Genomic DNA, 110,732 nt, shown 5'->3' with positions numbered 1-110,732 from the left:
CCGACGGGGGAACCCTGGCGATCCCGGCGGCCAGCAAGGACCTCGTGATGCGCCGCGCCGCCCAGCAGGCCAAGGCCCGCCCGAAGGACAACGCCCCCGGGCCGTGCGGCACTCCCTGGATCACGCTCAAGGAGAAGACCGACAAGTACCCGGTCGCCCTTGAGACCGGGTTTCGTATGGACGCGCCGGCCTTCGCCTACAGCTGGCACGTCATCATCAAGGGGCCGAACAACTACACCGACGAGTACAAGGCTCAGGGCGATCTTGGCTCCCGGAAGAGCTGGCAGGGCGGTTACCAGAGCAAGAAGGATCAGGACGAGGGGCTCTACACGGCCGAGATCGACCCCACGAGATCCTACGTCGAGTTCGTGAACGGCGATGGCAAGCACGAGATCTGTCGTGCGGCAGCGCGCAGAACCCAGTACCTCACCAAACCGAAGGCCGACTGCCTGAAGTGGGCGCAGGCCAATTCCGGCGGCGGGTGGATCCAGAACAGCAGCGCGCCGGTCCCGCATCGTAACCGGACCGACCCGACAAGCCCGGCCGGTACGCGTGCGGGCGGGGCGCGGGCCTGCCTGCGGTGGCCGCTCGGCGAGGGCAGCCCGGCTTCGGGGGACATCACCGGCTGGAAGGACGCGCAGGACTTCGTCGACAAGAACCCGCCCGGAGCCGCGATCGCTCGCTGCCACCTGATCGCCAACACTCTCGGCGGGAAGGGACAGGTAAGGGACGGCGGGCAGGACAACCTGGTCCCCTGCTGGCAGGTGGGGATGAACACCGGAACGCCCAGCATGTGGACTTATGAGAGGCAGGTGAAACAGAAGGTCATGGCGGCGGACATGCGGCCGGACGACGCGGTCTACTACATGGTGACGCCCCTCTACAGGGACGACGCCAGCACGATCCCCACGGGCGTGGTGATGAGCGCTGCGGTTCAGAGGGCGAACGGCGCACAGGAGCTGATGTTCACCGAGGGCATCCCCAACACCCAGGCCCGCAGCGGACTCAACCTCGGTAACTGATCCGCCGAGGCACACGGCAAGGAGCCGGAACGAGCCGTACCACCCCGCCACGGCCGGTCGACATCACGGCCGTCTTCCCTCAACTGGCTCCGCCGGCACGCACAGCGACCCGGTTGCATCCACGCCCCGGGTCGCCGTCACCGTACGACAGCTCGGTCGGCGGGCCGCTGCTGTGGCCCGCCGACCAGCTCGGCGGCTACCTGCCGGAGCCGTGCATGCTCGCCCCGGAGCGGATCACCGAACACCCCGACCCCATGGAGCTGACCGAAGACGTGCGGGAGCGGCTGGAGGACTGGAGCACGTGGCAGGCAGCCGGTGCCGCTCCGGACCGGCCCTCGCCCGGCGGCGCCGGACCCTCCGCACGCCGACCTGATCCGGTGAGGCTTGCTCACGCGGTGCGGCCCGTCCGGAGCGTCACCGCCCCGCCTCCTCCTCGATGACCCCGATGTGCGCGATGTTGCGCGAGTTCTCCGGGTCCTCGCTGACCCGCGCGTCGAACCACGCGTCGAGGATCTCGACGAGCTGCGGGCCGGAGGTGAGGCGGAGGCCGATGGCGAGGACGTTGGCGTCGTTCCAGCGGCGGGCGCCGGCGGCGGTGTAGGCGTCGGTGCAGAGGGCGGCGCGGATGCCGCGGACCTTGTTGGCGGCGAGGGCGGCGCCGGTGCCCGTCCAGCAGCAGACGACGGCCTGGTCGGCCCGGCCGGCCGCGACGTCCTCGGCGGCGGCCTGGGAGACGAAGGCCCAGTCGGTGCGGTCGCCGTCCTTGAGGACGCCGTGGGGCAGGACGTGGTGGCCGCGCTTCTCCAGCTCGCGCACCAACTGGCGGGCGACCGGCTCGTCCATGTCGGAGGAGACGGCGATGTTCATGGGCTCGCTCACCTCTTTCGTCGCTTGTGCGGGACACCTTTCCACACCGCCGCGCTCGGCGCATGGCCAGGTGGAACATGCCGGGCAACGCCCTGTCGAGAGCGGCCGGTTGGCCAATTCAGGGTGCGAACCCGTCACATCGCGCAACTGTCCAGCATTCATCCGCTCACCCGCTGGCAGACTCTGACCGCCGTCCCCGGCAGGAGCCGGTGGACGACCGACTCGGCGAAAGGAGGCCCTCCATGAAGAAGAGGGTCAGCGCGCTCCTCGCGGCAGCCACACTCGCCACCCTGACGCTCGCCGGCCAGGCCCAGGCCGGTGCGGCACCGGCCACGCACACCGCGGCCGACGGCGCGAGAACCTCGACCACGGCGAGAATCAAGGCCACCCGGGTCCTGTACGCGACCTCCGTGCTGGAGCGGGGGCAGTCCTGGAGCTCGGACACGGCCACGCTGGTCATGCAGACGGACGGCAACCTCGTCGTGTACGACGAGTTCGGCCGGGCCCGGTGGAGCTCCAACACGGTGAACAAGGGCTGGCGCGCGGTCTTCCAGGCCGACGGCAACTTCGTCGTCTACACCGCCTCGGGCAAGGCGGTCTGGGACTCGAAGACGGCCGGGCACCCCGGTTCCCGGCTCGCCGTCCAGGACGACGGCAACGTCGTGATCTACGACGGCAGCCAGGCGATCTGGAACACCCGCACCGCCCATTGATCAGTCCGTCGGCGGGCGGCCCGACCGGGCGGCCCGGCGGGCCCGTCGCGCGAGGACGTCGTCGCGGCGGGCCGCCATCTGGCGCAGCGCGTCCTTGCGGTCGCGCCGGGAGAGCCGGTCCAGGTAGGTGTGGCCGTGCAGGTGGTCGGTCTCGTGCTGGAGGCAGCGGGCGAAGTAGCCCGTCCCCTCGATGACGAGGGGGTTGCCGTCCTTGTCGAAGCCGTGCACGACGGCCCGGTGGGTGCGGGGCACCTCCATGACCGCGCCGGGCACCGACAGGCAGCCCTCGCCGTCTTCGAGGAGCCGGCGCTCCGCCGGACCGGGCTCGTGCAGGACCGGGTTGACGACGTGCCCGACGTGCCGCACGCCGTCGTCGTCCGGGCAGTCGTACACGAACAGCCGCAGGCCGACGCCGACTTGGTTGGCGGCCAGGCCCGCGCCGTCGGCCACGTGCATGGTCAGGAACATGTCGTCGATCAGCGCCGACAGCTCCGGGGTGCCGAAGCCGGTCACCTCTCGGCACGGACGGTCGAGGACCTCCTCGCCGATCTCCGTGATCCGCCGCACCGTGCCGCGTTCCGCCTCCGGCGGCAGGGCCGGGTACGCGTCGACGGGACGGCCCTGGAGCCGGACGCGCCGGTCGGCCGGGACGGAACGGTCGTGACGGACAGGCATCGCTGTCTCCCCCTCCTGCGGAACTTCCGCGCCCGCGGAACCTCCACGAAGATCCCTTGCGAAGTTCTTTGCAAAGTAGCAGACTTTGCAAAGTGCCAGAAGACGAAGTGACCGAGGAAGACCTCACCGCCCCGCCCGCGGGACCGCACGACGGGCTGCCCGACCACGCGGTGCGCACCGCCCTGCTGGAGCTGCTCGCCGAGGTCGGCACGGTCACGGCGACCGAGGCCGCGGCCCGGCTCGGCCACAGCTCCGGGCTCTGCTCGTTCCATCTGCGGCAGCTCGCGCGCCACGGGTACGTGGAGGAGGCGCCCCGCGACGGGGGCCGCGCCCGCCCCTGGCGCCTCACGCAGCGCACGCCCGGGGCCCGGGCGCTCCCGGACGACGGCTTCGGGGACCTGGCCCGTGGCCTGGAGGACGAGAGCTGGCGGCGCTGGCTGGACCGACGGGACCAAGCGCCCGTCGCCTGGCGCCACGACGAGGCGTTCAGCGCGATCGCCTACCTCACGCCGGAGGAGATGACGCGGGTCGCCGACGCGATCCGCCGCGTGCTCGCGCCGTACCGGGACCGCGAGCACCGCCCGCTGGCCCGGCCCGAGGGCGCCCTGCCCGTGGCCCTCATCAGCCGGCTGTTCCCGCTGCTCCCCCACTCCGCCGAGGGGGACGCCGGGGCAGGGGACAGCGGGGCAAGGGGCGGCGGCGCAGGGGGCGGTGGCGCAGGGGGCGGAGCGAGTGACGGCGGCGGGGCGGACGGCGCCTGAGCCCTCCGCCCTCAGCCGACCGCGCCCGCCGGGACCGGCAGGGACATGCGCCGGCCCCCGCGGCTGAGCCGGTAGGAGGGCGCCAGGTCCCGGACCTCCACCGACAGCACCGGCTCGCCACCGCCGTCCGCGCCGAGGAGTTCGTCCAGCAGGGAGAGCACCGCCTCGGACAGCCGGCCCTTCTGCTCCTCCGTCCGCCCGGCGAGCAGCCCGATGTCCACGTGGACGAACGCTCCCCCGCCGGACCCCCCGACGACGAACGTCTCGGTCGCCGCACGCAGGAAGATCTTGCACGTCCCGGCGGAATCGACGGCTCCGACGACGAGCGCGTTGAGGCGTTCGGTGAACGCCCTGCGGGTGAGGCGGTCGCGGACCTGCGCGGTGCAGTCGACGGTGATGTGCGGCACGGGATGCTCCAGGCGGAATGTTGTTCTATACATCCATCCTCGCCGATGCCTCTTCGGCCGACCGCCGGGGGTCCGGTCCGGGAGCGCCCGCGCCGCCGCGCGTCGGCGGCGCAGGGCCCGGCCGATCCGGCCCAGCGCCGCGCGCCCTGCCCGCCGCCGCCCTGGCCGTCCTCCGCTCGGCCGCACTCGGCACGCGCCGTCCGCCGTCTCGCGGCGGATCATCGAACCGCAGCGGGAGACCGGACCGGCACCGCGCCCGTCCGGCGGCCGTACGCGCCGCGGCGAGCCGACACCGCCGGCCGGCGGCGGTGGCAGAACGGCGGGCCCGCCCCTGGCGGCGGACGTCGGGGCCACGGGCCGGGGACGGGGCGTGGGCGCGTAAGGGGGCGTCCCGAACCGACCGCCCCCTGCCGTCAGTTCGGCGCGGCGGGCGACGAGTTGGTGTGGCGCAGGGCGGCGCGCAGGTGCCGGGCCAGCCGTACCGGGTCGTCCACGGCCCACAAGTGCAGGAAGAAGAGGCGGGGTTGGTCGCCCAGCATGTGGTTGTGGAAGGCCACGATGCCGATACGGCCGTGCCGCAACGCCTTGACCACCGGGTTCACTTCGTGGGCGGTGACGGCGATGTCGCCGGTCAGTACGGCCTTGCCGTCACCGGCGGGCTGGAAGATGAGGGCGGTGGTGCTGCCGGTCATCCGGGGCAGGACGCGGTCGTGGTCGGCCAGCGTCTCGTTGCGGGCGTAGGTGATCTTGTAGACGCGGCCCTGCGCCCGGCCCTTGGCGCCCAGGGCCCGGTCGACGGCCGGGCCGTCCATCGCCAGGGGCGCGGCGACCGGGCTGCCGGTGACGTTCGGCGTGCCGGTGACGGCCAGGACGGCCCGCAGGTCCCGGGCCAGGGCGACGGGGTCGCGGCCCATCGTGTGGAAGTGCACCCACTGCATCGCGGGCGTGTGGGCGGGGAGGTGGCCGTGCATGGCGGTCTGGGTGATGCCGCGGGCGACGAGGACGTCGTGCACCTTCCGCACCTCGCGCTCGGTCAGCGCGAGGTCGCCCATCAGCATCGTCCGCCCGTCGGGGTAGCGGACGAAGGAGGCGAACGACCCGATCGCCCGGAGCCGGTGCCCCTGGCAGACCACCTTGAGGTCGACGCGGGGGAAGCCGATCCCGTAGGCGCGGCGGCTCACGAGCCACCCCTGGTGGCCGAGCACGGCGGCCACCCCCCGCCAGTCGGCCTCCGTGGTGACGGACGGCTTGACCCGTACGGGACGCCGGGAGCCCGCGTCGGCGGCACCGGCCGCACCCGCCGCGCAGGCGACCGACGCCAGGGCGGCCAGTCCCGCCACGCACCGCCGGGCCGCCGTTCGCGCCCTTCTCCCCGCTCCTGCCGTTCTTCCCGCCCTGCCTGCGGAACGCGGCCGACCTCCCATGCGCTGCACCTCCGTCTCGACTACCACCCATGTCATGCCGCGCCGCCGCGGAGCGCGATGCGAGGCGGCCATTCGGCCGACGGCCGGCGCGGCCCCCGTGTTACGTTCGAGCGGTGCGCGGCGCGGTGCCCGGACCGCCCCACGCCCCGGCGACGGGACGACGGGCGACGGTCCGACCCAGCCCCTCGCCCCGTCGGGGTGTGAGCCCGTGGAGCGCCCTTCCTCACCCGTGACCCGCCAAGGAACGGATCTTCGTCCCGTCATGCGTACCCCCGCCGATCAGTGGATCACCCGCCCCGAGACCAGTGCCGACATCCCCGCGGTCCGCGAGGTCGAACTCGCCGCGTTCGAGACGTCGTTGGAGGCCGACCTGGTCGACGCGCTGCGTGCCGATCCGGCCTGGATCGACGGTCTGTCCGTCGTCAGCGTCGACGGGCGCGGCACCGTCGTCGGCCACGCCCTGCTGACCCGCTGCCACATCGACGACACCCCGGCCCTGTGTCTGGCGCCGGTCGCCGTGCGGCCCGGCCGGCAGCGGAGCGGCGCCGGGTCGGCCGCCGTCCGCGCCGCGCTCGCGGCGGCGGGGGACCGGGGCGAGCGCTTCGTCGTCGTCCTCGGGCATCCGGCGTACTACCCGCGCTTCGGCTTCCGCCGCGCCTCGCCGCACGGGATCGGCGTGCCCTTCGAGGTGCCGGACGAGGCGCTGATGGCGCTCGCCCTGGACCCGGACCACCCGCTGCCGTCCGGCACCGTCCGCTACGCGGCTCCCTTCGGGATCTGACCCGGGGCTTCGGGGTCCGGCGCGGGCCGGCGATTGTCCGGACCGCCGGGGGGTACTCGGCGGGCGCCGCGCCGGAGCACCGGCGGCGGAATCCACGCTCCGTGCCAGGAGGTTCCCATGGCCACGAACGACCCCACCGAGTACCAGAAGGCGCTCAAGGGCGCGCCGTACCCCGCCGACCGGGAGAAACTCGTCCAGGTCGCCCGGAAGAACAAGGCCGACCGGGACGTGGTGGACAAGATCTCCCACATCCCGGACAAGCAGTACGAGACGCCCGCCGACGTCCAGAAGGCGGTCTTCGGCTCGGACTGAGGCCGCCCGCGCCGGCCCCGGCCGCCCGCGCGGCGCCGCCGGGGTCCGGGCACGGGCGCGGATCCCGGCGGCTCAACGCGCCGCCGGGTCGCGGCCGTCGAGGGTCCGGACGACCCGTGCCGGGTTGCCGACCGCCAGGACGCCGGGCGGCAGGTCGCAGGTGACGACGGACCCGGCGCCCACGACCGTCTCCGCGCCGATGGTCACCCCGGGGCAGACGATCACTCCTCCGCCCAGCCAGACGTTGTCGCCGACCGTCACCGGCAGGGCCCGTTCCCAGCCCGCCCGCCGGCGTTCGGGGTCCAGCGGGTGCGTGGGGGTGAGCAGTTGGACGTTGGGGCCGATCTGGACGTCCGCGCCCAGGGTGATGGGGGCGGCGTCGAGGAAGACCGCGCCGAAGTTGACGAACGTCCCCGCGCCGACGCTGATGTGGTAGCCGAAGTCGCAGTGGAACGGGGCGCGGATCCGCACCCCTTCGCCCACGGAGCCCAGGAGCCGGGCCAGCAGCGCGTGGCGCTCCGCGGGGCCGGCCGCGGAGGCGGCGTTGTACGCGGCGCACAGCTCGGCGCGGCGCACGCTGTCGGCGGCGAGCTCGGGGTCGTCGGGCACGTACCAATCCCCGGCCAGCATGCGGTCCTTGTTCACTCCCACGGTGGCTGGTCCCTTCCTCGCGTGGTCTCCTGCGGCCGGTCGGTCCGCCCGGCCGCGGGAGATCATGGATCGGCCCCGCGTGCCGCCCGGGACGGGAGAGATCCCCGTCACAGGCGGCACGCGGCCGGGATCAGGCCAGCGGCGCCGGGTAGGTCGGGTACTCCACCCCGGAGACGTGCTGGACGACCCGGATGACCTGGCAGGAGTAGCCGAACTCGTTGTCGTACCAGAGGTAGAGGATGGCGTTGTCGCCCTCGACCTTGGTGGCTCCGGCGTCGACGGTCGAGGCGTGGCGCGAGCCGATGAAGTCGCTGGAGACCGCGTCGGGGGCGCTGATGAAGTCGATCTGGCGCTTGAGCGGCGAGGTCAGCGAGACGTTGCGGAGGTAGTCGAGGACGTCCTCGCGGGTGGTCTCGCGGGCCAGCTGGAGGTTGAGGATGGCGATCGAGACGTCCGGCACGGGAACGCGGATCGAGCTGCCGGTGATCTTCGCCTTGAGGTCGGGCAGCGCCTTCGCGACGGCGGAGGCGGCACCGGTCTCGGTGATGACCATGTTGAGCGGGGCCGAGCGGCCGCGGCGCTCGGACTTGTGGTAATTGTCCAGCAGGTTCTGGTCGTTGGTGAACGAGTGGACGGTCTCCACGTGGCCGCGCAGCACCCCGTACTCGTCGGCCATGGCCTTCAGCGGCGGGACGATCGCGTTGGTGGTGCAGGAGGCGCAGGACAGGATCCGCTCGTCCGGCTTGATGGTGTCGTGGTTGACCCCGTGGACGATGTTGGGGACGTCGCCCTTGCCCGGCGCGGTGAGGACGACCTTGTCGATGCCGGGGCGCAGGTGCTGGGACAGGCCCTCGCGGTCGCGCCACTTGCCGGTGTTGTCGATGAGGATGGCGTCCTTGATGCCGTACGCCGTGTAGTCGACCTCGGAGGGATCGTCGGCGTAGATCACCTTGATCTCGTTGCCGTTGGCGGTGATCGTGCCGTTGGCCTCGTCGACGGTGATCGTGCCCTGGAACTGGCCGTGGATGGAGTCGCGGCGCAGCAGGGAGGCGCGCTTGACGATGTCCTGGTCACCGCCCCCGCGGACGACGATGGCGCGCAGCCGCAGCCCGTTGCCGGAGCCGGACTTCTCGATGAGGAGGCGGGCGACGAGGCGGCCGATGCGGCCGAAGCCGTAGAGGACGACATCGCGCCCGGCACCGCGTTCGATCTTGTTGGCACCGGTGGCGCCGGCGACGGCCCGGGCGGTGAACTCCTCCACGGTCAGGCCGTCGGCGTGGGTGCGGTAGGTCGCGGCGAGCATGCCGATGTCGATCTGGGACGGGCCGAGGTCGAGCGTGGTGAGGGCCTGCAGGAAGGGCAGGGTCTCGGTGACCGAGAGCTCCTCGCCGGCGATCTGGCGCGCGAACCGGTGGGTCTTGAGGATGCTGACGACCGACTTGTTCACCAGGGAGCGGCTGTGGACCAGGACGGTGACGTCCCGCTCCCGGTGCAGCTTCCCGATGACCGGGATCATCGACTCCGCAATTTCCTCGCGGTTCTTCCAGTTGGTGAACGTGTCCTCGTTGACAGTCACAGGGGTATCTCTTTCGAGCTAGGCGGCGCTCACATGCTAACCCCATGTGCTTTTGAACCTTCGGGTGGTGTGACGGGAGTGACACGCGTCGGGGCGCGGGGATGCGCCCGGGTCCGCGGCCCGCCGGGGCGTCCGGCTCAATTCCCGTGTGCGTGCGGCGCCTTGGCGATAGCGTGGACGGTGCGCCGCTTCCACGGCACCGCCGTCCGGCACCGAAGCCCCCGGGGCACCGGGCTCCGGGACTGCCGAGCAACCTCTGGACGGTGATGTGTGATGCAGCGCGTGAGGGAAGGGTTACGCCGCGTTCTCGACGGGATCGAGCGGCGCCACCGGGCGCTGGAGCTGCTGGTCGCCGTGGCCATGCTGGTCACGGCCTGGCGGGCGCGGTGAGGCCGGACCCGGTGTGGTGTTGACACACCGGGGCCGGCCGATCCCCGGGGGCCCCGTGCCGGTGCGGCGCGGGGCCTTCTCCCAACGGGCCGCGCGCGGCGGGACGTTGGGATGCGGGGGTACTAGAATATGTGCATGCCGACGGCCCGTTCCACCGGGCGGACCACGACGAACCCCTGGCCGGGGGCGGCGCGGAAGCCCCGCGGGTCGCCCGCGAGGTATGCGGAGACCGGCGTGCTCATGTGGTACAGGACGACGGACTCGGCGACGCCGAAGATGGCCGGGCAGTCGGTGAACAGGGGCGCTTCGGCCTGCACATAGGCGAGGCCCGCCCGCAGGTGGGCGTCGGTGACGGCGCCGCCGCGGTGGGCGAGGATCTCCCGCACCATCGCCTCGCAGGTGGCGGCGAACTCCGCGTCCTCCGCGAAGGCGCGGTCCGTCCGCTGCCGGACGGCCCGGTAGGCGGGCAGGTCCAGGAGGTCGGACAGGGCCCGTACGCGGAAGCGCCCGTCCTGCGGCTCCAGCCGCTCCAGGGACCGCTTGATCCTCCGCCGGACGTCGCGGAGGGTCGCCTTCACCGATTTCGCGGCGCTCTCCGGCGTGCGGCTGTCGGCGAGGAGCATGGTGTCCAGGGCGGTGTCGACATAGACGACGTCGATCCGTTCGTAATGGCGTTCCGCCCATTCGAGCAGCGCGGTGAGCCGGCCCTGATTGAAATAGCTGTTTCCGGCGCTTATTCCTATGAGGGCGTGTTCCGCGCGCTGCCAGATGCGCCGGCAGTTCTCGCCGAGCGGCTCGCCGCGCATCTCGATCGCGGGGGCCTCCGTCAACGCGTGCGGCGGCATAAGGTTTTCTCCTCTGGGGGGTTCATGGATCCGCTCAGGAGGACGGGGCGGACGCCGCGTTCTTCAGCGAGTCCGCCATCTTGAGGCAGAGTTCGTCGAGGACGGCGGCGATGTCCGTGTCGCCGCCCATGGGCGCGAACATGACGCCGTCCAGGCGCTCGCGCACCTCGGTGAGCCCGGGCGAGCTGCCGCCGGCCCGTTCGAGGATCTCCAGCGTCCGGCGGGCGGCGTCCGCGCAGCGGAAGGCCCCGTAGTCCGAGGGCTCGTTGAGCAGTCCCCGGCCGCTGCTCAGCAGGTACGCGGCGAGCAGCGCGATGTCCTCATGCAGCCGGTTCTGCGGTACGGTTTCCCCAGACTTCATAGCTGATCACCTCGTTCTTGTCGCGGCGGTCGGAGGGCGTGGGCGGCTGCGCGGCGCGCCCGACGGGCACGAGCAGCACGGGTTCGAGGGCCTCCGGCAGGCCGAGCAGGTGGCGCAGCACCTCCTCGCGGAAGCTGCTCACGGGGCAGCCGCCGAAGCCGAGGGCGTGGGCGGAGAGGAGCAGGTTCTCCACGGCCATGGCCACGCAGAGCTTCGAGGTCTCGTAGATCTTCCGGGAGATCTCACCGGTGAGGCCGGCCGTCAACCGCCGGTCGACACAGGCGACGACGACGAAGGAGGGCGTTCCGATGATGCCGGGGGAAAAGGCCCTGAGGAGCCGCACGTTCGCCGGGTCGCGCACCACGACGAACGACCACGCCTGTTTGTTGGAGGCGGTGGGTGCGGCGAGCATGCACTCCAGCATCCGGTCGACGAGTGCGTCGTCGATGGTTTCCGGGGCGTAATTGCGGAGGACGGTCCGGGTGCGGATGACGTTCAGCACGTCGGCTTGCGTTTCCGGCAAGGGACTCTTTGGCATCACTTCCCTTTCTCTTGCCTCTCTGGGCAACAAGCGCCACTTGTGTATCGCACGGATCCGAACGGACTCAAGGGGTGACGGCGACAAGATCGCCGTTCGGCGCACGGAACCGACCGTTCGTCAGGGAGGGCGAGGAATGGCCGAACACCCGCTATTGGCAGGCGCCTTCAGCGCCTCGCGATCCCGGCGTCCGGCGCTCTCCCCGGCCGGTCGCGCGCCGGCGTGGTGGCGTTCAGAGCGGAACGGATTTGTCCAGACGGCCTTTTCGGTCACCGCGGTGCGGCCGCCCTGCCGTCAACCGGCTCCGGAATGAGGCGATTCGCACCGCCTCGCACCGCTTCCCGTCCCGGAATGTGGGATTGATGACGTCCGGCCCGGCGGGGGCCGTTCCGCCTACGGCGTCGACCGGGCCGCGAGCAGCCGCCGCGCCCCGTAGACGGCGGCACCGGCGGCCAGGGCCACCGTGCCCCACAGCACCGAGGCGGCCGGCAGGGCGAAGGCGAGGGCCGCGCAGCCCGCCAGGCCGGCCAGGGGGACGACGCGGGGCGGCCGGCCCTCGGCGGGGGCGAGGGTGAGCGCGCAGACGTTGGCGAGGGCGTAGTAGACCAGCACCCCGAAGGACGAGAAGCCGATCGCGCCGCGCACGTCCGCCGTCGCGGCGAGCGCGGCCACCACCGCGCCGACCGCCCACCCGGCCCGGTGCGGCACCCCGTGGGCGGGGTGGACGGCCGCCAGCGGGTGCGGCAGGTGCCGGTCGCGGGCCATGGCGAAGACGGTGCGGGAGACGCCCAGGAGCAGGGCGAGCAGCGAGCCGAGCGCCGCGACGGCGGCCCCGGCGCGTACGGCGGGCACGAGCCCGGCCGCTCCGGCGGCCCGGACGGCGTCCGCCAACGGCGCCCGCGCGGCCGCCAGTTGCCCGGCGTCCAGCACCATGAGCACGGCGACGGCCACGAGGCCGTAGACGGCCAGGGCGATGCCCAGCGCGAGGGCCACGGCGCGGGGGACGGTGCGGGCCGGGTCGCGGACCTCCTCGCCGAGGGTGGCGATGCGGGCGTACCCGGCGAAGGCGAAGAACAGCAGGCCGGCCGCCTGGAGCACCCCGCCGAACGTGGCGTCCGCCGCGACGTCCGGCCGGCCGGCGCGGGCGGCCGGCGACACGAGGGCCGCGCCCACCACCGCCAGCAGCACGGCCAGGACGAGGCCCAGGATCACCCGGGTGAGCAGGACGGACCGGCGCAGCCCGACGTGGTTCACGCCGGTCAGCGCCAGGACGGCGCCGACCGCGACCGCGTGCGCCCCGCCCGGCAGGACGTACGCCCCGGCGGTGAGCGCCATCGCGGCACAGGAGGCCGTCTTCCCCGCCACGAACCCCCACCCGGCGAGGTGGCCCCAGAAGTCCCCCAGCCGCTCACGGCCGTAGGCATAGGTGCCGCCCGACGCCGGGTGACGGGCCGCGAGCCGGGCCGAGGAGGTGGCGTTGCAGTAGGCGACCACCGCCGCGAGCGCCAGCGCGGGCAGCAGCCCGGCCCCGGCCGCCCGCGCCGCCGGCCCGAACGCGGCGAAGACCCCCGCGCCGATCATCGATCCCAGCCCGACGACCACCGCGTCCGCCGGCCCCAGCCCGCGGCGCAGCCCGTCCCCGTCCCGGGGACCGGCGGCGGGTGACGGCCCGTTCATGGCGCGGCTCCTTCGGCGGCGCGGTCGCAGGCGGCGCGGTTCGGCCCGGGGGACGGCTCCGGTGCGGCCGGCCGTCGCGACCCGCCGCCGTCGAGGTGGTCCGGCCGAGGGCCGCCGTGGCGACGCGTGCCCCGCCATACTGCCCCGGCGGGCCGCGGGTCACACCGGGCGGCACTCCAGGACGGTCCAGGGCGAGCCCTTCCGGGCGGGTGCGCTCACCAGCTCGAAACCGGCCCGGGAGGTCAGCTCCCGCCATTCGGCGGCCGTTCGCTCACCGCCGCCGGTCAGCACGAGCAGGTCCAGGTCGACCAGCTTGCTGTAGTCCCACTTGTTCGGCTGGTGGCTGACGACCTTCTCGCAGATGAGGAGCCTCGGATCGGCCCGTGTGCCGATGGCCTCCCGGACACGTTCCAGGAGGTGCGCGGCGCGGTCGTCGTCGTAGGCGTTGAGCACGGCATTGAGCATGTAGGCGTCGCAGCCGGCCGGCACCGCCTCGAAGTAGTCACCGGCGACCAGGTCCACCCGGTCCTCGACACCGTACTGGTCCAGCAGCGCGGGCGCGTGATCCAGTACGCTCTGCCGCTCGAACAGCAGGCCGGTCATGTGCCGGTGCCGGGAGAGCACTTCCCCGAGGAAGTGTCCCCGCCCGCCTCCGATGTCGGCGATGCGCGAGAAGCGGCCGAGATCGGTGGTGGCGAGCAGATCGCCCGCGTTGATCACCAGCCGGCTGCGCTGCAGCATGCAGCGGTCGAACAGCTCGCCCGCCGCCGGGTGTTCGTCGAAGTACGCGTACAGCGACGTGCCGAAAGCGTGGTCGAAGGCGGGTTCGCCGGTACGGACGCTGTGCAGCAGGGCCGCGAAGCCGGTGGTGAAGATCTCACCGGTGTTGAAGAGTGTCATGTCGCGCAGGCCGAAGCCGGACGGTGCGAGCGATTCGGCCTCGGGTGTGAGCACATAACGGCCGTCGGGCAGTTCGGCGAAGACCTCGATCGCCGTGGCGGCCCTCAGCACACGGCGCAGAACACGCTCCTGCGTGCCGGTCGCCTCGGCGAGTTCCCGTGCCGTCCTGGGGCGTTCATGGATCAGGCCGGCGATGTCGAGTTCGGCCACGACGTTCAGGACGGCGACGATCCTGACTCCGTAGAGGAGGAACAACAGGCGGTCGAATGCGGGAAGTTCGGCGTTCCTGGACACCCACTCCCAGAAGCCGGAGGGGGCGGGCCGGTTGTCGTCCTCGTGGTCGGGGGGCACATGGGCGGGCATGGGACGTACTCCTCCCTGTTCGATCACATTCCGGTGCGGGTTACGGGTTTTCGGGGAGGCCCCCGGCGGTCAGAAGGTGAGCCGTACGCCGTAGTGACGCAGCCAGCCGTCAAGCGACAGAACGGTCTCCATATCTGTGCGGGTGATCCAGTCCTCGGGGGTGCCGCCGGGCCGGTCGAGGAGCGCACGCACCGCCGCCCGGTCGAGGAGCGGGGCGATCGGTGCGTCGCGCCGGGCGGCGAGTTCCCTCAGCTCCTCGGCCAGCGCCTTCTGGTAGGAGGGCTCGACGGTGACTGGGAACGGGCTCTTGCGGCGTTGCACGACGGACGGGGGCAGGAGGTCCGCGGTGGCCGCGCGCAGCAGGCTCTTCTCGTGTCCGTCGAAGAACTTCAGGGCGGCGGGGACGTTGAAGACGTACTCGACGAGGCGGGTGTCGGTGTACGGCATTCTCAGCTGCAGCCCGACGGCAGCCGCCATCCGTTCGCTGTGCGCGAGCTGGCTCTCCACCCATCGGGTGAGCTGCACGTAGGCGTGCTGACGGGACCGGCGCTCGCCGGCCGGGAGGCGGGCGGGCAGGGCGAGTTCCCGGCGGGCCTCGCGGTGACGGTCCGCGGCATAGGCGGTCACGTCGAGCCGGGCGAGCAGACCGGGGTCGAGGAGGCCGCAGCCCAGTGCCTGGCGGGCACCGTGGCGGCGGGCGAGGGCCACCCACGGCAGGATGTCGCCGTCGCTCCTCCCGTCGTCGGTGAAGACGTTGCCGCCGAACACGGAGTCCGCCGTCTCGCCGGAGAGCACGATCCCCGTTCGCCGCCGCACGGCGCGGCAGAGCAGGTAAAGGGATGTGTTCATGTCCCCGAAGGTGCTGGGGAGGTCGCGGGCCCGCAGCGAGGCGAGCCGTACGACCGGGTCGAGCAGCTGGGGGTGTCCAGGACGACCGTGGTGTGTTCGGCTCCCGCCCGTTCGGCCACGTCGTGGACGAATCGGGTGTCGGGCGCGGGGCGGACGGGGTTGGGGCGGAAGTAGCGGTCGTAGTCGCTGAAGGTCACCGTGTAGGTGCGCTGTGGGCGCCGGGAGTCGAGGCCGGCGGCGAGGCAGACCATGGCGCTGGAGTCCAAGCCTCCGGAGAGCAGGGAGCTCACCGGTCCGGGGTGGCCGGTCTGGTCGCGGACGGCCGCGGTGAGGAGTTCACGGACGGTGGAGACCGTGGCCGCCCGGTCGTCCGTGTGGTCGCGGTACTCCAGCCGCCAGTACTGCCGGGCACGCGTGCCCGTCCGGTCGACGCGCACCACCGAACCGGCCCGCACCTTGCGGATGCCCCGGTAGACGGCATGTTCGGGGCTGCCGGCGTACGTGAGGATTTCGAGCATTCCCTCGGCGTCGACCTCGGCCGGTACGGCTCCGGTGGCCAGGATGGCCTTGCTCTCGGAGCCGAAGAGCACGCCGCCGTCGACCGGCGCATAGTAGAGCGGCGTGAGGCCCATTCTGTCGCGGCCGAGCAGCAGTTCCTCGGCGCGGGCGTCCCAGACGGCGAAGGCGAAGGAGCCCTGAAGACGTTCGACGAAGGCGGCGCCCCACTCCAGGTAGGCGTGGAGGGCGAGCCGGGACTGGCTCTCCTGTACCGGCCGGTGGCCCCGCGCGGCTAGTTGCGGGAGTGGCGCGGCAGCGACCAGGCCAGGAGGAAGGTGAGACCGAAGAGGCCGGTCTCGATCCACAGGGTCCGCTCGGCGGCGGTGCTGAACGCCGTCGCCCGCGCCCGCTCGCCGGCGGCGGTCACCGCCCGGCCCGTCTGTGCGGCGTCCTGCGGCGTGGGTGCGGCGGTCCGGAGGGTGCGGGTGAGCCGGAGGCAGCTGGGCGGGGCGGTTCCCTGGTGCTTGTCGGTCGCCCGGTCGTGGCTGCAAGCGGTGAAGTCCCTGACGACGGCGTCCTGTTGGGCGGCCGGCACGCGGGAGGCCGCGAGTGCCGTGCGGACCTGGCCCGCGGCGTCGGTGGCGGCGGGGCTCGCCTGCTGGCCGATGAAGGTGAAGAAGAGGGTGGCGAGGACCGCGACGCCCACCGTGTTGCCGACCTGGTTGACGGCGTTGAGGGTTCCGGAGCCGGAGCCGATCTCGTGATCGGCGACCCCGGCGAGAATGATGTCGAAGAGCGGGGCGAGCACCAGGCCCATGCCCAGGCCCGCCACCGTCAGCGACGGGACCAGTTCCATGGAGGTGACGTCGGGTCCGTAATGGCGGATCGTCAGGGCGGTGGCCGCGACGCTCAGGGCCATGAGCAACGCCCCGGTGTGCAGGATCCGGCGACCGAAACGGGGGCCCAGCACGGCGCCGGCGGCGCCGCCGCCGAGGGCGCTTCCCAGGGCCCAGGCACCGATGGTGAGTCCGGTGCGCAGTGTCGAGAAGCCGAGACCGATCTGCAGGTAGAGGGCGAAGACGAGGAAGAAGGAGGCCATGCCCGCGAAGAAGACGACGGTGACGAACAGCCCGGCCAGGTAGGTGCGGTTGCGGAAGAGGCTGGTCTCGACGAGCGGCGAGCCGCCCGCCCGGTCCTTGCGCCGCTCGTACGCGCCGGCCAGGACAAAGACGGGCACCGAGGCGGCCGCGCACACGAAGGTCCAGAGCGGCCAGCCGTGTTCGCGGCCCTCGATCAGCGGGGCGATGAGCATCAGCAGCGCGGTCACGACCAGGATCACGCCCACCAGGTCGAGGCGGAGCGGCCTCGGGGACCTGGACTCGCGGAGGGTCGGCCCCGCGAGGAGGAACGCGGCCAGGCCGAACGGGACGTTCACGAAGAAGATGGGCCGCCAGCCCAGGCCGAAGAGGTCGCCCTGAGTGATCAGGCCGCCGAGCACCGGCCCGCCCACGGAGGCGAGCCCCATCACCGGCCCGTACAGGGACAGGGCGATGACCTGTTCCCGGCGGGGGAACATGTCCCGGATCACGCCCAGCACCTGGGGAACCATCACGGCGGCGCAGGCGCCCTGGAGCACGCGGCTGCCGATGAGCATCCCGCTGCTGGTGGAGAGCCCGCAGAGGGCGGAGGCGACGGTGAAGCCGAGCACTCCGGTCATGAACATCCGCTTGCGGCCGTGGATGTCGCCCAGCCGGCCCCCGGTGATGAGGATCGCCGCGAAGGCCAGCGTGTAGCCCGCCGCGACCCACTGGAGTGCCGAGTACCCGGTGTGCAGGTCCCGTTGGATCGAGGGCGTCGCGACGTTGACGATCGACCCGTCGAGCAGATTCATGAACGAGGCCGCCATCACGACGATCAGGGCGCGCCAGCGGCGTGGGTCGGCGGATGCGTCCGGCGGTCCGGACTTCCGGGACGAGGTCTGGTCGAGAGCGGACATCCCCTTGCCTCCATGACGGAACTGAACAACGTTCGCTACTGAACGGCGTTCACTCAACATACTGCATTCACCGGGAAGCGGGCAGGGCGCCGGAAGATCCGGGCACGGAAAAGCCCCACGGCGTGTGGGCCGTGGGGCTTCGTCAACGGGCGGGCAGGCGTCAGCCGGACGGGTTCCCCTCGTCGCGACCGGCCATCGCGCGGAGCCCGCCGACCAGGACGTCGAGGCCGAATTCGAAGCGCTCACCCGGAGAGGAGTCGTCGAACATGGGCCCGGCGAGCGCGGCCAGGTGGGGGAAGCGGTCGGCCGGCAGGGCACCCAGATACTCGCGGGCCTGGACCAGCCGCTCCGCGGCCGGCGGCTTGCGCCGGTTCTCCTCCGCCCACACCGCGGCCTCATGGACGGACAACTTCACATAGCCGGAGACCAGGTCGGCGGCGTACGCCGCGGTGCGCCCCGGCAGGCCGCCGGCCGTGAGGATCGCGAGCAACCGCTCCAGCACCACGACCGCGTTGGGCCCCGACGGAACCTGCCCGAAGGACATGCGCGCCACCGCCGGGTAGCGGCTCAGCAGCTCCCGCGTGGCCCGGGCGAACTCCTTGACCTGCTCGGTCCAGCGCGCCGGATCGGGCTGCGGCAGCCTCAGCTCGGCCATGACCCGGTCGAGGGTGAGCTGCACCAGCTCGTCCTTGTTCTGCACATGGACGTAGAGCGCGCCGGGACTGGCGCCGAGCCGCTCCGCCACCCGTCGCATGGTGAGCCTCTCGGGCCCTTCCTCTCCGATCAGCTCCAAGGCGGCCCCGACCACGGCGTCCTGACTCAGGGGCACCCGCGCGGGCCGCGGTGCCCGTCCGGGCCGCAGCCACGGCGGTGCCGGCACGCCGGAGGCTTCGCCGGCGGCGGGGATACGACGGTCGTCCATGATGTCCGATCCTACTGGCCCGCCCCTCGGGGCCGATGACTGCGAGCAGGCCCCCGTAAGCACGGCGTCACCACCGCCGCAAGTAGTGATCATTGGCCATGCCGGAACGCTCCCCGGCGGCACCGCCCGGCCCGTCCCGCGGAAGCCTTCCACTCCTGCTCAACTCGCGGTAACCCGCACCCCCGCCACCTGCGGAACCCACCCCTCCCCACACCCCAACTCGGCTCAAAACATGGGTTTGTTGGGCATTCCGTCGGGGAGTGATGCGTCGTTTCCAAGATTTTTCACGACGGAGACGCGACCGCAACAGAGCGCGTCCCGCTCCACCGGAACAGGAGATCACCGCATGCTGCCCGCCATGCCCCACGACGCACGGGAAGAGTTCCTCGCCGCCCCACGGGTCGGCGTCCTCGGGGTCACCGACCCCCGGGGCGGTGACCGGGCGCCCCTGGTCGTGCCCGTCTGGTACGGATACGAGCCCGGGGGCGAGATCGTCGTCGAGACCGGACGGGAGACGATCAAGGCACAACTGCTGCGCGCGGCGGGCAGGTTCAGCCTCTGTGTGCAGGACGAGCGGCGGCCCTACCGGTTCGTCAGCGTCGAGGGGCCGGTCACGGCGGTGGAGGACCCGATCGACCCGGCCGTCCGCGAGGCCCTCGCGCACCGCTACCTGGACCCCGAGGAGGCACGCGACTACCTCGCGGGGACCGCCGGCCAGCTCAAGGACGACATCGCCTTCCGCATGCGCCCGCAGCGCTGGCGGAGCGCCGACTTCGGCGCGTTCGCGGCCGGTTTCGAGGGGGCCGCCGGGGCCGACGCCGGCTGACCGCGGCCGCACCGCGCCCGGACCCCCGCGGCCGCGCGCCGCACGAGCACGCCGCACCAGCACGCCGCACGCAGCAAGGCCGCACGCCGCAACGCAGCACGAGCGAGAAGGACCGATGACCGACACCGACGTTTCGTCACGCCCGTTCCCCCGCCCCGCCCCCACCCCCGCGACGCCCGCGCCCGCCCGCTGGCCCCGGGACCGGCGCCTGCCCGAGCTGTTCGCCGAGCGGGCCGCCGAGCGGCCGGAAGCGCCGGCGGCCCGGCACCGCGGGCGCACCCTCACCTACGGGCAACTCGACGCCCGCTCCGACGCCTTGGCGGCCCGTCTGCTCGACCGCGGCGTCGAGCCGGGCGACCTGGTCGGCGTCTGCGGCGGCCGTTCGCTCGAGGCGCTGGTGGCCCTGCTGGGCATCCTCAAGGCGGGCTGCGCCTATGTGCCGCTCGACGCGGACCTGCCGCCCGCCCGGCTGCGGGCGATGGCCGAGGACGCCGGGCTGCGGGCCGCCGTCACGCTGCCGGGCAGCGAACGCCCCGTGCGCGGACTGCGCGTGAGCATCGCGCTCGACGACACCGCGGCCGCCCCCGCCGCACCGCGGCCGGTCACCGGGTCCGCCACCGACCGCGCCTACGTCGTCTTCACCTCCGGCACGACCGGCCGCCCCAAGCCGGTGGCGATACCGCACCGCGGCGTCGTGCGCCTCGTCCTCTCCGAGCCCGAACTGCCGCCGCCCGGGCCGGGCGACCGGATCCTGCACGCCTACGGGCTGTCGTCCGACGCCTCGACGATAGAGATCTGGGGCGCGCTGCTCACCGGCGCCTGCCTGGTCCTGGCCGACCGCGAGGAGCTGCTGTCGCCCACCGCGCTGGAGAAACTGCTGCGCGAGGAGGACGTGACGGTCGCGTACCTGACGACGAGCGTCTTCCACCTCGTCGCCCGTACCCGTCCCGAGGCGCTGTCCGGGCTGCGGTTCGTCTCGGCCGGCGGCGAGGCGATGGACCCGCGGCTGGCGAACGCGGTCCTCGCGGCCTGCCCGGACACCACCGTCGTCAACTTCTACGGCCCGACCGAGAACGCGGTGGTCTCCACCGCCCACGTGCTGCGCCCGCTGCCCGAGGACGCCGGACACGTCCCGCTCGGCCGCCCGTTCGGCGCCTCCACCTGCCATGTCCTGCGCGCCGACGGGTCGTCGGCCGCGCCCGGCGAGGAGGGCGAACTGTACGTCGGCGGGGACGGCCTGGCGCTGGGGTACCTCGGCGACCCGGGGCTGACCGCGGAGCGGTTCGTGTCCCTGCCGGCGGTCGAGCCGGACGGGCGGCTCTACCGCACCGGCGACCGCGCGGTCCTCACCGCCGACGGCCTGCTGGAGTACCGCGGCCGGCTGGACCGCCAGGTCAAGCTGCGCGGCGCCCGCGTCGAACTCGACGAGGTCGAGGCCCGGTTGCGGGCCCACCCGGAGGTCGGCGAGGCCGTCGTGGAGACCGACGGCGGCGCGCTCACCGCGTACGTCACCGCCGCCGCGCCCGGCCGTCCCCTGCCGCTGCCGGAGCTGCGCGCCTACTGCGCCCGGTGGCTGCCGCCGCAGGCCGTGCCGGTGCTCGTGCCGCTGGAGAGCTTCCCGGTGACCAGCGGCGGCAAGGTGGACCGCGCCCGGCTGCGGCCCGCCGCCCCGGAGCGCGGCGGGGAGGAGGTGCGGCCGCAGGGCCTGCCGGGCCTCCTCGCCGAGGTCTGGCAGCAGGTGCTGCGCGTCCGCCCCGAGCCCCGCGACGACTTCTTCCACCTGGGCGGCGACTCCCTGCTCGCCTCCGAGGCCGTCACCCGCACCCTCGCCGTCCTCGGCCTGGACGCGTCCCTGGGCTCCGGTCTGATCCGGTCGCTGCTGGCCGACCCCACCCTGGAGGGCTTCACGGAGGCCGTGCGCGCGGCGCGCGGCGGCTCCGCCGGGGCGGCCGGGCCGACGGCCGACTTCGCCAAGGAGGCCGAGCTCGGCTTCGACCTGCCGCCCGCCGAGGGCCCCGCGCCGCGCCCCCGGGACCCGCGGGAGATCCTGCTCACGGGCGCCTCCGGATTCGTCGGCGCCTTCCTGCTCGACCGGCTGCTCGCCTCGACGACGGCGCGCGTCCACTGCCCCGTACGCGCCGCGAACCGGGCCCACGCCGAACGGCGGGTGCGCACCGCGCTCGCCCGCTACGGGCTCCACCCGGACGAGGCGGCGTGGCGGCGGGTGGAGTGCTTCCCCGGCGACCTGACCGAGGCCGGGCTGGGTCTCGCGGCCGGGCACGCGGAGGAGCTGTCCCGCACCCTCGACCTCGTCCTCCACAACGGCGCCCGCGTCAACTTCCTCTACCCGTACGAGGAGTTGCGCGCGGCGAACGTGGACGGCACCCGCGAGGTGATCCGCATCGCGGCGCCGCGCCGCGTACCGGTGCACTTCGTGTCGACCGTCGCCGTCGTCGCCGGCTTCGGCGCCGCCGGGGTGCGGGAGGTGGACGAGGACCTGCCGCTGGCCCACGCCGACGGGCTGACCATGGGCTACGCGGAGAGCAAGTGGGTCGCGGAGGGCGTGCTGCGGCAGGCCGCCGAGCAGGGCCTGCCGGTGGCGGTGTACCGGCCGTACGAGGTGACGGGCGACCGGACGCACGGCGCGTCCAACACCGAGACGGCCATCTGCTCCCTGTTCAAGACCGTCGCCGAGACGGGCCTGGCCCCCGACATCGAACTGCCCATGGACTTCGTCCCGGTGGACCACCTCGCCGAGTGCGTCGTCCGCATCGCCACCCACGAGGAGGCCGACGGGCGCGTCTACCACCTCACCAACCCGCGTCCGGGCATGTTCTCGGACGTCCTGGACCGGATGCGCGCGGCGGGCTTCGCGCTGCGGACGATGCCGTACGGGGAGTGGGTCGGCGAGCTGGTGCGGCACGTCGCCGCGCATCCGACGAGCGCCACGGCGCCGTTCGTGTCGCTGTGCGTCGACCGCAGCCGCACGGCGGACATGTCCGTCAAGGAGATGTACCTCAAGGGCACCTTCCCCGTGCTGGGGCGGCGCAACGCGGAGGCGGCGCTGGCCGGCAGCGGGCTGGAGTGCCCGCCGGTGGACGCCGCCCTGCTCGACCGGTACCTGGAGTACTTCTTCGCCTCCGGCTACATCACCCGTCCCGCCTCCCCGGAGAAGAGCGCATGAGCGACGTCGAGACCGTCATCCCCGTGCCCGAGGTGGAGCCCGGCACGGCCGGCCCGCCCTGCGCCTACGCCCGGCTGCGCACCGAACAGCCCGTCGTCAAGGCCCAGTTGCCCAACGGCGAGACGGGCTGGCTGATCAGCCGGTACGCCGACGTGCGGGCCGCGTTCGCCGACCCGCGGCTGGAGCGGCCGCTGCTGTCGGCCTGGCCGCCGCGCGAGGGCGCGGACGCGCCGCCGCCGTGCCTGCCGACGTTCCTGGAGATGACCGGCGAGCACCACGAGCGCGTCCGCCGCACCGTCCTGCCGCTGTTCGGCCGCAAGCGGCTGGAGTTCATGGAGCCGCGGATCCGGGCCATGGCCGAGGAGCTGGTCGACGCCATGGTCGCGGGGGCGGAGGACGGCACGGCCGACCTCGTCGCCGGGTACGCCGAGCCGCTGCCGCTGCGGGTGCTGTGCGAGACCGTCGGACTGCCGCACGAGGACCGCGACGTCTACCTGCCGCACACGCTCGCCCTGCTCGGCGCCTCCGGGCTGACGATGGAGGAGGTGCTCGCCGCGCTGTACGCCCTGCAGGACTACGCGTCCGAGCTCATCTCCCGCAAGGAGCGGGAGGGGCACGGCGAGGACTACATCCACCTCCTGCTGGCCGAGAGCCGCCGCCCCGGCGCCGAACTGGCCCGCGACGACGTCGTCAGCTTCGTCGTCACCATGCTCATGGCCGGCTACAAGACCAACATCCAGCACACCGGCAACGCCCTGCTCGCGCTGCTCACCCACCCCGAGCAGCTGCGGCGGCTGCGGGACGAGCCGGCGGGGATCGGCACGGCGGTCGAGGAACTGCTGCGGTACGTCCCGCTCATGAACGCCATCAACATCCTCGTCGCCAAGGAGGACTTCACGCTGCACGGGCAGCGGATCCGGGCCGGCGACGCGGTCGTCCCGGTGCCGGCGTCCGCCAACCGCGACCCGGAGGCGTTCACCGATCCCGACCGCCTCGACCTGACCCGGTCGCCCAACGCCCACGTCGCCTTCGGGCACGGGCCGCACACCTGCACCGGCGGGCACCTGACCCGGCTGCAGCTCGCCACCGCGATCAGGGTGCTGCTGGAGCGGCTGCCGGACGTGCGGCTCGCGGTCCCGGCGGAGTCGATCCCGTGGGACGAGTCGACGCCGCTGCGCGCCCCCGCGACCCTGCCGGTCCGCTGGTGACCGGCCCGCTGACCCGCCCGGAAGAGACCGGAAGAGACCGGAAGAGAAAGGCCCCCCGGACCGTGACCGAGAACGCCACCGGAAACGCCGCTGAGAGCGCCACGCGTGAGCAGCCGCTCCCGCACTACCCGTTCAGCACCGACGGCGACCGGCTCGCCCCCGAGCTCGCCGAGCTGCGCGCCCGCTGCCCCGTCGCCCGCGTCAGCACCAACTCCGGCGGCGAGGCGTGGCTGGTCACCGGCTACGAGCTGACCCAGCACGTGCTGCGCGACCGGGCGTTCGCCCGCTCCGTCCTCGCCGACTCCGACAGCCCCGCGCAGGACGCCCCCATCCTGGCGCCCGAGCTGCTGGACGCCATGAACCACCTCCAGAAGGCCGGGCTGCGCGACGAGGTGCTCAGGGCCCTCGGCCGCAACCAGCCCGAACTGCCCGCCGACTGGGTCGCCGAGGCCACCCGGGAGGGCCTGGAGGCGATGGTCCGGGAGGGCGCGCCGGGCGACCTCCAGCACCACTTCGCCGAGTGGGTCGCGGCCAAGTGCATGTGCCGGCTGCTGGGCCTGCCCTTCGCGGACCGGGCGTGGCTCGCCCACCGGGCCGACGTCGACCTGACGATGGTCACGTACGCGCAGGAGGACCTCGCCCGCAACTGGGAGGAGATCCGCCTGTACATGGAGGAGCACATGGCCGCCCGCCGCCCCGGCGAGCCGCGCGGCCTGGCCGACCGCCTCGCGGACCTCAACGAGCGGCATCAGGGGCTCACCGTCCGCCAGTTGTCGAACATCCTCGCCGTCCTCTTCGTCAGCGGCTACGAGGACTTCGCGAGCTTCCTCGGGGTCGCGGCGTTCAACCTCCTCCAGAGGCCGGACGTGATGAGTGCGGTGCGGGCCCGTCCGGAGACGATGCCGCAGTGCGTGGAGGAACTGCTGCGGTGCAGTGTGGTGCTGGGCAACGCGATCCCGCGGTACGTGACGCGGGACGCGGAGCTCGGCGGCGCGTCCGTGAAGGAGGGCGACCTGGTCCTGCTGTCGCTGGACGCGGTCAACTTCGACCCGGCGGCGTTCGACGACCCCGAGTCCTTCGACCCGTCCCGCTCCCCCAACCCCCACCTGCGGTTCGGCTACGGCCGCCACCACTGCCCGGGCGCGCACCTCGTCCGCCGCCAGTCCGACACGGCCTTCCGCGTCCTGCTGGAGCGGCTGCCCGGCATCCGCCTGGCGGTGCCGCCGGAGGAGGTGCCGTGGCATCCGAACCGGATGGCGATCATGGCGGCGCGGGTGCCCGTCATGTGGTGACGCGTGCCCGGCCAGGGGCCCGGCCCGCCGGTCACGGCGGTCCGGGCGCCGGCCCGTGCGGCCGGGATCCACCGCCATGGAAGGATGTCAACGCTGCACCGCCTTCTTTTGGCTCCCCTCATGGGCGGGGGACGGGGCGCCTGGGAGAGGAGACCGATGACGTACGCCGTCTCACCGGACGGAACCCGCATCGCCTACCAACTCCGGGGCCAGGGGCCGCCGCTGGTCCTGCTGGCGGGCCAGGCCAACAACCACCACTGGTGGGACGCGGTCCGCGCCGACTTCCACGCCGCTCGCAGCACCCTCACGCTCGACTACCGCGGCACCGGCGACAGCGACAAGCCCGATGCGCCCTACAGCACCGAGCTGTTCGCCCAGGACGTCGTCGCCGTCCTCGACGAACTCGGCATCGACCGGGCCGACGTCTACGGGACGTCCATGGGCGGACGAGTGGCCCAGCAGATCGCGGCCCGTCACCCCCGCCGGGTGGGCGCCCTGGTCCTCGGCTGCACCTCGCCCGGCGGCCCGCACGGCGTCGAACGCGGCGACGACGTCCGCCGCGCCCTGGCGCAGCCCCGGCCCGGAGCCGCGCGGCGGGCCCTGCTGGAGCTGATGTACACCCCTGGGTGGCTCGCCTCCCATCCCGGCCCTTACCACACCCTCGGCGACCCGCGCATGCCCGCCCACGCCCGCCGCCGCCACCTCGCGGCCAGCGCGCGGCACGACGCCTGGGACCTCCTGCCGGGCATCGGCGCCCCCACCCTGGTCGTCCACGGAAGCGACGACCTGCTCAACCCCACCGCCAACGCCGCCCTGCTCGCCGGCCGCATCCCCGGCGCCCGGCTGCACCTGATCCCCCAGGGGCGGCACGCCTACTTCGAGGAGTGCCGCGCGCACGCCGGCCCCCTCGTCCTGGACTTCCTCACCTCCGCGCACCAGCCGTAGTTCTGCTACGGCGCGCCGTCCTGCGGAGCCGCGGAGGGGCGGTAGAGGGGATCGGTGAGGTCCGCCCGTACGCCGCGGGCCACCGCGGGCGGCGTGAACGGGGAGCGCCGGGTGATCTCGGTGAGGGGCAGGTCGATCTGCGGGACGCCGTACGCGACGAGTGCGGCGAGGGACGTGCCGTAGGCGACGGCCCGGACGCCGGTCCAGACGAGGGCTCCCGCGCACATCGCGCACGGCTCGGCGGTGCTGACGACCGCGCAGGAGGGGAGGCGGTGGCCCGCCGCGGCGGCCTCGCGGAGGAGGGTGAGTTCCGCGTGGGCGGTCATGTCCCCGTTGTGTTCGGTGGTGTTGCGGGCGCCGGCCAGCACGGCGCCGGTGGCCGCGTCCACCAGGACGGCGCCGAAGGGCCGGCGGGCCGGGCGGGCCCAGGCGACGGCGGCGGGCATGGCCCGCTCGACCGCGTCCTTCAGGCGGGCGGGCCAGTCGCCGGTCCACCGCGCCCCCTCGGCGGGCCGGGCGGGGGCGGATGGCGCGAGGGCCGCCAAGGCCGGGAGGGCCGGGAGGGGAGCGGCGGCGGCCGCGCGGAGGAAGTGGCGCCGGGGCGTGCCCGGGAGGTCCAGGGGGGAATCCATCCCCCCTGTATAGCCGCATGTCTGACGTCGCGTCAGGAGTGACTGAAGACGGTGCTCGCCAGGGCGACGTGGATGGCCGTGCCGCCCAGCACGCTCAGCACGGCGTTGCGCCGCCACAGGTGCAGGCCGAGGGTGGCGGCGAGGGCCAGGCCGACGGGCGCGGCGTCCGCGAGGGAGACGTTCCGGAGCGTGTAGACGGTGAGGATCACCATCACGCCGACGGGCATGTACACACTGAGGTAGCGGAGGGTCTCGCTCGCCCGCAGCGGCGCCAGCGCGGCGAAGGGCAGGGCGCGCAGTGCCCAGGTGACGAGGGCGCTGACGGCGACGGCGGCGGCGACGTATCCGGTGTGGTCAGGCACGGGCCGCCTCCTCCCCCATCCCCCTGGCGGCGAGGGCGCGGCGGGCCAGGAGCCCGGCCGTGAACAGGCCGAGCGCGACGAGCAGCATCTGTCCGGGCAGGAGGAAGCGGGCGGCCAGCGCGCAGACGAGGGCCAGCACCGGGGTGGGTATGTCGCGCTTGGCGAGGTACGCGTCGACGGCCAGGACGACGAACAGGGCGGTCAGGGCGAAGTCCAGCCCGGTGAGCCGGGCGGGCACGAGGGCCCCGCAGAGCGCGCCGAGGGTGGCGCCGACGACCCAGTAGACCTGGCACAGCGCCTGGAGCCACACGATCCGCCGGCCGCTCCAGGACTGCGCGGACTCCCCGGTGGTCAGGGCGTACGCCTCGTCCGTCATGGTGTAGGTGCTGTAGACCTTGCCGGCGCGGCTCCTGACCCGGTGCAGCGGGAAGGACAGGGCGTAGAAGACGTGCCGGAAGTTGACGAGGAAGGCCGTCAGCGCGACCTGCGCCAGCGGCGTGGCCGCGGTGATCAGGCCGACGAGGAGGAACTCCAGCGAGCCCGCGTACACGAACGCGGTGATCGCGGAGGCCCACCACCAGTCCAGTCCCGAGTGGACGACGAGCACGCCGAAGGCGATGCCCAGGGGGAACAGGGCGAGGCCCACGGAGCTGGAGTCCTTGAGGGCCGCCCGGACGTCGGACGGCGGCGGGGCGGGGGCGGTGGGAGGGCGGACTTCTGCCGCGGCTGACGGGGCGTTCATGCGGCAATTTTAGGATTTCCGGAGCGTAATATGGTTTCCGATCATTCTTGGAAAGCACCACGTTGGGCAATGAAATTACATGGACAGCATTGATCGGGAGATTCTGTTCCACCTGCGCCGGGACGGCCGTCTCACCAACGTCGAACTGGCCAAGCGCGTCGGCCTGACCCCGCCGCCGTGCCTGCGCCGGGTCAAGCGCCTGGAGGACGAGGGGATCATCACGGGCTACCGGGCCCGCATCAACCCGGCGGCGGCCGGGCGGGGTTTCGAGGTGATGGCCGAGGTGGAGATCGGCGTGAACGACCTCCAGACCGTCGAGGAGCTGGAGTCCGCGATCGCCTCGTACGACGAAGTCGTCGAGTTCCACCGCCTCTTCGGCCGCCCCGACTACTTCATCCGCGTCGCCGTCGAGGACCACGCCGCGTACGAGACGTTCCTGACCACCAAGCTGATCGCGCTGCGGGCGGTCACGCGGGTCGACTCGCACCTGGTGATGAAGAAGATCAAGACGGACGACTGAACCGCGAGCACCGCCGGCCCCGTCCGCTCGGCGGATGCGGGCCCTCCGTCCACGCGCGGCACCGTCGGTCGCCGACGACGTCTGCCTCCGGGGCGTCCTCCCCGTACCGCCCCCCCCGACGGGGCGGCCGTCCGCGTCGTCACCGGCGCCGCGGACGCCCGGGTACCGGACGGCACGATCGCGTACGAGATCCCGCTCCGCGCGGAGGAAGGGGCCGCGGCGGCCCCCGGCGACCGCACTGCGGGCGTCCGGTGGACCTCTCCGACCGGTGAGCCGCCGGCCGCTCGGAAGTGCCAGCGGAGCCGGTCGAGGAGCCCCCGGCGGCGCGGCGGCCGCCCCCGCAGTACGGTGAGGGAAGTCCCCTCCCCGCCGCACTTGTCAGGTGGAGGTCGTCATGGACGTCCTGGTCCTCATCGGCCGCATTCTCTTCGCCCTGCTGTTCCTGACGTCCGCCTTCGGTCACCTCACCGGGACGAAGGCGATGGCCGGATACGCGGCGGCCAAGGGCCTGCCCGCCCCCGCCGCGGCGGTCGCCGGCAGCGGGGTCCTGCTGCTGGCCGGTGCCCTGAGCGTGCTCCTCGGCGCGTGGGCGGACCTGGGAGCCCTGCTCCTGGCGGTCTTCCTCGTCCCCGCCGCCCTGACCATGCACCGGTTCTGGCAGGAGGCCGAGCCGATGACCCGCCAGCAGGAGATGACCCACTTCCAGAAGGACATCGCGCTCGCCGGCGCCTGCCTGATGCTGCTGGCCTTCTTCTCCTACGTCGGTCACGACCTCGGACTGACCCTGACCGGGCCGCTGTTCGACATCGGCTGACCACGCCGGCCTCGGGCAGCAGTACGTCATGGCCATGAAGCTCAAGAGGTACGTGGAGGAGCACCGCTGACGTTGTCCCGGCAGCGCCCCGCCGGCCGTGCGGTACCGGGCCCCCGTGCGCCCGCCCCGCTCCCGCCCCGCGAGGATGTCCCCGTGGAACTCCGCCAGCTCACCTACTTCTGTGCCGTCGCCGACGAGGCGAACCTCACGCGTGCCGCCGAGCGCCTGCGCCTCAGCTCGCCCTCGCTCAGCCAGCAGATCAAGGCGCTCGAACGGGAGGCGGGCGCCGCGCTGTTCAGGCGGACGCCGGCGGGGATGGTGCTGACGCGGGCCGGGGAGGCGTTGTTGCCGGAGGCGCGGGCGGTGCTGGGGGCGGCGGGGCGGGCGCTGGCGGTGGTGCGGGCGGTGGCGCGGGAGCGGCGGCCGGTGGGGGTGACGGTGGCGCCGGGGACGCCGGCGGGGGTGCTGCGGGGCGTGGCGTCGGCCGTGCGGGAGGCGGGCGGGGAGCCGGAGTTCGACGTCGTGGCGACGGGCGGGCAGCTCGTGCGGCTGCGGTCGGGGCGGGCCGATCTCGCGGTGGTGACGCTGCCCGTGGACGGTGAGGGACTGCGCACGACCGTCGTGTACGACGAACCGCTCGGCGTGCTGATGGCGGCGGACCATCCGCTGGCCGGCCGCGCGGCCGTCGGATGGGCGGACCTGGACGGCGAGACGCTGCTGTGGTTCCGGCGCGAACTCGCCCCGGGATACCACGACATGGTGCTCGACGCCTGCCGCGCGGGCGGCTGGGAGCCCCCGATCCGGCCCGTGGCCGCACGGCGCGGCATCGTCGCCGCGGAGCTGACCTCGGGGGACCGCGTGGTCGCCCTGCGGCCGGAGCCGGCCCCGGAGGCCGGGCTCGTCCTGCGGCCGCTCGCGCACGGGGCGCCCCGGCTGCGGCTGGCGCTCGCCGTGGCACCCGGCCGCCCCGGGACCGGCGTGGCCGCGGCGGCGTATGAGGCGATGGCTAACGCGCCTGAGGGGAACGCTCGTGGACGCCGGGGCGGCGGCGCTGGTGAACTGCCGCCATGTTCTTCGTCCTCCTGACGTACCGCGTCCCGCTCGACCGGATCGACGCCCTGCTGTCCGCCCACTACGCGCATGTGGACCCGTACTTCGAGGCGGGCGTCTTCGTCCTGGCCGCCCGGCGGCTGCCGCGCACCGGCGGGGCGTTCCTCGCCCGGGGCGTGGACCGCGCCCGCCTGGAGGCCATCCTGGCCGAGGACCCGTTCGTGAGCACGGGCGCGGCGACGTACGAGCTCTTCGAACTCGCCCCGACACGGTCGGCCCTGGCGGAGATCCCGGCCGGCCGAGTCGGCTAGGCGGACGGCCCGTCGGCCCGTCCCGGCCACAGCGCCCGCAGGGCGAAGACGGTGGTGAGGTGGGCGGAGCCGAAGTACAGCGGGAAGCGGCCCATCCGGAAGTACGGGCAGGCGGGCCAGGACCCGTCCGGCCGCTGGGCCGCCGCCAGCAGGCCGCGCCACTGCTCCTGTCCCTCGGTGACGCCCGCGAGGCGGGCGGCGAGGGTGAGCAGGGCCAGGCCGAGAGGATCGCCGGGCGGGTGCGACCGGGCGTCGTGGAGGGCGCGGCGCAGGGGGCCGCGCAGCACCCGTGCGTACGTCCCGGAGCCGGCGCAGAGCCTGGCCGCGGCGTGCAGGAAGGCCGCGGGCTGCGGGTAGTAGCGGGTGCCGTGCAGGTAGCGGCGCGAGACGAGGTGGTCCTCGACGTGGCGCAAGGTGGCCCGGTGGACCCCGGTGGCGTCGTCGCCGGGTGTGCGCGGGCCCGTCGTGCGCAGGGCGCGCAGGACGTTGGCGGAGACGACGGCGTCCTGCTTGAAGCCGCGCGGCAGGGCCCGCGGTTCGGCGGCGTCGTCCCAGTACACCATGACGGCCCGGGGGTGAAGTCCGGGCCGCCGTACGGGCGGTGCGGCCGCGGCCAGGAGTTGCCGGGCGACCGGCCGGGCCGCGCCGGCGGGAAGGAGCCGCTGCGCGTCCAGGCCGATGAGGGCGACGGCGGTGCAGTCGGTGTCCGCGGGGAACTCGCGGACCCGGGGGAAGAAGCAGTAGCGGTCGCCGCGGCGGCAGCACGCGACCTGCCGGGCCGCGGCCGCGACCAGCGCCGCGGTGCCGGGGAGGCGGGGCGGCAGCAGGGCGAGGGCCTGCAGGCCGAGAAGCCCTCGTCGCCGAGTTCGAAGCCGGTGTCCGCACCGAGCAGCCGGTGCAGGGCCGTTCGGGCCCGCGCGGCGTCCACCCCCTGCCGGAACCGGACGTCCAGGGCCAGTTGGGCCGACGGCATGCCCCGTTCCCCGGCCTCCCGTTCCAGGAACCCCAGCGCCCGCCGGACCGCCGCGGCGGCCGGCGCGCCGGCAGGGCAACTCCGCGTCGCCATGAGGACATCCCCGTCGCGGCCCGATGGTGTGGGCTCCAGCATGCCGGAGCCGGCCGGGCGGGGCCACACCGCATGGAATCCGGCGGGAGCGGTATCCCTTCGGGGAGGGACCGGCGGACGCGAGGGGCGTGCCATGGGACGCGGCGGCAGCGATGAGGGCGCGGGGGCGGGGGCGGCCCGGCGCGGCGCGGGCGGGGCGGAGTTCACCGTTCCGGACTTCCGCTGTCCGTTCCCGGGGGCGGTGAACCCCGCGCTTCCCGAGGCGAGCGGCCGGATGTGGCGGTGGGTGGAGGCGCAGGGGCTCGCGGCGACCGCGGAGGCCCGGGCCGTGATCGAGCAGTCGTGGGTCGACCGGGCGGCGGCCCGGTACTTCCCCACCGCCGACGCCGGCGTCCTCGCGCTCGCCTGCCGGTGGTTCGCCTGGATGGTACGGAACGACGACGTCCACGACGTCCCGGCGCCCGGCGCGCGGGAGCGGAGCGCGAGCCCCCACCTCGACCGGCTGATCGCCTCCGCCGTCACCGGCGGGGACGGCGGGGACGGCGGCTGCGGTGTCTTCGGCGCCGCCCTCGGCGACCTGTGGCGGCGCACCGCGGCCGGCCGCTCCCCCGGCTGGTGCGCCCGGCTGGCCGGCGACTTCGCGGACTTCCTGCGCGCCTACCGCACGGAGCGCGACGCGGCGGCGGGCCCGCTGCCCGGGATCGAGGAGTACCTGAGGCACCGCACCGTCTCGTACGGCATGCTGTTCTCCACCAACTTCGCCGAACTCGCCGCCGGGGACGCCCTCCCGGAAGAAGTGCGCGCCTGCCCCGAGTTCCGGGAGCTGCGGAGGCTGACGGGCCTGCACGGCGCGATCGTCAACGACATCTACTCCTATCCCCGGGAGCTGCGGAGCGCGTACCCGTACAACGCGGTGCACCTGCTGCGGTCGGCCCACGGCGGCACGGTGCAGGAAGCCGTCGACCGCGCCGCCGCCCTGACGCACGCCTGCCTCGACGGCTTCCTCGCCGCCGAGTCGCGCCTGGTGCCCGCGCTGGCGGCGCGCGGCGCCGGAGCGGCGGCCCGTGCCGCCGCCCTGCGCACCGTCTCCGTCATGAAGTCGATGATCCGGGGCAATATCGACTGGTGTCACGAGGTGCCCCGCTACGCCTCCGCGCCGGCGGGGGCCTGACGCCGCGGGCCCGGCGCCGTGCGGTCAGAGCGCCGCCTCCCCCCGGTCCACCGCCGCGACGAGCATCGCGCCGATGGGGATCAGCCGTTGGGTCAGCGCGTCGAGGGCCTGGCGCTCGGTCTCGGGGACGTGCCACTCCTCCCACAGGCCGGCCTCCTCGACCGAGCAGTGGGTGAAGTCCTCGGCGTCCCAGGCCCGGCGCAGGTCGGCCGCGTACGGGACGGTGGGGCGGGCCTGGTGGGCGTAGCCGTCGAGGAGGGCCACCATGTGGCTGTCCGGCAGGTAGCCGCGCCAGGCGGCGAGGAGGCCGTCGATGACGCCGACGACGTCCTCGAGCCAGAAGACGTGCTGGGTCACCCACCCCTGGGGGTCGGGGCAGGGGGGCATGCCGGGCAGCAGACGCTGCTGCAGGGCGTCGCGGCGCTGGAAGAACTCCTTGCCGAGGGCCACCTCTTCACCGGAAGGCAGCCAGGCGTTACGGCTGAGGGCGGTCACGGCGGCGTCAAAGGGGTGGGTCGTCATCTGGCCAACCCTACGTGGTGGGGGTGACGGTCACGTTCGGTTCCCCCTGACGGGCCGTCGGGGCGCGGGTCAGGCGACGGGGTCCGTCGCGTCGAACCCCGCCCACCTCACCACTTCGTACCCGCCGCCGCGTCGGCGCACCTCCGCCGCGCCGTGTCCGGGCAGGTGCGCCGGGAACACCAGGGCGTGGGTGGCGGCGGCCTGTTCGAGGACGCGGAGGCGGGAGCGGGTGGCCTGTTCCCGGTCCTCGCTCAGGCAGGTGTCGCAGCCGGGCTCGGCGAACTGGAGGGGGCTGTGGACGAGGTCGCCGATGAACAGGGCGTGCTCGGTGCCGGATGCGAGGCGCAGGACGGACGAGCCGGGGGTGTGGCCGGGGGCGGGCTCCAGCGTCAGGCGGGAGTCGACGCGGTACCCGTCCTCCCACTGCTCCGCGAGCCCGGCCCGCAGGACCGGCGCGACGCTGTCCTCGAACATCGCGGCCGCCGTCTCGGGCGCGGGGACGCCGCCGAAGCCGCCGCGCAGCCGGGTGCCGGCGGCCGGGTCGAAGTAGGCGACGTCGGCGCGGGGCATGAGGTAGCGGGCGTTGGGGAAGGTGGGCACCCACGCGCCGTCCACCAGGCGGGTGTTCCAGCCGACGTGGTCGCCGTGCAGATGGGTGTTGACGACGACGTCGACGTCCTCGGGGCGGACGCCCGCGGCGGCCAGGCGGTCCAGGAAGTCGCCGTGGCGCCGGTTCCAGTGGGGGGCGCGGGGGCGGTGCTTGTCGTTGCCGACGCCGGTGTCGACGAGGATCGTGCGCCCCTCGCTGCGCAGGATCCACGTCTGCACCGCGCACACCACGTGGTCGGTCCGCGGGTCCCAGAAGTCGGGGGCGAGCCAGGAGGCGTTGTCCTGCCACATGGCCGGGGTGCTGTCGGGGAACACGGCGGTGGTGGGGGCGAGGGGGGCCTGCCACTCCACGAGGCGGGTGATCTCCACGCCGCCGATCTCGATCATCTGCATGGGCCCACCCTAGGCGGGCCGTTCGGGCCTGCCTCGGGGCGGGGGCGGCGGGGAACGCGGCGGGGGCGGGGGGCAGTTCGCCCGCGCGGCTCCCCCGCGCGCCCGCGGGGCGCGGTGCCGGGCCGCGGGCGCGGGAGGGGTCAGGCGCCGAAGAGGGCGGGCAGTTCGCCCGTCGTCCGGGGGGTGGCGACGTGGTAGCGGCCGCAGGTCATGGACCAGTCCAGGTTGCCGCGGATCCACGCGCCCATGCCCCGGACGTAGCGGGCGAGGCGGGCGTCCCCCTCCGCGGCCAGCGGCGCGGACAGCCGCTGGAACAGGGCCGTCTGCCGCTCGCACATGCCCACCGCCCTGGCGACGGCCTCGTGGAGCGGGCAGCGGAACCGCCGGGCCAGCACGGTGATCAGGTTGGTGTGCCCGGGCCAGTGGAGCTCCCGCAGGCCCGAGAGGACGTCGTGGGTGAAGGCGATGGCGCGGGCCGCGGCCTGTTCGCAGCGGCGTACGTCGCGCCGCGCCCAGACGGGGCCCGGCAGGTAGCAGTCGTCGGCGAGTTCGATGACGACGAAGCACATGCCGCGCATGAGGATGGTCGACTCGCGGAGCCGCAGGTACTGTTCGAGGTCCGGGGCGAGGCCGCGGGAGCGGTAGATGGCCTCGGCGGCGGCCGCGCCGAGGTAGCGGTTGAAGCCGTCGGTGAAGCGTTCGACCTGTTCGTTGTGGGCGGCCATGCGGGCGATCCGGGTGCGCAGGTCCACCAGGGCCGCCAGGTACGGTTCGGGGACCGGCGGGACGCCGGCGCCGCCGTGCAGGACGCGCTGCGACCACAGGATGTGGTCGGCCAGGTCCTCCATCCGGCCGCGGGCCGGGGCCCGTTCGGAGAAGCGGTCGTCCTGGAGGAAGAGCCACACCATCAACTGGGCCGCCAGCGCGGCCCCTTCGAGGCTGCCGTGGGGGTAGGTCAGGGCGCCCAGCTCCCCGAAGCCGGCCTCCCGGGCGGCGGCCTCCTCGTCGGGCGTGGTGACGTAGCCGAAGCGCCGCATCCAGCCGAGGGTCTCGCGGATCACGGCGTGCTCGGCGGGGTGCCGGGCGGGGGGCAGGGGGCAGCGTATGCGGGGCGTGGCGAGCGGGGGTGCCGCCGGGGGACGGGCCGGGGCCGGATCCGGCGGGGCCGGACGGCCCGCCTCAGCCGGCAAGGGAACCACCGGTAACGGGGCAGCGGCGGGGCGCGGTGCCGTCGGCCTCCTCCTCCGCCCGCGCGGTGCGGGGTTCGACGGTCAGCCGCAGCGGGACGGGCGACAGCGTCATGCGCAGCAGCGGCCTCGGGGCCGGGCCGCCGGGGATCCGCGCGAGGCGGACGCGGGAGGCCAGGCGGGCGGCGGCGAGCGTGGCCTCCGTCATGCCGTACGCGTCCCCGACGCACTTGCGGGTGCCGGCGCCGAACGGGATGAACGCCTCCCGCTGCCGCGGGCCCGGCCGGCCGGGCAGCCAGCGGTCGGGGTCGAAGCGTCCGGGGTCCTCGAAGACCCGGGCGTCGCGGTGCAGGCAGTACGGGCTGAACAGCACTTCGTCGCCGGCGCGCAGCCGCGTCCCGCCGAGTTCGGCGTCCTCGGTGACGCGGCGGCTGAGGACCGACACCGAGGGGTACAGGCGCAGCGTCTCGGTCAGGACGCGGCCCAGGAGGGGCAGGCGGGGGATGTCGTCGAAGGCGGGGGCGCGCCCGCCCGGCAGGGCGTCGATCTCGGCGTGGAGGGCCCGCTCCATGGCGGCGTCCCGGGAGAGGGCGTGGAAGGTCCAGGCGAGCAGGTCGGCGGTGGCGGGGATGCCGCCGATCATGAGGGTGGCGATCTGGTCGCAGACCTCGTCGTCGGTGAAGGCCCGGCCGGCGGCGTCCCGGGCGGACATGATCGTCGACAGGCCGTCGTCGAGCGCGTCGGCGCGGGCGCGGTAGGCCGCGACCATCCGGGCGATCAGGGAGCGCGCGGTGGTCCGGGCGCGGCGGAAGCGGCGGTTGGCCGGCAGCGGGAGGCGGTGCACGGCGCCGACGGGGACGACCATCTGCCACCACATGCCGGGCATGAGGACGGTGTACGCCTCCTCGATGGCGGCGGTGAGGCGGGCCTGGGCGGGGTCGGAGAAGAGCGTGCGGGTCAGCGCGCGGCAGGCGAGCCGGCGCATCTCGCGGCAGACGTCGATGATCTGGCCGGGCTGCCACGAGGCGGCGGCCTCCTCCGCGCACTCGATCATGGCGGTGGCGTACGAGGCGATGCACGGCGGGCGGAACGCCTGGTTCATCAGGGGGCGCTGGAAGCGGTGGTCGGCCGCGGAACAGGTGCCCAGGCCGTCGCCGATGAGCGTACGGGCCGTGTCCACGAACGGCCCGCCCTTGTCGAACCGTCGGTACCCGGTGACCAGCACCTCGCGCACGAGCTCGGGGCGGGTGACCAGGAAGACCGTCTTGGGGCCGAGGCGCAGCCGCACCACGGGGGCGACGGCGTGCTGGGCGAGGAGGAACGGCATGGGGTCGCGCCACATGGGCAGGGCGTGGCCCAGGAGGGGAAGGGCGCTGGTCGCCAGGGGGACGGTGGGGGCGGGTGCCGACGGGGACATGGTGCCCTCCTTGGTGCGGCCGACGGGTGCGGGGTGCGGGTTCCCCGACGCCCGAACATGCTGGCACCGTGCCTGGCGGCCGGTAGGGCGTGCGGAGTTGCGGCACGGGCACGCGGGGCGCCCGGGGGCAGGAAGGAGTTTCCGTGCGCCTCTTCCGGGACGGCCGGGCGGCCCGCACACTGACAGGCTCCGGAGGGACGTGGCGCGAAGGGAGCGGCCCGTGCTGACCGTCGACGATGTGCCCACCGCCGCGGGGGCCCTGCCCGGGGTCGGGCACCTCCACCACCTCGTACGGCACCGGCTGCGGTTCCTGGAGTCGCTGCGGCGGTCCGGCCCCCTCGTGCGCGTCCGGCTGGGCACCGCGCCGCTGTACGTGGTCACGGATCCCGTCCTGGTGCACCACGTGCAGTCCGTGAAGGGGCGCAGCTTCGGGCGGGGCAAGCAGTTCCAGCGGATGGTGCCGCTCCTGGGGCACGGTCTGATCACCTCGGACGGCGAGCTCTACCACCGCCAACGCCGCACGGTGCAGCGGGCGTTCACCCCCGACCGCATCGAGCGGCACCTGCGGGCGATCCACGGGCGGGCGGAGAGGTGGTGCGCCAGCTGGGAGGAGGGCCGCCCGGTCGACGTCCTCCACGAGCTGAAGGGCCTGTCGACGGCGGTCACGGCGGAGACCTTCTTCTCCGGGCGCATGCCCGAGGGCGTGCTGCGCCAGCTGGGCGCGGTGCTGCCGGTGGTCGAACGGGCGGCCGTGGAGCGCCCGATGATGCCGAAGGCGGTGGACCGGCTGCCGCTTCCCCCGGTGCGGCGCGGGAACGCGGCGATGGCCCGGATGCGGGCCCTCGTGCGGGAGGCCGTCGCGGCCTGCCGTGAGCACGGGGCGTCCGGCGAGGGGGACGTGGTCGAGCACCTGCTCGCCGCCCGGGACCCGGACACCGGGCGGCCCCTGGAGGACGAGCTGGTCTGCGACGAGGTCATCGCCCTGCTGATCGGCGGCGTCGCCAACGTGCCCGCCACGCTGGCCTGGGCCTGGTTCCACCTGGCGCTGCGCCCCGGCGCCGAGGAGCGGGTGCTCGCCGAACTCGCCGCGCTGGGCGGGGCCCCGCCGGGCATGGCCGACCTGGAGCGGCTGCCGTACACCCGGGCCGTGATGTTCGAGACGATGCGGCTGCACTCGGTCCAGCTCGTGACCCAACGGACCATCGCCGACGTCGACTTGGGCGGCGTGATGCTGCCCTGCGGCACGGACACCGCCTACAGCCTCCACGCCCTCCACACCGACCCCCGCTCCTTCCCGCACCCCCGCGCCTTCTCCCCCGAGCGCTGGCTCCCGCACAGCGGCCGGGAACCGGCCCGGCACACCTTCGTCCCCTTCGGCGGCGGCCGCTTCAAGTGCGTCGGCGACAACTTCGCCTGCGCGGAGATGATGGCGACCCTGGCCGCGATCGCCACCCACTGGCGGCTGCGCCGCCCGGCGGGCCTGCGGGTGCGGGTCTCGGTCCGGGAGCCGATCCCGAGCCCGGCGGGGCTGTGGCTGGTGCCGCGACGGGGTCGGGGGTGATCCGCCGCCGGGCACGGGAGAGCCGCGCCCCCGCGGGCCGTGTCCTCCTCGTGCCCTGAGCGCGCCGGGCGGACGGTGCGGGGAAAGCCGTAGCGTGCGGCGGGTGGGATCGTTTGAGCGGGTATGCCCCTTCTTTGCTGGTCTCCGTGGGAAGCGTCCGCCCGGCCCGTCCCGGCCCCGGTTTCCGGGGGAGCGTGACCATGGCGGCGTGGATGAGCGAGCCGGCCGGTCAGGGCTGGGTGCAGGTTGCCGAGTTCCTGGTGGCGGTGGTGCTGTCGGGGGTCATCGGGGTCGAGCGGCAGTTGCGGCACAAGGCGGCGGGGCTGCGGACCTATACGACGGTCGGCAGCGGGGCCGCGGTGTTCATGCTGGTGAGCAAGTACGGGTTCGCGGACGTGGTGCACGCCGGGACGGTGGTGCTGGATCCGTCGCGGGTCGCGGCGCAGATCGTGTCGGGGCTGGGCTTCATCGGCGCGGGTGTGATCTTCGTCCACCGCGGGTCGGTGCAGGGGCTGACGACGGCGGCGACGGTGTGGCTGACGGCGGCCGTGGGGGCGGCCGCGGCGGCGGGGCTTCCGCTGCTCGCGGCGCTGGCCGTCGCGGTGTACCTCGCCGTGTCGTACGGTCTGCGCCCGCTGCTGAGCCGTCTCCCGTCACCGGGCGGCGCGACGGCCGCCTACCGGATCACCTATCTGCAGGGACGCGGCGTGCTGCGGGAACTCCTGGACCGGTGCACCCAGGGCGGCTTCTCCGTACACGAACTCCGCACGGTGACCGGGCCCGCCGGGCAGGACCCCGAACAGGTCGTGGAGGTCGCCCTCCAGGTGCAGGGGCGCGGCGACGCCGCCGCGCTCACGGTGCGGCTGGCGGCGGTGCCCGGGGTGCTGGTGTGCCGGCGCAGCGAGGGGGACGGGGAGTGAGGGCGGGGGCCCGGACGGGGGTGAGGGCGGGGGTTCAGTCCGAAGCCGGCCTCGGGGCGCGGCGGTTCCAGGTGTAGAGGTGCTCGGGGCGGCCGGCGGCGCCGTAGCGCAGTGCGATGCGGACGGTGCCGTCGGCGGCCAGGTCGGCGAGGTAACGCTGGGCCGTCGGGCGGGAGATGCCGAGGCGTTCGGCGAGGGCGCCGGCGGTGACCGGGCCGTCGAGGGCGGCGAGGGTGTCGGCCACGAGCGTCCCGGTGAGGGTGGCGCGGGGGCGGCGGGCGCGGGTGGAGCGGTCCGTTCCGTGCAGGGTGCGCAGGGCGCGGTCCACCTGGGCCTGGTCGAGGGTGCGGCCGGTGGCCAGCTGGGCGCGGTAACGGGCGTAGGCGGTCAGGCGGTTCCTCAGCTCGCGCTCGTCGAACGGCTTGATCAGGTAGCCGACGGCGCCGCGGCCGAGCGCCGCGCGGACCTGCGCGGCCTCCGTGGCGGCGGTGACCACGAGGACGTCGCCGGCCAGCGCCGGGAGCACCTCGGTGCCCAGCCGGTCCGGCAGGTAGAGGTCGAGCAGGACCAGGTCGGGCCGCAGGGCACGGCTCGCCTCCACCGCCTTCGCCGCGGAGTGGGCGGTGCCCACGACCGTGAAGCCGTCGACCGCGTTCGCGTAGCGGGCGTGCAGGCCGGCGACGCGGTAGTCGTCGTCCACCACCAGGACGCGTATCACTGTTGACCTCCCTGTGTTCCGACCTGTTCGGCGCGGTGTTCCAGGACGCCGGGGAAGCGGGCCAGGAAGACCGCGCCGTGTCCGTCCCCGCCGGTCTGGCCCAGGCGCACCTCGCCGCCGTGCCGGGCGGCGAGCTGCCGGGCGAGGGCGAGGCCGATGCCGTGGCCCGGCCGTTCCTCGGGGCGCCGCGTGGTGAATCCCCGGCGGAACAGCCGCTCGGCGTCCTCGGGCCGGACCCCGTCCCCGCTGTCGGCCACGGCGACGTGCAGGGTGCCGCCCTCGGCGAGGACGCTCAGCTCCGCCCAGGCGGGGCGCCTTTGGCCGTGCGCGGCCGCGCGGACGGCGTTGTCCAGCAGGTTGCCGACGACGCTCACCACGTCCAGCGGTTCGGTGAGGCGGCCCGGCAGGTGGGAATCCTCGTCCAGGCGCAGTTCCACGCCGAGTTCGGAGGCGGTGGCCGTCTTGGCCGCCAGCAGTCCGCGCAGGTACGGGTCGGCGAGGCGGGCGCCGTCGCGGCTCTCGGTGGCCAGCGGGGCGGCGGCCAGTTCGCGCAGGTAGTCCCGCGCCTCGGCGACGTCGCCGGCGGCGAGCAGGCCGGAGAGGGTGTGCAGGCGGTTGGTGTACTCGTGGGCCTGGGCGCGCAGGGCGTCCGAGAGGGCGCGCAGCGCGGACCGTTCGCGCTCCAGCTCGTCCAGCTCCGTGCGGTCCCGCAGGGTGACGACGTGGCCGAGGTCGCGTCCGCCGCGGCGGACGGACTGCGCGCTGACCACGAGGAGCCGCCGGCCGACCAACGCCGCGCTCCCCCGCAACTCCTGACGCTCCGTCAGGACGCGGCGCAGGGGTTCGGGCAGGGCGGCGTCGTCGAGCGGGGTGCCCGGCGGCAGCGGGCCGTCGAGGAGGCGGGCCGCCTCCTCGTTGCACACGGTGACCCGGTTCGCGGGGTCCACGGCGAGGACGCCGTCGCCGACGCCGTGCAGCACGGCCTGCTGCTCGCGCAGCAGGTCGGCGAGTTCGGCCGGTTCGAGGCCGAGGGTCTGCCGCTTGAGCCGCCGGGTGAGCAGGGCCGCGACGCCGGTGCCGACGAGGAGGGCGACGGCCGAGAAGGCGCCCTGCTCGCGGATCAGCGGGGCCGCGGCCTCCAGCGCCGTCCCGACCCGTACCCCGGTGCTCACCTCGCCGACGACCGTGCCGTCGGCGGAGCGCAGCGGGACCTTGGCGCGGGCGGAGTCGCCGAGGGTGCCGCGCTGGACGGACACCGACTCGTGGCCGTCGAGCGCGGTGGGCGGTGTGCTGACCGGCTTGCCGACCTCGGCCGGGTCGGGGTGCGACCAGCGGATCCCGCGCCGGTCCGTCACGACGACGAAGAGCATGCCCGTGCGCCGCCGGACCGCCTCCGCGAGGCGGGCCACCCCGGCGTCGGGGCCGGGGCCCGTGCCGACGCGCCGCGTCACGGCCGGGTCCTCGGCCACGGTGCGGGCGACGGCGAGGGCCCGCTGCTCGTACTGCCGCTCCGAGGAGTTCCGCAACAGGGCGACCGTCAGGGCGAATCCGGCGCCGAGGACGACGACCAGGGCCAGGACCTGGGCGAGCAGGACCTGGGTGGCGAGACGGGGGCCGCGGAACATGGCGTCAGGGTAACCGGGGGGACCGACAGCGCCGCCGCGTGCACGGAACGAGCGGAAAGCACGGAACTTATTCGGCTTCCATCAATCGACGCAATCGCCGATTCGCCTGGTGGGGGCGCACGGCCCGCGCTTACGGTGCCTGCGCGTCAGGCGACAGCCGCGTCGGACGACAACGGGAGAACGAGAACGGGGAGGTCCATGCCCATGACGGTGGCGGCGGCAGCGCATTCCGCGGCCTGGTCGGGTCACGACACCTGGCTGCTGGTCCTGGTGGGCCTGTCCATCGCGGTGGTCGTCCTCCTCATCGGCTGGGCGAAACTGCACGCGTTCCTGGCGCTGATGGCCGGCGCCCTGACCGTCTCCCTCCTGTCCGGGGCGGGCGTCGCGAAGGCGGCGGACTCCTTCGCCACCGGGCTCGGCCACATCATGGGAAAGGTCGGCGTCCTCATCGTCCTGGGGTCCGTCCTGGGCCGGCTGATGGCGGATTCCGGCGGCATCGACCAGATCGTGGCGACGCTCACGCGCGTCACCGGGCCGAGACGTCTGCCCTGGGCGGTCACGGCGATCGCCTGCGTCGTCGGCCTGCCGATGTTCTTCGAGGTCGGCTTCGTCATGCTGGTGCCGCTGGTCCTGCGGATCGCCGGGCGCGCGGGCTGCCCGGTGCTGCGGGTCGGGGTCCCCGCCATGGCCGGTCTGGCCACCGTGCACGCGCTCGTGCCCCCGCATCCCGGCGTGCTGGTCGCCGTCGACGCGGTGCACGCGGACGTCGGCCTCACGCTGCTGTACGGGCTGGTCGTCGCCGTTCCCTGCGCGGTCGTCGTCGGGCCGCTGTTCACCGCGTACATCTGGCCGCGGGTCACCGCCCGCGTCCCCGACGCGGCGGCGCTCGTCGCGGCGGAGGCGCCGCGGGCCGCCGTGCCCGGCGGCGCCCGCGTCCTCGTGCCCGCGGGGCCGGGCGGCGTCCCGGCGGAGGGCGTGCGGGAGGCGCCCTGCGACGGGGCGACGGGGCGGCGCATGCCGCGGTTCTCCGTGACGCTCGGGACCGTGCTGCTGCCGATCGTCCTGATGATGCTCAAGTCCTCCTGCGACACGTTCCCTTGGGCACACGGCGCGCTGCGGTCCGCCGTCGTCTTCCTCGGCACCCCGATGATCTCCCTGCTCGTGGCGGTGCTCGTGGCCCTGGTCACCTTCGGCTGGGGCGCCGGCCTCTCACGCCGTGAGGTGCACGAGACCCTCTCCCGGTCGTTCCCGCCCATGGCCGGCGTCCTGGTGATCGTGGGGGCGGGCGGCGGCTACTCGGTGGCCCTCCAGGACTCCGGCGTCAACGCCTCGATCGGCCGGGCCGCGGAGCATCTGCACATCCCGCTGCTGCTGTTGGCCTGGCTGGTCGCCGCGTTGATGCGGACGGCGACCGGCTCCGGCACGGTCGCCACGGTGGCGGCCGCCGGCATCGTCGGCCCGATGGCCGGCGGCCTCGACTCCCCCCACGCCGCGCTCCTCGCCCTGTCCCTCGGCTCCGGCGCGGCGTTCCTCGGGCACGTCAACGACGCCTCCTTCTGGATGTTCAAGGAGTACTTCGGCCTCACGGTGGGCGGGACGCTCCGCACCTGGACCGTCTCCCACACGTTGCTGTCGTTGACGTCGCTGGGCGTGGTGCTGACGCTGAACGCCGTGGTCTGAGCACGGACGCTACCCCCGGCCCCCGTCCCGGCCGCCGTCGGCCCGGCGCCGGATCCGGCGCGCCTCGGCCACCAGGCCCAGCGCCGCACTGAGCACGCCGAGAACGCCGGCGATCAACGAGAGGACATCGGTCATGGCGGGCCCTCCGCTCCGGCGATCCGGGCCCGTGCTCCGAGTCGGCGGGGGCGCAGACCACCGTTGGGTATCTCCCCCGTCCCCCTGCCACGGGCCGATGGCGCCGCGGGCGGGCAACGTGCTGCACAGAGCGCCGCGGTGGTCGGCTTGCCGGCCGCCGGCGGCCGTCGGGGCCGCCGGCAGGGACCGAGGGAACCGGGGCTCCCTCCGGGGCCAGTATGCCGCACCGAGACGTCAACTGCACGGCGGATTCGGCCACTTGTCGTGCCGGAACACGTGGGTCCGGCGGGGCCGCGCGGGCGGAGGTGACAGTCTCTCCCGGCTGTGCTGCCGCGTGACGGCGGCGGTTGTAGTGTGCGCGGCTGATCACTGTGCTGCTTGGCCGTCGGCGACAGCGTCTGTGTCGGGAGGATGCGATGGTGGCGGACCTGGTCCGGACCTGGGTGGCCGGGTGGGCCGTTTCACGGGGGACGCCGGAGCCGGTCGAGAAGCCCTGGGGCTTCTGGATCGAGGTGGCCGGCACACCGGCCGAAGTGGGGCGCCACGTCCTGCCGGTGGCCGAGGAGGCGCTGGTCCGCGGTGCCGCCGCCTCCGTGACCGCGCCGCGGACGTGGATGAAGACGCCCGCCGAACCGGAGGAGATCGCACCCTGGCTGCCGCGGGGCTGGGAGGTGGCCCGGAAGGACGCCCATCTGATGGCCGCCGATCTCGTGGCCACGGGCCCGGTCGCCCCCGAGGGGTACACCGCGACCGTGGAGACCGTCGGCGGCGGCGTCGTCCACGTCCGCGTACGGGACGCGTCCGGCGGGCGCGCCGCCCAGGGGCAGATGGCGGTCGTCGGCGAGGCCGCCGTCATGGACCGGGTGGTGACCGAGGAGGCCCACCGGCGGCGCGGGCTCGGCGGGCTGGTGATGCGGACGCTCGCGGACCACGCCCTGGAACAGGGCGCGGTCCTGGGCGTGCTCGGTGCCACCGACGCCGGGCGCGCCCTCTACGAGACGCTGGGCTGGAAGCGGCACGCGACGCTGGCCGAGTGCGTCCACCGGCCGTGAGACGGGGGCGGCGGGCCGTGTTCGGAGCGCCGCCCCCCGGGGTGTCAGGTGCCCGCCGGCTGCTCCTTTCTCGGGGCGGGCACGGTGCCGCTGCCGTTGCCGTACTGGGCGGCCTGGAGTTCGTACAACTCGCGGTAGTGGCCGCCCTCGACGGACATCAGTTCCGTGTGCGTGCCGGACTCGATGAGGTGCCCGTCGCGGAGGACGTGGATGAGGTCCGCCGTGGCGGTGGCGGCGAGCCGGTGCGTGATCATGAGGACGGTGGTGCCGTCGTCAGTCAGCTCGCGCAGGGCCGCGAACGTCTCGATCTCCTTCTTGGGGTCGAGCGCCGCCGTCGGCTCGTCCACGATGAGCAGCGGCGCGTCGCGGTAGAGCGCCCGGGCCGTGGCGAGCTTCTGCCACTGCCCGCCCGAGAGTTTGACGCCGCGCTCGAAGCCCTTGACGGCGATGCTGTCCCAGCCGTGGGGGAGGTCCTCGATGACGCCGAGGACGTCGGCCTCGGCCGCGGCCCGTTCGGCCCGTCGCTGGATGTCGCGGCGGGGAACGGTGGAGCGGCCGATGTGGATGTTCGCCCGCACCGTCATGGGCCAGTGCGCGATCTCCTGGGAGAGGACGGCGATCTGGTCGAAGACCTGCTGCCGGTCGGCCTCCCGCACGTCGACACCGCCGAAGGCGAGGGTGCCGTCCGTGGGCAGGTACAGCCCGGCGACGAGGCCGGCCAGGGTCGTCTTCCCCGATCCGTTCTCCCCGACGAGGGCGACGACCTTGCCGCGCGGGATCTCCAACGACACGTCCCGCAGGGCGTACTTGTCGGTGTTCGGGTAGCGGAACGACACCCGGTCGAGGACCACGTCGAAGCCGCCCCGGGGGACGTCCCGGCCGCCCTCCGGGATCGCGTGCCGGGCGGTCAGCGCGCACGCCTCGTCGAGGTCGCCGAGGTACATGGACTCCTCGACCATGTGGTTGAACTGCATGACCAGCCCGGCGAGGTAGCCGGTCGAGGTGCGGATGGCGAGCACGGCCGTGCCGGCGGCGGCCAGCGGCATGCCGCCCGAGGTGAGCAGCAGCCACAACAGCCCGTACGCGCACAGCCGTCCGAGGCCCGAGGCCGCCGACCCGGCCAGTTCGGTGCCGGCCTCGGCCCTCGCCAGGCGGGCCTTCTCGCGGGCGGCGGTGGCGGCCATGTCGGCGTGCGCGTCCATCAGCAGCTTCCCCGCGCCGTGCACGCGTACTTCGGCGCTGACGTCCACGCGGGTGATGGGGTAGGTGATGGTGTCCACCGCCCGCGTGTGGTCGAGCCATACGTGCATGGAGGCGTAGGTCCGGCGCACCACCGCGACGGCGGCGAGCCAGCGGGGTACGGCGATCAGGGCGAGCGCGGCGACGAGCAGCGGGTTGAGGAGGGCCAGCACGAGGGCGGAGGCGGCGAAGCCCACGACGTCGTGGAGGATGTCCACGGCGTACCGCAGCATCCGTTTGACGGAGTCGGTGCCGTAGCGGCCGGCCGCCAGGACCTTGTAGATGTCCTTGTTCTCCAGGGCCGCCATCTCGCAGCGGGCCATGCCCCGGTAGTAGCGGGCCGTGTACGCGAGCTCGATCTTCGGGTAGAGGCGGCCCGCGTACATCACCGACCAGCTGCCCAGCGCCACCGACACCCCGGCGACGGCCCCGGCGGAGAGCAGCGCCGGGAGTGCCTCGCGCAGCCGCTCGGCGGTCGGGCCGGCGGCGAAGAGGTGCACCAGCACCTGGTTGGTGGCCACCAGTCCGAACGCCGTCATCAGCCCGGCGGCGAGGTTCGTGCCGAAGACCACCAGCAGCGCGGCGCGGTCCACGCCCCAGGCCACCCTGCACACCGTGGCGAGCATGGACGGGAACTGCCGGGCCATGGACCACAGCGACATCCGCAGCAGCGGGTCCTCGTAGACGGCCCACTTCTTGTCGTGCCGCAACGCGCCGGAGAACAGCAGCCGTTCGCTCTCCGACAGCGGTGCCTCGCTCCGCGCCCGTGGGCCGCCCCACAGGCGCCGGCGCGGGGCCTGTTTACTTCCTGCCGGTTTACTTCCTGACGGGTCCTCCATCGTCCGTTCTCCCTCCCTCGGTAAAGAGCGCCCCGTCGTGGGCACCCGGTGCCTAACCGGAAGGATCTTCAGATGGTCACGGGTGGCAGCCGGCCATGCGCGACAACAACGACCGCGCACGTCAGGGGCGTTGACCCGGGTCACTCCAGCAGCCGTTCGTCACGGCCGGCCGTGAGGGCCGTGCGGAAGGGGAACGCGACGAGCGGGGCCGCCGGCCCCCGGCCAGGGCGGCGGCGCGGGCATCCGGATTTCCCGCCGGCCGCTAGCCCTCGCGCGTCCGCTCCAGTGCCTCGATGCCCAGCTCCAGTGCCTCGTCCGGTTCCCGGACGCACTGCTGGAGGTCGAGGAAGCAGCTGTCCGCGCCGAGGTCGCGGGCCTGGCGGAGGGCGGTGGCGACGGTTTCGGGGGTGGCTCCGGGGCGGGGGTTGTGGCGGAGGCACTGGCGGAGGGCGTCGGGGTCGCGTCCGGCGGATGCGGCGGCGCGGCGGGCGGTGGTCCAGAGGGCGGTGTGGGCCTCGGGGGGCAGGAGGACGCCGGCCCAGCCGTCGGCGCGGCGGCCGACGCGGCGCAGGGCGGCGGCGCTGAAGCCGCCGAGCAGGACGGGCGGGTGGGGGCGCTGGACGGGGCGGAGGCCGACGTGGGCGCGGGGGATGGTCCACTGCGGGCCCTGGTGCTCGAAGGTCTCCTCGGTCCAGATGCCGTGCAGGATGTCGAGGATCTCGTCGAGGAGGGCGCCGCGGCGGGTGAAGTCGGCGTTGACGGCGGCGTATTCGTCGCGCATCCAGCCGGTGCCGAGCCCGGCGTCGAGACGGCCGTCGCTGACCCGGTCGAGCGAAGTGAGGGAGCGGGCGAGCAACAGGGGCGGGTACCAGGGGGCGTTGAGGGTGCTGGTGCCCAGGCGCACGCGGCGCGTCGCGGTGGCGGCGACGGTGAGGACGGTGAGGGGGTCGAGGAAGGTCCGGTACTCGGGCGGGTAGGGGTTGTCGGGGGTGTGGCCCGGATAGAGGTCGCCGGGGGCCACGGGGGTCAGTGAGCGGTCCCCCGCCCACAGGGAGGCGAATCCCGCCTCCTCGGCGTCCCGGGCGAAGCCGGCGATCGCCTCTGTGCGGGCGTGGGTTCCGTACCGGGGCAGGGCGATACCTGTCTGCATGATCCCCATCGTGGCGGGGGCCGGTGCGGGGGCCGCGCGGTGCGGCGTGTGATGCCGGACACGGCCGTGTCACCGCGTGAAGCGGTGGTCCTCCTCGATCACCGGCGCGGCGGGCGGCGGCGGTTGGGTGTGGCGGCGCTTGAACACGCTGACATACGCCGTCGTCCCGATGAAGCCGACCAGCATGAGGATCAGTCCGACGAGGTGGACGTTCATGCCCTGGACGTGCCAGTCCACGGCGAAGGTGAGGATGGCGCCCACGGCGATCAGGCCGATGCACCCTCCCATGCCCATCACGGGTGTCTCCTTTCCTGCGGACCCGGGGATTCCCGGGGAGTCCTGGGGGCACGCGTACCCCGGCGGGGAGGCGACACGCCTCCGGCGGTCCCCGGCCCGGCGGTACCCACCGGCCGATACTGGGGCGTTCCCGCCACAATCGATGTCCGTCTCTTCAGGGTCCTCTCTTCGGGGTCCGTCTCTTCCGAAAGGTGACGTCCGGGTGCGCAGGAGGGTGGAGGCCGCGGTGGAGGTCCTCGGCTGGTGGGCCGGGCTCACCGTGCTGTGGATCATGCTGATCGGCCCGGTGGACGAGCTGGAGGCCGGCGTCGGCACGGTGGCCGCCCTGGCGGGGGCCGGGGCCGCCCGGGGCGCCCGGCGGGCGGCCCGCGGATGAACGTCTGGCTGGGCGCCGCCGCCCTGCTCCTGGCCGCCGGGCTGGGCCCGGCCCTGTGGGGCGCCGTGCGCGGCGCGCCCGGACGGCGGGTGGTGGCGCAGAACTTCGCGACGCTCCTGCTGTGCCTGCTGTTCCTGCTGCTGGCCCAGGGCTACGGGCGGCCGGCCTACGTCGACCTCGCGCTGGTCGTCTCGGTGCTGGGCCCGGCCGGGACGCTGGTGTTCGCCCGGCTGCTCCTCGGGGAGGAGGACCGCGACCCGCCGGGGGTCCGGTGGCTCACCCCGGTCGTCGTGACGGGCACGGCCGCGACGGTGCTGCCGCTGTGCGTGGTGACGGGACCGGGCCGGGCGACGGTGAAGCTGCTGGTGATCGGGGTGCTGCTGCTGGCCGGGGGCGTGGTCACCACCCGGGCGGTGCGCCGTGGATGACGTCCTCGTCACCGCCTCGCTGCTGTTCGTCGCGGCGGCGGCGACCGCCGCGGTGTTCAACCGGGACCCGGCCCGGCAGGCCGTCGTCCTGTCGCTGCTCGGCCTGGGGCTGGCGGTGGCGTTCACGGTGCTCCAGGCGCCCGACGTCGGGCTCTCCCAGCTGGGGGTCGGTTCGGCCCTCACCCCGCTGATGATCCTGCTGACGGTGCGCAAGGTGCGCAAGGTCCGCCGGACGGAGAAGGGGGCGGGGAGCGGGCCGGGCAGCGGGGGCGGGAAGAGGCGGCGATGAGCCGCCGCCTCCGGCTGGGCGTCCTGGCCGCCGGCCTCCTCGCGACGGCGGCGCTGCTGGCGGCCGCGTTCCTGGAGCTGCCGGCCTTCGGCGGCGCCCGGCACCCGTACGGCGACCGGGCGGTCGAGGCGTCCCTGGCACGGCACACGGCGAACACCGTCTCCGCCGTCAACTTCGACCAACGGGCCTTCGACACCCTCGGCGAGGAGACGATCCTGTTCTCCGCGGTGCTGGGCACGGTCGTCCTGCTGCGGCAGACCCGGGGCGAGCACCGCGAGGCACCGGAGCCCGCGTCCGTGCCGCCGGCGCTGCGCCGCTACGGGCTCGCCGCGCTGCCGGTGACGCTGCTGACGGGGCTGTACGTGATCGCGCACGGGCAGTTGAGCCCGGGCGGCGGCTTCCAGGGCGGGGTCGTCGTGGCCACCGCCTTCCACCTGCTGTACGTGGCCGTGGACTACCGGGCGCTGGAACGCGTCCGGCCCGTCGGGCTCTACGAGATCGGCGACGCGGCGGGCGAGGCGGCGTACGTCCTGCTGGGCGCGGGCGGACTGCTGGCCGGGGCGGCGTACTTGGCCAATGTGCTGCCGTACGGCACGTTCGGCACGCTGGCCTCGGGCGGCACGGTGCCGCTGCTCAACGCGGCCGTCGGGCTGGAGGTTTCGTCGGCCGTCGTCGTCCTGCTCGCCCATTTCCTGCGCCAGGCGCTGGAGATCGAAGGAGGAGGGGAGCGGGAGTGAGCGTGCTGCCCTACGCGATCGCGGGGTGGATCTTCCTGGCCGGGCTGTACGGCCTGGCCACCAGCCGCGACCTGGTGCACGCGGTGGGCTGTCTGTCGGTCGCCCAGTCCTCGACCTATGTGCTGCTGCTGGCCGTGGGCTACCGCCGGGGCGGCACCGCGCCCGTCTTCTCCGACGTCAAGCCCGGGGTGAGGGTGGTCGATCCGGTCGTGCAGGCGCTGGCGCTGACGGACGTGGTGGTGGGGGCGACGGTGACGGCGCTGCTGCTCGCGCTGGTGGTGCAGACCGCCAAGCGGCACGGGACCGTCGATCCCGACGAGCTGTTCGAGCTGAGGGGCTGAGCGCGGTGGAGCGCCTGCTGCCGTTGGCCGTGGCGGTGCCGCTGTGCGGCGCGGCCGTGCTGGTGGGGCTGGGCCGGCACATGGCGCGGGCCGTGGCGGAGAGCGTGGGGTGCGGCTGCGCGGCCGTCTCCGCCGCGCTGTCGGCGTGGCTGCTCGCCGACGGCACGGCGGTCACCTGGGTGGGCGGCTGGACGCCGCGGCACGGGCACAGCGTGGGCATCGTGCTGGTCGGCGACCCGGTGGGCCTGGGGCTGGCGGCGCTGACCTCTCTGCTGGTGACGGCCGTACTCGTCTACTCCTGGCGGTACTTCGACGAGCCGCCGCACGGCCACGCGGGCGCCTACCCGGCGCTGGTCCTGCTCTTCCAGGCGGGGATGTGCGGCTTCGCGCTCACCGGGGACCTCTTCGACGCGTTCGTGTTCTTCGAGCTGATGGGCGTCGTCGGGTACGCGCTGACCGGCTACCGGGTCGAGGAACCCCGGCCCGTGCAGGGCGCCCTGGCGTTCGGCTTCGTCAACTCCCTCGGCGGATACGCCTCGTTGCTGGGCATCGGGCTGCTGTACGCGCGCACGGGCGAGCTGGGCATGGCGCAGGTGGGCCGGGAACTGGACGCGGCGCCGCGCCGGGACGCGCTCGTGGTGGCCGCGTTCGTCCTGGTGCTGACGGGGCTGCTGGTGAAGGCGGCGGCGGTGCCGTTCCACTTCTGGCTGCCGGACGCGCACGCGGTCGCCCCGACGCCGGTGTGCGTGCTGCTGTCGGGGGTGATGGTCGAGCTGGGGGTGTACGGGGCGGCGCGGGTGCGCGTGACGGTGTTCGGCGGGCCCGGCGGCGTGCCGGTGGAGGACGTGCGCCGGGCGCTGCTCGTCCTGGGGGTGGTGACCGCGCTGGCCGGGGCGGCGATGTGCTGGCAGCAGCGGCACATCAAGCGGCTGCTGGCCTTCTCGACGGTGGGCCACGTCGGCCTGTTCCTCGTGGCGCTGGCCTCGGGGACGCCGGAGGGCGCGGCGGCGGTGTGCCTGTACGTGCTGGGGCACGCGGGCGCGAAGGGCGCGCTGTTCGCCTGCGCCGGGGTGCTGCTGGACCGGCACGGCAGCGTGGACGAGTGCGCGCTGCACGGCCGGGCGCGGGACACGGCGGCCGTCGGGCTGCTCTTCGCCGCGGGCGGGCTGGCGCTGGCGGGGCTGCCGCCGTTCGGCACGGGCCTGGGCAAGGCCCTCGCGGAGGAGGAGTCCGGCTGGTTCCCCCGCTGTTCGTGGCGGTGTCGGCGGTGACGGGCGGGGCGGTGCTGCGGGTCGCGGCGCATGTCTTCCTGGGGGCGGGGCAGGCGCCCGGTACGTCGGAACCGGAGACCCGGGGCGACGAGGAGCCGGAGACGGAGCGGCCGGTGCGCCGCCCGCCGCGGCCCATGGTGACGGTGGCGGTGCTGCTGCTGGCGGGCTGTCTCGCGGCGGGCTCGGTCCCCGCGCTCGCCCGGGGCGCGGACGGTGCCGCGCGGGCGTTCACCGACCACGCGGGCTACGCGGCCGCCGCCCTGGACGGCCGGGCCGTCGCGCGTCCGGGGACGGAGGCGTGGTGGTCGTGGTCCGGGGCGGGGCTGGGGCTGCTGTCCGCGGCGCTCGCCGCGGGCCTGGCCGCGGCGGCGGTGCGCGGCGTCCTGCCGCGCGCCCTCCCGCTCGCGCCGCTGCGCCGGCTGCACTCGGGCCACGTCGGCGACTACGTCGCGTGGACGGCGGCGGGGATCGGGCTGCTGGCGGGCCTGGTCCTGTGGCCGGGCGGCTGACCCGATCGGCGGCTCCCACCCTGCGGCGGTCCGGTCCCGGTGTCACGGTGAGCGCAGTACCCCGGACGGAGGAGAGAGCCATGCCCAGGGGATCCAGTCCCAAGCGGGAGCGCCAGTACGAGCACATCAAGGACAGCGCCCTCGACCGCGGCGAGAGCGAGCGGCGGGCCGAGGAGATCGCGGCCCGTACGGTCAACAAGGAGCGGGCGCGCACGGGCGAGTCGAAGACCGCCAGCCGCACCTCGAAGCAGGACATGCCGTCCTCCCGGCGCGGCGGGCGGCGCTCGCACTCCGGCTCCGGCGGCCCGACCCGGGACCAGCTCTACAACGAGGCGCGGCAGAAGAACGTGGAGGGCCGCTCCCACATGACCAAGGACGAGCTGAAGCGGGCCCTGGGCCGCGACTGATCCGGGCACCGGGCGGGGGATCCGGGCACGGCGGGTTTGCCCCGGCCCGTTCGGGCCACGCGTAGCCGTACGGCACGTGCCCCGGTCCCCGTTCCGCCGTTCACGCGAAGGGAGAACCATGTCCGCCAAGGTGTCCGACCATCTCCTGCAGCGCCTGCGCGAGTGGGGCGTCGAGCGGGTGTTCGCCTATCCGGGCGACGGCATCAACGGCCTGCTCGCCGCCTGGGGGCGGGCCGACGACAACCCGCGGTTCATCCAGGCACGGCACGAGGAGATGGCCGCCTTCGAGGCGGTGGGCTACGCGAAGTTCTCCGGCAGGGTGGGGGTGTGCGCGGCCACGTCCGGCCCGGGCGCGATCCATCTCCTCAACGGCCTCTACGACGCCAAGCTCGACCACGTACCGGTGGTGGCGATCGTCGGCCAGACGAACCGCAGCGCGATGGGCGGCTCGTACCAGCAGGAGGTCGATCTGCTCAGCCTGTTCAAGGACGTCGCCGCCGACTTCTGCGAGATGGTGACCGTTCCCGAGCAGCTCCCCAACGTCCTGGACCGCGCGCTGCGCACCGCCGTGGCACGCCGCACGGTCACCGCGCTGGTCATTCCGGCGGACGTCCAGGAGCTGGACTACACGCCGCCGCAGCACGCGTTCAAGATGGTCCCCTCCAGCCTGGGCGCCCCGGTGTACGCGCCGGTGCCGGCGGACGAGGAGATCGCGCGGGCGGCGGAGGTCGTCAACGAGGGCAAGAAGGTCGCGGTGCTGATCGGGCAGGGCGCCCGCGCGGCGCGCGCCGAGGTCGAGCGGCTGGCCGACCAGGTCGGCGCGGGCGTGGCCAAGGCCCTGCTCGGCAAGGACGCGTTGCCGGACGACCTGCCGTATGTGACCGGCGCCATCGGCCTGTTGGGCACCCGGCCCTCGTACGAGATGATGCGGGACTGCGACACGCTGGTGGTGATCGGGTCGAGCTTCCCGTACACCCAGTTCATGCCGGAGTTCGGGCAGGCGCGGGCGGTGCAGATCGACATCGACCCGTTCATGGTGGGGCTGCGCTACCCGTTCGAGGTCAACCTCGTCGGGGACGCCAAGGAGACGCTGGCGCGGCTGCTGCCGCGGCTGAAGCCGAAGGAGCACGGCGACTGGCGGGCCGGCATCGAGAAGAACGTGGCCCGCTGGTGGGAGGTCATGGAGCGGCGCGCGGCGGTGGGGGCCGAGCCCCTCAACCCCGAGTACGTGATCCACGCCCTGGACCCGCTGCTGCCCGCGGACGCGGTCGTGACGGCGGACTCCGGTTCGTCGGCCAACTGGTACGCGCGGCACCTGCGGCTGCGCGGGACGATGCGCGGCTCGCTGTCGGGCACGCTGGCGACGATGGGCCCCGGCGTCCCGTACGCCATCGGCGCCAAGTTCGCGCACCCGGAGCGGCCGGCGATCGCGCTGGTGGGCGACGGCGCGATGCAGATGAACGGCATGGCGGAGCTGATCACGGCGGCCAAGTACTACCGGGAGTGGCAGGACCCGCGCCTCGTCGTCGCCGTCCTCAACAACCGCGACCTCAACCAGGTGACCTGGGAGATGCGGGCCATGTCCGGCGCGCCCCAGTTCCTGCCGTCGCAGGAGATCCCCGACGTGCCGTACGCGGACGTGGCCCGCTCCTTCGGCCTCGACGGCGTCCGGGTCGAGAAGCACGACGACGTGGTCAAGGCGTGGGCGCAGGCGCTGGCCGCCGACCGGCCGTTCGTCCTCGACTTCCGCACCGACCCGGCCGTCCCGCCGATCCCGCCGCACGCGAGCCTGGACCAGATCGAGGCGGCGACCTCGGCGGTCCTCAAGGGCGACAGCGACCGGGCCGCCATGGTGCGCCAGGGATTCAAGGCGAAGATCCAGGAAATGCTGCCGGGCGGCCCCCGGCACCACAAGTCCGGTGGGGGGAAGGGCCGGTGAGGATGCGCGTGCGGCGCGGGGGCGGTCCGTTCGCACCGGGCCGGCTGCTGCGCAACGTCCGCCGCGGCCGGTTCGAACGGTCGCTGTCCCTGATCACCGCGGCCGGCTCGGTGATCACGGCGGCGGAGATCTTCCTGGAGCACGACCGGGCGAGCTTCGGCAACCGCGTCATGTGGTGGCCGGTGGTGCTGGGGCCGGTCGGCGCGGCCGCCGGCGTCGCCGGGTTCGCCAGCGAGCGGATGGCCGCGACCGCGCTGCCGCTCGCGTCGGCGGCCATCGCCGCCAACGGCCTCCAGGGCACCTACCTGCACGTGCGCGGCATCGCCCAGAAGCCGGGCGGCTGGGCGCTGGCCCGCTACAACATCGAGATGGGCCCGCCGCTGTTCGCCCCGCTGCTGCTGACCATGGTCGGCGGCATGGGGCTGGTGGCCGCGCTGCTGCGCCGGGAGCGGTGAGCCGTGGCACGCCGGGCAGGGCCCGACGGCCCGACGCCGGGGCGGCGCCCGTCCCGCTTCCCCGGCTTCGACGTCCTCGCGCAGGCGGGCGTCTGGGACGCGACGACCTCGGCGGTGGTGCACGCCCGCACCGCCCGCCAGCCGGAACTGCGCTTCTTCACCCTCGCCGAGGAGGCCGTCGCGGCCCCGCTCTTCGACCACCTGCTGGCCCAGTGGGACGACCCCAGGGTGCCGGTGCTGGAGATGATCGACGCGCGGCTGGCCGAGCGGCAGACGGACGGGTGGCGGTTCGCGGACATGCCCGAGGACGACGAGGCGTGGCGGCGCTCGCTGCACGGCCTCGACGCCGACGCGTGCGGGCGCTACGGGACCGGCTTCGCGGAGCTGCCGCGCGAGCACCGGGCCACGCTGGTGGAGGCGGTGCGCACCACGGGCACGGGCCCCTGGCACGGCATGCCCGCCTCCCACGTGTGGGGGCTGTGGACCCGGTACGTGACCACGGCCTTCTACTCCCACCCGTGGGCCTGGAACGAGATCGGCTTCGGCGGCCCGGCCTACCCGCGCGGCTACCTCCGGCTGGGGCTCGACCGGCGCGAGCCGTGGGAGGCCCGGGACGCCGAGCCGGTGACCGGTGACCCGACGCCGGGCGAGCCGGCGCACGGCGCGCCGCCTCCCCGGCGGCGGCCGGCCCGGCCGCCGCGCCCGGCCGCCCTCGCCCGCGCGGCCGCCGGCACGCTGCGGCGCACCGCCGCCTCCCCGCGGCGGATCCGGGAGCGCAACGCGTCGGCCTGGCTGCTCCCCCGCGACCAGCGCCGCTTCGACCACGCCCTGCGGGAGTCGATGCGCCGCTTCTCCGACGCGGACGAGGTGGATCTGGTGGTCGTCGGGTGCGGCGCGGGCGGGGCGACGCTGGCGCAGCGCATGAGCCGGCACGGCTGGTCGGTCGTCTGCCTGGAGGCGGGCCCCTTCTGGGATCCGGACAGCGACTGGGTCAGCGACGAGGCCGCCTCGCACCATCTGTACTGGACCGATCCGCGGGTCATCGACGGGGCGGACCCGGTGCCGCTGGGGGCGAACAACTCGGGCCGGGGTGTGGGGGGTTCGACCGTGCACTTCGCCGGCTACACCCCGCGCTTCCACCCGTCCGACTTCCGTACGTACTCCGAGGACGGCGTCGGGGCCGACTGGCCGCTGTCGTACGGGGAGCTGCGGCCGTACTACGAGCGGATCGAGCAGGAGCTGCCGGTGGCCGGGCAGTTCTGGCCCTGGGGAGATCCGCACGCGTACCCGCACGCGCCGCATCCCGTCGGGGGCAACGGCGAGGTGTTCCTGCGGGGCGCCGCGGCGCTGGGGATCGAGGCGCGGGTGGGGCCGGTCGCGATCACCAACGGGCGGTTCGGCAACCGTCCGCACTGCGTCTACCGGGGCTTCTGCCTGCAGGGCTGCAAGGTCAACGCGAAGGCGTCCACGCTGATCACACATGTGCCGGACGCGCTGGCGCACGGCGCGGAGATCCGGGCGGAGTCGATGGTGACGGGCATCGAGCTGGACGCGCGGGGGCGGCGGGCGACGGGGGTGCGGTACGTGCGCCACGGCAGGGAGCGCTTCCAGCGCGCCAAGGTGGTGGCGGTCGCGGGCTATTCGATCGAGACGCCGCGGCTGCTGCTGAACTCCACCAGCCGCCGCTTCCCCGACGGGCTGTGCAACGACCACGACCTGGTGGGCCGTTACGTGATGGTGCAGGGCGCGCCGCAGGTCTCCGGCCGGTTCACCGAGGAGGTGCGGCAGTACAAGGCGCCGCCGCCGGAGGTGACCAGCGAGCAGTTCTACGAGACGGACCCGTCCCGGCCGTTCGTGCGCGGCTTCTCCGTCCAGAACGTCTCCCCGCTGCCGATCACCTGGGCCGAGCACGTGGCGGCCCAGGGCCACTGGGGCGAGGACCTGCGCCGCTACATGGAGGACTACGTGCACTGGGCGACGCTGGGCGCGCTGTGCGAGCTGCTGCCGCTGCCGGGGAACAGGGTGACGCTGGCGGACGAGAAGGACCGCTACGGCCTGCCGGTCGCGCGCTTCACCTACAGCCAGTGCGACAACGACCGGCGGCTCATCCGGGCGGCGGAGGCGGTGATGCAGGACATCCTGCGGGCGGCCGGGGCGAGCGAGGTGATGACGATCGACCGGTACGCGCATCTGGTGGGCGGCTGCCGGATGGCCCGCGATCCCGAACACGGCGTGGTGGACGCCGACTTGCGGACCTTCGCCGTACGGAACCTGCTCATCACGGACGGCAGCGTGCTGCCGACGCAGGGCAGCGCCAATCCGGCGCTGACCATCATGGCGCTCGTCGACCGGGCGGCGGAGCGGCTGGCGGCCGCGGGCGCCTCCGGGGGTGCCTCGTGACGATCGACAGCGTCACCACCGCCGTCTACACCGTTCCCACGGACGGGCCGGAGGCGGACGGGACGCTGTCGTGGAACGCGACCGATCTGGTGCTGGCGACGGTCCGTTCGGGCTCCGTCCGCGGCCTCGGCTGGACGTACGGCGCGCCCGCCGCGGCGGACGTCGTGGCCGGCGAGCTCGCCCCGCTGCTGACCGGCCGTGACGCGCTCGACGTCCCGGCGGCGCACGACGCGATGGCCCGGGCGGTGCGCAACACCGGCCGGCCGGGCCTGGTCGCGGGCGCGATCTCGGCCGTGGACCTCGCCCTGTGGGACCTCAAGGCCCGCCTGCTGAACCTCCCCCTCGTCCAGCTGCTGGGCGCCTGCCGCGCGGAGGTCCCCGTCTACGGCAGCGGGGGCTTCACGACGTACGACGACGAGCGGCTGGACGCCCAACTGCGGGGCTGGGCCGAGGAGTCGGGGATCCCCCGCGTCAAGATCAAGATCGGGGAGCGGTGGGGGCGGGCGGAGGAGCGCGACCGGCACCGCGTCGCGCGGGCCCGGCGGGCCGTCGGCCCCTCGGTGGAGCTGTACGCCGACGCCAACGGCGCCTACGGCGCCAAGCAGGCCGTGCGGGTCGCCCGGCACCTCGACGACCACGGCGTCACCTGGTTCGAGGAGCCCGTCTCCTCCGACGACCTGCCCGGCCTGGCCCTCGTCCGCGCCGCCGTCGCCATGGACGTGACCGCCGGCGAATACGGCTACACCCTCCCCTACTTCGGCCGCATGCTGGCCGCCGGCTCCGTCGACTGCCTCCAGGCCGACATCACCCGCTGCGGCGGGCCGACGGTCTGGCTCCGCGCCGCCGCGGTGGCGGAGGCGCACGGGCTGGACCTGTCGGCCCACTGCGCCCCGCACGCCCACGCCCACGTCGCGGCGGCCGTCCCCAACTTCCGCCACGCGGAGTGGTTCCACGACCACGTGCGCGTCGAGCGGCTGCTGTTCGACGGGACGCTCGACCCCTCGGGCGGCGCGGTGCGGCCGGGGGCGGACGGGGCGCCGGGGCACGGGCTGACGCTGCGGCCGGACCGGGCGGAGGCGTACCGGGTGCGGTGAGCCGCCGGCGGAGGCCGCGTCACGCGAGCCGGCGGACGCCGGAGCGGCGCGGGGGCCCGGCGCCCCGTTTGGGCGGGGCGCCGTGGGGAACCCGGGACGGGGACGCGCACCCGGGACGGGAGGGAGCTGTCATGCGGGCCCTGACGTGGCACGGGAAGCGGGACGTCCGCGTGGAGGCCGTCCCCGATCCCCGCATCGAGGAGGACACGGACGTGATCGTCCGCGTGACCTCCACCGGCATCTGCGGATCCGACCTCCACCTCTACGAACTCCTCGGCCCCTTCCTCGAACCGGGCGACGTCCTCGGCCACGAGCCGATCGGCATCGTCGAGGAGACCGGGCCGGAGGTCACCGCGCTGAAGCCCGGCGACCGGGTGGTCGTGCCGTTCAACGTCGCCTGCGGGACGTGCTTCATGTGCGGCCGCGGGCTGCAGTCGCAGTGCGAGACGACGCAGGTGCGCGGGCGCGGCAAGGGCGCCGCCCTGTTCGGCTACAGCAAGCTGTACGGCCAGGTGCCGGGCGCGCAGGCGGAGTTCCTGCGGGTACCGTTCGGCGACACCATGCCGGTCCGCGTGCCGCACGGCCCGCCGGACCAGCGGTACGTCTACCTCTCCGACGTCCTGCCGACCGCCTGGCAGGCCGTGGAGTACGCCGCCGTCCCGCCCGGCGGCAGCGTCACCGTCCTCGGCTTGGGGCCGATCGGCGACATGGCCGCCCGGATCGCCCTGCACCGGGGCGCGGGCCTGGTCGTCGGCGTGGACCTCGTCCCCGAGCGGCTGGCCCGGGCCGCCGCCCGCGGGGTGACGACCGTCGACCTGCGGGCCGGCGACGTCGTCGCCGCGGTCCGCGACCTGACCGAGGGCCGCGGCACGGACGCCGTCATCGACGCGGTCGGCATGGAGGCGCACGGCGCGCCGGGCTGGAAGGCCGCCCAGCAGTTCGTCGGGCTGCTGCCCGGCCCCTGGGCGGAGAAGCTGATGGAACGCGTCGGTGTGGACCGCCTTGCCGCGCTCCACACCGCGATCGAGGCGGTACGGCGCGGCGGGACCGTCTCCCTGGCGGGCGTCTACGGCGGCATGGCCGACCCGATGCCGCTGATGACCCTCTTCGACAAGCAGATCCAGCTGCGCATGGGCCAGGCCAACGTCCGCCGCTGGGTGGACGACATCCTGCCGCTGCTGACGGACGACGACCCGCTCGGCGTCGAGGGGTTCGCCACCCACACGCTGCCCCTGGAGCAGGGCCCGGAGGCGTACCGGAGGTTCCAGGGCAAGGAGGACGGCATGGTCAAGACGCTGCTGCTGCCGTGGGCGGCGATGTGAACACCCCCGGGCGCGCCGCCCTGTTCGACGTGGACGGCACTCTCGTCGACACCAACTACCTGCACGCGGTGGCCTGGTGGGAGGCGTTCCACCGGGCCGGGCACCGCGTCGCCATGACCGACGTCCACCACACGATCGGCATGGGGTCGGACCGGCTGCTGGACCGGCTGCTCGGCGAGGACCGCGACCGCGGCGGCGACGAGGAGCTGAGCGAGACCCACAAGGCCGTCTACGCCACCTGGTCCGACCGGCTGCCCGTGCTGAACGGCGCGCCCGAGCTGCTGCGGGCGCTGGCCGGGCGCGGCTGGACGGTGGTGCTGGCGACGTCCGCCCAGGGCGGCGAACTGGCCGCGCTGCGGCGGGCGATCGGCGCGGACGACGCGATCGCCGCCGCCACGAGCGCGGACGACGTCGACCTGAGCAAGCCCGCCCCGGAGCCGGTGGAGCGGGCGCTGGAACAGGCGGGGACGGGGCCGGAGCGGGCCCTGTTCGTCGGGGACACCGTGTGGGACGTCGAGGCCGCGGGCAGGGCGGGCGTGGCGTGCGTCGCCCTGCTGTCCGGCGGCATCGGGCGCGCCGAGCTGGAGCAGGCGGGCGCCCTGGCCGTCTACCGGGACCCGGCCGCCCTGCTCGCCGGGCTCGACGACAGCCCGTTCGCCCGCCGGGAGCGTGCGTGACCCGCCGGGAGCACCGGGCTACCAGCGGTACCAGCGGCCTCCTCCGGACCGCACCAGGAAGCCGAGCAGCCAGATGACCAGAACGGCCAGCGCGACCCACCAGAGCACCTTCACGGCGAACCCGAAACCGAACAGGATGATCGCCAGAATCAGGACCACGAGCAGGGGCACCATGCCCATCACCTCCCCACGGCGGCATGCGGGGTTCACGGCTCGTGCCTCCAGTGTCGCGCGCCGGGACCGCTCTGTCGCGTGCTGGTGAACCGGTGCGCGTGCCGGTGAGCCCGTCCGCCGCCGCCTGCGGGGCCGGGCATGCCGTGCGACGGTGGGGGCAGGCGGTCTTCCAGCGCCCTCCGCGCGCTGCCGGCGAATCCGCGTCCGTGGACAGGAGGCACCATGCCAGGCCCCGACCGACCCGACGACCACCTGCGGCAGGCCGCCGAGGAGGAGACCGAGGCGTACACCGGGGGCGGGGACCATCCCGTCGGCGCCTACGCCGGGGCGATGGGCGTCTACGCCGCCGCCATCGGCGCCCTCGCCGGCCTCGCCCGGCTGACCCGCCGGCCGCTGCCGGACCCCGGACCGTGGGACGTGGTGCTGGCCGCCGGGGCGACCCACCGGCTCGCGCGCCTGGTCGCCAAGGACCCGGTGACCAGCCCGCTGCGCGTCCCGTTCACCCGCCTGCGGGGTACGACCGGCCCCGCCGAGCTCGACGAGGAGGTCCGCGGCCGCGGCGCCCGCAAGGTCGTCGGGGAGCTCCTGACCTGCCCGTTCTGCACGGGCCTGTGGATCGTCACCGGTATCGCGGCCGGCTGGGTCCTCGCCCCGCGCCCCACCCGGCTGGCGACGGCGGCCCTCACGGCGCTGTCGGCGGCGGACCTCCTGCAGTTCCAGCGGGTGCGGATGCAGCAGGCGGTCGGCGAGTAACCGGCCGGGCGGTCGGGCGGCAGCCGGGGAGCAGGGGCGCGTACGGGCGCGCCGCGCGCTGCTGTGAGCTCCGACACGCCTGCCTGAGCAGGGAGTTCGGCGAGGGTGACCGACCCCACAGGCGGAGCGCTTCCGCCGCCGGGGAAGCGGTTGTGACGATGTCGGGGACGCCGAGGTGCCGCGCGCGGCCCCCGGCGTTCTCCCGGCCTTCGCCCCCGGGCTCCTCGCCCCGCGGGGCTCTCGCCGCCCGGACAGGGGCGCGAACCGTGCCGGCCCGCCCTCCCCGACCCCCGGACCGGACCCTTGCGCCTCTCCTTCCGCCCGCCCCGCCCGTCCTCCCCCTCCACCACCCCTTCCGCCGCCTCCGTCGCCGCGGTGCGCCCCGTGCGGGCGCTCCTCGGCCGCCGCGCCGCGACCGGCGACCGGTCGCCGTGGCGCTGTCTGCGCAGCCGCAGCATGCGCTGGTGGTCCGCCGCGAACCTGGTGTCGAACCTGGGCACCTGGATGCAGCTGACCGTGCAGAACCTGCTGGTGCTCCAGCTCACCGGCTCGGCCGCCGCGACCGGTCTGTCGCTGTCCGTGCAGGCAGCGCCGGGGCTCCTGTTCGGGCTGCTCGGCGGCGCGGTCGTGGACCGCTGGCCCCGGAAGCTGACGGCCGCGGTCAGCCAGGCCCTGCTGGCGCTGGTGGCGTTCACCACCGCCGCGCTGGTCGGCCTCGGCATGCTGACCGTGCCCGTGCTGATGGGTCTCGCGGCCGTCACCGGTCTGATCGCCACGGTGGACGGCCCGGCCACCTCGCTGCTGGGCAACGACCTCGTCCCGGAGAAGGACGTGCCGTCGGCGATCGCCCTGGGGTCGGTCGTGCACAGCGTCGGCCGGCTCGCGGGCACCGCGCTCGCGGCCGTGGGCATCGCGGCCATCGGCACCGCCGGGGCGTACGCGGTCAACGGGCTCTCGTTCCTCTTCGTGACCGCCGTCATCCCCTTCCTGCGCCTGCATCCCGACGCCGCCGCGGCGGCCGCGGCGGAACCGCGGGAGCGGGCGGCGGACGACCGGGGCGGCCTGGCGTTCTTCTTCGGCCGCCGGGCGCTGCTGGCGCTGGCCGTGATCGGCGCGGTGAGCGCCGTGCTCGGCCGCAACTACCAGCTCACGCTGGCCACGCTCGTCACCGGCCCGCTGCACGGCGGGGCCGGGGCGTACGGCCTGGTCTCGGCGCTGCTGGCGGTCGGCGGGATCGTCGGCGCCGTCGTCGCCGGCCGGCTGCGCAGGCCGACCGTGCGGCTGGTGGCCCTGCTGGCGGCGGCCGGGGCGCTGCTCCAGATCGTCGCCGGGCTGAGCCCGGTGCTGGGGATGCTGCTCGTCATGGTCGTGCCCATGGCCATCGCCGAGTCGGTGGCCGACACGGCGACGGCCACGGTTCTGCAGACCGATCCCCCGCCGCGCATGCGCGGCCGGGTCCTCGGCGTGTGGCGCAGCATCAGCACCGGCTGGAGCCTGGCGGGCCCGCCGCTGCTGGGCCTGCTGGTGCAGGGGGCGGGCGAGCGCGGCGCGCTCGTGGCCGGCGGGGTCGTGATCGTGGCCGTGATCGCCGCCGGTGCCCTGGCCCGCCGCCGCTCCACCGGCCGCCGGGCGGCGGTTGCGGCCCCGGCCGCGCCCGCCGCGCCCGCCGCCGAGCCGGCGTTCCAGACGGCGGCCTGAGGCGGGGCCGCCGGGGCGGACGACGCGGGCCCGGTGCGCGGGACGCGGTGTCCGTCGGCACGGGCCGGCCCGCGCACGTCGCCCTCGGCCGGAACGGGCGCGCGGGAGCGGCCCGTTCGCGCGTCGGCGGTCCGACGTCACCGCGCCGCGTGGGCACTTGCGGGTACGCGCCGTACCTGCCCTGCGCTCGGGGCAGGCGCGGCCGCGGCCCTCGGGACCGCCCCGCCCCGCCCGCGGTTCAGACCAGCGCGGCCCACACGATGACGGTCAGGGCGAAGACCACGACCAGGACGCCGATGGCGAGCAGCGGGCCCTTGGCCCAGCCGCGGGTGGGGTTGTAGGTCTCGCGGGGGCCCGCGCCGGCGGTGCTGTCCTCGCCGGGCGGCGTCTCGCCCGGGGGGACTCCTCCGCCCGGCTCCAGGCCGGGCGTGCGCTCGGGATCCGGGTCCGGATTGGCGAAGGTCATGGCGGTGCTCCCTTCCTCGGGGCCCGGCCGGTCGGCGCGGACCGGTCGCGAGGGTCCGACGGCCCCGGACCGGGGGACGGACCCGCCCCGCCTCCAGGGTGCCCCTCCGGGGCCCCTGCATCGAGCGGTGGCCGGCCGCGGGCGGCGGCATCCGCCGGCCCGACGGCTTCCGGCGCGGGCCGGGGCGATCCCGGGGACCGCGACGGGCCGGACGCGCCGGACAGGCCAGACGGGGCGGACAGGCCAGACGGGACGGACAGGCCAGACGGGACGGACGGGCCGGAGGGGCCGCACCCCGCCCCCAGGGCCACCACTCCCCCCACCGCGTCCACCACCTCGTCCTCCGTGATGCGCAGCAGCAGCGGATCGGGGGAGCGGCCGTGGGGGTCGCCCGGGGGGCCCGGGTGCCAGAGGGGGCGGTGGCGGGGGGATCCGGGGGGTGGGCCCCACAGGGCGGGGGCCACCGGGCCGTACAGGGTGACGCTGGGGGTGCCGTGGGCGACGGCCAGGTGGGCGATGCCGGTGTCGCCGCTGACGACCGCGCGGGCGCCGGCGACCAGGGCGGAGAGCGTGGCGAAGGGGAGGCCGCCGGGGAAGGCGCGGGCGCCGGGGACGACGGTGCGGGCGACGAGGGCGTCTTCGCCGGGTCCGCCGGTGACGGCGACGGGGAGCCCGGCGGCCAGCAGGCGGCGGACGACGGCCGCGTAGCGGTCGGCGGGCCAGCGGCGCGCGGCGGAGGCCGCGCCGGGGTGGACGACGACGGCGCCGGGCGCCGGGGAGGGCACGGCGGGCGGCGCGAGGGCCAGGTCGGTGGCGTCGGCGGGGAGGCCGTAGGCGCGCAGCAGCCGGCACCAGCGTTCGCGCTCGTGCTCGTCGGCCCGCCAGGGCGGCCCGGTGATCTCCGGGGTGCCGGGGTGGGCGAAGGCGAACAGCCGGCCGGGGCGCAGGGCGGAGAGCAGGCGGTGGCTGGGCGGTCCGTTGCCGTGCAGGTCGACGGCGAGGTCGGGGGGCGGGCCCGGCCAGGGCAGGACGCGGGGGACGGCGCGGCCGGGGGCGGAGGCGGGCAGGAGGGTGTCGACGGCGCCGGTCGCGGCGACGGCGGGGGCGAGCCCGCCCGGCGCGGCCAGGACCAGTTCGTGCCCCGGGTGGGCGCGGCGCAGGGCGCGCAGCGCCGGCACGCCGGTGAGCAGGTCGCCCAGGCCGAGGGCGCGCAGGACGAGCAGCCGGGGCCGGCCGGCGGGGGCGGTCACCGGGTCCCCGGCGGCGGGGCGGGCGGGCTGTCGGCGGCCCGGCTGGCCAGCAGGGTGCTGGAGCGGCCGTCGAGGTAGGGCAGCAGGACGGTCTGGCCGCCCCAGGCGGCGAGCTGCCCGGCCTCGGGGAGGTGCTCGACGGCGTAGTCGCCGCCCTTGACCCAGACGTGCGGGCGCAGCCGGGCCAGGAGGGCCTGGGGGGTGTCCTCGTCGAAGACGGCGACGGCGTCCACGCACTGCAGGGCGCGCAGGACGCGGATGCGGTCCTGTACGGGGTTGATGGGCCGGCCGGGCCCCTTGCGGCGGCGCACGGAGGCGTCGGAGTTGAGGCAGACGACCAGGCAGTCGCCGATGCGCCGGGCCTGCTGGAGGAGGCTGACGTGGCCGGCGTGCAGCAGGTCGAAGCAGCCGCCGGCGGCCACGACGGTGCCGCCCGCGGCCCGGACCCGCCGGGCCAGCGCGAGGGCGTCGCCGTCGGCGCGGTCCGGGGGGACGGCGGCGGGGTCGGGCCGGCCGGAGACGGCACCGGCGCCGCCCTCGCCGACGTAGCGGGTGGCCGCGGCCACGGCCGCCTGGACGGCCTCGGCGGGCAGGGCGCCGTCGCCGAGCAGCCCGGCGGCGGTGGCGGCGAAGCAGTCGCCGGCGCCGCAGGCGTCCCCGCCGTGCCGGACGGGCGGCGGGACGAGCAGCGGGCCGTCGCCCTCGGAGAGCAGGGCGCCGCGCCCGCCGAGGGTCACGGCGACTCCGATGGCCCGCCAGCGGCGTACGAGGACCTCGGCCCGGCGGGCGACCGCGGCCAGCGACTCGTCCTCGCCCGCGTCGTGCGCGTCCCGCGCGTCGGCCGCCAGGTGTCGGGCCTCGCCGCCGGTGGGCGTGACCAGCCGGGCGCCGGGCACGGGGTGGCGGCCGCGCGGGTGGGGGTCCCAGACGAGCGCGGTGCCGGGGGCGCGGGCGGCGAGGGCGGGGCGCAGGGCGTCGGCGGCGCCCCGGGCGTAGTCGGCGACCAGGACGGCGCGCGCGGCGGCGAGGGCGCGCAGCGCCTGCCGGGTGGTGCCGGCGGCGCGGCCGCGGCCGCGGTCCAGGCGGACCACCGGCCGGCCGCCGGCCAGGACGCGGGTCTTCTCGGCGAGCGGGCCGTCGAGCGGCAGGGGGACGAGCGTGACCCAGGGGTCGAGGAGGGCCCGCACCCGCAGGCTGGCCGGGTCCTCGCCGAGGGGCGCGGCGAGGGTCACCTCCCGGCCGGAGCGGGCGGCCAGGTAGGCGGCGAGGGCGGCGCCGCCGGGCCGCAGCCGTTCCTCGCAGTCGTCGAGGACGGGGACGGGGGCGTCGGGGGCCAGGCGGTCCGCGGTGCCGGTCAGGTCCCGGTCGAGCAGCGCGTCGCCGACGACGAGCAGGGGGACGGGTGCGCTCATGGCCCACCGCCTCTCGGGAATCAGCGGGTTCGGAGGGGGTCGGCCGGGGTCAGCGCCGCGTCGAAGGCGTCGCACATCATGTGGACGGCCACCAGGTGGAGTTCCTGGACGGTCGCGGTGGTGGCGGCCTCGACGCACAGCCGCTCGTGCCCGGCGTCGGCCAGCGGGTTGGGGGCCGGGCCGGTGAGGGCCCAGACCTCGGCGGCCGCGGCCCGGCCGGCCGCGGCGGCGGCGAGCAGGTTGCCGCTGGCGCCGCTGGTGGAGAGCAGGACGAGGACGTCGCCGGGCCGGGCGTGCGCGCGGACCTGGCGGGCGAACAGCTCGTCGGGGCCGTAGTCGTTGACGATCGCGGTGCAGCTGGAGGTGTCGGCGTGCAGGGCGATGGCGGAGAACGGCGGCCGGTCCTCGCGGTAGCGGCCGACGAGTTCGGCGGTGAGGTGCTGGGCCTGGGCGGCGCTGCCGCCGTTGCCGGCGGCGAGCAGCCGGCCGCCGGCGGAGAGGACGGCGGCCAGCCGGGCGCCCCAGTGGTGCGCGGTGGCGGCCTTCTCGGCGCGGAAGCGCTCCAGGGCGGTGAGCAGCCGGCCGCAGTGGTCGGCCGCGGCCGTCTCGGGGGTGCGGACGGCGCGCGGGACGGTGATCGGGGGGCGGGAGACGGTCATCGGGCACCTCCTCGGGCGACGGTGGCGGGGGTCGCGACCCGCGCGTAGACCTGCTCGACCTCCTCGGCGACGCGTTCCCAGGTGTAGTGGGCCAGGGCGCGGCCGCGGCCCGCGCGGCCGTAGGCGGCCAGCCGTTCGGGGGCGGCGAGCAGGCCGCGGACGGCCTCCGCGATCTCGTCGGGGCGGCCGGGCGGGACGAGCAGGCCGGTCTCGCCGTGCGCCACGGTGTCGCGGTGGCCGCCGACGTCGGTGGCGACGACGGGGACGCCGCAGGCCATGGCCTCCAGCGGGACGATGCCGAACGGTTCGTAGACGGGGGTGCACAGCACGAGGTCCGCGCTGCGGATGAGGGCGGGCATGTCCTCGTGCGGGACGGCGCCGAGCAGGACGGTGCGGTCGGCGATCCGCAGCCGGCGGGCGAGGGTCAGCAGCCGCCGGGCCTCGGGGTCCAGGGCGAGGCCGTCGGCGGGCGGGCCGCCGGCGACGACGAGTTCGGCGTCCGGGATACGCCGCAGGACGCGCAGGGCCAGGTCGACGCCCTTGCGGGGGACGAGCCGGCCGACGGCCAGCAGGCGGTGGGGCCGGCGCCGGGCCGGGGTGAGGGCGACGCGGCCGCGGGCGGCGAAGTGCGCGGTGTCGACGCCGCAGGGCACGACGGCGCAGCGGTCGCGGGCGATGCCCATGCGGACGAGCTCGGCGACCTCGTCCGAACAGGTCGCGAGGACGCGGGCGCAGGCGGTGCCGACGGCCCGTTCGATCTCCAGGCGCTCGGGCGGGCTGGTGTCGGCGGGGCCCTGGTGGCGGCGCTTGACGGTGCCGAGGGCGTGGTAGGTCTGCACGACCGGGAGGCCGAGGCCGTGGCCGGCGGTGGTGGCGGCGAGGCCGGACATCCAGAAGTGGGCGTGCACGACGTCGGGGCGGTCGTGCCGCCAGACGCCGGCCAGGTGGGCGCCGAAGTGCGGCATGTGCGGCAGGAGCCGGTCCTTGGGCACGGGGCGGGCGGGGCCCGCGCGGACGTGCTCGACGACGGCGCCGGACGGCATCGGCACCCGGTCGGGCAGGGCGGGGTCGTCGCGCCGGGTGTAGACGGTGACGTCGTGGCCCCGGGCGGCCAGCAGGTCGGCGAGGCGGGCCACGTAGACGTTCTGGCCGCCCGCGTCGGGGCCGCCGAGCACGGCGAGGGGGCTGGCGTGCTCGGACACCATCGCGATCCTCATCGCGTCACCTCCTTGATGATGCGGTCCCAGTCGTCGAGGAACCGGGGCAGCCCGTAGCGGGCGAGCGCCGCGGCGCGGGCCGCCCTGCCGGTCGCGCGGGCGAGTTCGTGGTCGGCGAGGAAGCCGCGGACGGCGTCGTGGAGGACGTCGGGCCGGTTGGACAGGACGCCCGCGCCGGGCGGTACGGCCTCGTGGGCCTCGGTGGTGGCCAGGGCGACGACGGGCATGCCCAGGTGCATGGCCTCCAGCAGGGACAGGCCGAGCGAGGTCCAGCGCACCGGGTGCAGGTACAGCCGGCGTGCGGCCATGGCCCGGTGGAGGGCGCCCTGGACGAGTTCGCGGCCGCGGCAGCGCCCGGGCGGCAGGCCGAGGCGGCCGGCGATGCCGTGGGTGCCCATGCCGAACACGTCGAGGGGGGCGGCCTCGCAGAAGGAGGCGAGGAGGTCCGTGCCGGTCGTCCGGCCGCGCCGCAGCGGCTCGTTGACGACGACGGCGGCGCGTTCGAGGTGTCCGGTCCACAGCGGGCCGGGGTCGACGATGCCGTGCTCGACGACGGCGGTGGGGGCCGAACCGCAGTCCCACATCAGCCGGTTGAAGTGGGTGACGTGCACGATCGTCACGTCGCGGCGGTCGGCGGCGGGGTGCCGGGTGTCGGGGACGGGCCCGCCGGGGGCGTTGTGCTCCAGGTAGACGGCGGGCACGTCGGCGCCGGGACGGCGGCCCAGCCACCGCCGGGCGAGGGCGAATTCGTGGGGGCGCTGGAGGACGACGAGGTCGATCTCCTCGTCCCGCAGCCGCTCCGGCGGGAGTTCGACGACGGAGGCGGGCCAGTCGAAGGTCCGCGCCCGGCCCAGCCCGTCCGGTCCGCGGTCGGGCGTCACCGGCACCAGGTAGGTGTGCGGGCCCTGGACGAACGCGGTCGTCCACGAGCCGTGCACGTGCCACAGCAGGATCCTCACGGTGCCTCCTCGGGTCCGTGGTCGGCGACGGTCAGCTTCTCGACGGCGGCCACCACGTCCTCGGCGCCGACCCCGTTGAGGCAGGGGTGGCCGGGCACGGGGCACTCGCGGGCGCGGCTGCCCGCGCAGGCGGCCCGGGGGTCGCCGAGCAGGACGTGCGGGACGCCGAAGGGGGCCCAGCGCTCGGCCGGCACCACGGGGGCGAACAGCGAGACGACCGGGGTGCCCACGGCGGCGGCCAGGTGGGCGGGCCCGGTGTTGCCGGCGACGAGGACGGCGGCGCGGGCGAGGACACCGGCCAGTTCGCCGGGGCCGGTGCGGCCGCCCAGGTCGAGGGCGGCGGCGCCGGCGACGGCCGCGGTCAGCTCCCGCTCCCCCGGCCCGCCGGTGACCACGACCCGGTGCCCGGCCCGCGCCAGGGCCCGTACGGCCGCCGCGCACCGGCCGGGATCCCAGCGGCGGGCGGGCACGGCGGCGCCCGGGTGCACGACGACGTACCCGGTGCCGGACACCAGGTGGTCGGCGGGCGGCGGGGTGCGCACGGCGAGGCGGCCGTCGTCCCCCTCCGGGAGCCGGAAGCCGGCGGCCTCGGCGAGGTCGAGGGCGGCGGCCGCCTCGTGGCGGCGCGGGGCGCGGCGGTGGCGCAGGTCCAGCAGGGAGCCGGGGTAGTCGGCGCTGTCCGCGGCGATCCGCGGCACGCCCGCCATGCGCAGCAACAGGGCCAGCGGCAGCGGGCTCTGGTGGTACGAGGTGAGGACGAGCGCGACGTCCGGCGGGTCGCGGCGGATGTGGGCGAGGAAGCCGTCGACGTCGGACTGCTCGACGGCCGGCGGGGCGAAGCCGGCCCAGGGGGCGTCCCAGACGGCGACCTCGTCGGCGCCGGGCAGCATGCGGGCGGCGGCGGCGCCGCGCGGGCCGCACAGCAAGGTGGTGTGCGCGGCCCCGGCGGCGACGGCGCGCACGGCGGGCCCGGCGAGCAGGACGTCGCCGAAGCTGTCGAGGCGCGCGACGAGGGCTTTCACGTCCGGTCCGCCTCGCGCTCGGCGGGGTGGTGGTGGCGCAGGCGCAGCAGCATCCGTACGGCCGCCGGCAGGTCGGGGGCCACCCGGTGGGCGCGGCGGACCTCGTCGGCCCGGGTGACGCGGTTGGGCACGAGGACGCCCAGCGCTCCGGCGGCCGCGGCGGCCTCGACGTCGCTGCCGATGTCGCCGACGACGGCGCAGTCGGCGGGGGTCAGCCCGAGGGCGAGGGCGGCGGCGAGGACGAGGCCGGGGGCGGGCTTGCGACACGGGCAGGCGTCCTCGGGGGCGTGGCAGCACACGGCCCACACGTCGAAGGGGCCGAGGAGCCGCTCGACGCGTTCGTTGACCCGGTTCACCTGGGCGGCGCTGAGCAGCCCGCGGCCGACGCCGGACTGGTTGCTGACGACGCCGACGCGCACGCCCAGCGGCCGCAGGAGGGCGAGGGCGCGGCGGGCGCCGGGCAGCGGGCGGACGCGGTCGGGGTCGCCGTTGTAGGGGACGTCCTCGATCAGCGTGCCGTCCCGGTCGAACAGCACGGCGCGCAGCGGCCGGCGGGCGGTCACGGGTGGGCTCCCCGGTGGGCGGGCGCGCCGGGCGCGGGGGCCGGGTGGTGCGCCGGGGCGGGCAGGGGGCGGGCGGCGCGGTGGCGCCAGGTGCCGCGCAGCCGGTGGCCGACGGCCAGCGGCGGGATGAGGACGCTGGTGGCGAGCATGGCCGCGACCTCGGGCGCGGTGCGGGGGCCGGGCGCGATGCGGGCGGCGGCGAACTCGGCGGTGCCCAGCAGCCATCCGGCGCCCGCCACCGCCGCGGCGCGGGGGCGTCCGGCGAGGGCGAGGGCCGCGGCGGCGGTCGCGGCGGCGGTGACGGCGGCGTGGCGGCGCAGCCGGCCGCGCGGGGCGCCGGCGCGTTCCCACCAGTCGGGGCCGTGCAGCCGCACCATGAGCGCGTCGTCGGCGTTGCCGGCCTGGTGGCGCAGGGAGATCCAGGGTCCGGCGGGCCGGACGGGGTGGCGGACGGTGCGGGCGCCGCGTTCGAGGCGGCGGCCGGTGGCGAGGACGCGCAGGGCGAGGTCGGCGTCCTCGCGGAAGGCGCGGGGGAAGCGTTCGTCGAATCCGCCGACGGCCTCCAGCGCGCTGAGGCGGTAGGCCATGTCGGCGGTGGCCCAACGGGCCCGTGCCAGGCCGGCGGTGGAGCGTTCCCAGTCGGTGGGCGGCCGGCCGGCGGGCAGCGGCACCTCGACGGCGCCCTGGACGCCGGCCACGTCGGGGCCGGCGGCGAGCAGGTCCTCGGCCAGTTCGGCCCGCCACAGGGGGCCGACGCGGACGTCGTCGTCGAGGAAGACGACCCAGGGGCGGTGCACCGCGGCCCAGCCGGTGTTGCGTGCGGCGGCGGGCCCGCGGCCGCCGCTGACCAGGACGGACGCCCGGGTGCGCAGCGGGCCGAGGGCCTCCAGGGGCAGGGGCGGGCGGCCGTGGCGCGGGCCGGGCCGGTCGTCGACGACGACGATCTCGCGCGGGGCGGGTCCGGCGGAGGCGGCGAGCGCGTCGAGGCAGTCGGCCAGGCAGGGCCGGCCGACGGTGGGGACGACCACCGCGTAGGCGAAGGTGCCGGCGCTCATGACGCCGCCCCGGGGCGGGCGAAGGCGGCGCCGCGGCGGACCGCGTACGGGCCGAGGGCCAGCAGGTCCACGGGGGCGGAGCCGAAGCACTCCAGGGCGTCGCGCGGGTCGTCGACCATGGGCCGGCCGGCGGTGTTGAGGCTGGTGTTGACGACGACGGGCAGGCCGGTCAGCCGCTCGAACTCCATGAGCATGCGGGCGACGAGGGGTTCGCGTTCCCGGTCGACGGTCTGGATGCGGGCGGTGCCGTCGACGTGGACGACGGCGGGGACGCGGTCGCGCCAGGGGCGGGCGACGCGGTGCACGAAGAGCATGTACGGGCTGGGCAGCGGCCCGTCGAAGATCTCGGCGGCCCGGTCGGCGAGGACCATGGGGGCCACGGGCCGGAACTCCTCGCGGCCCTTGACGTGGTTGAGGCGGTCGAGGTTCTCGGCGCGCCCGGGGTGGGCGAGCAGGGAGCGGTGGCCGAGCGCGCGGGGGCCGTACTCGCTGCGGCCCTGGAACCAGGCGACGATGCCGTCCCGGGCGAGTTCCTCGGCGACGGCGGCGGCGATGTCGGGGGGCCGCTCGTAGGGGACGCGGGCGCGCTCCAGCCAGGCGCGCAGTTCCTCGTCGGACCAGCCGCGGCCGAGGTCGGCGCCGGGCATGGGGGCGACGGGCAGGCCGCCGTCGGCGGTGAGCTGGAGGGCGGCGCCCAGGGCGGTGCCGGCGTCGCCGGCGGCGGGCTGCACCCAGACGCGGCGGAAGGGGCCGTCGGCGGCGAGGCGGGAGTTGGCCACGCAGTTGAGGGCCACGCCCCCGGCGAGGGCGAGGCTGTCGGCGCCGGTGCGCCCGTGCAGCCAGCGGGCGAGGTCGAGGAGGACCTCCTCCAGGCACGCCTGGGTGCTGGCGGCCAGGTCGGCGTGGTCCTGGGTCCATTCGGTGCCGGGCGGGCGGGGTTCGGCCAGGGCGGTCCAGGGGACGGCGGCGGCGCGGAACCCGCCGTCGTCCGTGGCGTGGACGTGGGTGCGCAGTTCGTCCAGGAAGCGGGGTTTGCCGTAGGCGGCGAGGGCCATCACCTTGTACTCGTCGCTGCTGCGCAGGAATCCGAGGTGTGCGGTGAGTTCCTCGTAGACCAGGCCGAGCGACTGGGGCAGCCGCTGGGTGGCCAGGACGTCGAGGACGCCGCCGGTGTAGCGGCCGGCCAGGTGCGAGGCGCATTCGCCGCGGCCGTCGAGGACGAGGACGGCGCTGTCGGCGTGGGGGGCGGCCAGTCCCGCGGAGGCGGCGTGGGCGACGTGGTGCGGGACGAAGCGGACCTTGTCGGGGTCGAGGCCGGGCAGGGCGTCGGCGAGGAAGGCGGGGGCCTCGCGGGCGTAGGTCTGCCGCAGGTGGTCCCAGGGGTCGTCGAGGCCCATGGCGCCGGCGGGGCGGGCGAGGGCGGGGTCGTAGGAGTAGCCGACGGCGTCGAGGTCGGCGGGGCGCAGTCCGGAGTGCTCCAGGCACCAGCGGGCGGCCTGGACGGGCTGTTCCCAGGCGGCGAAGGGCACCGGGCGCTTGCCGTGCTTGCGCCGCGAGAACCGTTCCTCCTCGGCGGCGGCGACGGTGTGCCCGTCGATGACGAGCGCGGCGGCCGGGTCGTGGAAGAGGGCGTTGATACCGAGGATGCGCATGGGTGCTCCGTCCCTCGTCGGGTTGGCTTCCCTGTCGGGCCGGCCCCTGTCGGGGGTCAGCCGGCCGCCGGCCCCGCGAACCACTCGACGGTCCGCTTGAGGCCCTCCGCGCAGTCCACGCGGGGCTGCCAGCCGAGTTGCCGGCGGGCGCGGGTGGTGTCGGGCCGGCGGCGGGCCGGGTCGTCGGCGGGCCGGTCGACGAAGCGGACGGTCGAGGAGGAGCCGGTCAGGTCGATGATGCGGCGGGCCAGTTCGAGGACGGTCGTCTCCTGGGCGCCGCCGATGTTGACCGGTCCGGGGTGGTCGCTGGCGGCGAGCGCCAGGAGGCCGTCCACGGTGTCGTCGACGTAGGTGAGCGAGCGGGTCTGGCTGCCGTCGCCGGTCACGGTCAGCGGCTCGCCGTCCAGTGCCTGGCGGATGAAGCTGGGCACCGCCCGGCCGTCGTCGGCGCGCATCCGGGGCCCGTAGGTGTTGAAGATGCGCACGATCGCGGTGTCCGTGCCGTGGGTGCGCCGGTAGGCGGCGGCCAGGGCCTCGGCGTAGCGCTTGGACTCGTCGTAGACGCTGCGCGGGCCGATGGGGTTGACGTTGCCCCAGTACCGCTCGTGCTGGGGGTGTTCGAGGGGGTCGCCGTAGACCTCGGAGGTGGAGGCGAGCAGGAAGCGGGCCCCGTCGCGGCGGGCCCGTTCGAGCGCGGTGCGGGTGCCGTTGCTGCCGGCCTCCAGGGTCTGCAGGGGCAGCCGCAGGTAGTCGGCCGGGGAGGCCGGACAGGCCAGGTGGAGGACGAGGTCCACGGGGGCGGGGACGGCGGCCAGGCTGTCCGGGTCGCACACGTCGGCCCGGACGAGGCGGAAGCGGGGGTGGCCGCCGAGGTGCGCGACGTTGGCGGGCGAGCCGGTGGCCAGGTTGTCGACGCACCACACCTCGGCGCCGTCCTCCAGCAGCCGCTCGCACAGGTGCGATCCGACGAAGCCCGCGCCTCCGGTGACCACCACGCGGTTCCAGTGTCGTTCGTCCATGGTCACCCTCCTTCGCGGGCAGCCGGCCGGCGGTGACGCGGCGTCTCGGCGGTGCGGATGGAGTTGTGCCGCCTTCCCCTGCGGTCCCGGGCGATGCCTCCGGGAACCGCTCCCGCCGGTACGTCGAACGCGACCGGCCGTAACGGCAACGACTCGAACAGCCTCGCACAGGCGAAGCGCTTCCTCCACTCGGAGCACTCGCGGGTGCTCACGGCCGTCCCCGTCACAGCCGCACGGACCGTTTCGGATTGCCCGCCCCGGGCAGGCGGGTGAGCCTGAGGAGGCGGGCGGCACCGCCCGCGCCGCCGTTCCCCCGCCGTCGTCAGAGGAAGGAAGTGCGCGCGTGTCCGCTCCATCGCAGCAGCCCCACCGCGGATCCCCCGCCGGACAGGACGCCAAGGACCAGCAGCTGGCACGCTTCCGTGCCGCCCCCGAGCACGACGCGCTCACCACCGACCAGGGTGTGCGCGTGGACGACACCGACAACGCGCTGCACGCCGGGGAACGCGGGCCGACGCTGCTGGAGGACTTCCACAACCGGGAGAAGATCACCCACTTCGACCACGAGCGCATCCCCGAGCGCGTCGTCCACGCCCGGGGCGCCGGGGCGTACGGCTACTTCGAGCCCTACCTGTCGCTGTCCGAGTTCACCTGCGCGGACTTCCTGGCCGAAGAGGGCCGCAGGACACCGGTGTTCGTGCGGTTCTCCACCGTGCAGGGGCCGCGCGGCTCGGCCGACACAGTGCGCGACGTCCGCGGCTTCGCGACCAAGTTCTACACGCGCGAGGGCAATTACGACCTGGTCGGCAACAACATGCCGGTGTTCTTCATCCAGGACGCCATCAAATTCCCGGACTTCGTGCACGCGGTGAAGATGGAGCCGCAGAACGAGATGCCCACCGGCGCCTCGGCGCACGACACGTTCTGGGACTTCTGCTCGCTCCAGCCCGAGTCCACGCACATGCTGATGTGGCTCATGTCCGACCGGGCCATCCCGCGCAGCTTCCGGATGATGCAGGGCTTCGGCGTGCACACCTTCCGGTTCGTCACCGCCGACGGGCGGGGCACGTTCGTGAAGTTCCACTGGAAGCCGAGGCTGGGCGTCCACTCGCTGGTGTGGGACGAGGCGCAGATCGCGGCCGGGCGCGACCCGGACTTCAACCGCCGGGACCTGTGGGAGTCCATCGAGGCGGGCTCGTATCCCGAGTGGGAGCTGGGCGTCCAACTCGTGCCGGAGGAGGACGAGTTCGCCTTCGACTTCGACCTCCTCGACGCCACGAAGATCATCCCCGAGGAGCAGGTGCCCGTACGGCCCGTCGGCCGGCTGGTCCTCAACCGCAACCCGCAGAACTTCTTCGCCGAGACCGAGCAGGTCGCCTTCCACACCGCCAACGTCGTCCCCGGCATCGACTTCACCAACGACCCGCTGCTCCAGGGCCGCAACTTCTCCTACCTGGACACCCAGCTCATCCGCCTGGGCGGCCCCAACTTCAGCCAGCTCCCCGTCAACCGGCCCCTCGCGGACGTCCACCACAACCACCGCGACGGCTTCGGCCAGCAGGTCATCCACCCCGGCACCAACTACTTCCCCAACTCGCTGGGCGGCGGCTGCCCGGCCCACGCCGGCTCCGGCGGCGGCCCCGGGGTCTTCCGGCACTACGCGCAGCGCGTGGACGGCGAGAAGATCCGGGTGCGCAGCGCCAGTTTCCAGGACCACTACAGCCAGGCCGCGCTGTTCTGGAACAGCATGTCCGACTGGGAGCGGCGGCACATCGTCGAGGCGTTCCGCTTCGAGCTCGGCAAGGTCACCTCGGCCACGGTGCGCGAGCGGATGACCGGCAACCTGGCCCATGTGAACGCCGAGCTGGCCGCGGCGGTCGCCGAGGGCCTGGGGCTGCCCGCCCCGGCGCCCGTCGAGGGCGTCCCGTCGGCCGCCTCGCCCGCGCTGAGCCAGGGGAACCTCACCGGCGAGGGCATCGACACCCGCAAGGTCGCCGTGCTGGCGGCCGACGGGACGGACGCCGGCCCGGTGGCGGCCGTGCGCGACCGGCTCACCGGGCGCGGCGCGATCGTCGAGGTGCTGGCACCGCGCGACGGCACGCTGCACGGCGCCGGGGAGGGACTCCTCGACGCGGACCGGGCGCTGCCCACCATGGCGTCCGTCCTCTACGACGCGGTGCTGGTGCCCGGCAGCGCCGAGGCGGTCGCCACGCTGTCCGCCGACCCGGCGGCCGTGCGGTTCGTCGAGGAGGCCTACCGCCACGGCAAGCCGGTCGCGGCGATCGGCGAGGGCACCCGGCTGCTGACGGCGGCGCGGCTGCCCGAGGAGGTCGTCCTCGGCCCGTCCGCCCCGGACCACGGCGTGCTCATCGCCGACGGGTCCGCCTCGGCCGAGGAGCTCGCCGACGCGCTCGCCGACGCCCTGGCCCGCCACCGCTTCCCGTACCGGCCGGGCCTGCTCAACTGACGGAGGTGCGCGATGGCGAGGACCACGGCGGCGCAGCGCAGGACGGTGGACGCCCTGCTGGAGACCTGTGGCCGGACGTACGCCGAGGAGGCGGGCATCCGGCTCCGCGACACCCCGCAGCCGCTGTACCGGCTGCTGGTCCTCGCCTGTCTGCTGAGCGCCCGCATCCGGGCCTCGGTGGCGGTCGCCACGGCGCGCAGCCTGGCGGACGCCGGGATGAAGAGCCCCCGGGCGATGGCCGGTGCCACGTGGCAGCAGCGGGTGGACGCCCTCGGCGCCGGCGGCTACCGCCGCTACGACGAGCGCACCGCCACCCAGTTGGGCGACGGCGCGGAGCTGCTGCTCGAACGCTACGGCGGGGACGTGCGGCGGCTGCGCGACGCGGCGGACGGCGACGACGCGGACGCGCTGAGCGAGGCGCTCCAGCAGATCCCCGGCATCGGCCCCGCCGGCGCCGGCATCTTCCTGCGCGAGGTCCAGGCGGTCTGGCCCGCCGTGCGCCCCTGCATCGACGGCAAGGCCCTCGACGGCGCCGCCCGCCTCGGCCTGCCCCGGCGCCCGCAGGACCTGGCCCGCCTGGTGGAGGACGACCAGGTAGCCGCCCTGGCGGCCGGTCTGACCCGGGTGGCCCTGGACGCGGAGGCGGCCGAGGAGGTCGGGCGCCGGGCCGCGGAACGCGGCTAGGCCGGACCGCGGCCGCGTCGTTCAGGGTTCGGGGTCGTTCAGGGTTCGGGCGCGCGCCGTCACAACGACCGCAGCGCGGGCAGGAGTTCGTTCTTCGCCCACTTCAGGAAGGGCTCCTGGTGGGCGCCGCCGATCTGGACGAGGGCGATCTCGCCGAAGCCGGCCTCGGCGTACGGGCGCACGGCCGCGACGAAGTCGTCCACGTTCGCGCCGCAGGGGATGCCCGCGGCGACCTGGTCCTTGGTGACGGACGCGCTCGCGGCGGCGAAGGAACGGTCGTCGGGGAGTTCGGCGTTGACCCGCCAGCCGAGCCCGAACCAGCGGAACTGGTCGTGGGCGCGGTCGATCGCCGCGTCGCGGTCGGGGTCGTAGCAGACGGGCAGCTGCCCGACGCGCGGCTTGCCGGCGCCCCCGTTCGCGTCGAAGACGTCGAGGAGGTCCTTGCGCGGCTCGGTGGCGATGGCGAGGTCCGCGAGGCGCCCGGCGAGGCGCCCGGACGCCTTGCCGCCGATGGCGACGCCGATCGGTGGCGCGGGGTCGGGCAGGTCCCACAGCCGGGCGTGGGAGACGGAGAAGTGGCGGCCGTCGTGGTTGACCGTGCGGCCCTCGAGGAGCGCCCGGATGATGCCGACGGCCTCCTCCAGCTTCTCCAGCCGGACGACGGGCGAGGGCCAGCCGCCGCCCACCACGTGCTCGTTGAGGTTCTCGCCGGAGCCGAGGCCGAGGCGGAAGCGGCCCTGGGACAGCAGCTGGACGGTGGCGGCCTGCTGGGCGACGACGGCCGGGTGGTAGCGGGTCGTCGGGCACGTCACGTACGTCATCAGCGGAATGCGGGAGGTGGCCCGCGCGGCCGCGCCCAGGACGGCCCAGGCGTTGGCGGAGTGGCCCTGGGAGGCGAGCCACGGGAAGTAGTGGTCGGAGATCACGGAGAAGTCGAAACCCGCCTCCTCCGCGCCCACCGCGTGCTCCACGAGCTCGAGCGGCCCGGCCTGCTCGGTCATCATCGTGTATCCGATCTGCACCATGCCCGTCCGGGTTCCCGCGGCACCGCGCCGGAAACAGCGCCCCGCCGGAAACAGGCCGTCCTCGAAGCGGCCGGTTCCGTGCCCCCGGGCGGTCGCCGCCCGGGGCCCGCGCCCGTCCGCGGGGACGGTCACGCCGCCACGCGCACCGTCCGCAGGGCGGGGTCCGCCGCGTCGGGCAGGTGCATGCCGGCCGCGACACCGCTGCGCAGGTACTCCAGCACGGGCCCGGTCAGCCGCTCGCCGGGCAGGGCGGCGGGGATGCCGGGCGGGTAGGGGGTGAGCATCTCGGCGGCGACCCGGCCCGCCGCCCGCTCCACGGGGACGTCCTCGACGGGCCCGAAATAGGCGTCGCGCGGCGCGCACACCTGCTCCAGGCGCAGCTCCGCGGGCGACGGCACCTGCACGGCGGGCGCGGGGCGCGGCTCCGCGGCCCGGTCGGCCAGGTCGCGCAGGGCGGCCGTCAGGGCGGCGGCCGTCTTCTCGTCGTCGGCGTGGGTGAGCTGGGCGCTGACGCGCCGGTGGTCGGCGAGGTGCAGGTCGATGCGGTGGTGCTCGCGCAGCCAGTCGGCGGCCCGGTAGCCGGTGGTGCCCAGGGCCGCGAGGTCGACGACGACGGGCAGCGGGTCGAGGTCGGCGGCCAGGCCGGGCCCGGTGTAGTCGGCGCGGCCGTCGACGTGCAGCCCGTCGGCGCGCTCGATGTCCGCGCGGACGGCGCCGGCCAGCTCCAGGGCGCGTCCGAGCAGGTCGTGGCCGTGCAGGACCATCTGCCGGCGCCAGCCGTCGAGGCCGGCGAGGACGGGCACGGAGGGGCTCGTGGTGCCCAGCAGGTCGGCGCGGGACTTCAGCGCGGCCGGGTCCACCAGGTCGCCCCGGAGGTGGAAGACCGAGCCCTGTTCCAGGCCGCTGCCCATCTTGTGGACGCTGGTGACGCACACGTCGGCGCCGGCGTCCATCGCCCAGGCGGGCAGGGCGGGGTGGAAGGGCAGGTGGGCGCCCCACGCCTCGTCCACGATCAGCGGGCGGCCGCGCCGGTGGCAGACGTCGGCGAGGGCGGCCAGGTCGGCGCAGGAGCCGTACGGTGTCGGGCTGGTGACCAGGGCGCCGCGGGCGCGGGGGTGCACGGCGAAGGCCCGCTCGTACGCGGCGGGCGACGGCGGGTGGGCCAGGTGCCGCCCGGCGTCCCAGCACGGGTCCACCCACACCGGGCGGATGCCCGCGAGGATGAGCCCGGCCGCCACGGACTTGTGGGCGTCGCGGCCGATCAGCAGTTCCTCGTCCGGGCCGGCGACGGCGAGCATGGCCGCCTTGACCGACAGGGAGCTGCCGCAGGTGGTGAAGAAGGTGTGCGCGGCGTGGACGGCGTCCGCCATCAGCTCCTCGGCGCGCTCCAGGAACCGGCCCCGCATGCACCGGTCGTCCAGGCCCCCGGAGGCCAGCACGTCGGAGCGGAACACCGCCTCGCCCAGCCCGTCGCGCACCGGCGTGTCCGCGCCGCGGCCCTGCTTGTGGCCGGGCGGGGTGAAGGGCAGCCGCCGGAGGGCGTGGTAGTCGGCGAGGGCCTCCAGGAGCGGGGCGCGGGTGTGGTCCATGGCTCTCCCTCCTGCGCGGCGGGCGCGCGGCGGCCTTTCATGCCGCGTGTGACCCGCCGCGCCGGGCCGAAACCCGCTACGGCTCCCGCCACGGCCGCGTCAGGCGGACGGCGCACTCCAGGGCCAGCGCGTGGACGAACGCCTGGGGCAGGTTGCCGCGCATCTGCCGCTGCTCGACGTCGTACTCCTCGGAGAACAGCCCCGGCGGCCCGCAGGCGGCCCGGTTGCGCTCGAACCAGCGCAGCGCCGCCGTCCCGTCGCCCTGCTGGTGCTCGGCGAGCGCGGTGACGAACCCGCAGAGCAGGAAGGCCCCTTCGGCCTCGGGGAGCGGACGGGCGTCGTGGCGGAAGCGGTAGGCGAAGAAGTCGTCGGACAGCTCGGTGGTGCAGGCGCGCAGCGTGGCGACGGTCCTCGGGTCGCCGGCGGGCACCGCGCCGCGGACCGGGGGCAGGAGCAACGCCCCGTCGGGTCTCGGGTCGTCGGGGGCGCGCTGCCAGCGCCCGGAGGGGTGGACGCACGCGGCGGCGGCCTCGGCCACGAGCAGGTCGGCGAGCCCGCGCCAGTCGGCGCCCCGGCGGCCCGCCGTGCCGCCGGCCGCCATGACCCGCAGGCCGGCGGCGCAGATCAGCCGGCTGTGGGTCCAGCGCCGGGGGGCGAGCTCCCAGATGCCGGAGTCGGGCCGCCGGTGCCGGGCGGCGACGGCGTCGGCGGCGAGGGCGGCCGCGCGCCGTCCGTCCGCGTCGAGCCGGTCCTGGCGGGCCGCGGCGGCGAGCAGCAGCAGCGCCTCGCCGAAGGCGTCGAGCTGGAACTGGCGCCCGACGCGGTTGCCGACCCGGTCGAAGCCGCCGGGATAGCCGGGCAGGTCCAGCTTGCGCTCCTCGGGCACCGGGCGGCCGTCGACGGTGTAGGCGGGGGCGAGGTGCGGCCCGTCCTCGTGCAGCCGGGCGGTGACGAAGCGGACGGCGGCGTCCAGCAGGGGGCCGTCCCCGGCCGCGGCGGCCGCCTGCCCGGCGAAGCACTGGTCGCGGATCCACACGTACCGGTAGTCGTAGTTGCGGCCCTCCTCGGCGCGCTCGGGCAGGCTGGTGGTGGCCGCGGCGACCATGCCGCCGGTCGAGCAGGTCAGCCCGCGCAGCAGGGCGTACCAGTGGCGGGCGTCGCGCGGCGCGAGGGTGCCGGAGAGCGGGGGGACGCGGGCCTGCCACGCCGCCTCGGTGGCCGCCCAGGCGTCCGCCGGGCGCGGGGCCGGGCCGGGCGGCGGGCGGTCGCCGATCTCCAGGACGAGGTCGTGGCGGGTGCCGGGCGCGACCGTGAGGTCCAGGACGAGCCGCCCCTCCCCGGCCCCCTCGGCACGCAGCCCGGCGCAGCCCCTCCAGCGCAGGTACAGGGAGCCGGCGCGCCCGCTCCAGACGTCGGTGTCCTCGCGCGTCAGGTCGCGCAGCGGCTGGGCGCCGAAGCCGGCGCGGGGTTCCAGGACGACGGTCAGGCGGGCGTCGGCCCCGTGGGCGGTGACGCGGCGGAGGACGACGGCGCGGTGCGGGTCGCCGGGGTAGGCCAGGGCCTCGCGGGACTCGATGACGCCGTGCCGGGTGATCCAGCGGTTGCGCCAGATGAGGGTGCCCTCCTCGTACCGGCCGCCCCAGACGTGCGGCTCGCAGGGGGTGACGGCGTAGACGCCCCGTCCGCCGACGAGCCCGGAGAAGACCGCGTCGGAGTCCCAGCGCGGGGCGCACATCCACCCGTGGTCGCCGTGCGGCCCGAGCAGCACTCCGCGCTCGCCGTCGGCCAGCAGCGCGTACTGGCGCAGCGGGTGGGGGGCGAAGCCCTCGAATTCCCCGTCGTCTCCGGTGCCGGTGCCGGGCAAGGCCGCCTCCGGGAGGAAGTGCCGAGCGGTTTCCTTCCGGTCATTGTTCCTTCTTCCGGGGACGGCCGCCCGGCCTGCGGCGAGGTTTGTGCCGGAGGCATCGCGGCTACAGAGGAAAGGCCGCGTTCGGGCGGCGCCCCTCCCGGTGGACCGCAGTCTCGGAGTAGCGATGCCGCAGCTGGACGAACGTCGGTACCGAGCGCCCCTCGATCCCGCCGGAAATCCGCGGGTACGGGCGGGCCGGCGCCTGCACGGCTACGTGACGACGACGGACCACAAGACGATCGGCAACATGTATCTCGTCACGTCCTTCGGGTTCTTCCTGGCGGGCGGGGTCATGGCGATGCTGATGCGGGCGGAACTGGCCCGCCCCGGGCTGCAGATCGTCAGCAACACCCAGTACAACCAGCTCTTCACGCTGCACGGCACCATCATGATGCTGCTGTTCGCGACGCCGACGTTCACCGGTTTCGCCAACGCGGTCATGCCGTTGCAGATCGGCGCGCCCGATGTGGCCTTTCCCCGGCTGAACGCGCTGACCTACTGGCTGTTCCTGTTCGGCGGGCTGGTGGTGCTGTCGGGCGTGGTCGTCCCCGGCGGTCCGGCGGCGTTCGGCTGGTTCGCCTACGCGCCGCTGAACCGGGGCGAGTTCTCGCCGGGCGCGGGCGGTGACCTGTGGGCCATGGGCCTGGTGCTCACCGGCGTGAGCACGACGCTGGGGGCGGTCAACTTCATCGCCACGATCCTGTGCCTGCGGGCGCCGGGGATGACCATGTTCCGCCTGCCGATCTTCACCTGGAACGTGCTGTTCACCTCGATCCTGGTGCTCCTGGCGTTCCCGGTGCTGACCGCCGCGCTGCTCTGCCTGGAGGCGGACCGGAAGTTCGGGGCGCACGTCTACGACCCGGCCAACGGCGGGACGCTGTTGTGGCAGCACCTCTTCTGGTTCTTCGGGCACCCGGAGGTGTACATCGTCGCGCTGCCGTTCTTCGGCGTGGTCTCCGAGATCATCCCGGTGTTCAGCCGGAAGCCCCTCTTCGGCTACATGGGAATGGTGGGCGCCACCATCGCCATCACCATGCTGTCCGCCTCCGTGTGGGCCCACCACATGTTCGCGACGGGGGCCGTGCTGCTGCCGTTCTTCTCCCTCCTGTCGTTTCTGATCGCGGTGCCGACGGGCGTGAAGTTCTTCAACTGGATCGGCACGATGTGGCGGGGCAGTCTCTCCTTCGAGACACCGATGCTCTGGTCGGCCGGATTCCTCGTCACGTTCCTGCTCGGCGGTCTCAGCGGCGTTCTCATCGCGTCGCCGCCGCTGGATTTCCATCTCACCGATTCCTATTTCATCGTGGCCCACCTCCATTACGTGCTGTTCGGCACCATCGTCTTCTCGATGTTCGGGGGCTTCTACTTCTGGTGGCCGAAGATCACCGGCAGGCTGCTGGACGAACGCCTGGGGCGGATCCACTTCTGGACGCTGTTCGTGGGCTTCCAGGGGACGTTCCTGGTCCAGCACTGGCTCGGCGAGATGGGCATGCCCCGGCGGTACGCCGACTACCTCGCCGCCGACGGCTTCACCCTCCTCAACACCGTGTCGTCGGCCGGGGCGTTCCTGCTGGGCCTGTCGACGCTGCCGTTCCTCTACAACGTCTGGCGGACGGCGAAGTACGGCAGCCCCGTAGGCGTCGACGACCCCTGGGGGTACGGCAGATCGCTGGAGTGGGCGACCTCGTGCCCGCCGCCCCGGCACAACTTCGAGGCGATTCCCCGCATCCGCTCGGACTCCCCCGCCTTCGACCTCCACCACCCCGAGGTCCCGTCCGCCCCGCCCTCCCGGCCGGGCGGGGAGCCGGCCCCGGCGCTCAACGCCCCGGAGGAGTCCGGGAGATGAAGGCCGAGGCGTACCTCTTCGCGGGCATGGCCGCGTTCTTCCTGGTCACCGACGCCGTCTACATCTGGCTGGCCCGGGAGCCGGCCGGCGGTGCCGCGCTGACCGTCTCCTTCGGCATGTCGGCGGTCATCTCCTTCTTCTGCGCCGTCAACTACCGCCGCAAGGGCGGCCGTCCCGAGGACCGGCCGCACGGGGAGATCCACGAGCGCTCCGGGCTCATCGACTTCTTCCCGCCGCAGAGCCCGTACCCGGCGCTGACGGCCCTCGGCGCGGCGTTCATGGGCCTCGGCGTCGTCTACGGGCTCTGGCTGTTCCTCGTCGGCTGCGGCCTGGCCGGCGGCGGCATCTTCGGCATGGTCTTCCAGTTCACCGACGTGGAGACGTGAAGCACGGAGACGTGAAGCACGGAGGGGTGAGGTGCTGAAGGTGAACGCGGAGACGTGACCGGCCGCCCCGCCGCCCGCGCCTACGGCTCGTCGCCGCCCGGCAGCGGTGCGGCCCTGCTCCCCGTCGCCTGGAGCAGTTCCTCCGGCTCCGCCGGCACGGGCACCTGGTCGCGGTAGTACCAGGCGCCCAGCGCCGCCCGCAGCCGCCGCAGGCGCGACGCCCCGGGGCCCGGCCGGGCCGGCGGCAGGGGCATCTCCCGTACCAGCACGCGGTGGCGCCGGTCGGCGGACAGCGGCCGGTTCCTCTCGCCGATGCCGCCCCCGGCGTCCTGGCCGACGAGCCCGCTCTCCTCGCCCTCCGCCAGCAGCCGTGCGTCGTGGGCCTGGAGGGCGAGGCAGAACCGCTTGGTGACGAGGAAGGCGACGACCGGCCCCACGACGACCGCCACCCGGAAGACGAGCGTCAGCGTCTCCAGGGAGACCCGGAAGACGAACGCGATGACGTCGTTGCCGCCCGCCGCCAGCAGCACGGCGTAGAAGACGATGACGGCGGCCCCCAGCGCGGTGCGGGTGGGCCGGTCCCGGGGCCGGTCGCACAGGTGGTGCTCCACCAGGTCGCCGGTCACCCACCGCTCGAAGACCGGGTAGAGGACGAGGCCCAGGAAGAGCAGTCCGGGCAGCACCACGGCCGGGAGGAAGACGTTCCACATGATGGTGTGCCCCGCGGCAGCGCTCTCCCACGCGGGCATCAGCCGCAGCGCGCCCTCCAGGAAGCCCATGTACCAGTCGGGCTGGGCGTCCGTCGAGACGTGGTCGGGGCGGTAGGGGCCGAAGTCCCACACCGGGTTGATCTGGGCCAGCCCGCCGAGGAGGACGAGGACGCCGGACACCAGCAGGCACAGCCCGGCCGAACGGGCCGCGAACTGGGGGAACATGGGGTTCCCCGCCACGTTGCGGTTGGTCCTCCCCCGCGCCGCCCACTGCGTGTGCTTGAGGTACACGACCATCAGCAGGTGCGCCCCGATCAGCGCCAGCAGCACACCGGGGACGAACAGCACGTGGACGACGTACAGCCGCGGGATGATCAAGTGGCCCGGGAACGGGCCGTTCCACAGGGCGAAGCCCAGGTACGTGCCGACGACCGGGATCGACGTCACGATGGTGTTCGCCGTCCGCATCCCCGTCCCCGACAGCAGGTCGTCCGGCAGCGAGTAGCCGCAGAACCCCTCCAGCAGGCCGAGCAGGAACAGCGTCGCCCCGATCATCCAGTTCAGCTCGCGCGGCCTGCGGAAGGCCCCGGTGAAGAACACCCGGAACATGTGCACGCCCAGCGCGGCGACGAACACCAGGGCCGCCCAGTGGTGCGTCTGCCGGATCAGCAGGCCGCCGCGCACCTCGAAGCTGATCCGCAGGACGGACGCGTACGCGTCGGTGACCGGCAGCCCGCGCAGCGGCCCGTACGCGCCGGCGTAGCGCTGCTCCGTCATGCCCGGCTCGAAGAACAGCGTCAGGTAGCCACCGGTCAGCACCAGGACCAGGACGCTGTACAGGGCGATCTCGCCCAGCAGGAACGACCAGTGGTCGGGGAACGCCTTCCTCAGCAGGGCGCGTCCCGCCTCGGAGACCGGGGCGCGGCGGTCCGCCACCGCGTACCCGGTGACACCGGCCTGCCGGATCCGGGCCCTCAGCCGTGCCGTCGGGCCGGCACACAGCATCCGCATCCGCCCGCGCTCCTCTCCGCCGCCGTGGCCGTCACTGCGCTGTACCCGCCCGCCCGGCGGGCTACCGTCCGGTTGCTCCGAGCGGCGCAGGCGGGGGTGGCCGACGGCCCCCGCCGGGGAAGGATCGGGGCGACCCCGCGGACCCACGGAGGGCCGACCGTGCCCCAGCCCCAGGAACCGGACCTCATCGGCGAGTTGTCCGCCGGTCACCGCCGCGTGCACCGGCTCTTCGACGCGCTGCGCGCCGCCGCGCCGGGCAGCGCCGAGCGCGGGGAGCTGGCCGACGAGGTGGCCGTCGCGTTCGTCCGCCACGCGGTGGCCGTCCAGGAGCACCTGTATCCCGTGGTGCGCGACCGCGTGGCCGGCAGGGCGGCCTGGGCGGAGCGCGGCGTCGCGGCCCACCGGGAGGTCCAGCGCGTCCTGCGGGAGCTGGAGGGCCTGGCCCCGGCCGACCCCCGGTTCACCCCTCTGCTGGTGGCCCTGATCGACCGCGTCACGGACGACTTCCTCGACGAGGAGCAGCGTCTCTTCCCCCGCGTCCAGGCCGCCTGCCCGCCCGAGACCCTCCGGGAGCTGGGCGCCGCTGTGCGCCGCAGCCGGCTGCCCACCCGCCCGCACCCCGAACTGGCGGGATCGGCCCCCGCGGCCCGGCTCCTGGCCCCCGGCGCGGGCCTGGTGGACCGGCTGCGCGACGTCCTGACGGGCCGGGCGTGGAGCCGGTGGCGGGCGGGGTGACGGCGGGCTACCGGCCCAGGGCCAGCCGGATCGCCTCCCGGGTGCGGTCCACGACCGCGGCGAACGGGCCGAGGGCCAGGTTCCCGGCGGCCGAGGACGTGCCCGGGTGCGGGCGCGTGGGTGCCACGGCCTCCGCCGCCCGCAGGGCCTTGGCCATGAGCTGGAGGCGGGCGTCGTCCGCCGCCTCGCGCAGGCGGGGGAACTCCTCTTCCTCCTCGGCCCGCGCGTGCGCCAGGACGTCCTCGTAGACCTCGGTGAAGCGGGTGACGAAGTCCTCGGCGTCCAGGTCGCCGTCCCCCAGTGCGGCCAGTTCCCGTTCGACGGCCTCCTCCTCGCCGAGCCGGTCGTCCACGAGCCCGGCCCCGCCCTCGGCGGCGTGCCGGACGAACGGGTGGACGATCTCCTCCTCGGCGGTCTCGTGGACGGCCAGCAGGTGGACGAACCGGCGGAAGGCCCTGGCGCGTTCCCGGCCGGTGGCGGTCAGGACGGCCTCCATGCGGTGGCGGATCTCCTCGTGCTGCCGCTCCAGCAGGAGCACCACGTCGTTGCTCTCCGGATCCTGTCCGGCGGTGCGGTGCAGGGTCACGTCAGCCTCGTTCCCCGGGCGCGTCGAGCAGGTGCGGCCCGTCGTTGCGGACGTCGTTGACCGCGGTGGACACCGGGCGGACGTCGAGCCGGCCGGCGGCCGGGGTGGCGAGCAGGGCGCGGAGCCCGTCGGGGTCGCGGTGGCCGGGGTCGAGCCAGGCGTCCCAGTCGTCAGGGGCGACGGCCAGGGGCATGCGCGGGTGGATCCGCCCGGCGGCGTCGCGCGCCTCGGTGGTGATGACGGTGCAGGAGACCAGCCAGGCGGCCGGGTCGTCGTCGGAGGCGACGGCGCGGTCGCGCCAGAACGCGTACAGCCCGGCCATCGCCATCACGGCGCCGTCGGCGGGGCTGATGTAGTACGGCTGCTTGCGGGCCCCGGCGGCGGCGGGCTCGGTGCGCCACTCGTAGAAGCCGTCGGCGGGCAGCAGGCAGCGGTGCCGGACGAACGCGCGGCGGTAGGCGGGCTTCTCCGCCACCGTCTCGGCCCGCGCGTTGATCAGCTTCGCGCCGCCGGACGGGCTCGCGGCCCAGGACGGCACCAGGCCCCAGCGCACCGGCCGCAGCCCGCGGACGACCTCGCCCGTGCCGGGGTCGGCGCGGTCGAGCACGGCCCAGACGTCGTCGGTCGGGGCGACGTTCCAGCTCGGGCCCGGGGGCTCGCGCGTGTCCCGGAGGACCGCCCGGAACCGCCCGGCGAGGTCCTGCGGGCTGCGCGTCGAGACGTACCGGCCGCACATGGGCACCCACCCTACGGCTGGCGGCCCGGTTCCGCCGCCGGGCCGAGGCGGTGCAGGGTCACGTCGCGGAGCCGGCCGTCCGCCGCCTCCGCGGTCATGTACGTGGGGTGCGGCTGTCGGCGGCGGTCGGTGGGCGAGCCGGGGTTCAGCAGACGCGGGCCGCCGGGGGCGGTGGTGTCCCAGGGGATGTGGCTGTGGCCGAAGACGAGGACGTCCACGTCGGGGAAGCGCGCGGCGCAGCGCTGCTCCCGCCCCCGGGCGGGGCCGGTGTCGTGGACGACCGCGAAGCGCAGCCCGCCGAGTTCGGCGCGGGCGACCTCGGGGAGGCGGGCGCGCAGTCCGGGCCCGTCGTTGTTGCCGTACACGCCGATGAGGCGGGCGGACCGGGCGGCGAGGGCGTCCAGGGCCACGGGGTCGGTCCAGTCCCCGGCGTGGAGGACGGCGTCGGCGGCGCCGGCGGCGGTGAGGAGTTCCCCGGGCAGGGCGCGGGCGCGCCGCGGCACGTGGGTGTCGGAGGTGAGCAGCAGCCGCATACCGGTCACGCCTCTCGTGACGGCCCGCCGCCCCGCCCGCATGCGGGCGGGGACGGAGGGGTACTCGGGTGCCCCACCGCCTCCCGGTGCGGAAGCGGCGCCGGGACTCCTGAGCCCGCTAGCCCTTGCCGCGCTTGCGCGACTCCTCGGCCTTCTGCCGGGCCTTCGCCTCCACCTGCTCCACGTGGCCCTGGATCTCGGTCTTCGGGTTGCCGGTCAGCTTGCCGGCCGTCTCCTTGAGCCGGCCCTTGGCCTGCTTGGCCTTGTGCTGCGCCTTGCCCATGGGGGCACCACCCTTCGTCGTCCGGGTCCTCCGGCACGGATCGCCCGTCCCGGGGCGCGGAACCCGTCCTCCCTCCAGCCTTCGCCGCCCCCGGCGCCGCCGCAAGTGCGTACGGACGGGTGGACGGGGCGGGGCCGTTCGAGGGGTTTCGCGGGAACGGCCGTTTCGACGGCGGGCGGAGTGGCACTCGGCCGGGGCACATCGGCGGAACGAGCCGCGGCACCTCGCCGCGGCCGCCGCGAACACGAGGAGCAGACATGAGGCACCGACAGTGGCTGGCCGTGGCGGTGGCCGCGGTGGCGATATCCGGCGCGACGACGGGGACGGCCCGTGCCGACACCGGCACGGACTCGGCCTTCCTGCGGACCGTGCACCAGGGCAACCTGGCGGAGATCGCCGCCGGGAACGACGCGGAGGGCGACGCGACGACGGCCTGCGTGCGGTCCGTCGGCCGTACGCTCGTCCGCGACCACACCCAGCTCGACGGCGACGTGAGGACGCTGGCCGGCAAGCTGGGCGTCTCCCTGCCGGCGGGCCCGTCGGCGGAGCAGAAGCAGCAACTGGCCTCGATCAAGGCCAAGGCGGGCACCAAGGAGTACGACGCCGCCTGGCTCTCGGCCCAGGCCGACAACCACGCCAAGACCCTGGACCTCATCGACCGGCAGATCTCCGCCGGCCGGAACGCGGAGATCACGGCGGCGGCCAAGGCGGCGCGTCCCGTCGTCGCCATGCACCTGAACCTGGTCAGGGGCGGGACGTGTCACTCCCAGCCGTCCGCGCACGCCGTCCCGGCGGGCGACGGCGGCACGGCGGCCCCGCCCGACACCTTCGGCGACATGACGACCTCGACGGTGGGCCGTACGGCCCTGGGCGGGGTCCTGCTGGCCGGCAGCGTCGCCTGGTTCGTGCGCCGGCGCCGCAACCGGCCGCAGGACGGGCCCCGCTGAGGTCGCGCCGGGCCGCGTGAGAGGGGGAGATCCATGGCCGGGCTTCCGACGCGCGTGGCGCTGTGCCTGGCGGCGGCGTTCGCCGTGGCCCTGGCGCCGGGGGCGCTCGCTCCCCCGGGGGGCCGGGAGGCCGGCCCGCCGGGGGGCGGGCGGCCGTCGGCGGTACGGGAGGCCGTCTCGCCGCCGGTGCGCGTGGAGATCCGCGGCCGCCTCGTGGCCGCCGTCGTCGCCGTGGCCGCCGACGGCCACGGCGCCCTCGAACTGCCGCGCCCGCCCGGCACGGTGGGCTGGTGGGCCCTGGGGGCCCGGCCGGGCGCGGGCCGGGGCACGGTCCTGATCGCCGGGCACCTCGACACCCGGGAGTACGGGCCGGGCGCCTTCGCCGCGCTGCGCCACGTCCCCCGGGGTGCGGCGGTGCTGGTCACCGGCGCCGACGGGCGCGCCCACCGCTACGTGGTCACCCGGCGCCGCTCCTACGCCAAGGAGGCGCTGCCCGCCGACCTGTTCTCCGCCACCGGCCCGCCCCGCCTCGCCCTGGTCACCTGCTCGGGCGCCTACGACCGGCGGCGGCACCGCTACGCGGAGAACCTCGTCCTGCTCGGCGAGCGCGCCTGACCGGACGGCTCCCCGGGCCTCCCCCGGGGCCGCGGCGTTTCGGACGCCGGCCGCGGGAAACCCGGGACGGGGCGGCCCCCGCCGGTGGACGCCGGCGGCCGGGCCTCCCGACCGCCGCAGAAGGGACGCCCCGATGCCCGAGACCCCGACACCGGCCCGCCCCGGGCGCCGGCCGGTCACGGCCCCCGTCCTCCCGGCCCCGCGCGGCGAACTGACCGCCGCCCTGCTGGAGACCCTGCGCGGCCGCCCGGGGGCCGCCCGCCCGCCGGACCCCCGGCCGGCCGGGGCGGCCGACCCGTACGGCGACGACCTCCAGCTCGCCCTCCACCTCTGCTACGAACTCCACTACCGGGGCTGGCGGGACGTGCCCGAGGACTGGGAGTGGGACCCGGCCCTCCTGGCCCTGCGGCAGGCCCTCGAACGGCGTTTCCTCGCGGCCCTGCGCGCGGACGTCCCCCACGGCACGGACGTGCCCGCGCTCCTGCGCGAGCTGGTCGTCGAACCGGCCGACGGCCACGGCGTGACGCATTTCCTGCGCGACGAGGGGCGGTTGTGGCACCTGCGGGAGTACGCGGCGCACCGCTCGGTCTACCAGCTCAAGGAGGCCGACCCGCACGCCTGGGTGATCCCCCGGCTGACCGGCCGCGCCAAGGCGGCCCTGGTCACCGTCGAGTACGAGGAGTTCGGCACCGGCCGCGCGGAGCAGGTGCACGCCGAGCTCTACGCCGCCCTCCTGCGCGACCTCGGCCTCGACGACACCTACGGCGCCCACCTGGACCTCGTCCCCGCCGCGACGCTGGCGACGGTCAACCTGATGTCGCTCCTCGGCCTGCACCGGGCGCGACGGGGCGCGCTCGTGGGCCACTTCGCCGTCCTGGAGTGCGATTCCTCCCCGGCGTCGCGACGGCTCGTCGAGGCGATGGAGCGGCTGGGCGCCGGGCCCGCGGCGGCCTTCTTCTACGCCGAGCACGTCGAGGCGGACGCCGTCCACGAACAACTGGTGCGGCACGAGGTCGTCGGCGGCCTCCTGGAGCAGGAGCCCCACCTGGCCGCAGACGTCGCGTTCGGCATCTCCGCCACCCGGTGGCTGGAACAGCGCCTGTCCGCACACCTGTTGGGGGCCTGGGAACGGGGCACGACCTCACTGCGCGGGCCGCTGCCCTGACGTGGCGGAGGCGGGCGCGGCGCGCCGGCGGTGGCTGGTGTCGCACCACGGGAACGCCCGGCTGCGGCGGCACATGCACAGGGCCACGACGGGACGGTCCGAGCGCTTCGTCCCGTCCTCCGTGACCACTTCGACGGGCCCCTCGATCAGCAGCGGGCCGCCGGGCTCCTGCCGCACCCGCCGGGCGGGACGGGCGCCGGGCGCCGGTGAGGATTCAGACGCGCTGGGCACGGATCACCACCAGTTCCTCCGTCTCCCGGCCGGGCTCCAGCAGGCCGCGCGCGCGGAGCCAGCCGGCGCGCGAGCGGGTCACCGGTCCCAGCGGGACGTGCGCGCGGTGGGTCACGTCCGCGCGCAGGCCGGCGTCGGCCAGCAGTTTCAGGGTGTCGTCGGTGCCGCTCAGCCCGGAGTGCACGAGCAACAGGACGCCGGACGGCGCCAGGACGGCAGCGACGCCGGCGCAGAGCCGGTCGAGCAGCAGGCGGCCGTCCTCGCCGGCGTCGTGGGTGCGGGCCGACCCGCGCGGCGGGTTCCGCGCCGAAGGGGCGGGTACGTAGGGCGGGTTGGCGAGGACGAGGTCGAAGCGTTCGCCCGCGACGGGGGCCAGCAGGTCGCCGCGCAGCACGCGGATGCGGTGACCGGCCAGGAGCCCGTTGCAGCGCGCGGTCAGCACGGCGCGGGCCGACACGTCCACCGCCGTCACGTGCCCGGCCCCGTGCCGGGCGGCGGCCACGGCGAGCACCCCGCTGCCCGTGCCGAGGTCGAGCACGCGGGCCGAGGGCGGCAGCCGTTCGCGGCGCAAGGCGGCCGCCAGCAGCCGGGTGTCGGCGTTCGGCGCGTACACACCGGGCGGTGTCAGGAGCCACATGGCGAGCGGGTATCCCCGCCTCCCCCGCCCAAACCGGGAGGCTCGCCTCCCCCGTCCCGGCCGGTGGGGCGGATCCGCCCCACCGGCCCGGCCCCTCACCCGTTCGGCCCCGCCGGGCGGGCCGGGGCCGCCGCCGGGGAGTGTGCTGGGCGGCGGGGGGGACGGCCCGCGGCCGGGCACCACGCCGACCGGAAGTCCCCCGTTCTCCCGCCGCCCCGCGTTTTCCCACCACCCCGCCGGGCATGCGACACCGCCGCACAGCCCCTCCCGAAAGGTGGAACTCATGGCTCTACGCGTGCTCGGACGACGACCGGGCGGCTCGCCCGCGCGGCTCGCCGCGCTCTCGCGCCGCCTGCCCGGCGGGGAACGGGCGCTGCGGCGCGAGCTGGTGCGCCAGGCCGGGGTGGACGAGGCCACCCGGCGCATCCTGCTGGCCTTCGTCCTGCCGCTGTGGACGGGCGCCGGGCTCGCCGACTGGTGGCTGCACCGCCGCTCCGACATCGAGCACACCGCCGGCACCCGCGAATCCGCCATCCACGCGCTCATGCTGGCCGAGGCCGGAGTGCCGATCATGCTCGGGCTGTTCTGCCAGGCCAACGCGGGCGTCCTGGCGACGGCCGCCGCGGGCCTGGGCGTCCACCAGGCCACCGCCTTCTGGGACGTGGCGTACGCCGAGCAGCGGCGCGAGGTGACCCCGAACGAGCAGCACGTGCACAGCCTGCTGGAGGTCGTCCCGCTGATGGCGACCGCCTCCCTGTTCGCCCTCCACTGGGACCAGGCGCTGTCCCTGGTCGGCCGCGGCCCGGCGAAGCCCTCCTTCCGGCTGCGGCCCAAGCACCGCCCGCTGTCGCGGCGCGCCCGCTTCGGCGTGATCGCCGCGGTCGTGCTCTGCGGGGCCCTCCCGTACGCCGAGGAGATGCTGCGCTGCCTGCGCGTCGACCCCTCGCTCAGGAGCCGCCCCGCCCGGGCGGAGACCGGGTCACGCACGGCCGCCCCGCCGCAGCCGCCCGCCGCTCCCGCGTGAGCCGGCACGAGACGGCCGCGTGAGCGCGGCATGAAAACGGCCCCCGACGTTGTCCCTGACGTCGGGCGCTCCTCACCTGGGTTCCTTCCGGATCGGCAGCGACCGGTACACCGAGCTGTACGACACGTACGGGCTGACGGCGCTGCTGCGCGAGCACGCCCGCCGTCGCGACGGCGCGGTCCTCTTCGCCTGCACCGGCAAGCACGGCAAGGACACCGCCCTGGCGGTGACCGACCCGGCCGCGTGCCGCGTGCTCGTCTCCCCGCTGCGCCGCGACCCGCTGCGCCGCGACGCCGGGGGCGACCGGCTCCTGGCCTGCTGGGAGCACCGTGCCTGGCACGACGTCGAGAGCGCCGACGTCACCGGCCGGACGCGCCAACGGGGGCCGGGCGGCGCGCCGCAGCGGCCGGCCGGCCCCCGGGGAGGGCACAACTCGCCTGTCACGGCTGGTTCTTGGCCGCCCTGATGGCGTCCTTGGCCCGGTCGGCCAGGGAGGCGAGCGGCCCCACGCTCCACTGGGCGAGCGGGGAGCCGGCCGCACCGGGATGCGGATGCGTGGGCGCGACCTTGGCGGCCGCGCGCACCATCGTCCCCATGTGCCGGAGTTCGGAATCGCTGCGCCCGGCGCGGAGCGTGGGGAACTCCTCGCGTTCCTCGTGCCGGGCGTGGGCCTCGACGGCCTTCTCCAGCTTCCGCAGCCGGTCGTCGAATTCGGCGCTGGTGATGTCGGTCTTCTCCAGCCCGGCGAGGGCCTTGGTGGCCTCCCACTCCTCGTGGTTGCGGGCCTCGACCTCGTTCCTGCCCGCGGTGTCGCGGGCCACCGGGCGGACGACCATCTCCTCGGCCGTCTCGTGGACGACGAGCAGGGCCCTCAGTTCGTCGAAGGCCTGCCTCTTGCGGTCGCCCTCCGCCGACGTGACCTCGGCGAAGAGTTCGCGGATGCGCGCGTGCTGCTCCAGCAGGACGGCGACCACGTCCCCTTCGGGCAGTCGGGCGGCCTTGTCGCGGGTGCTTGCCGCACCACTCATGAGCTCGTTTCCCCTTCTTCCGTCTCGGTGTTGCCGGTTCGGGACTGCTTTCGGTCCGGTCCGGAACTGCCGCCGGTCCGGGAAGCTCGTCGATCGCTCGTCTCCGCGCGTATCCCGGGGAGCCGCGGGGAAACCCCCCGTCGGCGTCCGGGAGGTCTGGGGGCCCGGAGACCCGGGGCCCGGAGACCCGCCCGGAGACCCGGGGCCCGGAGACCCGCCCGGAGACCCGCCCGGAGACCCGCCCGGAGACCCGGGAGTCCGGGAGTCCGGGAGTCCGGGAAGGGGCGCCTCAACGCCCGGCGTGCCGGAGGCACAGGAGATCGAGCAGCATCGGCAGGCCGCCGTCGGCCAGTGCCTCGCGCTGGCGCCCCGCCGGGCCGCCCGTCCTCAGGAAGCGCTCCACCAGGCCGGTCACCTCACGGGTGTCGCCGTGCTCGTCGAGGGCGGGCGCGATGTGGTCGAGCAGCGCGCCGACCAGCTCGCCGGCCGGGCGCTGCCGCCGGCCGGGCGGGTCGATGAGGTGGCCGTCGAGGCCGTAGCGGGCGGCGTGCCAGTTCGCCGCGTTGAGCAGCTCCTGCGGGACGTCCGGCAGCGGAACCCCGTCGGCCTCCTCGCGCAGGGCGGTGGCCACCAGCCCGCGGCTGATGCCCGCGAACATGACGGCGTCGTCCGCCGTCAACTGCACGTCGCAGCAGCGCACTTCGAGCGTGGGGTACCGGTGCGACAGCCGGGCCTCCCAGGCCACCTGCCCGACCTCCTCGATCGCCCCCACGTCCACCAGGAGGCGCATCCGCGCGTCGTAGTCGGCGTCGTCGGCGAACTCCGGCGGCGGACCGCTCACCGGCCAGCGGCTCTCGACGATCGTCCGCCAGCTCGCGTAACCGGTGTCCTGTCCGCACCACATCGGCGAGTTGCCGCCCATGGCCACCAGGAGGGGCAGCCAGGCCCGGACGCGGTTGAGCGCGGCCGTGCCGGCCGCCCGGTCGGGGATGCCCACGTGGACGTGCATGCCGTTGACGAGCTGTTCGTCCACGAGCCGGCCGCGCCGGCCGCGCAGGCGCAGGAAGTGGCGTTCGGGGGTGACGGGGGCGCCCTGCCCGTCCCGGACGGGCGCGGCGCCCGAGGCCAGGACGCGGCAGCCCGCGTCCTCGGCCGCGGCTGCCACCGCGTGCCGCAGCCGCAGGAGATGGCCGCCGACCTCGGCCAGTTCCGCGCAGACCGGGGTGGCCACCTCGACCTGCGCCTGGAGCAGCTCGCGCTGGACCTCCCCGCGCTCGGTGACCTCGTCCGCCCCCGCCGCCGCCTTGACCTCGACGGCCATCGGCCGCGGCAGGCCCGTGACCGGGTCGACGAGCAGGTATTCCTCTTCCACGCCCAGGGTCGTCACGTGCTGCGTGTACCCCCGTGAGGACCCGCCCGCGTCCCGCCCGCACCCCGCCCGCCCGAACGGCCGCGCCTCCCCGATCGACATATGCCGACGATCGTCCTATGGTGGCGATCATGACTGTCCGACCCATCCAGGAGCCCACGCTGCTGCTCCTGACCGCCCTGGCCGACCGGCCGCGCCACGGCTACGCGATCGCCCGGGAAGTGTCCGCCATGTCCGGGGGCCGGGTGCGGCTGCGCACCGGCACGCTGTACGCCGCGCTCGACCGGCTCGTCCGGGAAGGGCTGATCGAGGTGCACCGCGAGGAGGTCGTCGACGGACGGGCGCGGCGCAGCTACGCGCTCACGGGCGACGGCCGGGTGCGGCTGGCCGCCGAGGCGGAGCGGCTGACGGCCACCGCCGAGGAGGCGCGGCGCCGGCTCGGTGCCGCGCCGTCGCGCGGCCGGCTGCCCGGCCCCTTCGGTGGTCCGGCGCCCCGGGGGGCCACCGCATGAGCCGCTCCCCCCGGGCTCTGGCCCTGTACCCGCGCGCGTACCGCCGCGCCCACGGCGACGAGATCGCCGCCCACTACGCCGAGTCGACCGTCGGCGCCTCCCGCTCCGAACGCCTGTGGGAACAGGCGGACCTGGCCTCCCACGCCCTGCGCCTGCGGCTGCGGCTGACGTCGGCGGACCCGCTGGGCCGGGCCCTGGCCGTGGCCGCGCCCTACGCGGCGACCGGCGCGGCCGCGTACGCCGCCGTGGTCTTCGCGCAGGCGATGATGCGCGTCCTGTGGTCCGAGTCCGCGTACGGGCCGGGCGGGCCCTCCCTCGGGCTCCTCCTGGCGGCCGACCTGATCCTGACGGCGGCGGGCGCCGCCGTGCTCCTCGGGAGCTGGCGAACGGCGCGCCGGCTGATGCCGCTGGGGACGGCCGTCCTCGCCGTCCAGCAGTTCGCCACCGGCGTGTACGTCTTCGACGGCCCGAGCCGGCTGCTCTCCCTCGCCCTGGCGCTGCTCCTCGTGCTCGGCTGCCCGCCCGACACCCCGCCGGTCGGCCGCCCACTCCGCACGGCGGCGGGCGTCCTCGGGGTCCTCACCCCCGTGCTGCTGGTCTCGGCGGCGCTGATGCACGTGCCGCTGTTCTTCATCACCCTCTTCGCCTCGGCGGTCCCGGTCCTGATCCTGTCCGTCACGCTCGCCCTCACCGTCCCGCGCTCCCCCTCCCCCGGCGCCTGCGCGGCGGGCATCGCCCTGGCCGCCGTGCCCTGGTTCACGCCCTCCGTCCAGGTCCTGCACTGGGAAGGGGACGTCGCCGCCGCCCTCGTGGCCCTGCTGGCGACGGGCGCGGCCGTGGCGGGGGTCCGCGTGCGGCTCGGCGCGCGGCGCGCGCGGCGGCTGACGCACGGTTAGGGGACGCACGGGTTGGGACTCCCGGTTGGGGATGCACGGTCGGGGACCGAACCGAGGAGCCCACGACCAGCGGACCGGCCGGGCCCGGGGACCATCGGTCAGGACCCGGGGCGGCCGGCGCGGCCGCGCCCCACGACCCGCCGGCCGGCCGTGAATCCGTCAGCCGAACGCCGCCAGCCCCGCCCGCCACGCCTCGTCGAGGTCCGCGCCGGGCGGGAAGCGGCCGTCGATCTCCAGGGAGACCATCCCGTGGGCGAAGGCCCACAGCGCCCGGGCGCGGTCGCCGTCGTGGCCGACGGCGGCCAGCAGGGGGAACGCGGCACGGTCCTCCACACCGGGCGGCAGGAGGTCGCGGCGCAGGGGGCGGTAGTTCATCAGCCGGTAGAGGTGGGGGTGGTGGAGGGCGTAGCGGCGGTAGGCCCGCCCGAGGGCGGGCAGTCGCCCGGCCACGGCCTCCAGCGCCTCCGCCAGCTCCACGAAGCCCTCGGTGATGAGCAGGGCCTCCAGGGCCGTCTTGTCGGGGACGTGCTTGTAGAGGGAGGGCGCCTTGATACCGAGGACGTCGGCGATGCGGCGCATGGTGACCGCGTCCGGCCCCTCGGCGTCGAGGAGTTGACGGGCGGCACGGGCGATCTGCCGCTGCCGTTCGGTGAGCGGGGCGGGGGCGGGGGCGTCAGGCACGGACGAAGCCCTCCGGGGTGCGCAGGGTGTAGCCGGCGGCGCGGTCGACGGCGATGTGGAACGTCCAGGCCAGCAGGAAGGCGAACACCGCGGGGGCGTCGAGCGGGGAGAACCCGTAGGCGACGGCCAGCACCAGCGGGACCGGCGTGCGGTGCGCGGCGTTGTAGAACGGGACGGCCCGGCGCGGCAGTTGACCCCGGCGGACCGGCTCCCGCGCCCCCAGCGCCGCGAGGAACGAGAGGTCGGGGGCGACGGCACCGGCGGCGAACGCGGCCCAGACCCCGCCGCCGTGGCCCGTCCCCGCCACGACGGCGAGGGCGAGGAGGGCCACGGCCCAGACGGCCCAGGCCGCCCGTCGGCGTACGGCGGCGGAGGCGCGCGGCGAGGCGGGGACGGTGGCGGTCATGCGGGCTCCTTGCGACAGGGGGCGGCTAACGCCGTTAGCCCCGACCGTAGGGCTAACGGCGTTAGCCGTCAATCGCCGGGGGCGTTCCCCGTCAGGCCCCCGCCCGCCGCGCCTCCCGCCACGCGGGCGCCAGCACCGACCAGATCTCCTCGTCGTGCCGCACGCCCCGGTACAGAAAGCTCTCCCGCAGAACGCCGTCGCGCGTCATCCCCAGCCGCCGGGCCACCGCGATGCTCGGCGCGTTCCCGGCCGCACACCACCACTCCACGCGGTGGACGCCCCGCTCCTCGACCGCCCAGTCGATGACCGCCCGGGCGGCCCGGGTCACCAGCCCCTTGCCCACCGCGGACGGCTCCAGCCAGCAGCCCGCCTCGGCGGTGCCCTGCGCGACGTCCATCCTGCGCAGCAGGAACCCGCCGACGAGCGTGCCGTCCCAGTGGATGCCGTAGATCCGCCCGGCGTCCGCCGCGGCCTTCTCCGCGTACGCCTGGAGGAACGCCCGGCTCGACTCCAGATCCCGGACCACGTCGGGCAGCCCGTTCCACCGTCCGACGAACTCCCGTCCCCGGTCCATGTGGGCCAGGAACTCCCCGGCCTGCCAAGGCTCCAGGGGGCGCAGCTCGGCACCGTCGTCACCGAGGGATATCGCGTACATCGTCACCTTCCACGGTCGTGATCGGCCCCGGCGGGCCACGCCGTGATCTTCCCACGGGCGATCACGGCCCTCCCGTGCCCGCGGGGAGGAGACCGGTGGTGACGACCGCGTCCCCGCCGTACGAGCGGGGTCAGTCCCAGGGGTTGGCCCGCTGGTCGTCGATGGCCGTCCAGAGCCTGGTACCGGCGGGCAGGGTGCCGTACGCCCAGAACGTCCAGCCGCCCGTCGCGCCGAGGTCCGGCCCGTAGTGACCGTCGTGGAACTCGGCCATCCGCCAGCCCGCCCCGAACTGCGCCTGGCAGACACTGTCCGCCGCGGCCCGGCTGTTGAGCCGCGAGCCGCGCACGGGTCTGCTCGCGGCGACGGTGCCCTGGGCCCAGCCGGCGTAGAAGTCGGGGGTGATGCCGTCGGGCACGGGGCTGCCGTCGACCTTCAGGCACAGCACCGGCAGGACGGCACTGGCCGGGGTGTCCCCCTGGTAGGGATTGCTCGACGTACCGCCCGGGCCGCCGACCCGCACCGTCCCGTCGGGCCCGTCGGCCATCTTGGCCCAGGTCAGTCCGGGATGGGTGGCCGGGGGCGCGGCCTGCGCGGCGGTGGGCGCGGCGAAGAGCGCCGTCGCCGCGAGCAGGGCCGCACCGGCCAGGGAGGCGAAGGAGGCAGAGCGCATGACAGGTCCTCACGGGTCGTCGTCGGGTGTCGGGCGAGCATTCTGTACGGCCTTCACGCCTCCTCCACAGATGTGAACCGGTCATCTGTTCAAGGGAGTTGAGCCGAACCGGCCGCCCCACCGGCAGGCCGGACCCGGACGGGCACGGGCCGAGGAGCGGTCCACCGTCTGCCGGCGGCGATCTGACGCCCCGTCAGCAGGGCTTCAGGTGCCGGGCGAAGAACCGTGCCCCGGCGTCGAGTTCGAACCGCGGGACGCCGGTGTGGCCGCCCAGGCTGGCGTGCAGCGTCTTCTCCGTGGAGCCGAAGGCGTCGAAGAGGTCCAGGGCCGCCTGCCGGTCGTTGCCCTCGTCGTCCCACTGGAGCAGGACCTGGAGCGGAATGGTGACCCGGCGGGCCTCCTCGAACATGCGGGCGGGCACCAGGCTCCCGGCGAAAAAGCAGGCCGACACCACCCGCGGCTCGGCCACCGCCAGCCGTATGCCGAGGGAGATCACTCCCCCCTCGTACCCGACCGGGCCGCCGAGCCCGGGCAGCGTCAGGAGGGCGTCCAGGGCGGCCCGCCATTCCGGGACCGCCCTCTCGACCAGCGGGAGGACGAGGGCGTCGACGATCTCTCCGCCGACCGGCCCGCCGGCCTCCATCGCCCGGCGCAGGTCGGCGCGGGCCTGTTCGGCGGCGGCCCAGCGGGGCCGGTCACCGCTGCCCGGGAGTTCGACGGTGGCCGCGGCGAAGCCGTACTCCGCCGCGTAGTACCGGGCCCGCCCCGCCAGCCGGGAGTACACCTTGTGCAGTCCGAGCGGAGGGGGGCCGATGAGGATCAGCGGCGCCGGCGCGGCCGGCGACGCGGACGCGGGCGTCCACAGGAAGCCCGGGATCCCGCTCTCGCCGAGGGTGAATCCGCGCTCGAGGACGCCGCCGTCGAGCTGCTGTTCAGAAGTGAAGCGCATGGTCATGCCTTTCGGGAGTGCTCATGAACGGCGCTCCCGGACGACCTATCGCCCGACCGTGACCCCGGAGGGGAGCACCCATGTCGATACTGCGTTCACGGGTACCACCTCCTCGTTCTCTCGCACGGCCACCGGGAACGTAGCAGCGGCCGCGGTGGCCCGCCAAACGGTTTTCCCGCGCGGGTCTTCGGATCGTCGGGTCCGGCCGGTTCAGCCGGTTCGGCCGGTTCAGCCGGTTCAGCCGGTTCGGCCGGTTCGGCCGGTTCGGCCGACTCCGCCGCGAAGCCTCCGAGTGGCATTCCGGCTGCTCAGAGTAGACATGCAAGTGCCGACTTGCTTATCGTGGCGCCATGGCGGACGATGTTTTCAAGGCGCTCGCGGACCCCACCCGGCGTACGATTCTCGACGAGCTGTCCGAGCGGAACGGCCAGACGCTCTTCGAGATATGCGCCCGCCTCACCACGCGGCACGGGCTGGGCCTGTCCCGCCAGGCGATCAGCCAGCACCTCGCCGTCCTGGAGGCGGCCGGGCTGGTGCGCACGCGCCGCGAAGGCCGGTACAAGTTCCACGACCTGAACACCGAACCGCTTGAGCAGATCGCCACCCGGTGGCTCAGGCGCGACCCCCCGCCGGAGGCACCATGATCAGCATTCACGTGACCAGCGTCTTCGTCGACGACCAGGAAAAGGCCCTGGACTTCTACACCGACAAGCTCGGCTTCGAGAAGAAGACCGACATCCCCATGGGGGAGGCGCGGTGGCTCACCGTCGTCTCCCCGGCCGCCCGCGACGGCGTGGAACTGCTGCTGGAGCCGGACGCCCACCCGGTGGCCAGGCAGTACAAGGAAGGTCTGGTCGCGGACGGCATCCCGGCCACCTCCTTCGCGGTGGACGACATCCACGCGGAGCACGAGCGCCTGACCGGCCTCGGCGTCGAGTTCACCCAGCCGCCGACGGCCATGGGCCCGGTCACGACGGCGGTCCTCGACGACACCTGCGGCAACCTGATCCAGCTGACGCAGCTTCCGCGGGCCTGAGTTCGAGCTTTCGGAGCTCCGGTGCGGCCGGGCCGCCGCTTCGCGCGCGGCCGGGAAGCCGGCGTCCCGAGGACGCACGCGGCCCCGCCGGGGACACGTGCCCTAGACGAGCGAGCCGTTCACCGCCGCCTCGCGCAGCGCGGCGAGCAGGTCCTCCTCGGACTGCGCTCCGACGAGGGTCGGGCCGCCGTCGAAGAGGAAGACGGGGACGCTGGTGACGCCCAGTTCCCGGACGATGCGCTGCCCGGCGGCCACCGGGTCGGGCCCGGGAAGGGCGCCGGGGGCGACCCCGCTCTCCCGGGCGATGCGCTCCAGGACGGCGGGGTCGGCGACGTTCAGCCCCTCGGTGAAGTACGCCCGGAAGAGCCGGCCGACGGTCCGCTCGCCCTGTCCCTGGGCCACGGCCCGGGCGAGGAGGCGGTGTGCGTCGAGGGTGTTGGCGAAGACGGCCGCGTCGAAGTTCATCTCCAGGCCGCTGCGGGCCGCGAGGGCGGCCATCCGGGCCGTCTTGGCCTCGACCGTCGGCCCGAAGACGCGGCGGTGCACCGCGCTGAGGGGCTCGCCCTCGGCCGGGGCGTCCGGGGCGACCTGGAACGGCAGGAACTCGACGTCGGCCTCGCCGCCCTCGGCGCGGAACCGCTCGACCGCGTGCTCGAAGCGGGTCCAGCCGAGGGCGGACCAGGCGCAGGCGATGTCGAGGACGATGCGGACCTTCATGTTTCTGCTCTCCGTTCAGGGGCCGTCCGGGGCCGTCCGGCTCCGTTCTGTGCGACGAGGAAGACGCTAGGCGCGGGGCGGTGCCCGCCACATCTGTCGGATGACCAGGTCGGCCGGGTCGCGCCGGGGGGACGGCGACCCGGTCGTCCCCCGTCGTGCGGGATCACGGAGCGCCGCGGACGGACGGCCTGAACGGCCCGCCGCCGAGCCGCCGGGCAGGGTTCCCGGCCGGGGAGCGGGGTAGCCGCCCGCGTGACCGGAACCCGGACCCGGGTCCGCCCGGGCCGGAGACGGCACCCGCCGGCGGAAGGAGAAGCGGTGGCGGTCAATCCGATGATCAAGGATCGCAGGAGCGGCACGAGGCCGGCCGGGCAGGACAAGGGCCCCCGGGCGGCCGTCCTGGAGCAGGGCGCGAAACTGCTGCAGTCGGCGACGCCGCTGAAGGGCTTCGACGTGTACGTGGTCGGTTTCCACTGCGCCAAGGGCGAGCCGGACTTCCAGATGGAGGCCCACCACTACTGCCGCGTGGTCAACGACGACCTGCTCCAGTGCGTGCTGTTCGACGGGAACACCGGGGACGCCAATCTGATCGGCGTCGAGTACATCGTCTCGGGCCGCCTGTTCGACGGCCTGCCCGACGGGGAGAAGCCGTACTGGCACCCGCACAACTACGAGCTCCTCTCGGGGCAGTTGGCCGCTCCGGGGCTGCCCGCGCCCGCGGAGAAGGCGTTCCTGGAGCTGCTGGTCAACTCGTACGGCAAGACCTGGCACACCTGGCACACCAACGGCCACGGCGGACAGCCGGGCATGGACCTCCCCCGGGGGGAACCGAAGCTGATGTGGTCCTTCAACCGTGACGGTGAGTGCGACGACACCCTGCGCCGGGACCGCGACCGGGCCATGGGGCTGGACACGGACGCCAAGCGGGCGGACCGCCGGTCCTTCCTCGATCTGGTCCGGCCGCAGTGGGGCGTCGACGCCATGAAGGACGACTTCCCCCGCTCCACGCCGGTGCCCGGCGTCACGGACGCCCACGCCGGCGGGCCGGACGCGCGGGCGTGAGCACGTGTGGTCGGCGTCGGCCGTGTGCGGCCGTGGGCGACGGCTCGTACCGACCGGCACGATGCGGCCCGGCTCCGCGTGCCGGACGCCGGGAGCCATGACTACGGTGGTCCCAGCCCGGTCCACCCGAGCCGGTCCACCCGCCCGGTACATCCCAGCCCGGTCCAGTCCACCCAGCCACCAGCCACTCAAGTCACCCAGCCACCGGTCCGCGCGTCCCGTCCCCGTCCCGCCACGGCACCCGACTCTCCGGGGGGTCGAAGAACATGGCTGTCACGCCGCTGACGAGCTTGTCCGCCTTCGAGCAGGCCATCGCCGGGGGCACCCCGGCGGTGGTGGGCTTCTGCGCGACCTGGGCCGGCCTCTGCCGGGCGATCGGCCCGGTCTTCGAGCGGTACTCCGAACTCCCCGAGTTCACGGAGACGGTCGGCTTCTACCGCGTCGACATCGACGAGGCCGCCGCCGTCGCCCGCCGGGCCGACGTCGGCCCCGTCCCCGTCTTCATGGCCTTCCGCGAGGGCACCAGGATCGCCGAGTCCGTCGCGCCGGACCCCGGGAGCCTGCGCGAGCTGATCGCCAAGGTGAGCACCATGGGCACTCCGTAGCCGGCGGGCACGCGGCGGGGCCGGGGCTTTGCGGTCGCCGAACGCGGCTCACACCATGGGAGGAAAGGGGCGATGCCGCTCCCTCCCGGGAGCGGCCGCCGGAATGCCCCCGATGCCGCCGCGCGCGGGTACGCGGACGGGAGCCGCACCGCGCGGGGCCGAACCGGAGGAGCCGTGATGCACCTCTCGAGACGAGTGCCGGCGGCGAGGACCGTCGTCGCGGCGGCGGCCGTGGCGACCGACACCGCACACCGGGTGTTCCCGATGGCCCGGGCCGCCGCCCAGGTGGCGGCCGAAACCGCCGGCAGCGGCGTGCACGCCGCGGCCCGGGGCGCGGCGGCGGTCACCGGGGCCGCGCACCGCGTGGGCCGGGTGGCCGTCAACGCCACCGACGCGGGCAAGGGGTACTGGCAGGCCGGCTCCCGGGTCCAGGTGCCGCTCCGGCCGCGGCCGGAGGCCCGCGGCCGCGCACGGGCGCTGGAGACGGCGGCCCGGAAGGTGGCCGTCGGGCTGGTGAAACGGCCGGACGTGCTGGCCGCCTACTGGGACGGCGGGCTCGGCCGGCTGGTCGTGCAGACGACGAAGGACGCCGTGGCCGACCGCGTCGTCGAGCGCGCCGCCGAACTCGCCTCCGCGCAGCGGCTCGAACGCGCGGAGGAGGAGGTGCTGGAGACGGCGCACCCGGACCGCATCGGGGCCGTCCGCACCCGGTCCCTCGCCCTGTTGTGCGACGTGGTCGGCCTGGCCACGGCGCTGGCGTCCCGGTCGGTCCGCCGCAAGCGGGCGCCCGGCCCGGTGACCACCGCCGTCTCCCTGGTCCGCGAGCACCCGGCGGTCCGCTCCCTGCTGCGCGAGCGGCTCGGGCTGAGCGAGGCGGGCGCCGACCTCGTCCTGGCGGCGGCGGGCGCGGCCGCGTACGGCTTCGGACAGTCGCCCGGCGCACTGCTGCTGGACGCGGCGCAGCGGGCGGGACAGCTGGCGGAGGCGGTCGCCGGCGCCGCCGCGTTCGACGCCGCGCAGGAGGCCGTGTGCGTGCCCGGGCGGCCGTGCGTGGCGGGCGTGACGGGCGGCGGGACGTCCCGTCCGGCCCTGCGCCGGCCGCCGGCCGAGGAGTACGCGGGCGAGGCCGTGACCGGCAGCGTGCTCGGCGCGGTCCCGGCGGGGATCTGCGCCCGCAGCCTCGCCGAGACGGTCGAGGCGCTGGTGGCCGGCAACCCGAAGGCCGCCCGCTACGGACCGGCCGCCTTCACCGACGCGCTGGGCACCGAACTGGCCCGGGAGGGCGCCCTGGTCCGGCACCTGGAACGGCTGCGCCGGCTGGAGCTCGTCGACACCGTCGTCCTGCACCCGGACGCCCTGCGCGGCACGGCGCGGACGGTCCTGGAGGCCCGCCCCGACGCGCCCGGCTGGGACCGCTGCCGGCTGTGGCAGGCCGCCGCGGCCGCGCTGGACGCCACCGGGCCGGGGAGCGGGGTGGAGCTGCGCCCGGTGCCGGGCCGGGAGGACCGCGAGGCCGGGACGCTGGTCGTGTCGGCCGACGGCGCCGACGTCGGTACGGTCCTGGTCGGCCGGGAGGTCGACCCGCTCGCCGAGTCCGTGCTGGACGCGGCCCGGCGGGCCGGACTGCACGTGGTCGTCGTCGACGACGGCACGCTGGGCGACTTCGGCACGCTGGCCGACCGCGTGGTGGACACCGGGCGGCCCCTGGCCGACGTGGTGCGGGAACTGCGGCGCGACGGCCGGACGGTGCTCACCGTGGCCCGCGCGGCCGTCCGCGGCGACGGCGAGCTGACCGAGACGGGCCGCGAAGTGCCGGAGGGCATGCGGGCGAGCGACCTCTCCGCCGCGGTCACCGACGACGACAGCGCGGTCGAGTGGGACGCGGACGTCCTGCTGCCGGACGGGCTGGAGTCCGTGTGGCGGCTGCTGGCCGCCGTCCCGGCCGCGCGGGCCGTCGCCCGGCACGCGCGGACCTTCGCCGAGGCGGGCGCCGCCCTGTCCGGCCTCCTCGTGGTCACCCGGGGGCGGCGGACCCACGGCACGCTGCCCGTCCGCCTCCGGCTCCTGCCCGTCGACGCCGCGGCCGCCGCGGCCCTCGCCTCCGGCTGGCGCGCCGCCCTGCGCGTCAGCGTCCGCAGGGTGCCCCGCCCCGCGCCGCGGGTGCCCTGGCACGCGCTCCCGCCGCAGGACGTGCTGGCCCGCCTCAGGACGGCCCGGCACGTGATGCGGCCGGTGACCCTGCGCGCCGGGGAGGCGGCCCGGCGGGCCGCGCGGACGCCCGTGCTCGGCCCGGTCCGGGTGACGTACCGGCTGGCCGGTGCCGTGCGCTCGGAGCTGGACGACCCGCTGACGCCGGTGCTGCTGGTCGGCGCCGCCGCGTCCGCCCTGCTGGGCTCTCCCGTGGACGCGCTCCTCGTCGCCGGTGTGCTGGGCATGAACGCGCTGATCAGCGGCGTCCAGCGGCTGCGCGCCGAGAGCGCCCTGTCCGCCCTGGAGGTGCGGCAGCGCCGCAAGGTCCACGTGGTCGACGGCGACCGCTCCCGGACCGTCGACGCCGCCCGGCTGGCGCCGGGCCAGGTGATCGAGCTGACCACCGGCGAGGTCGTGCCGGCCGACGCCCGGCTGCTCGACGTCGACGACCTGGAGGTCGACGAGTCGTCGCTCACCGGGGAGTCCCTGCCCACGGCGAAGCAGCTGGACGCCACGCCCGACGCGGCCGTGGCCGACCGGCGGTGCATGGTCCACGAGGGCACCACCGTCGTCGCCGGGCGCGCCCGCGCCGTCGTCGTCGGCACCGGGGACCGGACCGAGGCCGGCCGCGCCGCGCACCTCGCGGCCCGCACCCCGCCACCGGGCGGCGTCCAGGCCCGGCTGCGCGAACTGACCAGCCGCAACCTGCCGTTCACCCTGCTCGGCGGCGCCGCCGTCACGGGCCTGGCGCTGCTGCGCGGCCGCCCGGTGCGGGACGCCGTCCGGGGCGGTCTCGCGGTCGCCGTGGCCGCCGTGCCGGAGGGGCTGCCGCTCGTGGCGACGGTCGCCCAGCTGGCGGCGGCCCGCCGGCTCAGCCGCCACGGCGTGCTGGTGCGCAGCCCGCGCGCCCTGGAGGCGCTGGGCCGGATGGACACGGTCTGCTTCGACAAGACCGGGACGCTGACCGGGAACCGGCTGAGCGTGACCGGTGTCAGCACGCCGGACGGCCAGCGGCATCCCCCCGGCGCCGCGGGCGCGGAGCCGGTGCTGCGCATGGCCGCCCGCGCCTGCCCGCCGCCCGGCGACGGCGCCGCGGTCCGGGCCCACTCCACGGACGAGGCGATCCTCGCCGCGGTGCCGCGAGGGCCGGACTGGACCCCGCGGGACAGCCTGCCCTTCGAGGCCAGCCGCAGCTACGCGGCCGCCACCGGCACCGACGACCGGCCGCGGCTCGTCGTCAAGGGCGCGCCCGAGGTCGTCCTCCCCGCCTGCGACGACGTCACCGACGAGGCGCGCGCCGCCATGACGGCCCTGGCCGACGACGGCCTGCGCGTCCTGGCCGTCGCCGCGCGGCCCGTGGCCGAGGGCGAGGACGACCCGCTCGGCCGGCCGCCGGAACACCTCGGGCTCGTCGGCTTCGTGGCCCTCGCGGACACCCCCCGCCCCGGCTCCGCGCCGCTGGTCGAGGGCCTGCGGCGCAGCGGGGTGCGGCCCGTGATGCTCACCGGCGACCACCCGGTCACGGCCCGCGCGATGGCCGTCGCCCTGGGCTGGCCCGAGGACGTCGAGATGGCCACCGGCGACGAACTGGCCGGGCTCGACCGGGCCGGGCGCGCCGCCCGGCTGCGCGGCTGCGGCGTCGTCGCCCGGGTCGCGCCCGAGCAGAAGCTCCAGGTCGTCGAGGCGCTCCGGGAGGTGGGCCGGGTCACGGCGATGGTCGGCGACGGCGCCAACGACGCGGCCGCCATCCGCGCCGCCGACATCGGCGTCGGCGTCGCCGCCCGCGGCTCGGCCGCCGCCCGCAACGCGGCGGACCTGGTGATCACCGGCGACGAGCTGACCCCGCTGCTGGACGCCGTCGCCGAGGGACGCGCGCTGTGGCGCAGCGTCGCGGACGCGATCAGCGTCCTGATCGGGGGCAACGCCGGGGAGATCGGCTTCTCGGTGCTCGGCACGCTGCTGTCCGGGGCCGCGCCGATGTCCACCCGCCAGATCCTGCTGGTCAACCTGCTGACCGACATGTTCCCGGCGATGGCGGTCGCGGTCACCCCGCGGGACGACGCCCGGGACGACCCGTCGGTGGGCCTGACCGCCCTGGGCGAGCCGCTGACGCGCCAGATCAGGCAGCGGGGCGAGGTCACCGCGCTCGGTGCGACGACCGCCTGGCTGTTCGGCACGATCACGCCCGGTTCGGCCCGGCGCACGAGCACCATGGCGCTGTCGGGCGTGGTGGGCGCCCAGCTCACCCAGACCCTGGCTGGCCGGCGCCACAGCCGCCTCGTCCGCGGCACGGCCCTGGGCTCGGCCGCCGCCCTGGCCGCCCTCGTCGAGACGCCGGGCGTCAGCCGTCTCTTCGGCTGCCGGCCGCTGGGCCCGGTGGCCTGGACGGGCGTGGCCGCCGCGGTCGGCGTGGCCGGCCTGGCCCCGGCGTGGCTGCCGCGCGTCGAGCGCGCGGTGCTGCGGGCCGTCCGCGGGTGAGCGGCGGATCCGGCCGCCGTGCGCCGACTACGCTGGAGGTGTCCGAAGCGCGACCCGCCTCCGGCGGGCGCGTGTGACCCGCACGAGATCCGGATTCGGATGGGTCGACATCATGACTCGTACGGACACATCGACCGCGACGCGTGGGCGTCGCGTCACGACGGCACTGGTGGCCCTCGCCACCGCTGCCGGGATCGGGGCCCTGGGCGGCTGGTCGGGGGCCCCGGACGGCGGGCACGCGCAGCACACCGCACAGCCGGTGGCGGCGGCTCCGGCCGCCCACGCCGCGCGGGCGGCCGCCACCAAGGTGACGATCGCCGGCTTCGCCTACTCCCCCGGCACCCTGACCGTCGGCCGTGGCACCACGGTGACCTGGACCAACACCGATGCGGCTCCGCACACGGTGACCAGTGAGGGCGGCGGACCGCTGCGTTCGGCGACGCTGCGCGCCGGCGACTCCTACACCTTCACGTTCAACTCCCCGGGTACGTACAGCTACTTCTGCACGTTCCACCCGCACATGCACGGGACCGTCGTAGTGAGGTGAGGCACTCCTGGCCCATGAGCGGCGCCCCTGCGGCGCCGCTCCGCTCACCGTCCGCAGTCGGCGCTCCCCTGAGGACCGCGCAATGAACCGCATCGGCAACACCGCTTCGTCACCGCACGCGCACCGGCCGGCGGACACCGCCGCCCGTGACGCCGGGCTCCTGCTCATCAGGCTCACCGTCGGGCTGCTGATGGCCGGGCACGGCTCGCAGAAGCTCTTCGGCCTGTTCGGCGGGCAGGGCCTGACCGGCACCGGCAAGGGCTTCGAGGCCCTCGGCTACCACCCGGGCAAGGTCTTCGCGGTGGTCGGCGGCCTCTCCGAACTCCTCGGCGGCCTCGGCCTGGCGCTGGGTCTCCTCACCCCGCTCGCGGCCGCCGCCCTCATCGGCGTGATGATCAACGCGATGGCCACCGTCACCTGGGACCACGGCCTGTGGGACACCGAGGGCGGCGTCGAGTACGGCGTCGTCATCGCCGTCGTGGCCCTCGGCATCGCCGCCACCGGCCCGGGACGGCTCGCCGTCGACCGCTTCTTCCCCTGGCGCCACGGAGGCTGGGCGGCGGCCGCCCTGGCCCTGGCGCTGGCCGGCGTCGGGGCGGGGATCACCCTGAGTCTATGACCTCCGCGTCTCCCTCAGGCACGCCGGAAACCCCTGCGAGGGCCGTGCACGCCCTCGAGCGGCCCCCGCGAGGACGCCGGTTCCGCTCGCCCGCGACGCACCGCCGTACGACCGGGGCGGGGCGCCGCCTCACGTCCCGTCCGGGCGCGGGGAGTCGCCCGCGCCGCGCAGCCGGTCGGTGTGGCCGGTGACGGCGTCGATGCGGCCGGCCAGCTCGGAATGGTGACCGGACAGGTGGGGGCGGGCGTCGGCCAGGGGCTCGATGAGGATGGTCGCGTTGTCGTGGCCCAGGGCCCGGACGAGGGCGGCGCGGGTGTCGGGCGGCAGGTCGGCGAGGGCGGAGAGCTGCCCGGCGAGCCGGCGCAGATCGGCCGCGTTGTCACGGGCCCAGGCGGTGACGGCGCGCTCGGCGGCGCGGCGGTCGCGGGTGGCCCGGACCCGCTGTTCGCCGGTGGTGCCCGGGGCTCCGGGGCGCAGGCGCAGGTAGCGGCGCTCGGCGGCCTGCCGGCTGGCGACGCCGAGCGGGTGGGCCAGGTCGGCCCAGCTCGCACCGGCCTCGCGGGCGGTCTCGATCAGTCCCGTCTCCCAGCCCGCGAGCTGGTCGCGCAGCTGCCGCAGCAGGGACAGCGCGGCCAGGGCCTGTGCGGATCCGGCTCCGTCGTCGTGCTGCCGCCCGGCGTGGAGGGCCTCCTTGATCGCGGCGAGGGCCGCCTCGGCGGCGGGGAAGGACGCCGCTCCGGGAGCGGTTCCCGGCTGCTGTCGTTCGGGCAACGAGTCACCTCCGTGCACTGGGGCGTCGTCTTTGCGATGACACTCCCACTTGTCATCCTTTCGATGACAGGCTACAAGGAGATCAGGCAGCGTCGCACGAGCAGAGCTACCCGGGCGAGGAGGTGTTCACCGTGCCGATGCGCACCGGCCCCTTCCGTGAGCCGGCCCTTCCTTTCCGGCGGCGGTCCGGGGCACGACCGCCGCCGGGCCCGGCGGGAACGACCGCCGTGTGATCACCCGGGCACCGACCCCTTGGAGACATCCCTCAGAGAAAGGCGTCACC

Annotated in this window: 111 protein-coding genes and 3 pseudogenes (1 of these 114 only partly in view); 54 read left to right on the top strand and 60 right to left on the bottom strand. The window is 75.3% G+C overall.

Annotated elements, in window-relative coordinates:
• Nucleotides 1-1,022 carry the 3' portion of a DNA/RNA non-specific endonuclease gene (locus AC230_RS30245; RefSeq protein WP_053161011.1) on the top strand. Its footprint begins 202 nt before the window's first position, so the window shows 1,022 of its 1,224 coding nt (coding positions 203-1,224); its start codon lies beyond the left edge, outside the window; its stop codon occupies nt 1,020-1,022.
• Nucleotides 1,022-1,210 (top strand): annotated as a pseudogene (locus tag AC230_RS32900) (hypothetical protein); the annotation flags it as partial. The gene AC230_RS30245 and the pseudogene AC230_RS32900, both read left to right, overlap by 1 nt.
• A 226-nt stretch (nt 1,211-1,436) precedes the next feature.
• On the opposite strand, the gene AC230_RS06225 reads toward AC230_RS32900, so the two are convergent.
• Nucleotides 1,437-1,889, bottom strand: a complete 453-nt coding sequence (locus AC230_RS06225; protein ID WP_049714865.1) for an RpiB/LacA/LacB family sugar-phosphate isomerase — start codon at nt 1,887-1,889, stop codon at nt 1,437-1,439.
• Nucleotides 1,890-2,131: 242 nt separating this feature from the next.
• Here AC230_RS06225 and AC230_RS06220 point away from each other — a divergent pair, with 242 nt between their 5' ends.
• The gene (locus tag AC230_RS06220; RefSeq protein ID WP_053161009.1) at nt 2,132-2,602 is read left to right on the top strand and encodes a hypothetical protein; all 471 of its coding nucleotides are present in this window, start codon (nt 2,132-2,134) and stop codon (nt 2,600-2,602) included.
• Here the strand turns inward: AC230_RS06220 and def are convergent, their stop codons facing one another.
• Nucleotides 2,603-3,277 (bottom strand): peptide deformylase, encoded by a 675-nt coding sequence (gene def, locus AC230_RS06215; RefSeq protein WP_049714864.1) that lies wholly within the window; start codon nt 3,275-3,277, stop codon nt 2,603-2,605.
• A gap of 107 nt (nt 3,278-3,384) precedes the next feature.
• Here def and AC230_RS06210 point away from each other — a divergent pair, with 107 nt between their 5' ends.
• Nucleotides 3,385-4,038, top strand: coding sequence for a winged helix-turn-helix transcriptional regulator (locus AC230_RS06210; RefSeq protein ID WP_049714863.1), 654 nt, complete (start codon nt 3,385-3,387; stop codon nt 4,036-4,038).
• Between the two features lie 11 nt (nt 4,039-4,049).
• Here AC230_RS06210 and AC230_RS06205 read toward each other — a convergent pair whose 3' ends face one another.
• Both AC230_RS06205 and AC230_RS06200 read right to left on the bottom strand, forming a co-directional pair.
• Nucleotides 4,050-4,445 (bottom strand): 5-carboxymethyl-2-hydroxymuconate Delta-isomerase, encoded by a 396-nt coding sequence (locus AC230_RS06205; protein ID WP_049714862.1) that lies wholly within the window; start codon nt 4,443-4,445, stop codon nt 4,050-4,052.
• 413 nt (nt 4,446-4,858) lie between these two features.
• Entirely contained in the window at nt 4,859-5,785 is a 927-nt protein-coding gene (locus tag AC230_RS06200; protein WP_241833095.1) for an LppY/LpqO family protein, read from the bottom strand.
• A gap of 346 nt (nt 5,786-6,131) precedes the next feature.
• On the opposite strand from AC230_RS06200, the gene AC230_RS06195 reads away from it, so the two are divergent.
• Nucleotides 6,132-6,650: a GNAT family N-acetyltransferase gene (locus AC230_RS06195; RefSeq protein ID WP_049714860.1), complete on the top strand. Its 519-nt coding sequence runs from the start codon at nt 6,132-6,134 to the stop codon at nt 6,648-6,650.
• 117 nt (nt 6,651-6,767) lie between these two features.
• Entirely contained in the window at nt 6,768-6,962 is a 195-nt protein-coding gene (locus tag AC230_RS06190) for a DUF2795 domain-containing protein (protein WP_049714859.1), read from the top strand.
• A 72-nt stretch (nt 6,963-7,034) separates the two neighbouring features.
• On the opposite strand, the gene AC230_RS06185 is transcribed toward AC230_RS06190, so the two are convergent.
• The 11 genes from AC230_RS06185 to AC230_RS06140 all read right to left on the bottom strand — a co-directional run bounded on the left by AC230_RS06185 (nt 7,035) and on the right by AC230_RS06140 (nt 18,528).
• On the bottom strand, nt 7,035-7,613 hold the full coding sequence (locus tag AC230_RS06185) for a sugar O-acetyltransferase (protein WP_049714858.1): 579 nt from the start codon (nt 7,611-7,613) through the stop codon (nt 7,035-7,037).
• A gap of 130 nt (nt 7,614-7,743) precedes the next feature.
• Nucleotides 7,744-9,189, bottom strand: a complete 1,446-nt coding sequence (locus AC230_RS06180; RefSeq protein WP_049714857.1) for a glyceraldehyde-3-phosphate dehydrogenase — start codon at nt 9,187-9,189, stop codon at nt 7,744-7,746.
• Between the two features lie 512 nt (nt 9,190-9,701).
• On the bottom strand, nt 9,702-10,424 hold the full coding sequence (locus AC230_RS06175) for a tRNA-dependent cyclodipeptide synthase (protein ID WP_049714856.1): 723 nt from the start codon (nt 10,422-10,424) through the stop codon (nt 9,702-9,704).
• 34 nt (nt 10,425-10,458) lie between these two features.
• Nucleotides 10,459-10,785 carry a DUF6092 family protein gene (locus AC230_RS06170; protein WP_049714855.1) on the bottom strand — a complete coding sequence of 109 codons (327 nt, stop codon included), beginning with the start codon at nt 10,783-10,785 and terminating at the stop codon, nt 10,459-10,461.
• Complete coding sequence (locus AC230_RS06165; protein WP_241833094.1) at nt 10,745-11,308, bottom strand: nitroreductase family protein; 564 nt, start codon at nt 11,306-11,308, stop codon at nt 10,745-10,747. The genes AC230_RS06170 and AC230_RS06165 overlap by 41 nt, the downstream gene beginning before the upstream one ends.
• 408 nt (nt 11,309-11,716) lie before the next feature.
• Nucleotides 11,717-13,000: an APC family permease gene (locus AC230_RS06160; protein ID WP_049714854.1), complete on the bottom strand. Its 1,284-nt coding sequence runs from the start codon at nt 12,998-13,000 to the stop codon at nt 11,717-11,719.
• Nucleotides 13,001-13,159: 159 nt separating this feature from the next.
• Nucleotides 13,160-14,263: a methyltransferase gene (locus AC230_RS06155; RefSeq protein WP_078870980.1), complete on the bottom strand. Its 1,104-nt coding sequence runs from the start codon at nt 14,261-14,263 to the stop codon at nt 13,160-13,162.
• A gap of 69 nt (nt 14,264-14,332) precedes the next feature.
• Nucleotides 14,333-15,112, bottom strand: a complete 780-nt coding sequence (locus AC230_RS34245; protein ID WP_078870979.1) for an asparagine synthase-related protein — start codon at nt 15,110-15,112, stop codon at nt 14,333-14,335.
• A complete protein-coding gene (locus tag AC230_RS34240; protein ID WP_078870978.1) occupies nt 15,109-15,975 on the bottom strand; it encodes an asparagine synthetase B family protein in 867 nt (288 codons plus the stop codon). The genes AC230_RS34245 and AC230_RS34240 overlap by 4 nt, the downstream gene beginning before the upstream one ends.
• Complete coding sequence (locus AC230_RS06145) at nt 15,903-17,606, bottom strand: MFS transporter (protein WP_049714853.1); 1,704 nt, start codon at nt 17,604-17,606, stop codon at nt 15,903-15,905. The genes AC230_RS34240 and AC230_RS06145 overlap by 73 nt, the downstream gene beginning before the upstream one ends.
• Nucleotides 17,607-17,766: 160 nt before the next feature.
• The gene (locus AC230_RS06140; protein ID WP_049714852.1) at nt 17,767-18,528 is read right to left on the bottom strand and encodes a TetR/AcrR family transcriptional regulator; all 762 of its coding nucleotides are present in this window, start codon (nt 18,526-18,528) and stop codon (nt 17,767-17,769) included.
• 358 nt (nt 18,529-18,886) lie between these two features.
• Between AC230_RS06140 and AC230_RS06135 the strand changes: the two genes are divergently transcribed.
• The 5 genes from AC230_RS06135 (at nt 18,887) to AC230_RS06115 (ending at nt 25,983) form a co-directional block, all read left to right on the top strand.
• Complete coding sequence (locus AC230_RS06135; protein ID WP_241833093.1) at nt 18,887-19,354, top strand: pyridoxamine 5'-phosphate oxidase family protein; 468 nt, start codon at nt 18,887-18,889, stop codon at nt 19,352-19,354.
• Nucleotides 19,355-19,469: 115 nt separating this feature from the next.
• Entirely contained in the window at nt 19,470-22,538 is a 3,069-nt protein-coding gene (locus AC230_RS06130; protein ID WP_049714850.1) for an amino acid adenylation domain-containing protein, read from the top strand.
• Nucleotides 22,535-23,746: a cytochrome P450 family protein gene (locus AC230_RS06125; protein WP_049714849.1), complete on the top strand. Its 1,212-nt coding sequence runs from the start codon at nt 22,535-22,537 to the stop codon at nt 23,744-23,746. The genes AC230_RS06130 and AC230_RS06125 overlap by 4 nt, the downstream gene beginning before the upstream one ends.
• A 62-nt stretch (nt 23,747-23,808) precedes the next feature.
• Entirely contained in the window at nt 23,809-25,038 is a 1,230-nt protein-coding gene (locus AC230_RS06120) for a cytochrome P450 (protein WP_049715079.1), read from the top strand.
• Between the two features lie 156 nt (nt 25,039-25,194).
• Nucleotides 25,195-25,983, top strand: a complete 789-nt coding sequence (locus AC230_RS06115; protein WP_049714848.1) for an alpha/beta fold hydrolase — start codon at nt 25,195-25,197, stop codon at nt 25,981-25,983.
• A 5-nt stretch (nt 25,984-25,988) separates the two neighbouring features.
• Here the strand turns inward: AC230_RS06115 and AC230_RS06110 are convergent, their stop codons facing one another.
• Genes AC230_RS06110 through AC230_RS06100 form a run of 3 tightly spaced genes read right to left on the bottom strand, consistent with a single transcriptional unit; the run spans nt 25,989 to nt 27,719 of the window.
• Nucleotides 25,989-26,615 (bottom strand): nucleoside deaminase, encoded by a 627-nt coding sequence (locus AC230_RS06110; protein WP_049714847.1) that lies wholly within the window; start codon nt 26,613-26,615, stop codon nt 25,989-25,991.
• A gap of 32 nt (nt 26,616-26,647) precedes the next feature.
• Nucleotides 26,648-26,977 carry a branched-chain amino acid transporter permease gene (locus AC230_RS06105; protein WP_049714846.1) on the bottom strand — a complete coding sequence of 110 codons (330 nt, stop codon included), beginning with the start codon at nt 26,975-26,977 and terminating at the stop codon, nt 26,648-26,650.
• Nucleotides 26,970-27,719, bottom strand: coding sequence for an AzlC family ABC transporter permease (locus AC230_RS06100; RefSeq protein WP_049714845.1), 750 nt, complete (start codon nt 27,717-27,719; stop codon nt 26,970-26,972). The genes AC230_RS06105 and AC230_RS06100 overlap by 8 nt, the downstream gene beginning before the upstream one ends.
• Nucleotides 27,720-27,798: 79 nt before the next feature.
• On the opposite strand from AC230_RS06100, the gene AC230_RS06095 reads away from it, so the two are divergent.
• The 4 genes from AC230_RS06095 (at nt 27,799) to AC230_RS06080 (ending at nt 30,414) form a co-directional block, all read left to right on the top strand.
• Entirely contained in the window at nt 27,799-28,239 is a 441-nt protein-coding gene (locus AC230_RS06095) for an Lrp/AsnC family transcriptional regulator (protein WP_049714844.1), read from the top strand.
• Between the two features lie 394 nt (nt 28,240-28,633).
• Entirely contained in the window at nt 28,634-29,053 is a 420-nt protein-coding gene (locus tag AC230_RS06090) for a DoxX family protein (protein ID WP_049715078.1), read from the top strand.
• A 153-nt stretch (nt 29,054-29,206) separates the two neighbouring features.
• The gene (locus tag AC230_RS06085) at nt 29,207-30,139 is read left to right on the top strand and encodes a LysR family transcriptional regulator (RefSeq protein ID WP_049714843.1); all 933 of its coding nucleotides are present in this window, start codon (nt 29,207-29,209) and stop codon (nt 30,137-30,139) included.
• Complete coding sequence (locus tag AC230_RS06080; protein ID WP_049714842.1) at nt 30,121-30,414, top strand: YciI family protein; 294 nt, start codon at nt 30,121-30,123, stop codon at nt 30,412-30,414. Before AC230_RS06085 ends, AC230_RS06080 begins: the two co-directional genes overlap by 19 nt.
• Here AC230_RS06080 and AC230_RS06075 read toward each other — a convergent pair.
• Complete coding sequence (locus AC230_RS06075) at nt 30,411-30,977, bottom strand: hypothetical protein (RefSeq protein WP_049714841.1); 567 nt, start codon at nt 30,975-30,977, stop codon at nt 30,411-30,413. The genes AC230_RS06080 and AC230_RS06075 overlap by 4 nt on opposite strands.
• 636 nt (nt 30,978-31,613) lie before the next feature.
• On the opposite strand from AC230_RS06075, the gene AC230_RS06070 reads away from it, so the two are divergent.
• Nucleotides 31,614-32,651 (top strand): terpene synthase family protein, encoded by a 1,038-nt coding sequence (locus tag AC230_RS06070; protein WP_049714840.1) that lies wholly within the window; start codon nt 31,614-31,616, stop codon nt 32,649-32,651.
• Between the two features lie 24 nt (nt 32,652-32,675).
• On the opposite strand, the gene AC230_RS06065 is transcribed toward AC230_RS06070, so the two are convergent.
• The 4 genes from AC230_RS06065 to AC230_RS06050 all read right to left on the bottom strand — a co-directional run bounded on the left by AC230_RS06065 (nt 32,676) and on the right by AC230_RS06050 (nt 36,779).
• Nucleotides 32,676-33,173, bottom strand: coding sequence for a hypothetical protein (locus tag AC230_RS06065; protein ID WP_049714839.1), 498 nt, complete (start codon nt 33,171-33,173; stop codon nt 32,676-32,678).
• Nucleotides 33,174-33,242: 69 nt separating this feature from the next.
• Nucleotides 33,243-34,175: an MBL fold metallo-hydrolase gene (locus AC230_RS06060; protein ID WP_049714838.1), complete on the bottom strand. Its 933-nt coding sequence runs from the start codon at nt 34,173-34,175 to the stop codon at nt 33,243-33,245.
• 140 nt (nt 34,176-34,315) lie between these two features.
• Nucleotides 34,316-35,365 carry a terpene synthase family protein gene (locus AC230_RS06055; protein ID WP_198535427.1) on the bottom strand — a complete coding sequence of 350 codons (1,050 nt, stop codon included), beginning with the start codon at nt 35,363-35,365 and terminating at the stop codon, nt 34,316-34,318.
• On the bottom strand, nt 35,355-36,779 hold the full coding sequence (locus tag AC230_RS06050) for a cytochrome P450 (RefSeq protein ID WP_049714836.1): 1,425 nt from the start codon (nt 36,777-36,779) through the stop codon (nt 35,355-35,357). Before AC230_RS06050 ends, AC230_RS06055 begins: the two co-directional genes overlap by 11 nt.
• 220 nt (nt 36,780-36,999) lie before the next feature.
• On the opposite strand from AC230_RS06050, the gene AC230_RS06045 reads away from it, so the two are divergent.
• Both AC230_RS06045 and AC230_RS06040 read left to right on the top strand, forming a co-directional pair.
• Nucleotides 37,000-38,340, top strand: coding sequence for a cytochrome P450 (locus AC230_RS06045; protein ID WP_049714835.1), 1,341 nt, complete (start codon nt 37,000-37,002; stop codon nt 38,338-38,340).
• A 200-nt stretch (nt 38,341-38,540) separates the two neighbouring features.
• Nucleotides 38,541-39,260, top strand: coding sequence for an MgtC/SapB family protein (locus tag AC230_RS06040; RefSeq protein ID WP_049714834.1), 720 nt, complete (start codon nt 38,541-38,543; stop codon nt 39,258-39,260).
• 34 nt (nt 39,261-39,294) lie between these two features.
• Here AC230_RS06040 and AC230_RS34235 read toward each other — a convergent pair whose 3' ends face one another.
• Nucleotides 39,295-39,978 (bottom strand): response regulator, encoded by a 684-nt coding sequence (locus AC230_RS34235; protein ID WP_049714833.1) that lies wholly within the window; start codon nt 39,976-39,978, stop codon nt 39,295-39,297.
• Nucleotides 39,975-41,603, bottom strand: a complete 1,629-nt coding sequence (locus AC230_RS06030) for a sensor histidine kinase (protein ID WP_049714832.1) — start codon at nt 41,601-41,603, stop codon at nt 39,975-39,977. The genes AC230_RS34235 and AC230_RS06030 overlap by 4 nt, the downstream gene beginning before the upstream one ends.
• A gap of 198 nt (nt 41,604-41,801) precedes the next feature.
• Here AC230_RS06030 and AC230_RS06025 point away from each other — a divergent pair, with 198 nt between their 5' ends.
• A complete protein-coding gene (locus AC230_RS06025; RefSeq protein ID WP_198535425.1) occupies nt 41,802-43,283 on the top strand; it encodes a GntP family permease in 1,482 nt (493 codons plus the stop codon).
• A 9-nt stretch (nt 43,284-43,292) separates the two neighbouring features.
• Here AC230_RS06025 and AC230_RS34230 read toward each other — a convergent pair whose 3' ends face one another.
• Nucleotides 43,293-43,418 carry a hypothetical protein gene (locus tag AC230_RS34230; protein WP_277816837.1) on the bottom strand — a complete coding sequence of 42 codons (126 nt, stop codon included), beginning with the start codon at nt 43,416-43,418 and terminating at the stop codon, nt 43,293-43,295.
• A gap of 416 nt (nt 43,419-43,834) precedes the next feature.
• Here AC230_RS34230 and AC230_RS06020 point away from each other — a divergent pair, with 416 nt between their 5' ends.
• Nucleotides 43,835-44,470 (top strand): GNAT family N-acetyltransferase, encoded by a 636-nt coding sequence (locus AC230_RS06020; RefSeq protein WP_049714830.1) that lies wholly within the window; start codon nt 43,835-43,837, stop codon nt 44,468-44,470.
• A 44-nt stretch (nt 44,471-44,514) separates the two neighbouring features.
• On the opposite strand, the gene AC230_RS06015 is transcribed toward AC230_RS06020, so the two are convergent.
• The 3 genes from AC230_RS06015 to AC230_RS06005 form a co-directional block, all read right to left on the bottom strand.
• A complete protein-coding gene (locus AC230_RS06015; protein WP_053161003.1) occupies nt 44,515-46,548 on the bottom strand; it encodes an ABC transporter ATP-binding protein in 2,034 nt (677 codons plus the stop codon).
• A gap of 262 nt (nt 46,549-46,810) precedes the next feature.
• A complete protein-coding gene (locus AC230_RS06010) occupies nt 46,811-47,698 on the bottom strand; it encodes a TIGR03619 family F420-dependent LLM class oxidoreductase (RefSeq protein WP_049714829.1) in 888 nt (295 codons plus the stop codon).
• Between the two features lie 69 nt (nt 47,699-47,767).
• A complete protein-coding gene (locus AC230_RS06005) occupies nt 47,768-47,992 on the bottom strand; it encodes a hypothetical protein (RefSeq protein WP_049714828.1) in 225 nt (74 codons plus the stop codon).
• Between the two features lie 205 nt (nt 47,993-48,197).
• Between AC230_RS06005 and AC230_RS32895 the strand changes: the two genes are divergently transcribed.
• The 13 genes and pseudogenes from AC230_RS32895 (at nt 48,198) to AC230_RS05945 (ending at nt 60,240) form a co-directional block, all read left to right on the top strand.
• Entirely contained in the window at nt 48,198-48,371 is a 174-nt protein-coding gene (locus AC230_RS32895) for a hypothetical protein (RefSeq protein ID WP_198535423.1), read from the top strand.
• A complete protein-coding gene (locus tag AC230_RS06000; protein ID WP_049714827.1) occupies nt 48,368-48,799 on the top strand; it encodes an MrpF/PhaF family protein in 432 nt (143 codons plus the stop codon). The genes AC230_RS32895 and AC230_RS06000 overlap by 4 nt, the downstream gene beginning before the upstream one ends.
• A complete protein-coding gene (locus tag AC230_RS05995; RefSeq protein WP_049714826.1) occupies nt 48,792-49,088 on the top strand; it encodes a Na(+)/H(+) antiporter subunit B in 297 nt (98 codons plus the stop codon). The genes AC230_RS06000 and AC230_RS05995 overlap by 8 nt, the downstream gene beginning before the upstream one ends.
• Nucleotides 49,085-49,825: an MnhB domain-containing protein gene (locus AC230_RS05990; protein ID WP_049714825.1), complete on the top strand. Its 741-nt coding sequence runs from the start codon at nt 49,085-49,087 to the stop codon at nt 49,823-49,825. The genes AC230_RS05995 and AC230_RS05990 overlap by 4 nt, the downstream gene beginning before the upstream one ends.
• Nucleotides 49,822-50,166 carry a sodium:proton antiporter gene (locus AC230_RS05985; protein WP_049714824.1) on the top strand — a complete coding sequence of 115 codons (345 nt, stop codon included), beginning with the start codon at nt 49,822-49,824 and terminating at the stop codon, nt 50,164-50,166. Before AC230_RS05990 ends, AC230_RS05985 begins: the two co-directional genes overlap by 4 nt.
• A gap of 5 nt (nt 50,167-50,171) precedes the next feature.
• Nucleotides 50,172-51,946: pseudogene (locus AC230_RS05980) on the top strand (complex I subunit 5 family protein).
• 80 nt (nt 51,947-52,026) lie between these two features.
• On the top strand, nt 52,027-52,353 hold the full coding sequence (locus AC230_RS05975) for a hypothetical protein (protein WP_049714823.1): 327 nt from the start codon (nt 52,027-52,029) through the stop codon (nt 52,351-52,353).
• Between the two features lie 118 nt (nt 52,354-52,471).
• Nucleotides 52,472-54,292, top strand: a complete 1,821-nt coding sequence (locus AC230_RS05970; protein ID WP_049714822.1) for a thiamine pyrophosphate-requiring protein — start codon at nt 52,472-52,474, stop codon at nt 54,290-54,292.
• Nucleotides 54,293-54,294: 2 nt separating this feature from the next.
• Complete coding sequence (locus tag AC230_RS05965; RefSeq protein ID WP_049714821.1) at nt 54,295-54,747, top strand: hypothetical protein; 453 nt, start codon at nt 54,295-54,297, stop codon at nt 54,745-54,747.
• A gap of 3 nt (nt 54,748-54,750) precedes the next feature.
• Nucleotides 54,751-57,147, top strand: coding sequence for a GMC family oxidoreductase (locus AC230_RS05960; protein WP_078870971.1), 2,397 nt, complete (start codon nt 54,751-54,753; stop codon nt 57,145-57,147).
• Nucleotides 57,144-58,241, top strand: a complete 1,098-nt coding sequence (locus AC230_RS05955; protein ID WP_049714820.1) for an enolase C-terminal domain-like protein — start codon at nt 57,144-57,146, stop codon at nt 58,239-58,241. Before AC230_RS05960 ends, AC230_RS05955 begins: the two co-directional genes overlap by 4 nt.
• 131 nt (nt 58,242-58,372) lie before the next feature.
• Nucleotides 58,373-59,563 (top strand): alcohol dehydrogenase catalytic domain-containing protein, encoded by a 1,191-nt coding sequence (locus AC230_RS05950; RefSeq protein WP_049714819.1) that lies wholly within the window; start codon nt 58,373-58,375, stop codon nt 59,561-59,563.
• Nucleotides 59,548-60,240 carry an HAD family hydrolase gene (locus AC230_RS05945; RefSeq protein WP_241833092.1) on the top strand — a complete coding sequence of 231 codons (693 nt, stop codon included), beginning with the start codon at nt 59,548-59,550 and terminating at the stop codon, nt 60,238-60,240. Before AC230_RS05950 ends, AC230_RS05945 begins: the two co-directional genes overlap by 16 nt.
• A gap of 18 nt (nt 60,241-60,258) precedes the next feature.
• Here AC230_RS05945 and AC230_RS05940 read toward each other — a convergent pair whose 3' ends face one another.
• The gene (locus tag AC230_RS05940) at nt 60,259-60,414 is read right to left on the bottom strand and encodes a hypothetical protein (RefSeq protein WP_049715074.1); all 156 of its coding nucleotides are present in this window, start codon (nt 60,412-60,414) and stop codon (nt 60,259-60,261) included.
• A gap of 222 nt (nt 60,415-60,636) precedes the next feature.
• Between AC230_RS05940 and AC230_RS05935 the strand changes: the two genes are divergently transcribed.
• Both AC230_RS05935 and AC230_RS05930 read left to right on the top strand, forming a co-directional pair.
• Nucleotides 60,637-61,167, top strand: coding sequence for a DUF1360 domain-containing protein (locus AC230_RS05935; RefSeq protein WP_049714818.1), 531 nt, complete (start codon nt 60,637-60,639; stop codon nt 61,165-61,167).
• A 375-nt stretch (nt 61,168-61,542) separates the two neighbouring features.
• Nucleotides 61,543-62,865, top strand: a complete 1,323-nt coding sequence (locus tag AC230_RS05930; protein ID WP_049715073.1) for an MFS transporter — start codon at nt 61,543-61,545, stop codon at nt 62,863-62,865.
• Nucleotides 62,866-63,103: 238 nt separating this feature from the next.
• On the opposite strand, the gene AC230_RS05925 is transcribed toward AC230_RS05930, so the two are convergent.
• The 11 genes and pseudogenes from AC230_RS05925 to AC230_RS05875 form a co-directional block, all read right to left on the bottom strand.
• A complete protein-coding gene (locus AC230_RS05925) occupies nt 63,104-63,331 on the bottom strand; it encodes a DUF6480 family protein (RefSeq protein ID WP_049714817.1) in 228 nt (75 codons plus the stop codon).
• 320 nt (nt 63,332-63,651) lie between these two features.
• Nucleotides 63,652-64,581 (bottom strand): annotated as a pseudogene (locus tag AC230_RS05920) (glycosyltransferase family 9 protein); the annotation flags it as partial.
• The gene (gene rfaE2, locus AC230_RS05915) at nt 64,578-65,993 is read right to left on the bottom strand and encodes a D-glycero-beta-D-manno-heptose 1-phosphate adenylyltransferase (RefSeq protein ID WP_049714816.1); all 1,416 of its coding nucleotides are present in this window, start codon (nt 65,991-65,993) and stop codon (nt 64,578-64,580) included. The pseudogene AC230_RS05920 and the gene rfaE2, both read right to left, overlap by 4 nt.
• Before the next feature lie 20 nt (nt 65,994-66,013).
• Entirely contained in the window at nt 66,014-66,652 is a 639-nt protein-coding gene (locus AC230_RS05910; RefSeq protein WP_049714815.1) for a D-sedoheptulose-7-phosphate isomerase, read from the bottom strand.
• Complete coding sequence (locus AC230_RS05905; protein ID WP_049714814.1) at nt 66,649-67,869, bottom strand: glycosyltransferase; 1,221 nt, start codon at nt 67,867-67,869, stop codon at nt 66,649-66,651. Before AC230_RS05905 ends, AC230_RS05910 begins: the two co-directional genes overlap by 4 nt.
• Nucleotides 67,866-68,828: a glycosyltransferase gene (locus tag AC230_RS05900; protein WP_049714813.1), complete on the bottom strand. Its 963-nt coding sequence runs from the start codon at nt 68,826-68,828 to the stop codon at nt 67,866-67,868. The genes AC230_RS05905 and AC230_RS05900 overlap by 4 nt, the downstream gene beginning before the upstream one ends.
• Nucleotides 68,825-69,850, bottom strand: a complete 1,026-nt coding sequence (locus AC230_RS05895; RefSeq protein ID WP_049714812.1) for a glycosyltransferase family 9 protein — start codon at nt 69,848-69,850, stop codon at nt 68,825-68,827. Before AC230_RS05895 ends, AC230_RS05900 begins: the two co-directional genes overlap by 4 nt.
• On the bottom strand, nt 69,847-70,413 hold the full coding sequence (locus AC230_RS05890) for an HAD-IIIA family hydrolase (RefSeq protein WP_049714811.1): 567 nt from the start codon (nt 70,411-70,413) through the stop codon (nt 69,847-69,849). Before AC230_RS05890 ends, AC230_RS05895 begins: the two co-directional genes overlap by 4 nt.
• Nucleotides 70,410-71,468: a glycosyltransferase family 2 protein gene (locus AC230_RS33235; protein WP_049714810.1), complete on the bottom strand. Its 1,059-nt coding sequence runs from the start codon at nt 71,466-71,468 to the stop codon at nt 70,410-70,412. Before AC230_RS33235 ends, AC230_RS05890 begins: the two co-directional genes overlap by 4 nt.
• Nucleotides 71,465-73,120, bottom strand: a complete 1,656-nt coding sequence (locus AC230_RS05880; RefSeq protein ID WP_049714809.1) for a carbamoyltransferase family protein — start codon at nt 73,118-73,120, stop codon at nt 71,465-71,467. Before AC230_RS05880 ends, AC230_RS33235 begins: the two co-directional genes overlap by 4 nt.
• Before the next feature lie 56 nt (nt 73,121-73,176).
• On the bottom strand, nt 73,177-74,139 hold the full coding sequence (locus AC230_RS05875; protein ID WP_049714808.1) for a UDP-glucuronic acid decarboxylase family protein: 963 nt from the start codon (nt 74,137-74,139) through the stop codon (nt 73,177-73,179).
• Between the two features lie 343 nt (nt 74,140-74,482).
• Between AC230_RS05875 and AC230_RS05870 the strand changes: the two genes are divergently transcribed.
• Nucleotides 74,483-76,606, top strand: a complete 2,124-nt coding sequence (locus AC230_RS05870; RefSeq protein ID WP_198535421.1) for a catalase — start codon at nt 74,483-74,485, stop codon at nt 76,604-76,606.
• A 12-nt stretch (nt 76,607-76,618) separates the two neighbouring features.
• On the top strand, nt 76,619-77,290 hold the full coding sequence (locus AC230_RS05865) for an HhH-GDP family DNA glycosylase (protein WP_049714807.1): 672 nt from the start codon (nt 76,619-76,621) through the stop codon (nt 77,288-77,290).
• Between the two features lie 59 nt (nt 77,291-77,349).
• On the opposite strand, the gene AC230_RS05860 is transcribed toward AC230_RS05865, so the two are convergent.
• The 3 genes from AC230_RS05860 to AC230_RS05850 form a co-directional block, all read right to left on the bottom strand.
• On the bottom strand, nt 77,350-78,315 hold the full coding sequence (locus tag AC230_RS05860) for a TIGR03557 family F420-dependent LLM class oxidoreductase (RefSeq protein ID WP_049715070.1): 966 nt from the start codon (nt 78,313-78,315) through the stop codon (nt 77,350-77,352).
• A 128-nt stretch (nt 78,316-78,443) separates the two neighbouring features.
• A complete protein-coding gene (locus tag AC230_RS05855; RefSeq protein ID WP_049714806.1) occupies nt 78,444-79,904 on the bottom strand; it encodes an aminotransferase class I/II-fold pyridoxal phosphate-dependent enzyme in 1,461 nt (486 codons plus the stop codon).
• 76 nt (nt 79,905-79,980) lie between these two features.
• Nucleotides 79,981-81,768: a glycoside hydrolase family 15 protein gene (locus tag AC230_RS05850; protein WP_049714805.1), complete on the bottom strand. Its 1,788-nt coding sequence runs from the start codon at nt 81,766-81,768 to the stop codon at nt 79,981-79,983.
• Nucleotides 81,769-81,937: 169 nt separating this feature from the next.
• Here AC230_RS05850 and ctaD point away from each other — a divergent pair, with 169 nt between their 5' ends.
• Together ctaD and ctaF are read left to right on the top strand one after the other, a co-directional pair.
• On the top strand, nt 81,938-83,659 hold the full coding sequence (gene ctaD / locus AC230_RS05845) for an aa3-type cytochrome oxidase subunit I (protein ID WP_078870970.1): 1,722 nt from the start codon (nt 81,938-81,940) through the stop codon (nt 83,657-83,659).
• The gene (gene ctaF / locus AC230_RS05840) at nt 83,656-84,045 is read left to right on the top strand and encodes an aa3-type cytochrome oxidase subunit IV (RefSeq protein WP_049714804.1); all 390 of its coding nucleotides are present in this window, start codon (nt 83,656-83,658) and stop codon (nt 84,043-84,045) included. The genes ctaD and ctaF overlap by 4 nt, the downstream gene beginning before the upstream one ends.
• A gap of 80 nt (nt 84,046-84,125) precedes the next feature.
• Here the strand turns inward: ctaF and qcrB are convergent, their stop codons facing one another.
• Nucleotides 84,126-85,760: a cytochrome bc1 complex cytochrome b subunit gene (qcrB, locus tag AC230_RS05835; RefSeq protein ID WP_107082074.1), complete on the bottom strand. Its 1,635-nt coding sequence runs from the start codon at nt 85,758-85,760 to the stop codon at nt 84,126-84,128.
• A 165-nt stretch (nt 85,761-85,925) separates the two neighbouring features.
• Here qcrB and AC230_RS05830 point away from each other — a divergent pair, with 165 nt between their 5' ends.
• Nucleotides 85,926-86,501: a hemerythrin domain-containing protein gene (locus AC230_RS05830; protein ID WP_049714803.1), complete on the top strand. Its 576-nt coding sequence runs from the start codon at nt 85,926-85,928 to the stop codon at nt 86,499-86,501.
• A 7-nt stretch (nt 86,502-86,508) separates the two neighbouring features.
• Here AC230_RS05830 and AC230_RS05825 read toward each other — a convergent pair whose 3' ends face one another.
• The 4 genes from AC230_RS05825 to AC230_RS30780 form a co-directional block, all read right to left on the bottom strand.
• A complete protein-coding gene (locus tag AC230_RS05825) occupies nt 86,509-87,087 on the bottom strand; it encodes a hemerythrin domain-containing protein (protein WP_049714802.1) in 579 nt (192 codons plus the stop codon).
• 1 nt (nt 87,088) lies between these two features.
• A complete protein-coding gene (locus AC230_RS05820; protein ID WP_049714801.1) occupies nt 87,089-87,823 on the bottom strand; it encodes an SOS response-associated peptidase in 735 nt (244 codons plus the stop codon).
• An 11-nt stretch (nt 87,824-87,834) separates the two neighbouring features.
• A complete protein-coding gene (locus tag AC230_RS05815) occupies nt 87,835-88,356 on the bottom strand; it encodes a metallophosphoesterase family protein (RefSeq protein ID WP_049714800.1) in 522 nt (173 codons plus the stop codon).
• A gap of 118 nt (nt 88,357-88,474) precedes the next feature.
• A complete protein-coding gene (locus AC230_RS30780) occupies nt 88,475-88,639 on the bottom strand; it encodes a CsbD family protein (protein WP_078870969.1) in 165 nt (54 codons plus the stop codon).
• 257 nt (nt 88,640-88,896) lie between these two features.
• On the opposite strand from AC230_RS30780, the gene AC230_RS05810 reads away from it, so the two are divergent.
• The 3 genes from AC230_RS05810 to AC230_RS05800 all read left to right on the top strand — a co-directional run bounded on the left by AC230_RS05810 (nt 88,897) and on the right by AC230_RS05800 (nt 91,366).
• On the top strand, nt 88,897-89,586 hold the full coding sequence (locus AC230_RS05810) for a DUF4142 domain-containing protein (RefSeq protein ID WP_078870968.1): 690 nt from the start codon (nt 88,897-88,899) through the stop codon (nt 89,584-89,586).
• A gap of 33 nt (nt 89,587-89,619) precedes the next feature.
• Nucleotides 89,620-90,201, top strand: coding sequence for a class F sortase (locus AC230_RS05805; protein WP_049714799.1), 582 nt, complete (start codon nt 89,620-89,622; stop codon nt 90,199-90,201).
• 133 nt (nt 90,202-90,334) lie between these two features.
• Nucleotides 90,335-91,366: an iron-containing redox enzyme family protein gene (locus AC230_RS05800; RefSeq protein WP_049714798.1), complete on the top strand. Its 1,032-nt coding sequence runs from the start codon at nt 90,335-90,337 to the stop codon at nt 91,364-91,366.
• Here the strand turns inward: AC230_RS05800 and AC230_RS05795 are convergent.
• The gene (locus tag AC230_RS05795) at nt 91,343-91,597 is read right to left on the bottom strand and encodes a CDGSH iron-sulfur domain-containing protein (RefSeq protein WP_049714797.1); all 255 of its coding nucleotides are present in this window, start codon (nt 91,595-91,597) and stop codon (nt 91,343-91,345) included. The genes AC230_RS05800 and AC230_RS05795 overlap by 24 nt on opposite strands.
• Nucleotides 91,581-92,234 carry a HemK2/MTQ2 family protein methyltransferase gene (locus AC230_RS05790; RefSeq protein ID WP_049714796.1) on the bottom strand — a complete coding sequence of 218 codons (654 nt, stop codon included), beginning with the start codon at nt 92,232-92,234 and terminating at the stop codon, nt 91,581-91,583. The genes AC230_RS05795 and AC230_RS05790 overlap by 17 nt, the downstream gene beginning before the upstream one ends.
• Before the next feature lie 283 nt (nt 92,235-92,517).
• On the opposite strand from AC230_RS05790, the gene AC230_RS05785 reads away from it, so the two are divergent.
• Nucleotides 92,518-93,258: a diguanylate cyclase gene (locus tag AC230_RS05785; RefSeq protein WP_241833090.1), complete on the top strand. Its 741-nt coding sequence runs from the start codon at nt 92,518-92,520 to the stop codon at nt 93,256-93,258.
• A gap of 49 nt (nt 93,259-93,307) precedes the next feature.
• Nucleotides 93,308-93,724, top strand: a complete 417-nt coding sequence (locus AC230_RS05780; RefSeq protein WP_049714795.1) for a site-specific integrase — start codon at nt 93,308-93,310, stop codon at nt 93,722-93,724.
• Here AC230_RS05780 and AC230_RS05775 read toward each other — a convergent pair.
• Complete coding sequence (locus AC230_RS05775) at nt 93,699-94,286, bottom strand: hemerythrin domain-containing protein (protein WP_049714794.1); 588 nt, start codon at nt 94,284-94,286, stop codon at nt 93,699-93,701. The two genes, AC230_RS05780 and AC230_RS05775, sit on opposite strands and share 26 nt — an antisense overlap.
• Nucleotides 94,287-94,575: 289 nt before the next feature.
• Nucleotides 94,576-95,673 carry a carboxylate-amine ligase gene (locus tag AC230_RS05770; protein WP_049715065.1) on the bottom strand — a complete coding sequence of 366 codons (1,098 nt, stop codon included), beginning with the start codon at nt 95,671-95,673 and terminating at the stop codon, nt 94,576-94,578.
• Between the two features lie 113 nt (nt 95,674-95,786).
• Here AC230_RS05770 and AC230_RS05765 point away from each other — a divergent pair, with 113 nt between their 5' ends.
• Both AC230_RS05765 and AC230_RS05755 read left to right on the top strand, forming a co-directional pair.
• Nucleotides 95,787-96,167, top strand: a complete 381-nt coding sequence (locus AC230_RS05765; protein WP_049715064.1) for a PadR family transcriptional regulator — start codon at nt 95,787-95,789, stop codon at nt 96,165-96,167.
• Nucleotides 96,164-97,063, top strand: a complete 900-nt coding sequence (locus AC230_RS05755) for a hypothetical protein (protein ID WP_053161001.1) — start codon at nt 96,164-96,166, stop codon at nt 97,061-97,063. Before AC230_RS05765 ends, AC230_RS05755 begins: the two co-directional genes overlap by 4 nt.
• A 159-nt stretch (nt 97,064-97,222) precedes the next feature.
• On the opposite strand, the gene AC230_RS05750 is transcribed toward AC230_RS05755, so the two are convergent.
• From AC230_RS05750 to AC230_RS05730, 5 genes are all read right to left on the bottom strand, one after another.
• Nucleotides 97,223-97,744: a TetR/AcrR family transcriptional regulator gene (locus AC230_RS05750; protein ID WP_049714792.1), complete on the bottom strand. Its 522-nt coding sequence runs from the start codon at nt 97,742-97,744 to the stop codon at nt 97,223-97,225.
• On the bottom strand, nt 97,737-98,150 hold the full coding sequence (locus tag AC230_RS05745) for a DUF4260 family protein (RefSeq protein ID WP_049714791.1): 414 nt from the start codon (nt 98,148-98,150) through the stop codon (nt 97,737-97,739). Before AC230_RS05745 ends, AC230_RS05750 begins: the two co-directional genes overlap by 8 nt.
• 91 nt (nt 98,151-98,241) lie before the next feature.
• Nucleotides 98,242-98,805: a GNAT family N-acetyltransferase gene (locus AC230_RS05740; RefSeq protein ID WP_049714790.1), complete on the bottom strand. Its 564-nt coding sequence runs from the start codon at nt 98,803-98,805 to the stop codon at nt 98,242-98,244.
• Between the two features lie 130 nt (nt 98,806-98,935).
• Nucleotides 98,936-99,475 carry a hypothetical protein gene (locus AC230_RS05735; protein ID WP_053160999.1) on the bottom strand — a complete coding sequence of 180 codons (540 nt, stop codon included), beginning with the start codon at nt 99,473-99,475 and terminating at the stop codon, nt 98,936-98,938.
• A 193-nt stretch (nt 99,476-99,668) separates the two neighbouring features.
• Nucleotides 99,669-100,424, bottom strand: a complete 756-nt coding sequence (locus AC230_RS05730) for a hypothetical protein (protein WP_049715062.1) — start codon at nt 100,422-100,424, stop codon at nt 99,669-99,671.
• 350 nt (nt 100,425-100,774) lie between these two features.
• On the opposite strand from AC230_RS05730, the gene AC230_RS05725 reads away from it, so the two are divergent.
• On the top strand, nt 100,775-101,068 hold the full coding sequence (locus AC230_RS05725; protein ID WP_049714789.1) for an ArsR/SmtB family transcription factor: 294 nt from the start codon (nt 100,775-100,777) through the stop codon (nt 101,066-101,068).
• Nucleotides 101,068-101,460, top strand: a complete 393-nt coding sequence (locus tag AC230_RS05720) for a VOC family protein (protein ID WP_198535452.1) — start codon at nt 101,068-101,070, stop codon at nt 101,458-101,460. The genes AC230_RS05725 and AC230_RS05720 overlap by 1 nt, the downstream gene beginning before the upstream one ends.
• 102 nt (nt 101,461-101,562) lie before the next feature.
• On the opposite strand, the gene AC230_RS05715 is transcribed toward AC230_RS05720, so the two are convergent.
• A complete protein-coding gene (locus AC230_RS05715; protein WP_049714787.1) occupies nt 101,563-102,177 on the bottom strand; it encodes a DsbA family oxidoreductase in 615 nt (204 codons plus the stop codon).
• A 318-nt stretch (nt 102,178-102,495) separates the two neighbouring features.
• On the opposite strand from AC230_RS05715, the gene AC230_RS05710 reads away from it, so the two are divergent.
• The 5 genes from AC230_RS05710 to AC230_RS05690 all read left to right on the top strand — a co-directional run bounded on the left by AC230_RS05710 (nt 102,496) and on the right by AC230_RS05690 (nt 109,678).
• Nucleotides 102,496-103,239, top strand: coding sequence for an OBAP family protein (locus AC230_RS05710; RefSeq protein ID WP_198535420.1), 744 nt, complete (start codon nt 102,496-102,498; stop codon nt 103,237-103,239).
• A 266-nt stretch (nt 103,240-103,505) separates the two neighbouring features.
• Nucleotides 103,506-103,844 (top strand): thioredoxin family protein, encoded by a 339-nt coding sequence (locus AC230_RS05705; RefSeq protein ID WP_049714786.1) that lies wholly within the window; start codon nt 103,506-103,508, stop codon nt 103,842-103,844.
• Nucleotides 103,845-104,021: 177 nt separating this feature from the next.
• Nucleotides 104,022-108,512 carry a cation-translocating P-type ATPase gene (locus AC230_RS05700; protein ID WP_053160997.1) on the top strand — a complete coding sequence of 1,497 codons (4,491 nt, stop codon included), beginning with the start codon at nt 104,022-104,024 and terminating at the stop codon, nt 108,510-108,512.
• 112 nt (nt 108,513-108,624) lie between these two features.
• Complete coding sequence (locus AC230_RS05695; protein ID WP_078871016.1) at nt 108,625-109,059, top strand: cupredoxin domain-containing protein; 435 nt, start codon at nt 108,625-108,627, stop codon at nt 109,057-109,059.
• A gap of 82 nt (nt 109,060-109,141) precedes the next feature.
• Nucleotides 109,142-109,678 carry a DoxX family protein gene (locus AC230_RS05690; RefSeq protein ID WP_049714784.1) on the top strand — a complete coding sequence of 179 codons (537 nt, stop codon included), beginning with the start codon at nt 109,142-109,144 and terminating at the stop codon, nt 109,676-109,678.
• Nucleotides 109,679-109,807: 129 nt separating this feature from the next.
• Here AC230_RS05690 and AC230_RS05685 read toward each other — a convergent pair whose 3' ends face one another.
• Entirely contained in the window at nt 109,808-110,449 is a 642-nt protein-coding gene (locus AC230_RS05685) for a hypothetical protein (protein ID WP_049714783.1), read from the bottom strand.
• Nucleotides 110,450-110,732 lie beyond the last annotated feature (283 nt).

This window comes from Streptomyces caatingaensis (assembly GCF_001187435.1).
GTDB lineage: Bacteria > Actinomycetota > Actinomycetes > Streptomycetales > Streptomycetaceae > Streptomyces > Streptomyces caatingaensis.
This window is presented reverse-complemented; position numbering and strand designations above follow the sequence as displayed.

Bases quoted from the DNA above. Each gene is read 5' to 3' on its own strand.
- AC230_RS30780 (WP_078870969.1), bottom strand. From the start codon at position 88,639: ATGGGCAAGGCGCAGCACAAGGCCAAGCAGGCCAAGGGCCGGCTCAAG.
- AC230_RS05925 (WP_049714817.1), bottom strand. From the start codon at position 63,331: ATGACCTTCGCCAATCCGGACCCGGATCCCGAGCGCACGCCCGGCCTG.
- AC230_RS05755 (WP_053161001.1), top strand. From the start codon at position 96,164: ATGAGCCGCTCCCCCCGGGCTCTGGCCCTGTACCCGCGCGCGTACCGC.
- AC230_RS06195 (WP_049714860.1), top strand. From the start codon at position 6,132: ATGCGTACCCCCGCCGATCAGTGGATCACCCGCCCCGAGACCAGTGCC.
- AC230_RS06030 (WP_049714832.1), bottom strand. From the start codon at position 41,603: ATGTTCCGCGGCCCCCGTCTCGCCACCCAGGTCCTGCTCGCCCAGGTC.
- AC230_RS05790 (WP_049714796.1), bottom strand. From the start codon at position 92,234: ATGTGGCTCCTGACACCGCCCGGTGTGTACGCGCCGAACGCCGACACC.
- def (WP_049714864.1), bottom strand. From the start codon at position 3,277: ATGCCTGTCCGTCACGACCGTTCCGTCCCGGCCGACCGGCGCGTCCGG.
- AC230_RS06050 (WP_049714836.1), bottom strand. From the start codon at position 36,779: ATGTCCCCGTCGGCACCCGCCCCCACCGTCCCCCTGGCGACCAGCGCC.
- AC230_RS06020 (WP_049714830.1), top strand. From the start codon at position 43,835: ATGGTGGCGGACCTGGTCCGGACCTGGGTGGCCGGGTGGGCCGTTTCA.
- ctaF (WP_049714804.1), top strand. From the start codon at position 83,656: ATGAAGGCCGAGGCGTACCTCTTCGCGGGCATGGCCGCGTTCTTCCTG.
- AC230_RS06130 (WP_049714850.1), top strand. From the start codon at position 19,470: ATGACCGACACCGACGTTTCGTCACGCCCGTTCCCCCGCCCCGCCCCC.
- AC230_RS05805 (WP_049714799.1), top strand. From the start codon at position 89,620: ATGGCCGGGCTTCCGACGCGCGTGGCGCTGTGCCTGGCGGCGGCGTTC.
- AC230_RS06025 (WP_198535425.1), top strand. From the start codon at position 41,802: ATGCCCATGACGGTGGCGGCGGCAGCGCATTCCGCGGCCTGGTCGGGT.
- AC230_RS06090 (WP_049715078.1), top strand. From the start codon at position 28,634: ATGGACGTCCTGGTCCTCATCGGCCGCATTCTCTTCGCCCTGCTGTTC.
- AC230_RS06100 (WP_049714845.1), bottom strand. From the start codon at position 27,719: ATGAACGCCCCGTCAGCCGCGGCAGAAGTCCGCCCTCCCACCGCCCCC.
- AC230_RS05965 (WP_049714821.1), top strand. From the start codon at position 54,295: ATGCGCGTGCGGCGCGGGGGCGGTCCGTTCGCACCGGGCCGGCTGCTG.
- AC230_RS34245 (WP_078870979.1), bottom strand. From the start codon at position 15,112: ATGAACACATCCCTTTACCTGCTCTGCCGCGCCGTGCGGCGGCGAACG.
- AC230_RS05860 (WP_049715070.1), bottom strand. From the start codon at position 78,315: ATGGTGCAGATCGGATACACGATGATGACCGAGCAGGCCGGGCCGCTC.
- AC230_RS06015 (WP_053161003.1), bottom strand. From the start codon at position 46,548: ATGGAGGACCCGTCAGGAAGTAAACCGGCAGGAAGTAAACAGGCCCCG.
- AC230_RS05940 (WP_049715074.1), bottom strand. From the start codon at position 60,414: ATGGTGCCCCTGCTCGTGGTCCTGATTCTGGCGATCATCCTGTTCGGT.
- AC230_RS06220 (WP_053161009.1), top strand. From the start codon at position 2,132: ATGAAGAAGAGGGTCAGCGCGCTCCTCGCGGCAGCCACACTCGCCACC.
- AC230_RS06080 (WP_049714842.1), top strand. From the start codon at position 30,121: ATGTTCTTCGTCCTCCTGACGTACCGCGTCCCGCTCGACCGGATCGAC.
- AC230_RS06170 (WP_049714855.1), bottom strand. From the start codon at position 10,785: ATGAAGTCTGGGGAAACCGTACCGCAGAACCGGCTGCATGAGGACATC.
- AC230_RS05700 (WP_053160997.1), top strand. From the start codon at position 104,022: ATGCACCTCTCGAGACGAGTGCCGGCGGCGAGGACCGTCGTCGCGGCG.
- AC230_RS05880 (WP_049714809.1), bottom strand. From the start codon at position 73,120: ATGCGCATCCTCGGTATCAACGCCCTCTTCCACGACCCGGCCGCCGCG.
- AC230_RS06000 (WP_049714827.1), top strand. From the start codon at position 48,368: ATGAACGTCTGGCTGGGCGCCGCCGCCCTGCTCCTGGCCGCCGGGCTG.
- AC230_RS05775 (WP_049714794.1), bottom strand. From the start codon at position 94,286: ATGAGTGGTGCGGCAAGCACCCGCGACAAGGCCGCCCGACTGCCCGAA.
- rfaE2 (WP_049714816.1), bottom strand. From the start codon at position 65,993: ATGAGCGCACCCGTCCCCCTGCTCGTCGTCGGCGACGCGCTGCTCGAC.
- AC230_RS05735 (WP_053160999.1), bottom strand. From the start codon at position 99,475: ATGCGCTCTGCCTCCTTCGCCTCCCTGGCCGGTGCGGCCCTGCTCGCG.
- AC230_RS06155 (WP_078870980.1), bottom strand. From the start codon at position 14,263: ATGCCCGCCCATGTGCCCCCCGACCACGAGGACGACAACCGGCCCGCC.
- AC230_RS05690 (WP_049714784.1), top strand. From the start codon at position 109,142: ATGAACCGCATCGGCAACACCGCTTCGTCACCGCACGCGCACCGGCCG.
- AC230_RS06160 (WP_049714854.1), bottom strand. From the start codon at position 13,000: ATGAACGGGCCGTCACCCGCCGCCGGTCCCCGGGACGGGGACGGGCTG.
- AC230_RS05975 (WP_049714823.1), top strand. From the start codon at position 52,027: ATGCCCAGGGGATCCAGTCCCAAGCGGGAGCGCCAGTACGAGCACATC.
- AC230_RS05970 (WP_049714822.1), top strand. From the start codon at position 52,472: ATGTCCGCCAAGGTGTCCGACCATCTCCTGCAGCGCCTGCGCGAGTGG.
- AC230_RS06190 (WP_049714859.1), top strand. From the start codon at position 6,768: ATGGCCACGAACGACCCCACCGAGTACCAGAAGGCGCTCAAGGGCGCG.
- AC230_RS06135 (WP_241833093.1), top strand. From the start codon at position 18,887: ATGCCCCACGACGCACGGGAAGAGTTCCTCGCCGCCCCACGGGTCGGC.
- AC230_RS05715 (WP_049714787.1), bottom strand. From the start codon at position 102,177: ATGAAGGTCCGCATCGTCCTCGACATCGCCTGCGCCTGGTCCGCCCTC.
- AC230_RS05820 (WP_049714801.1), bottom strand. From the start codon at position 87,823: ATGTGCGGCCGGTACGTCTCGACGCGCAGCCCGCAGGACCTCGCCGGG.
- AC230_RS06010 (WP_049714829.1), bottom strand. From the start codon at position 47,698: ATGCAGACAGGTATCGCCCTGCCCCGGTACGGAACCCACGCCCGCACA.
- AC230_RS06040 (WP_049714834.1), top strand. From the start codon at position 38,541: ATGGCGGCGTGGATGAGCGAGCCGGCCGGTCAGGGCTGGGTGCAGGTT.
- AC230_RS06110 (WP_049714847.1), bottom strand. From the start codon at position 26,615: ATGGATTCCCCCCTGGACCTCCCGGGCACGCCCCGGCGCCACTTCCTC.
- AC230_RS05695 (WP_078871016.1), top strand. From the start codon at position 108,625: ATGACTCGTACGGACACATCGACCGCGACGCGTGGGCGTCGCGTCACG.
- AC230_RS05725 (WP_049714789.1), top strand. From the start codon at position 100,775: ATGGCGGACGATGTTTTCAAGGCGCTCGCGGACCCCACCCGGCGTACG.
- AC230_RS06095 (WP_049714844.1), top strand. From the start codon at position 27,799: ATGGACAGCATTGATCGGGAGATTCTGTTCCACCTGCGCCGGGACGGC.
- AC230_RS05705 (WP_049714786.1), top strand. From the start codon at position 103,506: ATGGCTGTCACGCCGCTGACGAGCTTGTCCGCCTTCGAGCAGGCCATC.
- AC230_RS05765 (WP_049715064.1), top strand. From the start codon at position 95,787: ATGACTGTCCGACCCATCCAGGAGCCCACGCTGCTGCTCCTGACCGCC.
- qcrB (WP_107082074.1), bottom strand. From the start codon at position 85,760: ATGCTGTGTGCCGGCCCGACGGCACGGCTGAGGGCCCGGATCCGGCAG.
- AC230_RS05990 (WP_049714825.1), top strand. From the start codon at position 49,085: ATGAGCCGCCGCCTCCGGCTGGGCGTCCTGGCCGCCGGCCTCCTCGCG.
- AC230_RS06140 (WP_049714852.1), bottom strand. From the start codon at position 18,528: ATGGACGACCGTCGTATCCCCGCCGCCGGCGAAGCCTCCGGCGTGCCG.
- AC230_RS05875 (WP_049714808.1), bottom strand. From the start codon at position 74,139: ATGGACGAACGACACTGGAACCGCGTGGTGGTCACCGGAGGCGCGGGC.
- AC230_RS06075 (WP_049714841.1), bottom strand. From the start codon at position 30,977: ATGGTGTACTGGGACGACGCCGCCGAACCGCGGGCCCTGCCGCGCGGC.
- AC230_RS05785 (WP_241833090.1), top strand. From the start codon at position 92,518: ATGGCTCTACGCGTGCTCGGACGACGACCGGGCGGCTCGCCCGCGCGG.
- AC230_RS05745 (WP_049714791.1), bottom strand. From the start codon at position 98,150: ATGACCGCCACCGTCCCCGCCTCGCCGCGCGCCTCCGCCGCCGTACGC.
- AC230_RS06225 (WP_049714865.1), bottom strand. From the start codon at position 1,889: ATGAACATCGCCGTCTCCTCCGACATGGACGAGCCGGTCGCCCGCCAG.
- ctaD (WP_078870970.1), top strand. From the start codon at position 81,938: ATGCCGCAGCTGGACGAACGTCGGTACCGAGCGCCCCTCGATCCCGCC.
- AC230_RS06070 (WP_049714840.1), top strand. From the start codon at position 31,614: ATGGGACGCGGCGGCAGCGATGAGGGCGCGGGGGCGGGGGCGGCCCGG.
- AC230_RS05935 (WP_049714818.1), top strand. From the start codon at position 60,637: ATGCCAGGCCCCGACCGACCCGACGACCACCTGCGGCAGGCCGCCGAG.
- AC230_RS06175 (WP_049714856.1), bottom strand. From the start codon at position 10,424: ATGCCGCCGCACGCGTTGACGGAGGCCCCCGCGATCGAGATGCGCGGC.
- AC230_RS06005 (WP_049714828.1), bottom strand. From the start codon at position 47,992: ATGGGCATGGGAGGGTGCATCGGCCTGATCGCCGTGGGCGCCATCCTC.
- AC230_RS05730 (WP_049715062.1), bottom strand. From the start codon at position 100,424: ATGCGCTTCACTTCTGAACAGCAGCTCGACGGCGGCGTCCTCGAGCGC.
- AC230_RS05855 (WP_049714806.1), bottom strand. From the start codon at position 79,904: ATGGACCACACCCGCGCCCCGCTCCTGGAGGCCCTCGCCGACTACCAC.
- AC230_RS06125 (WP_049714849.1), top strand. From the start codon at position 22,535: ATGAGCGACGTCGAGACCGTCATCCCCGTGCCCGAGGTGGAGCCCGGC.
- AC230_RS05905 (WP_049714814.1), bottom strand. From the start codon at position 67,869: ATGAGGATCGCGATGGTGTCCGAGCACGCCAGCCCCCTCGCCGTGCTC.
- AC230_RS05815 (WP_049714800.1), bottom strand. From the start codon at position 88,356: ATGCGGCTGCTGCTCACCTCCGACACCCACGTGCCGCGGCGCGCCCGC.
- AC230_RS05810 (WP_078870968.1), top strand. From the start codon at position 88,897: ATGAGGCACCGACAGTGGCTGGCCGTGGCGGTGGCCGCGGTGGCGATA.
- AC230_RS05800 (WP_049714798.1), top strand. From the start codon at position 90,335: ATGCCCGAGACCCCGACACCGGCCCGCCCCGGGCGCCGGCCGGTCACG.
- AC230_RS05950 (WP_049714819.1), top strand. From the start codon at position 58,373: ATGCGGGCCCTGACGTGGCACGGGAAGCGGGACGTCCGCGTGGAGGCC.
- AC230_RS06065 (WP_049714839.1), bottom strand. From the start codon at position 33,173: ATGACGACCCACCCCTTTGACGCCGCCGTGACCGCCCTCAGCCGTAAC.
- AC230_RS33235 (WP_049714810.1), bottom strand. From the start codon at position 71,468: ATGAGCGCCGGCACCTTCGCCTACGCGGTGGTCGTCCCCACCGTCGGC.
- AC230_RS06060 (WP_049714838.1), bottom strand. From the start codon at position 34,175: ATGCAGATGATCGAGATCGGCGGCGTGGAGATCACCCGCCTCGTGGAG.
- AC230_RS06115 (WP_049714848.1), top strand. From the start codon at position 25,195: ATGACGTACGCCGTCTCACCGGACGGAACCCGCATCGCCTACCAACTC.
- AC230_RS05910 (WP_049714815.1), bottom strand. From the start codon at position 66,652: ATGACCGTCTCCCGCCCCCCGATCACCGTCCCGCGCGCCGTCCGCACC.
- AC230_RS05740 (WP_049714790.1), bottom strand. From the start codon at position 98,805: ATGTACGCGATATCCCTCGGTGACGACGGTGCCGAGCTGCGCCCCCTG.
- AC230_RS06145 (WP_049714853.1), bottom strand. From the start codon at position 17,606: ATGTCCGCTCTCGACCAGACCTCGTCCCGGAAGTCCGGACCGCCGGAC.
- AC230_RS05865 (WP_049714807.1), top strand. From the start codon at position 76,619: ATGGCGAGGACCACGGCGGCGCAGCGCAGGACGGTGGACGCCCTGCTG.
- AC230_RS34230 (WP_277816837.1), bottom strand. From the start codon at position 43,418: ATGACCGATGTCCTCTCGTTGATCGCCGGCGTTCTCGGCGTGCTCAGT.